At 69.4% G+C, this 115,343-nt stretch carries 98 protein-coding genes and 3 tRNA genes; 53 read left to right on the top strand and 48 right to left on the bottom strand.

Annotated features, from left to right (window positions below):
- Positions 1–173: 173 nt before the first annotated feature.
- The 9 genes from CAP_RS11190 to CAP_RS11150 form a co-directional block, all read right to left on the bottom strand.
- Positions 174–1,436, bottom strand: coding sequence for a hypothetical protein (locus CAP_RS11190; protein WP_044239615.1), 1,263 nt, complete (start codon positions 1,434–1,436; stop codon positions 174–176).
- A 17-nt stretch (positions 1,437–1,453) separates the two neighbouring features.
- Positions 1,454–3,205: an OmpA family protein gene (locus CAP_RS11185; protein ID WP_231511319.1), complete on the bottom strand. Its 1,752-nt coding sequence runs from the start codon at positions 3,203–3,205 to the stop codon at positions 1,454–1,456.
- 195 nt (positions 3,206–3,400) lie between these two features.
- Positions 3,401–7,180, bottom strand: coding sequence for a serine/threonine-protein kinase (locus CAP_RS11180; RefSeq protein ID WP_197041126.1), 3,780 nt, complete (start codon positions 7,178–7,180; stop codon positions 3,401–3,403).
- Between the two features lie 85 nt (positions 7,181–7,265).
- On the bottom strand, positions 7,266–8,987 hold the full coding sequence (locus CAP_RS11175) for a serine/threonine-protein kinase (protein WP_044239611.1): 1,722 nt from the start codon (positions 8,985–8,987) through the stop codon (positions 7,266–7,268).
- A gap of 222 nt (positions 8,988–9,209) precedes the next feature.
- Positions 9,210–10,262 (bottom strand): asparaginase, encoded by a 1,053-nt coding sequence (locus tag CAP_RS11170; protein WP_052374795.1) that lies wholly within the window; start codon positions 10,260–10,262, stop codon positions 9,210–9,212.
- Positions 10,263–10,289: 27 nt separating this feature from the next.
- On the bottom strand, positions 10,290–11,450 hold the full coding sequence (locus CAP_RS11165) for a hypothetical protein (protein WP_044239608.1): 1,161 nt from the start codon (positions 11,448–11,450) through the stop codon (positions 10,290–10,292).
- A 133-nt stretch (positions 11,451–11,583) separates the two neighbouring features.
- The gene (locus CAP_RS54930; protein ID WP_156040687.1) at positions 11,584–12,660 is read right to left on the bottom strand and encodes a hypothetical protein; all 1,077 of its coding nucleotides are present in this window, start codon (positions 12,658–12,660) and stop codon (positions 11,584–11,586) included.
- An 87-nt stretch (positions 12,661–12,747) separates the two neighbouring features.
- Entirely contained in the window at positions 12,748–13,080 is a 333-nt protein-coding gene (locus CAP_RS11155) for a DUF2325 domain-containing protein (RefSeq protein ID WP_044239603.1), read from the bottom strand.
- A gap of 194 nt (positions 13,081–13,274) precedes the next feature.
- Positions 13,275–13,889 (bottom strand): helix-turn-helix domain-containing protein, encoded by a 615-nt coding sequence (locus CAP_RS11150; RefSeq protein ID WP_044239825.1) that lies wholly within the window; start codon positions 13,887–13,889, stop codon positions 13,275–13,277.
- 213 nt (positions 13,890–14,102) lie between these two features.
- Here CAP_RS11150 and CAP_RS11145 point away from each other — a divergent pair, with 213 nt between their 5' ends.
- The gene (locus CAP_RS11145; RefSeq protein ID WP_044239600.1) at positions 14,103–15,641 is read left to right on the top strand and encodes an acyl-CoA synthetase; all 1,539 of its coding nucleotides are present in this window, start codon (positions 14,103–14,105) and stop codon (positions 15,639–15,641) included.
- Here the strand turns inward: CAP_RS11145 and CAP_RS50215 are convergent.
- The 3 genes from CAP_RS50215 to CAP_RS11135 all read right to left on the bottom strand — a co-directional run bounded on the left by CAP_RS50215 (position 15,616) and on the right by CAP_RS11135 (position 19,209).
- Positions 15,616–16,338, bottom strand: a complete 723-nt coding sequence (locus CAP_RS50215) for a TolB-like translocation protein (protein ID WP_197041125.1) — start codon at positions 16,336–16,338, stop codon at positions 15,616–15,618. The genes CAP_RS11145 and CAP_RS50215 overlap by 26 nt on opposite strands.
- A 344-nt stretch (positions 16,339–16,682) precedes the next feature.
- Positions 16,683–17,771 (bottom strand): hypothetical protein, encoded by a 1,089-nt coding sequence (locus tag CAP_RS11140; RefSeq protein WP_044239598.1) that lies wholly within the window; start codon positions 17,769–17,771, stop codon positions 16,683–16,685.
- A 67-nt stretch (positions 17,772–17,838) separates the two neighbouring features.
- Positions 17,839–19,209 (bottom strand): serine/threonine protein kinase, encoded by a 1,371-nt coding sequence (locus CAP_RS11135; RefSeq protein ID WP_052374790.1) that lies wholly within the window; start codon positions 19,207–19,209, stop codon positions 17,839–17,841.
- A gap of 199 nt (positions 19,210–19,408) precedes the next feature.
- Here CAP_RS11135 and CAP_RS47850 point away from each other — a divergent pair, with 199 nt between their 5' ends.
- A complete protein-coding gene (locus tag CAP_RS47850) occupies positions 19,409–19,705 on the top strand; it encodes a hypothetical protein (protein WP_156040685.1) in 297 nt (98 codons plus the stop codon).
- Positions 19,702–20,820, top strand: a complete 1,119-nt coding sequence (locus CAP_RS47845) for a collagen-like triple helix repeat-containing protein (RefSeq protein WP_081864766.1) — start codon at positions 19,702–19,704, stop codon at positions 20,818–20,820. The genes CAP_RS47850 and CAP_RS47845 overlap by 4 nt, the downstream gene beginning before the upstream one ends.
- Before the next feature lie 24 nt (positions 20,821–20,844).
- On the opposite strand, the gene CAP_RS44260 is transcribed toward CAP_RS47845, so the two are convergent.
- On the bottom strand, positions 20,845–21,543 hold the full coding sequence (locus tag CAP_RS44260) for a hypothetical protein (protein ID WP_052374788.1): 699 nt from the start codon (positions 21,541–21,543) through the stop codon (positions 20,845–20,847).
- Between the two features lie 153 nt (positions 21,544–21,696).
- Here CAP_RS44260 and CAP_RS11120 point away from each other — a divergent pair, with 153 nt between their 5' ends.
- Positions 21,697–22,185 (top strand): metallophosphoesterase family protein, encoded by a 489-nt coding sequence (locus CAP_RS11120; RefSeq protein WP_044239590.1) that lies wholly within the window; start codon positions 21,697–21,699, stop codon positions 22,183–22,185.
- A 200-nt stretch (positions 22,186–22,385) separates the two neighbouring features.
- Here CAP_RS11120 and CAP_RS11115 read toward each other — a convergent pair.
- Both CAP_RS11115 and CAP_RS11110 read right to left on the bottom strand, forming a co-directional pair.
- A tRNA-Lys gene (locus CAP_RS11115) sits at positions 22,386–22,461 on the bottom strand.
- A 65-nt stretch (positions 22,462–22,526) separates the two neighbouring features.
- Positions 22,527–22,600 (bottom strand) — tRNA-Arg (locus CAP_RS11110).
- Between the two features lie 97 nt (positions 22,601–22,697).
- Here CAP_RS11110 and CAP_RS44255 point away from each other — a divergent pair.
- Together CAP_RS44255 and CAP_RS11100 are read left to right on the top strand one after the other, a co-directional pair.
- Positions 22,698–23,306, top strand: a complete 609-nt coding sequence (locus CAP_RS44255) for a hypothetical protein (RefSeq protein WP_156040684.1) — start codon at positions 22,698–22,700, stop codon at positions 23,304–23,306.
- A gap of 127 nt (positions 23,307–23,433) precedes the next feature.
- Complete coding sequence (locus CAP_RS11100; protein WP_052374782.1) at positions 23,434–24,426, top strand: penicillin-insensitive murein endopeptidase; 993 nt, start codon at positions 23,434–23,436, stop codon at positions 24,424–24,426.
- 13 nt (positions 24,427–24,439) lie between these two features.
- On the opposite strand, the gene CAP_RS11095 is transcribed toward CAP_RS11100, so the two are convergent.
- From CAP_RS11095 to CAP_RS11085, 3 genes are all read right to left on the bottom strand, one after another.
- A complete protein-coding gene (locus CAP_RS11095; RefSeq protein WP_044239588.1) occupies positions 24,440–24,886 on the bottom strand; it encodes a hypothetical protein in 447 nt (148 codons plus the stop codon).
- 97 nt (positions 24,887–24,983) lie between these two features.
- Positions 24,984–25,766: an exodeoxyribonuclease III gene (locus CAP_RS11090; protein WP_044239585.1), complete on the bottom strand. Its 783-nt coding sequence runs from the start codon at positions 25,764–25,766 to the stop codon at positions 24,984–24,986.
- Between the two features lie 69 nt (positions 25,767–25,835).
- Positions 25,836–26,714 (bottom strand): alpha/beta fold hydrolase, encoded by an 879-nt coding sequence (locus tag CAP_RS11085; RefSeq protein WP_044239582.1) that lies wholly within the window; start codon positions 26,712–26,714, stop codon positions 25,836–25,838.
- 46 nt (positions 26,715–26,760) lie between these two features.
- Here CAP_RS11085 and CAP_RS11080 point away from each other — a divergent pair, with 46 nt between their 5' ends.
- A complete protein-coding gene (locus CAP_RS11080) occupies positions 26,761–27,294 on the top strand; it encodes a pentapeptide repeat-containing protein (protein ID WP_052374779.1) in 534 nt (177 codons plus the stop codon).
- A gap of 219 nt (positions 27,295–27,513) precedes the next feature.
- Here CAP_RS11080 and CAP_RS11075 read toward each other — a convergent pair whose 3' ends face one another.
- Entirely contained in the window at positions 27,514–28,176 is a 663-nt protein-coding gene (locus tag CAP_RS11075) for a response regulator (RefSeq protein WP_231511309.1), read from the bottom strand.
- 490 nt (positions 28,177–28,666) lie between these two features.
- Between CAP_RS11075 and CAP_RS52170 the strand changes: the two genes are divergently transcribed.
- The gene (locus CAP_RS52170) at positions 28,667–29,062 is read left to right on the top strand and encodes a response regulator (RefSeq protein WP_052374776.1); all 396 of its coding nucleotides are present in this window, start codon (positions 28,667–28,669) and stop codon (positions 29,060–29,062) included.
- 173 nt (positions 29,063–29,235) lie between these two features.
- A complete protein-coding gene (locus tag CAP_RS47835) occupies positions 29,236–32,340 on the top strand; it encodes an AAA family ATPase (protein ID WP_081864764.1) in 3,105 nt (1,034 codons plus the stop codon).
- A gap of 550 nt (positions 32,341–32,890) precedes the next feature.
- Here CAP_RS47835 and CAP_RS11060 read toward each other — a convergent pair.
- Positions 32,891–33,754 carry a hypothetical protein gene (locus tag CAP_RS11060; RefSeq protein WP_044239579.1) on the bottom strand — a complete coding sequence of 288 codons (864 nt, stop codon included), beginning with the start codon at positions 33,752–33,754 and terminating at the stop codon, positions 32,891–32,893.
- 195 nt (positions 33,755–33,949) lie between these two features.
- On the opposite strand from CAP_RS11060, the gene CAP_RS44250 reads away from it, so the two are divergent.
- From CAP_RS44250 to CAP_RS10965, 19 genes are all read left to right on the top strand, one after another.
- Positions 33,950–35,011 (top strand): hypothetical protein, encoded by a 1,062-nt coding sequence (locus tag CAP_RS44250; RefSeq protein ID WP_197041124.1) that lies wholly within the window; start codon positions 33,950–33,952, stop codon positions 35,009–35,011.
- 7 nt (positions 35,012–35,018) lie between these two features.
- The gene (locus CAP_RS11050) at positions 35,019–35,684 is read left to right on the top strand and encodes a hypothetical protein (RefSeq protein WP_044239576.1); all 666 of its coding nucleotides are present in this window, start codon (positions 35,019–35,021) and stop codon (positions 35,682–35,684) included.
- A 284-nt stretch (positions 35,685–35,968) separates the two neighbouring features.
- Positions 35,969–36,163 (top strand): hypothetical protein, encoded by a 195-nt coding sequence (locus CAP_RS11045; RefSeq protein ID WP_044239574.1) that lies wholly within the window; start codon positions 35,969–35,971, stop codon positions 36,161–36,163.
- Positions 36,164–36,259: 96 nt separating this feature from the next.
- On the top strand, positions 36,260–36,454 hold the full coding sequence (locus CAP_RS11040; protein WP_044239571.1) for a Flp family type IVb pilin: 195 nt from the start codon (positions 36,260–36,262) through the stop codon (positions 36,452–36,454).
- 296 nt (positions 36,455–36,750) lie between these two features.
- Positions 36,751–37,311, top strand: coding sequence for a prepilin peptidase (locus CAP_RS11035; protein ID WP_044239568.1), 561 nt, complete (start codon positions 36,751–36,753; stop codon positions 37,309–37,311).
- Complete coding sequence (locus CAP_RS11030) at positions 37,311–37,898, top strand: TadE/TadG family type IV pilus assembly protein (protein WP_044239565.1); 588 nt, start codon at positions 37,311–37,313, stop codon at positions 37,896–37,898. Before CAP_RS11035 ends, CAP_RS11030 begins: the two co-directional genes overlap by 1 nt.
- Positions 37,899–37,916: 18 nt before the next feature.
- Positions 37,917–39,500 (top strand): TadE/TadG family type IV pilus assembly protein, encoded by a 1,584-nt coding sequence (locus CAP_RS11025; RefSeq protein WP_044239563.1) that lies wholly within the window; start codon positions 37,917–37,919, stop codon positions 39,498–39,500.
- A 14-nt stretch (positions 39,501–39,514) separates the two neighbouring features.
- Positions 39,515–40,066, top strand: a complete 552-nt coding sequence (locus CAP_RS11020) for a TadE/TadG family type IV pilus assembly protein (protein ID WP_197041123.1) — start codon at positions 39,515–39,517, stop codon at positions 40,064–40,066.
- Positions 40,063–40,986: a hypothetical protein gene (locus CAP_RS11015; protein WP_044239555.1), complete on the top strand. Its 924-nt coding sequence runs from the start codon at positions 40,063–40,065 to the stop codon at positions 40,984–40,986. The genes CAP_RS11020 and CAP_RS11015 overlap by 4 nt, the downstream gene beginning before the upstream one ends.
- A gap of 310 nt (positions 40,987–41,296) precedes the next feature.
- Entirely contained in the window at positions 41,297–42,094 is a 798-nt protein-coding gene (cpaB, locus tag CAP_RS11010; RefSeq protein ID WP_044239552.1) for a Flp pilus assembly protein CpaB, read from the top strand.
- Positions 42,095–42,096: 2 nt separating this feature from the next.
- Positions 42,097–43,491: a type II and III secretion system protein family protein gene (locus tag CAP_RS11005; RefSeq protein WP_044239549.1), complete on the top strand. Its 1,395-nt coding sequence runs from the start codon at positions 42,097–42,099 to the stop codon at positions 43,489–43,491.
- 6 nt (positions 43,492–43,497) lie between these two features.
- Positions 43,498–45,864: a TadA family conjugal transfer-associated ATPase gene (locus CAP_RS44245; protein ID WP_052374771.1), complete on the top strand. Its 2,367-nt coding sequence runs from the start codon at positions 43,498–43,500 to the stop codon at positions 45,862–45,864.
- Positions 45,865–45,886: 22 nt separating this feature from the next.
- Entirely contained in the window at positions 45,887–46,762 is an 876-nt protein-coding gene (locus CAP_RS10995; RefSeq protein WP_044239547.1) for a type II secretion system F family protein, read from the top strand.
- Positions 46,759–47,661, top strand: a complete 903-nt coding sequence (locus CAP_RS10990) for a type II secretion system F family protein (RefSeq protein WP_044239546.1) — start codon at positions 46,759–46,761, stop codon at positions 47,659–47,661. Before CAP_RS10995 ends, CAP_RS10990 begins: the two co-directional genes overlap by 4 nt.
- A 13-nt stretch (positions 47,662–47,674) precedes the next feature.
- Complete coding sequence (locus CAP_RS10985) at positions 47,675–48,580, top strand: FHA domain-containing protein (RefSeq protein WP_156040683.1); 906 nt, start codon at positions 47,675–47,677, stop codon at positions 48,578–48,580.
- A 14-nt stretch (positions 48,581–48,594) separates the two neighbouring features.
- Complete coding sequence (locus tag CAP_RS10980) at positions 48,595–49,725, top strand: TadA family conjugal transfer-associated ATPase (RefSeq protein WP_052374768.1); 1,131 nt, start codon at positions 48,595–48,597, stop codon at positions 49,723–49,725.
- A gap of 101 nt (positions 49,726–49,826) precedes the next feature.
- Complete coding sequence (locus CAP_RS10975; protein WP_052374766.1) at positions 49,827–51,536, top strand: serine/threonine-protein kinase; 1,710 nt, start codon at positions 49,827–49,829, stop codon at positions 51,534–51,536.
- Entirely contained in the window at positions 51,533–52,381 is an 849-nt protein-coding gene (locus CAP_RS10970) for a tetratricopeptide repeat protein (protein ID WP_156040682.1), read from the top strand. Before CAP_RS10975 ends, CAP_RS10970 begins: the two co-directional genes overlap by 4 nt.
- Before the next feature lie 126 nt (positions 52,382–52,507).
- The gene (locus CAP_RS10965; RefSeq protein WP_197041122.1) at positions 52,508–54,037 is read left to right on the top strand and encodes an FHA domain-containing protein; all 1,530 of its coding nucleotides are present in this window, start codon (positions 52,508–52,510) and stop codon (positions 54,035–54,037) included.
- Between the two features lie 34 nt (positions 54,038–54,071).
- On the opposite strand, the gene CAP_RS10960 is transcribed toward CAP_RS10965, so the two are convergent.
- The 5 genes from CAP_RS10960 to CAP_RS50205 form a co-directional block, all read right to left on the bottom strand.
- Positions 54,072–54,854, bottom strand: a complete 783-nt coding sequence (locus CAP_RS10960) for a hypothetical protein (RefSeq protein WP_156040681.1) — start codon at positions 54,852–54,854, stop codon at positions 54,072–54,074.
- 54 nt (positions 54,855–54,908) lie between these two features.
- Positions 54,909–55,433, bottom strand: a complete 525-nt coding sequence (locus CAP_RS10955; protein WP_044239534.1) for a M17 family peptidase N-terminal domain-containing protein — start codon at positions 55,431–55,433, stop codon at positions 54,909–54,911.
- A 6-nt stretch (positions 55,434–55,439) separates the two neighbouring features.
- Positions 55,440–57,077: a thiamine pyrophosphate-binding protein gene (locus tag CAP_RS10950; RefSeq protein WP_044239531.1), complete on the bottom strand. Its 1,638-nt coding sequence runs from the start codon at positions 57,075–57,077 to the stop codon at positions 55,440–55,442.
- Positions 57,078–57,100: 23 nt separating this feature from the next.
- On the bottom strand, positions 57,101–58,519 hold the full coding sequence (locus CAP_RS10945; RefSeq protein ID WP_197041121.1) for an MATE family efflux transporter: 1,419 nt from the start codon (positions 58,517–58,519) through the stop codon (positions 57,101–57,103).
- A 105-nt stretch (positions 58,520–58,624) separates the two neighbouring features.
- Positions 58,625–60,115 (bottom strand): hypothetical protein, encoded by a 1,491-nt coding sequence (locus CAP_RS50205; protein WP_156040680.1) that lies wholly within the window; start codon positions 60,113–60,115, stop codon positions 58,625–58,627.
- 332 nt (positions 60,116–60,447) lie between these two features.
- Here CAP_RS50205 and CAP_RS10930 point away from each other — a divergent pair, with 332 nt between their 5' ends.
- From CAP_RS10930 to CAP_RS10885, 10 genes are all read left to right on the top strand, one after another.
- Positions 60,448–61,542, top strand: a complete 1,095-nt coding sequence (locus CAP_RS10930; RefSeq protein WP_231511308.1) for a pyridoxal phosphate-dependent aminotransferase — start codon at positions 60,448–60,450, stop codon at positions 61,540–61,542.
- Positions 61,543–62,174: 632 nt separating this feature from the next.
- Positions 62,175–62,537, top strand: coding sequence for a hypothetical protein (locus CAP_RS47830; protein ID WP_231511340.1), 363 nt, complete (start codon positions 62,175–62,177; stop codon positions 62,535–62,537).
- Between the two features lie 380 nt (positions 62,538–62,917).
- A complete protein-coding gene (locus CAP_RS10920) occupies positions 62,918–64,147 on the top strand; it encodes a Glu/Leu/Phe/Val family dehydrogenase (protein WP_044239514.1) in 1,230 nt (409 codons plus the stop codon).
- A 171-nt stretch (positions 64,148–64,318) separates the two neighbouring features.
- On the top strand, positions 64,319–65,107 hold the full coding sequence (locus CAP_RS10915) for a crotonase/enoyl-CoA hydratase family protein (protein WP_044239511.1): 789 nt from the start codon (positions 64,319–64,321) through the stop codon (positions 65,105–65,107).
- A gap of 57 nt (positions 65,108–65,164) precedes the next feature.
- Positions 65,165–65,869 carry a hypothetical protein gene (locus CAP_RS10910; protein WP_197041119.1) on the top strand — a complete coding sequence of 235 codons (705 nt, stop codon included), beginning with the start codon at positions 65,165–65,167 and terminating at the stop codon, positions 65,867–65,869.
- Between the two features lie 67 nt (positions 65,870–65,936).
- Positions 65,937–66,635 (top strand): HAD family hydrolase, encoded by a 699-nt coding sequence (locus CAP_RS10905; protein ID WP_231511306.1) that lies wholly within the window; start codon positions 65,937–65,939, stop codon positions 66,633–66,635.
- A gap of 19 nt (positions 66,636–66,654) precedes the next feature.
- A complete protein-coding gene (gene larAH / locus CAP_RS10900) occupies positions 66,655–68,271 on the top strand; it encodes an NPN-dependent hydroxyacid isomerase, LarAH14/15/16 family (RefSeq protein ID WP_044239506.1) in 1,617 nt (538 codons plus the stop codon).
- A gap of 15 nt (positions 68,272–68,286) precedes the next feature.
- Positions 68,287–69,531, top strand: a complete 1,245-nt coding sequence (locus CAP_RS10895) for an aKG-HExxH-type peptide beta-hydroxylase (RefSeq protein ID WP_044239505.1) — start codon at positions 68,287–68,289, stop codon at positions 69,529–69,531.
- Positions 69,532–69,696: 165 nt separating this feature from the next.
- Positions 69,697–73,335: a M36 family metallopeptidase gene (locus CAP_RS10890; RefSeq protein WP_052374764.1), complete on the top strand. Its 3,639-nt coding sequence runs from the start codon at positions 69,697–69,699 to the stop codon at positions 73,333–73,335.
- A gap of 7 nt (positions 73,336–73,342) precedes the next feature.
- Positions 73,343–74,224, top strand: a complete 882-nt coding sequence (locus CAP_RS10885) for a 5'-3' exonuclease (protein WP_044239503.1) — start codon at positions 73,343–73,345, stop codon at positions 74,222–74,224.
- A gap of 97 nt (positions 74,225–74,321) precedes the next feature.
- Here the strand turns inward: CAP_RS10885 and purB are convergent, their stop codons facing one another.
- Complete coding sequence (gene purB, locus CAP_RS10880) at positions 74,322–75,620, bottom strand: adenylosuccinate lyase (RefSeq protein ID WP_044239501.1); 1,299 nt, start codon at positions 75,618–75,620, stop codon at positions 74,322–74,324.
- A 136-nt stretch (positions 75,621–75,756) separates the two neighbouring features.
- On the opposite strand from purB, the gene CAP_RS10875 reads away from it, so the two are divergent.
- On the top strand, positions 75,757–76,359 hold the full coding sequence (locus tag CAP_RS10875) for a universal stress protein (protein ID WP_081864761.1): 603 nt from the start codon (positions 75,757–75,759) through the stop codon (positions 76,357–76,359).
- On the opposite strand, the gene ggt is transcribed toward CAP_RS10875, so the two are convergent.
- The 4 genes from ggt to CAP_RS10855 form a co-directional block, all read right to left on the bottom strand.
- A complete protein-coding gene (gene ggt, locus CAP_RS10870; protein ID WP_231511305.1) occupies positions 76,338–77,921 on the bottom strand; it encodes a gamma-glutamyltransferase in 1,584 nt (527 codons plus the stop codon). The genes CAP_RS10875 and ggt overlap by 22 nt on opposite strands.
- 391 nt (positions 77,922–78,312) lie before the next feature.
- The gene (locus tag CAP_RS10865) at positions 78,313–79,161 is read right to left on the bottom strand and encodes a hypothetical protein (protein ID WP_044239499.1); all 849 of its coding nucleotides are present in this window, start codon (positions 79,159–79,161) and stop codon (positions 78,313–78,315) included.
- 199 nt (positions 79,162–79,360) lie between these two features.
- Positions 79,361–80,422 (bottom strand): sialidase family protein, encoded by a 1,062-nt coding sequence (locus CAP_RS10860; RefSeq protein ID WP_044239497.1) that lies wholly within the window; start codon positions 80,420–80,422, stop codon positions 79,361–79,363.
- A gap of 44 nt (positions 80,423–80,466) precedes the next feature.
- A complete protein-coding gene (locus tag CAP_RS10855) occupies positions 80,467–81,522 on the bottom strand; it encodes a hypothetical protein (protein WP_044239494.1) in 1,056 nt (351 codons plus the stop codon).
- Positions 81,523–81,722: 200 nt separating this feature from the next.
- On the opposite strand from CAP_RS10855, the gene CAP_RS10850 reads away from it, so the two are divergent.
- Both CAP_RS10850 and CAP_RS47825 read left to right on the top strand, forming a co-directional pair.
- Positions 81,723–81,968, top strand: a complete 246-nt coding sequence (locus CAP_RS10850) for a hypothetical protein (RefSeq protein WP_044239492.1) — start codon at positions 81,723–81,725, stop codon at positions 81,966–81,968.
- A gap of 35 nt (positions 81,969–82,003) precedes the next feature.
- Positions 82,004–83,551, top strand: coding sequence for a serine/threonine-protein kinase (locus tag CAP_RS47825; protein ID WP_231511303.1), 1,548 nt, complete (start codon positions 82,004–82,006; stop codon positions 83,549–83,551).
- A gap of 49 nt (positions 83,552–83,600) precedes the next feature.
- Here the strand turns inward: CAP_RS47825 and CAP_RS10840 are convergent, their stop codons facing one another.
- On the bottom strand, positions 83,601–84,902 hold the full coding sequence (locus CAP_RS10840; RefSeq protein WP_044239490.1) for a citrate synthase: 1,302 nt from the start codon (positions 84,900–84,902) through the stop codon (positions 83,601–83,603).
- Positions 84,903–85,010: 108 nt separating this feature from the next.
- On the bottom strand, positions 85,011–85,340 hold the full coding sequence (locus CAP_RS53515) for a hypothetical protein (RefSeq protein WP_231511302.1): 330 nt from the start codon (positions 85,338–85,340) through the stop codon (positions 85,011–85,013).
- A gap of 102 nt (positions 85,341–85,442) precedes the next feature.
- Here CAP_RS53515 and CAP_RS53510 point away from each other — a divergent pair, with 102 nt between their 5' ends.
- Positions 85,443–85,691: a hypothetical protein gene (locus tag CAP_RS53510; RefSeq protein ID WP_231511301.1), complete on the top strand. Its 249-nt coding sequence runs from the start codon at positions 85,443–85,445 to the stop codon at positions 85,689–85,691.
- A gap of 352 nt (positions 85,692–86,043) precedes the next feature.
- Here CAP_RS53510 and CAP_RS10830 read toward each other — a convergent pair whose 3' ends face one another.
- Positions 86,044–86,379, bottom strand: a complete 336-nt coding sequence (locus tag CAP_RS10830) for an HU family DNA-binding protein (RefSeq protein ID WP_044239486.1) — start codon at positions 86,377–86,379, stop codon at positions 86,044–86,046.
- A 306-nt stretch (positions 86,380–86,685) separates the two neighbouring features.
- On the opposite strand from CAP_RS10830, the gene CAP_RS10825 reads away from it, so the two are divergent.
- Positions 86,686–87,690 (top strand): PEGA domain-containing protein, encoded by a 1,005-nt coding sequence (locus CAP_RS10825; protein ID WP_197041118.1) that lies wholly within the window; start codon positions 86,686–86,688, stop codon positions 87,688–87,690.
- Between the two features lie 136 nt (positions 87,691–87,826).
- Here CAP_RS10825 and CAP_RS10820 read toward each other — a convergent pair whose 3' ends face one another.
- The 5 genes from CAP_RS10820 to CAP_RS10800 all read right to left on the bottom strand — a co-directional run bounded on the left by CAP_RS10820 (position 87,827) and on the right by CAP_RS10800 (position 92,559).
- Entirely contained in the window at positions 87,827–88,783 is a 957-nt protein-coding gene (locus CAP_RS10820) for an NAD(+)/NADH kinase (protein WP_044239483.1), read from the bottom strand.
- Complete coding sequence (locus CAP_RS10815) at positions 88,780–89,445, bottom strand: NUDIX hydrolase (protein ID WP_044239481.1); 666 nt, start codon at positions 89,443–89,445, stop codon at positions 88,780–88,782. The genes CAP_RS10820 and CAP_RS10815 overlap by 4 nt, the downstream gene beginning before the upstream one ends.
- A 68-nt stretch (positions 89,446–89,513) precedes the next feature.
- Positions 89,514–90,644, bottom strand: a complete 1,131-nt coding sequence (locus tag CAP_RS10810; protein WP_044239480.1) for a UTP--glucose-1-phosphate uridylyltransferase — start codon at positions 90,642–90,644, stop codon at positions 89,514–89,516.
- A gap of 117 nt (positions 90,645–90,761) precedes the next feature.
- Entirely contained in the window at positions 90,762–91,481 is a 720-nt protein-coding gene (locus tag CAP_RS10805; protein WP_044239479.1) for a CPBP family glutamic-type intramembrane protease, read from the bottom strand.
- Position 91,482: 1 nt separating this feature from the next.
- Positions 91,483–92,559, bottom strand: coding sequence for a decaprenyl-phosphate phosphoribosyltransferase (locus CAP_RS10800; RefSeq protein WP_231511299.1), 1,077 nt, complete (start codon positions 92,557–92,559; stop codon positions 91,483–91,485).
- Between the two features lie 304 nt (positions 92,560–92,863).
- On the opposite strand from CAP_RS10800, the gene CAP_RS10795 reads away from it, so the two are divergent.
- Genes CAP_RS10795 through CAP_RS10785 form a run of 3 tightly spaced genes read left to right on the top strand, consistent with a single transcriptional unit; the run spans position 92,864 to position 97,286 of the window.
- The gene (locus tag CAP_RS10795; RefSeq protein ID WP_044239475.1) at positions 92,864–93,829 is read left to right on the top strand and encodes an AAA family ATPase; all 966 of its coding nucleotides are present in this window, start codon (positions 92,864–92,866) and stop codon (positions 93,827–93,829) included.
- An 11-nt stretch (positions 93,830–93,840) separates the two neighbouring features.
- Positions 93,841–95,121, top strand: a complete 1,281-nt coding sequence (locus CAP_RS10790) for a DUF58 domain-containing protein (RefSeq protein WP_081864758.1) — start codon at positions 93,841–93,843, stop codon at positions 95,119–95,121.
- Entirely contained in the window at positions 95,118–97,286 is a 2,169-nt protein-coding gene (locus CAP_RS10785; protein WP_044239473.1) for a transglutaminase TgpA family protein, read from the top strand. Before CAP_RS10790 ends, CAP_RS10785 begins: the two co-directional genes overlap by 4 nt.
- A 6-nt stretch (positions 97,287–97,292) precedes the next feature.
- On the opposite strand, the gene CAP_RS10780 is transcribed toward CAP_RS10785, so the two are convergent.
- Entirely contained in the window at positions 97,293–99,230 is a 1,938-nt protein-coding gene (locus CAP_RS10780; protein WP_231511346.1) for a hypothetical protein, read from the bottom strand.
- 225 nt (positions 99,231–99,455) lie between these two features.
- Here CAP_RS10780 and aspS point away from each other — a divergent pair, with 225 nt between their 5' ends.
- The 3 genes from aspS to CAP_RS10765 all read left to right on the top strand — a co-directional run bounded on the left by aspS (position 99,456) and on the right by CAP_RS10765 (position 103,315).
- Positions 99,456–101,384, top strand: coding sequence for an aspartate--tRNA ligase (gene aspS / locus CAP_RS10775; RefSeq protein WP_044239470.1), 1,929 nt, complete (start codon positions 99,456–99,458; stop codon positions 101,382–101,384).
- A gap of 4 nt (positions 101,385–101,388) precedes the next feature.
- Entirely contained in the window at positions 101,389–101,814 is a 426-nt protein-coding gene (locus tag CAP_RS10770) for a hypothetical protein (protein WP_044239467.1), read from the top strand.
- Positions 101,815–101,932: 118 nt separating this feature from the next.
- Positions 101,933–103,315 carry a DUF4388 domain-containing protein gene (locus CAP_RS10765; protein WP_044239465.1) on the top strand — a complete coding sequence of 461 codons (1,383 nt, stop codon included), beginning with the start codon at positions 101,933–101,935 and terminating at the stop codon, positions 103,313–103,315.
- Positions 103,316–103,679: 364 nt separating this feature from the next.
- Here the strand turns inward: CAP_RS10765 and CAP_RS10760 are convergent.
- From CAP_RS10760 to exaC, 3 genes are all read right to left on the bottom strand, one after another.
- Positions 103,680–103,766: transfer RNA gene (locus tag CAP_RS10760), tRNA-Ser, on the bottom strand.
- A 171-nt stretch (positions 103,767–103,937) separates the two neighbouring features.
- A complete protein-coding gene (locus CAP_RS10755) occupies positions 103,938–104,324 on the bottom strand; it encodes a DUF779 domain-containing protein (protein ID WP_044239775.1) in 387 nt (128 codons plus the stop codon).
- A gap of 14 nt (positions 104,325–104,338) precedes the next feature.
- Positions 104,339–105,859 carry an acetaldehyde dehydrogenase ExaC gene (gene exaC / locus CAP_RS10750; protein WP_044239463.1) on the bottom strand — a complete coding sequence of 507 codons (1,521 nt, stop codon included), beginning with the start codon at positions 105,857–105,859 and terminating at the stop codon, positions 104,339–104,341.
- 181 nt (positions 105,860–106,040) lie between these two features.
- On the opposite strand from exaC, the gene CAP_RS10745 reads away from it, so the two are divergent.
- The 4 genes from CAP_RS10745 (at position 106,041) to CAP_RS10730 (ending at position 109,112) form a co-directional block, all read left to right on the top strand.
- Positions 106,041–106,685 carry a histidine phosphatase family protein gene (locus CAP_RS10745; protein WP_044239460.1) on the top strand — a complete coding sequence of 215 codons (645 nt, stop codon included), beginning with the start codon at positions 106,041–106,043 and terminating at the stop codon, positions 106,683–106,685.
- 185 nt (positions 106,686–106,870) lie between these two features.
- On the top strand, positions 106,871–107,077 hold the full coding sequence (locus CAP_RS10740; RefSeq protein WP_044239458.1) for a hypothetical protein: 207 nt from the start codon (positions 106,871–106,873) through the stop codon (positions 107,075–107,077).
- Positions 107,078–107,134: 57 nt separating this feature from the next.
- Positions 107,135–107,464, top strand: a complete 330-nt coding sequence (locus CAP_RS10735; protein WP_052374759.1) for a GlsB/YeaQ/YmgE family stress response membrane protein — start codon at positions 107,135–107,137, stop codon at positions 107,462–107,464.
- 364 nt (positions 107,465–107,828) lie between these two features.
- Positions 107,829–109,112, top strand: a complete 1,284-nt coding sequence (locus CAP_RS10730; protein WP_156040679.1) for a hypothetical protein — start codon at positions 107,829–107,831, stop codon at positions 109,110–109,112.
- A gap of 224 nt (positions 109,113–109,336) precedes the next feature.
- Here CAP_RS10730 and CAP_RS10725 read toward each other — a convergent pair whose 3' ends face one another.
- From CAP_RS10725 to CAP_RS10700, 6 genes are all read right to left on the bottom strand, one after another.
- A complete protein-coding gene (locus CAP_RS10725; RefSeq protein WP_044239453.1) occupies positions 109,337–110,575 on the bottom strand; it encodes an NAD(P)/FAD-dependent oxidoreductase in 1,239 nt (412 codons plus the stop codon).
- The gene (locus CAP_RS10720) at positions 110,572–112,389 is read right to left on the bottom strand and encodes an AMP-binding protein (protein WP_156040703.1); all 1,818 of its coding nucleotides are present in this window, start codon (positions 112,387–112,389) and stop codon (positions 110,572–110,574) included. The genes CAP_RS10725 and CAP_RS10720 overlap by 4 nt, the downstream gene beginning before the upstream one ends.
- A 104-nt stretch (positions 112,390–112,493) precedes the next feature.
- On the bottom strand, positions 112,494–112,745 hold the full coding sequence (locus CAP_RS10715; RefSeq protein WP_044239450.1) for an acyl carrier protein: 252 nt from the start codon (positions 112,743–112,745) through the stop codon (positions 112,494–112,496).
- Entirely contained in the window at positions 112,738–113,331 is a 594-nt protein-coding gene (locus CAP_RS10710) for an isoprenylcysteine carboxyl methyltransferase family protein (protein ID WP_044239769.1), read from the bottom strand. Before CAP_RS10710 ends, CAP_RS10715 begins: the two co-directional genes overlap by 8 nt.
- The gene (locus CAP_RS10705) at positions 113,328–114,446 is read right to left on the bottom strand and encodes a type III polyketide synthase (protein ID WP_044239449.1); all 1,119 of its coding nucleotides are present in this window, start codon (positions 114,444–114,446) and stop codon (positions 113,328–113,330) included. The genes CAP_RS10710 and CAP_RS10705 overlap by 4 nt, the downstream gene beginning before the upstream one ends.
- A gap of 198 nt (positions 114,447–114,644) precedes the next feature.
- Positions 114,645–115,031, bottom strand: a complete 387-nt coding sequence (locus CAP_RS10700; RefSeq protein ID WP_197041117.1) for a hypothetical protein — start codon at positions 115,029–115,031, stop codon at positions 114,645–114,647.
- Between the last annotated feature and the right edge of the window lie 312 nt (positions 115,032–115,343).

Genomic DNA, 115,343 nt, shown 5'->3' with positions numbered 1-115,343 from the left:
GCGCCCTGCATCGCTGCTGCGCGTCCAGGAAGGCTCAGCCCGGGATCGTCATGGGTCCCGAGGAGCCGACCTGCGATGAGGGATGCGCAGCAGCGCCGCGCGTCGGGTGTTGAGGCAGAGATGGCCAGGGTGTCGGTACGTCGATCGGCGACGCCCCGGCGGGTGTAAATCGGTTAGCGACGGCGGCCTGTGCGACGCAGCGTGGTCAGGCCTGCGAGCGCGATACCGGCAAGCCATCCACCCCACCCGCGACCCGTGCCAGGGGAGGTCGCGCATGGGCCGAACATCCCGCTGCCGGAGAAGTAACCACCAGGCCCGGGGGCGATGGAGGTCACGAGGCCGCCGATGAAATAGAGCTCGGCATCGCCGTCGATCTCGTCGGCAGTCGCGAGCACACGGATGGCCGTGTCGCCCGACCTGACTTTCGAGGAGATGTCGATTACGTCGAGATCCATGCCAGGCATGCTCTGGGGTCCGCCAGAGAGCTGGGGCAGATCGCCTTCAACGGAGACCGGCTCACCAAGCCAGCTACGGGTACCGTTGAAGAAGTTGTCGGAGGGGCTCAGCGCGTCACCGAGCGCCTCACGCGGGTCGGGGGACGCGCTGGCGGGGTTTACGTACAGCCTGTCGCCGCCGATGTTGTCGTCCCCTTCGTACCCCACGATGCCCAGCTTGGCTTCGAGGCCTCCCTCGGGGGTCGTCAGGCCTTCCAGCGAGAGGGTCTGGTTGTGGGTGCGCGAGACGCGCTCGAGCCCGTCGAAGACGGCCAGGTTGCGGCGCGGCATGCTGGGCCTTTCGTAGAGCACCACCATCCACCAGCCCGCGAAGGTGCGGGTGTCGTCGAGATCGCGGATGTCGAGGATGTCGACGCCTCCGACCCGGTAAGCGCCGGCGCCGTGTTCCTTGACGAGGGCCGTGACATCCGCGACCGACTGGTACACGTGCGCCTCGTCGGGTTTGCCGAGGTTGATCGTGACCTCCCAGCTATCGAGAGCCGTCAGCTCCTCGTGGAAGCCACCCTCTCGATCGAGCGTGGCGGTCGTGTCGGCGCCCGTCCGGATCTGCGCTCCCCAGTAGAGGAGTGCGTGGGTGACGGACGCACCGTCGGGCAACGCGAGCATCGCCGAGGTGCGCGCCTGATCGCTCGTGATCTCCCAGCTCGCCTCGGCGAGGCCGGGCTCGGGGGAGTCAGCACGCCAGAGGGCATCCGGCGCCGAGTCGAGCAGCGCGTCACCGTTGGTGCCGCAGGAACCCACCGTTCCCATGAGGGGACTCGGTACGCTCTTCCGGCAGTCCTGGCCGAAGGTGTTCCCGATCAAGGCGAAGTCGCCCTCCTGATCGGCAATCACCCGCAGGCCCGGCGCCGCGTTAGCGACGCCCGTCGTGGAGCAGAGCCAGCCGATAGCCAGCATCCCAGAAAGCACGAAGCGATTCATCTCGACCCCTCCTCGACCTACGGTTGATTTTGTGGTTTCCTCGTGGTCGTCTGGACGATCTTGAACTGTACACGCCGATTCTTTTGCCTACCTTCGTCCGTCTCGTTGTTGTCGAGCGGTACGTCTCTCCCGTAGCCCTTTGCAGATAGCCGATCCGGATCGACGCCCCGCGTGATGAGGGCTTGTCGCACCGCCTCGGCCCGGCGCTGAGAGAGCGACCTATTGTATGCCTTCGTGCCGCTCTCGTCCGTATGTCCCTGCACCTCGACGTGCAGAATTTCCGGGTGGTCCTTGAGCGCCTGGGTGATCTCGTCGAGGATCTCATCGCTGATCGGCTTGATCCTTGCACTGTCGAAATCGAACTGGATCTGCTGCAGGAGCCGCACTTCCTGGTCGGTCACGCGCAGCGTCTTGGGGCACCCGTATTCATCGAGCTTCTCGCTCGGATAGCCCTTTTCATTCGGGCACATATCGACGGCGTCGGGGATCCCGTCCTGGTCCTTGTCGTCCTTGGGGCACCCGTTGTGTCGCGGGTTCGCGTCCGGTGGGCCTGGGATTTTCGGGCAGGCGTCCTTGCTGTCCGGGATGCCGTCGCCATCCTGGTCGCTGGGGCAACCGTTCTTCGCGGCTTCGGCGCTCTGCACCCCGGGCACCTCGGGGCAGGCATCCTGCGCATCCGCGATGCCGTCGCCATCCTGGTCGCTGGGGCAGCCATTCTTTGCCACCTCGGCGCTCTGCACCCCGGGCAGGTCGGGGCAGGCATCCTGGGCGTCGCCGATGCCGTCGCGGTCACGGTCCTTCACCGCTGGACAGCCGTTCTTCGCCGCCTCATCGCTCTGCACACCCGGGAGATCGGGGCATGCGTCGCGCTCGTCGGAGACGCCATCGCCATCGCCGTCGCGCGGGCGCCGCTGCTCCGAGGTCCAGGCGACCATCCCCACGCCGCGGAAGTCGGGCGTCCCCGCGGCGCCGGTGAGACCTGGTCCGAGACCGATGCCAGCCTCGATGTCCGGCAGGATGCGGTAACGCGCGTCGAGGAGCAGCTCGCTGTTGAACGTCGTCGCGTCGGGCTGGGTCAGACCCAGGGCCATGTGCAGCTCGGGTCCGACCTGGAGCTTGCCTTCTGCGAGGAGGAAGCCGACGCCCCCGCCCCACTGCAGGGTGGTCCCCTGTTCGCCACCTGGCACGGTGCGGGTGGGTCTGAACTGGGGGCTCGCCGCGAGAGACCACACCAGTGCGTCGATGCGACCGCCGACGATCAGCTGAGGAGCAGCGCGGATCGTGCCGTCGCTCAGGTAGGCGTCCCGCGAGCCGGTCGGCAACCAGATGGCCCCGCCGACCGCGATCTGGAAGGGATCGTGGTACTGGCCGAGCAGCGACACGCGCGCGCCGAGCCGCAGATCGCCGAGCGCACCTCCGCTCGGCGACGCGACACCCACGCCGCCAGCCGCGGGATCATCACCCGACTGGAGCACGGCGATGGGCACGTCGACGTCGACGGTGACGCGGCGCCAGAGCGCGAGCGCCGCGCCGACATGAAGCACGAGCTGGTCACCGACCACGGCACCTACCACCTCGTCGTCGGTCTCACGCCGAAGGACGAGGGGGTTGTGGGCGTAGTCCGCCAGGACCATCACGTGAGGCGTCAACTCTCCCGCCGTGTAGGGGGAGGGGACGCCGAACATCCGGTCACCCGCAGGTGCCGGTTCGAAGCGGCTGAGTGCCCAGCCCTGGCCCGCATCTTGTGCGAGCGCCGTCGGGCTGGCCACGAGGGCCGCAAGGAGGATTGAACGTGCACACCAGGAACGAGTTGTTCCCTGCTTACGCGGGAAGATCATCGCACCTGTCAAGCTACCCGGGCCCAGGTTCCGCCGTGAAGGGGGATGCGACCGTCGGGTGAACAATTTCGATGTGCAGCGGTGCGTTCAGGGAAGCACGCGTGCAGGGGACGCGCTGGTGTCCATCTACGGCTCGTCGGAGAGGCTGTCGCGTGACGGCTCCCCTCTCCCTGTCCACGCGCTGGCGAGGCTCAGAGTGTGCGCATGTTCGGGGACGCGGTCCAGGAACGCATGGCGCAAGGAGCGATCGGTGATCCGCGCAGCGCGTGCGAGCAGGCGTGTGCGCGCCACGTCGATCTCCTCGCTGGCGCGCGCGCCCACCCCGGCTGCGTGGAGCGTCTGCGCGTAAACGAGCCGGATCAGCGCCTCCCCTCCGGTAACGCGACCCAGGTCCTGGAGCACGCGCATCGCCTCTGCAGCGGCGGTGAGCGCTTCGCCGGCCCTGCCCTGGCGGTGCAAGGCGCAGGATAGAGCGCTCTGCGCGTGCGCGTAGAGCGGTAGCATCGCGCCAGCGCTGCCGACCGCTGCGCGCGCGGCGAGCTCGCCTTCCGTCAGGGCGCCGGCCGCCGTGAGGATCAGCGCGAGGTGAAGCTGCGCGCGGGACTGGAGTTGCCGGTCGCTCTGCGAGAGCGCCTCGCTCGCCGCAAGCCGTACCTCCACCAGCGCGGCATCGGCGTTGCCGAGGCCAGCGAGTGCTGCGCCCAGATGGAGCCGTGCGTGTGCACGGACGGATCTCAAGCGGAGGTGTTCCGCGGTGCTCAGCGCGCTCCGCAAAGCGCGCTCGGCTTCCTCGTGCGCCCCGAACTGCGTCCACACGGCGCCGAGCTTCACCCTCTCGTCGCATGCACCACGCGCGTCGCCCGAGCGTTCGAGGCAGGTGATGGCATGCTCGGTCCAGCGCAGGTGGGCCGAGGGGTCGTCGCTGGCGAGTGCCCAGACGGCGCGCGCCTGGTGGATGCGCGCGACGACGGCGGGGTCACGGGGTGCCTGCTGGGCCTCGGCGCGGTCGAGGCGGGCGAGCAAGGCGCCCGCGGTGTGGAGGTGACCAGCATGAACGAGCTGCGCAGACAGAAGACTGAAGGCGATGGCCTGCGCGCCGAAGGGATCCGCTCCTCCGGGCGCGAGGAACACTTCGGAGAGCGCCAGGAGCCGCTTCACGGCGCCCACCTTTCCGCTCGCCGTGGCCAGCTCACCTGCGGCGACACACCAGAGGGCGCTCCCGCGCGGCAGAGCGTCCATGGCTCCCGCGCTCCGCTGCGCCGCTTCCACGAAGTCTCCCAGCCACCCGAGTGCCTCGGCCTGGAGGAGCATCAACGCGCCGCGCACCTGCCCTTCGGCGCCACAGCGGACGGCGCTCTCCGCGTGCTGGATGGCCGCTGCAAAGTCGTTGGACGTGAGGGCCCGTTCGGCTGCGTTGCGGTACCATACCGTCGCCTGCTGGGGCACTTGCCCGTGGTCGAAGTGCTCGGCGAGGACGCGTGGATCTTCCTCCCCTGCTTCCTCCAGCCACTCCCCGGCAAGGCGATGTCCGAGGCAGCGATCTTCGTCGGTGAGGGTGGCATACACGGCAGCGCGGAGGAGAGGATTCCGGAAGGTGTAAGCGCTGTGCTCCGGGAAGGCACTCTCGACGCAGGAGGAGAGGATCTCCACGCTGGTCAGGTGCTGGAGCTGCTCTTCGACAGGGCTGGCTTCGCAACCACGCGCCCCACCCAGGTGGATCGGTTCGGGCCGTTGCAAGCCACAGATGCCGAGCAGCGCAGCGACACCGTCCTCCCAGAAGCGCTCGCCGAAGACGCTCGCCGCGCGCAGGACCCGCCGCGCCTCCGCGTCGACGGCGTCCAGTTGCAGTTCGACCATGGCGAGCACGGCATCGGGCAGCGACGTGCTCCGACCCGATGCCACGGCGCGGATGAACTCCTCCAGGTAAAAAGGATTCCCCGCGGCCTGGGTGACGCTCTCTCCCACGATCGCCTCGGGCACCGCGTCACCCAGCACCTGGCGCGCGAGGCGTTCACTCGCCCGCCGCGGGAGATCGCTGAGGCGCATGACGTGCAGGTCGCGGTCGGCCCAGAGACGCGGGAAGATCTCACGCACTTCGGGTCGCCCGAGAGCCAGGACGAAGAACGGCCTGTCGTGGAGGTGGCGCAGCACAGCGTCGATGCTGCTCACGGTGGGGGCATCGCACCACTGGAGGTCGTCGAGGACCAGCAGGACCGGGCGCACGGCACACGCGGACCGCAGGTAGCCCTCGAAGACGCTCTGGACCTGCTCTCCAGCATCGGCAGTCCCGGGCTGCAAAGTCTGGATCCCGACGCGGGCGTGGAGAGGGAGCGCAGAGGCGAGGACCTCGCAGGGTGCGCCTGCCCCCGCCGGATCGCCTGAGGTCATGAGCACCTCGATCGCAGCGCCCCGACGTGCGAGCTCTCGCACGAGTTCGGCATACAGCCGCGATTTACCGATCCCCGCAGGGCCGAGGACGAGCGCCGCTCGCGCCATGGGCTCCGAAGCGCACTCTTCGAAGAGCCCGAGCAGTCTATCGATCTCCCGTTCACGTCCGACGCATCGGACATCGCGCCCGAGGAGCGCACGCGCAGGGCGAGGTGTTTCCAGCTCTTCGCGGAGGACGGGCCCAGAAGGACTCCCGGTGACTTCGAAGCGGTGATCGAGGAGCCCTGCGAGACGTTCATCGAGGTGGACCTGGACGTCCATCTCACCCGGGGTCACCGGAGAAGGTGCCCTGGACCGCGCCAGTGAGGAAGGGTGCAACGCCTCGGAGAGAAGCTGCCTCGCACGCGTGACCAGGGCGCTTCCTTCCAGCCGTTCACCGGGGATGGCACGCCCCAGCGTCAGAGCCACCGGGCGTTCCGGAAAGCACCTCTTCAGTGCGAGCGCGCAACGTGCAGCCAGCACGTTGTGGTTCACGCGCCCTCCCCGTCCCACGAGCGTGGCCACCAGCGAGCCGTCGCTCAGCGCCTGCACCTCGGCCCCGAGGGATGTGGCGATCTTCACAGCCTCTGCCTCGCTCGCGTCGGGGGTCTGGCCGGAGCGCTCGTACACGCTGGCCTCACCCACGAGGACAGCGCAGGTCAGGCGCTTCTCGGATATCGAAAGGGCACTGGAGGCGAGCACCTCTGGGACGGGCTTGCGGATCGGTTCTGCGCGGAGCGCTGCGATGGCCAGCGCCACGGCGGCACCGTTCTCGGGACGATCCCGCCGGTCCTTGGAGAGCATGCGGGCGATCAAAGCGTCGAGTTCGGGGGTCACCTCGGGGTCGATCGCGCGCACGCGCGGGACTTCTTCGATGAGCAGCTTGGCGAGGACCGCCATGAGGGTCGAGGCGAAGAAGGGAGGTCTGCCCGTCAGGCATTCGTACATCACCGCGCCGAGGGCGTAGACGTCGGCCCGCGCGTCGACGTCACCTTCGCCGCGCGCCTGCTCGGGCGCCATGTAGGCGGGGGTGCCGAGGAGCGTGCCCGTGCGCGTTGCCGAGGCCGATACGCCGAGACGGACCATGCCGAAGTCGAGCACTTTGACCCGCTCCGGCGCCCCTCCCACGAGGAACAGGTTTGCCGGTTTGACGTCGCGGTGAATCAGGCCCGCGGCATGTGCAGCGCCGAGGGCCCGGGCGACGTGCTCGGCGAGCCCGAGGGTGTCGCCCACGCCGAGTGGGCCGCGCTCGAGCCGCGCATCCAGGTCGAACCCGTCGAGCCACTCCATCACGAGGTAGGCGCTGCCTGCCTCGGTGAGGCCATGCGCGACATAGCGCACCACGGAGGGATGCTGCAGGTGGGCAAGGGCGCGCACTTCGCGGTGGAACCGTGCAGCCACCTGCGTGGACGGGTGCGCCACCTTGATGGCCACGAGGTCCCCCGTCGCGCGGTCGCGTGCACGGTAGAGAGCGCCCATGGCACCGGACCTCGCCAAGCGCTCGACCACGAAGCGCCCGGCGATGACGTCCTCCGGTCCCATCACCACAGGTCGCGGTCCGGGTTCAGAAGCCGGGTGTCGAGAAGGGCGGCGCGCTCGAGGGTGTGGCAGTGGCGCGCGACGTGGTGGTCGATGTCGCGGAGGGCACCGGCTTCGGCTTGGGCGCGGGCGTACTCTCCGTCGAGGTCGACGTCGCGGAGGGCGACGCGCCTCCCTGAGGGACGGGAGAAGGAGCAGATGTGGTGGTCGACTTGGACGACGGCGACGTGGTGCTGAGCGCAGCCGGCTTCGGCGCCGGGTTCGGCTGGGCCGCCGCAACAGTGGCAGCGGGTGCCTGGGTCGGCGCCGCTTCTGCGGTGGCCGTGGCGGCTCCGGAGGGCGCATCCAGATCGATGTCCTGCGCGTTGGCGCCCTGTGCAGGAGCGGCCGCAGCAGAGGGCGAGGGCGCTGAAGGAGGCACGGGTGCGGCGGCAATCTCGGGAGAAGGCGCAGGAGTGACCGAGGGCAGGTCCTCGGCTCTTGGTTCCATGAACCCTTTCAGCTTTCCCTGCATCACGGTGAAGGCGAGCCCTGCACCGCCGGCCAGGGCGACCAGCACCAGCGCCAGCGTGGCCACGAGGGGGACGCCCTTGCGCTTCGGTTGCACCGACGCAGCCACGGCTCCGGTCAGGCTTCCACGGCTCGGCGGGTGGGTCGACCGCATGGCCATGGCCTCTCCCGGAATGAGCGACGGAGACGACGCGCGCCCCGGTCCCGAAGGAGGTGGCGGCGTGGGCATCGCCATGCCTGGAGACGACAGCCGCGGTCGGGTCACGCTCGGGCTGGAGGTCGTGTCCGCAAAGGCCTGGATGGAGCTCTTCACGTCATGCGTGGTCGCCTCGAGGTCCATGTCGCCCGGGGGCGCCGCAGCGCCAACGCGAGAGATGTCCCGCAACGCCAGCAGGTCTGCGAGGAAGCGATCGGCGCTGTCGTAGCGCTCCTTCGGCTTGCGCTTGAGCGCCTTGCCCACCACCTCCTCGAGGCCCTTGGCGACCTGATCACCGCGTCCTGTCTGGAGCGGCGTAGGATCCTTGGTGAGCTTGGTCTTCGCGAGCTCGACGTCGTACAGATCGCCGAAGACGTGGTGACCCGCCAGCGCGCGGAACAGCAGCGCGCCCACCGCGTAGAGATCGCTCGCAGGCGTCACGTCGCGTGAGTTCAGGATCTGCTCCGGCGCCATGTACTCGATGGTCCCCACGGCCATGTCGGCGCGGGTGATGCCGGTCATCTCCTCGTCCTCGGAGCTGCCCTTCACGATGCGGCTCACCCCGAAGTCGACGATGACCGCGCGCGGGCTGCCGTCGTAGCGCCGCTGAATGATGATGTTGCCTGGCTTGAGGTCGCGGTGAATGACCTTGGCCTGGTGAAGATCACGCAGGGCCGTCACGATGTCGACGCCGAGCTCCAGCGCCTCGTCGACGGTGAGCGTCTTCTGCTGGAGGATCTTCGAGAGGGGCTCGCCCTCGATGTACTCCATCACCAGCACGAGGCCGACCGCGTCGTCCGCGACGAAGTCCACGACGCGCGCGACGTGATCGCTGCGAATGCGCCCGAGGAAGTAGGCTTCGCGGCGGAACCGCGCGACGACCTCGTGGTTCACCGCAGCCGCCGGCAGCAGCGTCTTCAGAGCCACCCGGGTGCCGACGGACATGTGCTCGCCGGACCAGACCTCGCCCATGCCGCCAGCACCGACGCGGTTCTCGATACGGTAGCGCCCGGCGATGACCGTGCCTGGGGTGAGCTCCATGGTCGCGCATGATACAGGAGCCAACCCGGTGACCGAACTCCATCGGTGGGTCCCGACGAAACGAGAGGCGCCACCCGCTGAGCGGATGTGCGGGGCTCGACGAGCCCGCTGATGTTGACCCCGCTCCGTTCACAGGCTGGTGGGCAGATTACAGCCCTGTCCGCCTTCGAGGCCTGATCCCCCAGAGGAATGTGCCTCCAGGTCCGGCGGACCATCTGGCGGTCAGGGGTCGCTCATCTCCCCTGCCCAGGCACAGGCGAACGCCTCGCGCGCCGCACGCACCGCCTCCCCGCGCCCTGCGCGACCCAGCGTGATCATCAGCTTGGTGAGCGCGGCCTCTGCCGTCATGTCGCCAGCCCCGATGGCGCCCCCCCGGGCGGCTGCCGCTCCTCCTGCGTACCGACCGAGGTCCACCGAGCCTCGCGGAGACTGGCTCACGATGACCACGGGAACATCGCTCGCGCGCGCTGCTTCGAGGACCGGGAGGAGCGAGTTCTCCTGGATGGGCAGGTTGCCCGTACCGAACGCCTCCACCACGAGCCCTTTGACGCCGGTCCCCAGAGCGCCAAGGACGAGCCCAGGATCGAGCCCTGGGAAAGTGCGGAACGCCATCACCCGCGGCTCTATCCGATCGTCGAATGGCTGTGGCGGTCGCGGAGGCAGGGTGTGGGGGGCGAGGTTCACCCCCACCCCGAGCTCCGCGAGCGGCGCACAGCAGGGCGATCCGAACGCGCTCATCCCCCACGCATCGAGCTTGGTGGCGCGGCACCCCCGCAGGAGCTTCGACCCGAAGGCGATCCCCACTTCGGGAATGTTCGAGGTCGCCAGCAGGCAAGCATCGACCAGGTTCGTGCGCGCATCCGTACGCACATCGGTCAGGGGTCGCTGAGAGCCCGTGAGCACCACCGGCCGGTTCAGCCCCGGAAGCAAGAAGGAGAGGGCACTCGCGGTGTACGCCATCGTGTCGGTCCCATGCACGATGACCACGCCATCGTAGACAGGCAGCCCCTCGTGCACGGCGCGGCCGATCTCGACCCAGTGCCGTGGCTGCATGTCGGCGGAGTCCAGGTTGAACAGAATCCGTGCCTCGATCTCAGCGATCTTGCGGAGGACCGGCAGCTCCGCGAGCAGGTCCTGGGTGTACACGTCAGGCTCCAGCGGCCTCACCTCGGGCAGCGCGGAAGCCGGCTCCGCGAGAGATGCGTGCGACGGAGGAGAGCCGGAGCTGCCACGCATCATGAGCGTGCCGCCGGTGTGCAGGAGAAGCAGCCTCACGGACGGAACATAGTACGCCTGCGGCGCCTACGGGTGAGTCTGCTCCACGCTGCCCGTCACAGGCCGGCTGCGCACCACCCTGGGCGGCCCTCCGGACGACGGATCGACGCGAGAGATGGTGAGCCCCCGCCCTCCTTCCGCACTGCTGCGCGCATCGAGGAGACCCCTGGCAAATCCCTCCACCGTCATCTTCCGGGACGACGCGCCTTGCGAGGCGCTCATCCACACCGCATGGGCAACCGTCGCGCATGACGCACCCGCAGCAGGATCGCACGCGAGCACCACGCAGCCCGTCCCCAGCTTGAGACACACGCGATGCAACGCGTCATCCCTCACCACGTCTCCACTGGGAAGTCGTAGTCGGAGGGCATGGCCTTGCGTCGCCACGACCTCTGCATACGCGAGGATTCCGATCGGAGCGTGCTTCGCTCGCTCGGTCAGCCTCCCGAGCAGGTCTGCGAGGCTGAGAGCGGAGCCTGTCGGCAGCGCGAGCCGCGCGAGCTGACTCGATTCCCCTGCCGACAGCGCGCGTCCGAAGACGCGCTGGAGCGCTGCGGGTGTGGTCGGCAGGACAGGCACGAGCACAGGACTGTCGGCAGGCCATGCACGCGAGAGCCCTCCCACCTCGCCTCTGACGGCCACGGGCCTCGCGACCGCCACGGGCCTCGCGCCCGCCTGGTCTTCCTCCTCCCCGTCGCTCTCATCGGGCCCGGGTCCCAGCACCTGGAAGCTCACATCGACGCCATTTTGCACGAACTCACCCAGGACATCATCTTCATGGGAAGCTGCCGACACGGGCTCACGCGCCAGCCGCGCACCACCCGCTTCGCTCTCCGCCGCCCCGATGCCGCGCGGAACACCACCCGGCGACCTCTCACCGAGGACCCCTGACCGGCCTGCACCGATCCATCCATCCTCCGTGGCCGCAGCGCCACGTCCCGCTCCACGCAGCGCGTCGTCAGCGAACCCCGGAGCGCCACGTCCCGCTCCACGCAGCACGTCGTCGCCGAGCCCCGAGAGGCCATGACCGGCTCCCCGCGCCACATCATCTGCGACGGAAGCGCCACCGAGCGCAGCTCCCCTGGCGCCGATACGCGCACAGTCATCAGCGCCATGCGCCAGCGCCATGCCGAGGCCGGCGAGCGCCGTCGCAAAGATCCCGCCCTTCTTGCCGCTGCTCTCGCTCATTGGCCCCTCACCTCGTTCCGAAGCGCCCCACCGGAAGCACGAGGCTACACGTGAAGCTCGGCTGCCGGGATCGTTCCCTTCCGGAGCGCATCCGCGACGACGAACCTCATGGCATGCCGCCGGAAGCGCCCCGTCAGGGTCCGCAGGGATCGTCCACGGCCACTGGCGGTGCGATCGATCCGAGTTTCACCGGCGCCATCGTGAACCCCAGCCCCACCGAGATCGCATCACAGACCTCATCCGGGTCCTGCACCCCCGTCGCAAGAAGGTCCGCCGTCTCGCGGAGCTGCTGCAGGAACGTCGCCACCGCGGCCTCGTCGCACAGGGCGCCGTCGATGCCGCCGAGAAACCGACGGAACGCCTCCTCCATCTCCTCCAGAAGGAGCATCCCCCCGAGCCGCCCGTTCACTGCACCATCCCGGGTCGGCGTCAGCTCGAAGAGCAGGCGTACCTGACGCAGCGGAAGCACCAGCGGATGTCCTCCGAGCATCAAGCGCAGCGTCAGCGGCCCCTGAGCCACGGCGCCTCCTGACCACTCCTGGTTGACGACGAGACTCTGCGGATAGGAGATCGTGGGCAACTCGAGCGCGCCGGGCGTCTGCAACGACACCGGGTCCACCGGCCAGCAATCTCCGCCCTGAAACAGGGGCGCCGCAGGGGTCTGCGCGCCCGTGTAGACCCTCGCCGGGATCATGTTCTGGGTGGGCGCATTCCCGAGGCCCTCCAGGTAGACCACCAGCGTCGATCCTCCTTCCAGGATCGCCTCGTTCACATCGGCCGACGCATCTTCGACGACGGTGCTCAGAAGCGGGAGGACGTTCCTCCCGAAGGAGTTGTCGATCCCGTTGTCCCCATCATCGTGGACCTCGGCACTCGCCGCGCCCCCTTGAGGCTGACAGGCGTTCTGTGAAGGTCCTGTCCCGACGAGACCATCGAGGTTGAACCCGAACTGACGCCACGCCTCCGGCGTCTCGTCGCCGAGAGAGAGGGTGTTGGCCGCCAGTACCAACCCGCTCGTCGGCGCTCCCGTGCAGGTGAGCGACCCTCCACTGCCCGAGTTCCCGCCTCCCTGCGTGCCGCTCGACGCCCCTGCAGCCCCACCTTGCCCCGCGGAGGTGCTACCGCCCTCGCCTCCCCCGCACCCCAGAGCGACCAGCAAGGCGAGGAGGGAAGTCGTCCCGAGGGGCCAGACCAGAACCGACGTGCGCAAGCAGCCTCCGGCGAGCAAAGAGCCCGGCAGCGCCCGGGCGAATCCCCCGAGCATATCCACCTGGGCCCCTGCCCGACCAGCAGGACCTCAGCTCGCCAGTGCCGCCGCGAGATCCCGCTGCCCACGCGCGGCGAGCGCATCGAGCAGGTTCTGGAACTGCGCGGCCCCGCAGCGACGGACGATCAGCGCCGCCCGACCCAACCGCTGACAGATGCGCCTCGCGAGCTGCACGCCGCCGTGACTGTTCACGTCGGTCAGCACGATGACCAGATCCGCGCGTTCCACCATCGAGCGGAGCTCATCGGCCCCACGCCCCTTGGTATCGCCCTTGTGAAAATCCAAACGATGTCCGGCCTGCGCCGCCATCCGCTTGAGCTGCGCTTCGTTGCGGTCGAGTCCACCGATCCAAGCGATTCGCATACTCCCTCACCTTCCAGCCGAGAAACCGGCCAGAGACCTCGATCCGAGGTGTCACAGCAGATCTAATATCCACTATAACGGATGGGCGCAAGCCGCTCCCGTCGAAATGTCGGACAACCGTCCACGATAACGGACCCTCGCCTCCTTCCACGCCACCCCCCTGGGAGGGTCGAAGGCCTGGATTGCCGCTGAGATCAGCTCCGCGGCGGCGCGTACGTCATCACCAGGTACATCACCGCCTCTCCAGCACCAGCGTTCCGGTAGCTGTGCGGTACATCGGCCTCGAAGAGGATGGCATCGCCCGGATCGAGCCGCTGCCGCTCCGACCCCACGCTGATCTCCACCGACCCCTCGTGAACCACCAGGTTCTCCGTGGTGCCGGGAGCATGCGCGTCCGCGCGCTCGATCGCCTCGGGCGCGAGGCGCAGCTCGTAGAACTCCACATTGCGGGGTCGGTCTCTCGGAAAGAGCGCGCGCGACGAGAACCCGCCATCGTGCGACCGCAGCACCCGCCCCCGCGATGCTGGCAGCACGAGCGTCCCTGGCGCGACCGCCTCGCTGATCAACCCCGAGAAGGGCACCCCCAGCGCCAGCGAAATCTTCCACAGCACGTTGATGGTCGGCGTGCTCTGCCCCAGCTCGATCTGTCCGAGCATCGCCCGGCTCACCCCCGAAGCCCGCGACAGCCGCTCCAGCGACAGCCCCCGCTCTTGCCGGAATCGCCTCAGGTTCGTGGCCACGGTGGGCGTGAGATCCAGCCCAGGCTCACTCGGAAGCGCCGCCTCGGGCGGCAGGGACACCTCCTCCATCGTCACCTTCCCGGCAGGACCCTTCGCAGCTCCCTGGGTCGTGGCTGCGGCGGTCGACGACCCAACGCCGCTCTTTCGGTCCTTGTCCTTCGCCATCCCCTCCGGAATCCGTCTTGGCGGATGCCATGTCAAGCCTGCAGCACCCCCCAGCCGCTCATCTCGCTCCCTGAAGCCCTTGTCCTCCAAGGAATCGTAAGCCCGTATCCTTCGCCCATGCTGTTCGGAGACTGGCTCGGCCGCCGCGCCCAGCTCTCGCCAGGGCGCCTGGCGCTCATCGACACCCTCCGTGGTGAGACCGCGATCACCTACCGCGACTGGAACCTCCAGACGAACCGCACCGCCCACCTCCTCCAGCGCGAGGGCATCCGCCGCGGCGATCGCGTCGCCGTGCTCGCCAAGAACTGCGTCGAGCAACTCGACCTCTGGTTCGCCTGCGGCAAGCTCGGCGCCATCCTCCAGCCCCTCAACTGGCGCCTCACCCCCCACGAGCTCGCATCTCTCCTCGGCCGCTCGCGTCCAGCCCTCCTCGTCTACGGCCCCGACTTCCTCAGCACCCTCGATGCCCTGCGCGACCGCCCCGAGACCGCCTCCATCCGCCGCTGGCTCCCTCTCTCCGAAGCCCACCGCGCCACCCCCGCCGACCTCCCCTTCGCGGCGCGTGACACCTGCCCCGACCACGCCCTCTCCCCCGTGGACCTCGGCCCCGACGACCCCTGGGTCCTCTGCACCACCGGCGGCTCCACCGGCCTCCCCAAGGCCGCCGTGCTCACCCACGGCAACATCACCTGGAACGCCATCAACACCACCGCGAGCTGGAGCCTCACCCCCGACGACCTCGCCATCCTCAACGCTCCGCTCTTCCACACCGGCGGTCTCAACGTCTTCACCGCCCCCCTCGTGCATATCGGCGGCGCTTCCATCGTCTGCCGCGAGTTCAACGCCGACCAGGTCTACGACCTCATCGAGCAGCACCCCGTCTCGCTGTTCTTCGGCGTGCCCACCATGTTCCTCGCTCTCGCGGAGCATGCACGCTGGTCCACCGCGCACCTCGATCGGCTCAAGCTGGTCATCAGCGGGGGTGCGCCCTGTCCGCTTCCTCTGTTCGAGCGGTTCTGGCAGTGCGGTATTGCGTCGTTCAAGACCGGGTATGGGCTGACCGAGGCGGGGCCAAACACCTTCTGGCTACCCGACGAGGAGGTGCAGAAGAAGCCAGGCGCGGTTGGCTATCCGCTGATGCACGTCGACATCCGGATCGCTGGCGCTGACGGACGGGAGTGTGGTGCAGGCGAGGTGGGGGAGTTGCTGGTGCGCGGACCGCACGTCTGCGCGGGGTACTGGGAGGACGCGGAGGCGACCGCGGGAGCGATCCGGGAGGGATGGCTGCATACGGGGGACCTGGCGGAGCGCGACGCGGAGGGGTGCGTGCGGATCGTGGGGCGCGCCAAGGAGGTGATCATCTCCGGAGGAGAGAACATCTACCCCGCGGAGGTGGAGAACGTGCTGGCGACGCACCCGAAGGTGGTCGAGGTGGCGCTGATTGGGGTGCCGGATGAGCGCTGGGGGGAGGTGGGACGCGCAGTGGTGGTGGCGCGGGGCGAGCTGGACGTGGAGGAGTTGCTGGCTTTCGCGCGGGAGCGGCTGGCGAAGTACAAGGTGCCGCGGTCGGTGGTGCTAGTGGAGGCTCTACCGAGGACGAGCGCGGGGAAGGTTGACAAGCGCGGGCTCGTCACTCGCAGCCACAGTCTGCTTTAACGCGCATGATCTCCCCACCGCCCTGCCTGTTATTGGTCCAGTAAACCCAGCCGGAACTCACAGCGATCGAAGACGGGGTTTGCTGGCCTCTGGCTATCGTGAGTCGGCCTGTTCCAGCGACATTCATGCGGTGGATCTCGTTAGCTTCCGCCCAGAATACGCGGCTGCTGTCAATTGCGATCGCCGCAAGTCCTGTCGTTGTGCTGATAGACAATGGGCTCCCATGACATTTTACATTCCCGTCTGTTGTGTCGATCCAGCAAATGTCATTGCCATCAACAGCGATCCTTGAGGGAGTCGTGCCTGTAGTAGGGTAAACCGTAGTCGGCATGCCACCAGCAAGAGGATAGAGCCGTACTTCATTATCAACGGCCAGATAAACACCATTACTTCTGACCACTACATCACGCAAACTATTACCCTCCGTGAAGAAGTCTTCAATGACTATCTCCTCGAAGGGCGTCTCATTCAGTAGCAGTCTGGAGAACCGCCTATTCGCGGCGTCGATCCAGTAAAGGTTTTGCGTGTCGCTAGCAATCCGAGTCGCATCGCAGCCAGGAGGCGCCAAGAGCGCCTCCATGGCGTTGCCGTCATTATTGGACCGCCTCAACGCCGTGGTCGTGCCAACCTTGCTTGTTCCGCACACTCTGTCGTCACACTGTACTATCTGAACAAGATTAGGCTCCCCTTCGATCATGGGTTCTGGCGAGGCGCTGCCGAGTTGCAGGCGCCGCACGCCACGAGCAGCACCCTCGCCAGCTATCCAGTATGCATTCACTCCATCGAGAATGAGGCTTTCCGGAGCTGTCTGTCCTTCAGCGACGGGCTCAGGCTCACACGGCACGGCGCAGCCTGCTCCTGCACCACCGCCACCGTGTGCTCCAGAGCCACCCGTGCCACCGCCGCTGCTGGTGCTCCCAGACCCACCAGCACCCGCCCCGTGTTCCCCCTTCTTCGTCCCCTCAAGGTCGAGAATGTACGTGCACCCTGCGGCAGTGAAAAACGCCAACAGAACGGAAAGTCCAACTCTTGCCGCTCGCATCACCAGACTCCTTGAACCCCGAAAACAACCTTCTCTGGTGCCGCTTCGAGTACGCCCGGACTGATCCTCATGCTTTGTCGCGGACGGCTCTTCGATGCCGATTCACTCGGAGCAGCGTCTCCGGAGGAGTCCGTGAGAAACAGGAAGGTTGCTACCCCGAGGCTCGCGACACCGACCCCGAAGCCTACCGTGCTGATCCAGCCGAAAGTCTTCGCCTGCGTCAGATCTGAGCTGTAAGTGCCAACGCACCTGTCCTCGGCGAACTTGCAGCCGTTCCCCTCATCGTAGCCATCCTCAAGCGCCGTCTTTTTGGCCATGGTGAGGCCACCCATGATCCCGCCGGCGGCCAGTCCAGCCACGCCAACACCGCCCAGAATGAAGCTTGCGATGCGCCGACCGCTTCCATCTGTACCGGGAGAGACAGGCCCGGCATTCCCGGGACCTGTTCCTGGGCCCCCAGCCGCTCCTGCAGGACCACCTTCGGGGCCCACGACCCTCGGATCGGGCGGCGCGACCTCGAGAACCAGCGTGACCTTCTTGCCACGCTCGATCGAGATGGTCTTCGTCGTGACTTTCCCCCTGGGAGCCCGCGTCTCGATGGAGTGTTCACCTGGATCTACAGGAAGGGCGACGCCTAGCGTAGGCGCCGCCATGATGACGCCGTTGCGCTTCACCACCGTCCCCGCGGGCGCCCCCGGAGGGAGATTCAGCGTGAGCTCCGGCACCTGTGGGGAGAGCTCATTCTTCTGCTTCTCCGCCACCTTCTCCCGTTCCTGCTGCTTGAGACGCTGGCCAGCAGGCATGGATGCGACCTGGTTGATATAGTTGCTGTAATGGGCAACTGCGGTTGCGATGCGACCCCACTTCGCCTCGCATTCTGCCAGGGTGAACAGCGTCCCTATGCGAGGATCGAGCCGATAGCTCTCACGCAGTGCCGGACAGCCTTTTTCGTAGAGGCCGGCCTCCATGTGCTCGAGCCCCTCCGTGAAGAGCGCCTTCGCGGCAGCGACATCCTCAGCCGCGGCCGAGGATGCAATCGACAGCACCCCGACGACACACGCTGCAGCCAGAAAACGAGAAGCCACCATGAGTAGACGCAGGCTACCGCCCCTGCGCCTCGCTGGAAACCACCAAGCTCGGTCCCGGCAGGTCCGTTCAGTCTTGACCGTAGAGCGAGGAACCGGACGGCTTGCTGGTCGCTGAGGGGTTCGACGGCACCGCGGTCTGAACCGGCCGTGGTCCCACCTTCGATCCCTTGATCTTGGCGCTGGCCGACGACGACGGGTCCGGGGCATCCAGGTCGATCGTATCCCCGGTGGCCTCTGGCTCTGCGGACGCGCTGGGTGCTGGCACCGCCGCACTGGCAGGTAGCTCTGGCGGCACCCTGAGCGTCTCTGCGGGCTCGGTAGCAGCGCCCTGACCTGCCTGATCCGGCGGCGATGCTGGCAGCGGCCCCCTCGAGGTCAGGGTGTAGCCGATTGCTCCCAGGATCCCGAGGAGTCCGAGCGACAGGGTGACCACGGCGATCTTGGGCCCTCGGCGCGGGCTGAACGGAGCATCGAGCACCGCCGCGGAATTTGTGAGCGCTGGCGGAGGCTGGCTCGGCAACACCGCAACGGCAACGGCTCCCATACCGAGCGCCGGCACCCCACACACGTGCGCGAGCGCCAGCGTGGCCGCCGTTGCCTTGGGGAATCGCTCTGCAGGGTTTGGCGAGCACGTCTTCGTGAACCACGCATCGAACCCCGCAGGCAGCGCGACACCAAGGCGCTGCGCGCGCACACTCGCCGCTTCCTTCGGTCCCATCACGGCGATGTTCACGAAGGCAAACATGTTCGAGTCCCTGCGCAGTTCAGGGGCCCAGTACGGCTCACCCGTGAGGAAGGTGAACGCCATCATTCCCAGCGCGTATGTGTCCGATGCTGGCCCGATCCGCGCCTCACCCATGAACTGCTCAGGTGACATGTAGAACGGGGTTCCCAGGTTGCGGGTCATCGCTGCCTGCGCCGCACCGTCGGCGACCACCTTCGCCACGCCGAAGTCGAGCACCTTGATCCGCGGAGAACCGTCATCCCGCTGCGTCAAGAAGAGGTTCGCTGGCTTGAGATCCCGGTGCACGATCCCGGCGTGGTGCGTGCGATCCAGGGCAAGCGCGGTCTGATGGAGGTACGTCACGGTCTCTGCCGGCGTGAACCGCCGGGAGCGCGCGAGCCGCTGGCCGAGTTCCTCCCCGCGCAGGAGTTCCATGACGAGGAACGGCAGCCCTGTCCGCTCATCCACGCCCGCGTCGAAGACATCGACGATGAACTCGCTCTCGATCTGCGCCGCAACCCGAGTCTCGAGCTTGAACCGCTCCCGCAGCTCGGCGCTCTGCACGATGTGGTGCAGCATCGCCTTGATTGCGCAACGCCGCCCGGTCTCGAGGTGCGTCGCCTCGTACACCGCACCCATCGCGCCCGAGGCGATGCACCGGACGATCTGGTAGCGTCCGGCGAAGACAGTTCCATCGGCAAGGGCGAACGACATCAGCGGCTCCGGCCGGGAGCATACCCCAAAATCCGTCCTGCCAAGGTCGCGGAGCTGCTTTCAGGCCTGCCATGAGTCACCCATCACGCGCACCCCGACGAGAAGCGCACCAGCACGGCCGGTGCACGACAGTTTCAGGTTGAGGCGCCCCCGAGCGCTCTGTAGCCTGAAGGCTCACTTGTTGACTTTGGAGGGTGCCTTGAGCCAGCGGCTGCGACGTGCTGCACGCGCCTTCGCGTTCCTCGCCACGGGGGGATGCATCGGCTGGATGGGGTGCAGCGGCGATACCACCTCGAAGAGCAGCACCAGGGCCGAGCCTCCCCAGAGCTTCGGCCCTCCGGGGACCGACGTGGTCTCTGCGGGTGGTGTCGCCACCAGCACAAGTTACCGCCTGGTCTTCACGGTCGGTCAGTCGACCCAGAACCAGGACCGGATGTCATCCACCAGCTTCCGCCTGCATGGCGGGGTGATCGGAGCGAACGAGGGACGGCAATGAGAAGAGCAAACCTGCCTCGTGTTGCAGCACTGGTGCTGATGGGAAGTGCCCTGGCTGTCGCCTGGGTCGCGTCTGCCGCACCTCGGGTGCCGAATGCCATCGGCCATCAAGGCCGGCTGTACAACGCGGAGGGCAACCCGATCGGCGCTGAGAAGCCCGAGACGTTGCCCATGACGTTCGAACTCTTCAGGCTGCCGGAAAAGCCGACGGACGTTCCTGGCGCAGAGGAGCAACCCGTCTGGTCCGAGAAGCAGTCGGTGATCTTTGACGATGGCCATTACGCGGTAGCCCTGGGCTCCGGGGCTGACTCCCATTTCCCCGACGAGCTATTCCGCGACAGCGCAGAAACTGGTCTTTATCTACAGATCACGATTGGAGACGAGGTGCTCTCGCCAAGAGCGAAGCTCAACAGCGTCCCTTACGCGCTCGTCTGCAATGATGTGAGGGGTGACATCAACCCGACGACAGTGACCGTCGGCGGCACCCCGGTCATCAATCAGAATGGTGAATGGATAGGCAGCAAGGCTGGGCTGCAAGGAGACCCAGGCCCACCTGGACCCCCTGGCGAATTGGGTCCCGCTGGCCCCCAGGGTGCTTCGGGATCTCCAGGCGCTCAGGGGGCGCAGGGCCCACGAGGTGAGACGGGCCCGCAAGGCGCAACCGGATCACCAGGGGCTACCGGTCCACGAGGCCCCTCAGGGATCGTAGGATCTGAGACTATCCTCGGGGCAGGAGCCAACCCGTCCACGGCGCTTGCGTTCCTCACCAATACAGTCCCTGTTTCAATAACGAACAGCAATCAGGAGATCATCGCCTTTGCGAGCAAAGCTTTCGGCAGTTTTGCTTCAGGAGGCGGCACTGGTCTGATCCTGAGCATCTGCTACCAACCGAATGGAGGACAGATCACGACCGCTCCTCAAAGTACTATCGGTGGAATTCGTGTAGCGAGTGGGACGAAATCTGTGCAAGCGCTGAATGTGAAGATTTCAGGCTTGTCGGTCGGAGATTATGTCATCGGACTGTGTGGGTATGCCACGAGTTCAGCCGCCGCAACATCCTGGAATGATAACGGTGCAGGAATGACCACTGCGATGGTCGTCCTACCGGGCCCGTGAACTCTTCATACGCTGAGCTGCGCATCAAGCCCTGCCACTTCCCTCCTTCCAGTACGCCCCCTCCGCCGCAATGCGGAGCATGATCTCCCGCAGGGTCACCCCCTTCCCCCGCCACCACTCGAACGCCCGCAGCCCGCGCAGCCTCAGTGCCGTGGCCAGCTCCGGGAAGTCCCCTCCCCTTCCTCCCGCCTCTGCTTCTTCCACCCCCACCTCAATCTCCTCCAGCTCCCCCACGTCCTCCACCGGCAGCCCGGCCTCATCTCCCTGTGGCGCGCGCCCCACCACCTCTCCGTCCAGCCACCGGTCGAGCCCCTCGATCCCCTCCTCCTTCTTCATCTCCTCCTCGGCGAACCACCGGTTCACCACCCGCACCCGCGCGAGCCTCGCCCGCCCCACCAGGATGGGCCCGAAGAAGCGCGCTGCCGCGATGGCGCGCTCCAGCGACCGCACCTCCAGCATCATCACGCCGTCCTCCGGGAACCGCATCGTCCCCAGCACCACCGGCTGCACCTCGACGGGCAGGTCTCCAACGCGCTTCGACAGGGGCACCGCTGCCGCCTCGTCGGCGTAGACCCACACCCACGCCTCGCGCTTCCGCACCTCGCGCATGCACCGGAGCTGCGCCAGCACCTGCACCACCCAGGGACGGCTCTCGATGACGAAGAACATCCGCACCGGCTGGTAAGGCTCACCGGTTGCCGTCGTGATCAGAACACGGCCCATGCAGCACCGCGGGTGCACGGTGAAGCCCAGCGCACCACCGCGTAGTGACGCGCAGCCTAGCACGCCCTCCTTAACCGGCCTCGCACCGGCCTCGCACCGGCCCCGCGCCCACGCCTGCTGGCTCTTCACCACCAGCCGCGCCACCTTCCTCGGGTGGCTCGTCCCCGCACCCGTGAGCATCTCCTCGGCGTCATCTCCGACACCCACGGACTCGTGCGCCCTCAGGCGCTCACCGCGCTCGCGGGCGTGGAGCGCATCCTCCATGCGGGTGACATCGGCTCACCCGACGTCCTCGACGCCCTCCGCGCCGTGGCACCCGTCGTGGCCGTGCGCGGCAACAACGACCGCGGCGCGTGGGCCGAGCGGCTCCCCGACACCGAGCACCTCGCCCTCGGCGGCGCGCGCATCCACCTGCTCCACGACCTGAACCAGCTCGCGTGCGACCCCGTCGCGGAGCGCTTCACGGTGGTCATCGCCGGACACACGCACCGCCCGCGCATCGACGATCGTGACGGCGTCCTCTTCTTCAACCCGGGCAGTGCGGGACCGCGGCGCTTCAAGCTCCCGCTCACCGTCGGGCGTTTGCGGGTGATGGCTGGCCGAGTGCACGCGGAGATCGTTCAGCTCGAACAGGACGGCTGAAGCGCTGACCGTCGAAGCTGCTGCGCGTCCCGGTCCCGGTCTCGCGCCCGCCCCGCCCCGCGCCCATCTCCGCCCCGCCCTGCCCCGCCTACCCGCGCGCCCCAGAACGCCGAAAGCCCGACGAACCTGAGGTTGCCGGGCTTCCTGCCTTCACATCGGCCCCACCGCCATCGCTGGCGGCTGGGTGCGTCGATCAATGCTGGTGGGTCATGAAGGACTCGAACCTTCAGCCAATGGATTAAGAGTCCACTGCTCTACCAATTGAGCTAATGACCCAGCTTTGTTGTCAAAGGAAGCTACCGGAGACCTGGCTGGTATTGCATCGCACTCGTCGGATCCGGCACGCCCGGCCTGATTCGAACAGGCGACTTTCGGATTCGAAGTCCGACGCTCTATCCAGCTGAGCTACGGGCGCTCCTGCCGGTCCCCCAGGGGAACTGGCGGGACGCTTCTACCTGCCTGCACCCGACCTGTCAAGACGACCTGCTCGCAATTGGGGTATGCTCCCGCGCATGTCCGTCACCGCCAGCACAGCCACCGCCGGTTCCACCTCCCTCCGACAGCTCCTGGCCGACCGGGCATCCGCCGCCGAGATCACCCGCACCCTCGACGCCCTCTCGCCCGAGGAGCGTGTCGAGGCTGCCCTCGCCGTCACGGGCAAGTGGGTGGGCCGCCTCTACGAGGCCATGGAGGGCTCGCCGCTCAGCTCCCTCGACGAACTCGCGCCGCCTGCCGAGACGGGCGTCATCATCTACGAGGGCCGCAACTCGCTCCCCCTCTTCTCCCGCTTCCAGAAGCGCTTCACCCGCATGGGCAGCAGCATCGTCGGCTACAACCACCAGACCATGTCCTTCGTCACCGGACCTGGGTACTTCGTGGTCAAGCCGCCGAGCGGCACGGCACCCGCGCCCGAGGAGCTCTACTTCGACTACACCGAGCCTCCCCCGGGCGAGCCTGCCGGGTGGCCCGCCTACAAACCGAACACGGCCGGCTTCTCGCGCGCCGTCTATGCCGACATGAAGGACTACATGCGCCGCGTCGCGCGCGGCGTCATCGTGGGCAAGGCCTACAAGAAGGGCATCGATCAAGGCGCCTACTTCTCACTGAGCCGCGCCGTCTGACGACTCGCTGGGCGGGGTGACCCTGGTCGCCGATGCCTGCGGCCTCACGACTGCCTTCGCACCATCGCTCGCGCCCACAGACACGCCTCGTCCTTCACCGCCAGCCCCGAGCCGCGCCCCTGGATCGATGCACCGCTCTCCTCACACGCCTCCGTCTCGCCTCCTCCTTCGCGTCCTCTTCCCGCTCACGCTGAGCGCCCTCCTCGGCATCCCGGCGCCCTCGCACGCCGCTCCTGAAAAGACCGCCAGCGCGAAGACCTCCAGCGCGAAGACCTCGAACACGAAGACTGCCAGCGCGAAGACCTCCAGCGCGAAGACCTCGAACACGAAGACTGCCAGCGCGAAGAGCGCCAAGGCTTCTGGCGCGAAGGTCGCGGACGCGAAGGCGGCGAGCGCCAGAGCGGCGGGCGCCAGGACTGCCGACACGAAGCTCAAGGGCTGCTTCTCTCTCGGCGCGCCCAACCGCGGCACCCTCTCTGGTGGCACCCGGCTTCGCTCCACCCGGCATCTCGAGGTCAGACCTGGCGCCCGCGCCTGGGGCGTTCCCCAGCTCGTGCATGCCCTCCAGCGCGCTGCCACGCAGGTCAACAAGAAGCACGGCCGCTCCGTCCTCCTCGTCGGCGACCTCTCCAGCCAGGGGGGTGGCGAGCTCGATGGCCACCGCTCCCACCAGACGGGCCGCGACGCCGACATCGGCTTCTACGGCATGAACTCCAAGGGCAAGCCCGTCCAGCTCAAGCGCTTCGTCGCCTTCGACAGCGCCGGCGCGGCGCGGGGCACCCCGAGCTGGGTGCGCTTCGACGACGCGCGCAACTGGACCCTCGTCGCTTCCCTCCTCGAAGACCGCAGCGCCAGCGTCCGCTACCTCATCGTCTCCTCGGCCCTCCGCGCGCGCCTCCTCGCCTACGCGGCCCGCAAGAAGGTCCCGCAGGACCTCCTCGATCGCGCCGCTGCGGCCATGATCAGCCCGCGGGACGGCTCCCACGACAACCATTTTCATCTTCGCATCGCCTGTCCGGAGGCGATGCGCGGCGCGTGCACCGAGGAGTCTTTCCAGCGCAGCAGCCCCAGGGGCGATGGCGCCGCGCCTGCCGCCGCTCCCGCCGACATCTACGAGTGACGCCGCCCTCGGGTCAGGGTTCGAGCCGCAGGGACGCCGCGGCTGCGTCGCGCGCCGACTGCTCCGCCTCGCGGTCCTCCCACGCGCACACGTAGCTCGCGCACACCAGAAGCTCCCCGTCGGACACGAACCACACCACCACCAGCTCGTCGCCTACCCGGAACGACGCCGACGCCATCGCGCCCTGCGGGTGCGGACCCGAGCTCACGGCCAGCGGAGACGCGATCCCCCGCCGCGCGCCCCAGTCGCGCGCCACCGCTTCCAGCGCCTCGGGCTCTCCCGGCGGCACATCGTCGGCTGGCAGGAGCGGCACCATCACCGAGAACGTCCCCGCCCCGTCCTCGGCCCCGAAGGTCACTGGAGGCAGCTCCGCCGTGTCGGCGAACGTCGCGTCCTCCAGCACCTCGCCCCAGCCGGGTGGCAGCACGACCGTGAAGCCCTCATAGGCGACTCTTCCCATCCCGCACTCCTCGCCGCTCCTCGCTGCTCCTCGCCGCGCCTCGCCGCGCCTCGCCGCGCCTCGCCGCTCCTCCCGCCTCTCCTCTGCGCTTCCCCGCTCAGGGCCTCGGCCCCAGCGCCACCACCACGGGCGCGTGGTCCGAAGGCCGGTCCAGCTCCCGCGGGCGCGTATCGATCGACACCTCTGTGCAGCGCGCCACGAGCGATTGCGAGAGCAGCGCCAGATCGATGCGCAGCCCCTGGTTCTTGCGGTACGCCCCCATCCGGTAGTCCCACCAGCTGAACTGCTTCTGCTCCGGGTGCTTCTCCCGGAATGCATCCACGAGGCCCCAGTCCATGAGCCGCTTGAGCGCCGCGCGCTCGTCCGGGTGGAACAGCACCTTGCCCTCCCAGCGCTTCGGATCGTGCACGTCGATCGGCTCGGGGGCCACGTTGAAGTCCCCGCAGATCAGCACGTCCTCCGTGGGCTTCTGGTGCGCTGCCACCTCCTGCCGCAGCCGGTCCAGCCACTCCAGCTTGTAGGCGAAGGCGGGCAGACCCACCGCTTGCCCGTTGGGCACGTACACGTTGATGATCCGCACCCCCTCCACCGTCGCCGCGATCATCCGCCGCTGCGCGTCGGCCACGTCGGTGTCGAAGTTGCGCTTCACGTCCTCGATGGCCAGACCGAAGCGCGCCAGGATCGCTACCCCGTTGTACGTCTTCTGCCCGAAGACTGCCGACCGGTAGCCGGCCTCGGACAGCGCCTCTTCAGGGTACTGCGCGTCCTCGCACTTGATCTCCTGCAGGCAGACCACATCGGGCGTCGCCCGGGCCAGCCAGCCCGTGAGCTGTTCGAGCCGCGTCCGCACCGAGTTCACGTTCCAGGTCGCGATGCGCATGGTCCCGAGCCGATACCCGACCCGCCCCCCGGTGACCAGCGGGAGCGTGGGGGCCGACAGGCCCCTGCCTCAAAGAACCTCGGTCACGGCGGAGAGGAGGCCTTCGGGGTCGTCCACGTGCACCCAGTGGCCGGCTTCGGGCAGCACCCGCACGCTCACCCGCGGGGAGGTCGCCGCCAGCGCCACGAGCCGCGCGCGCGTGTCTTCCGGCACCGACGTCGACTTGCCCCCGAGCACCACCCGCACTTCCTCCGCGCCGCGCGGATCTTCCAGCGCGTCCCACTGATCTTGCGCGAAGTAGTCCTCCAGCAGCGCCTCGATTGCGCCGAGGTCCAGCCGCAGCCGCAGCCCATCGTCTCCCCGGCGCACGTTCATCGCCAGCCAGTCGGCGACGGCGCGGCTCAGCCCCCGACCCCGCACCTGCTCCAGGAACGCCTCCCGCGACGCGAACGGCTGCGGCAGGCCCTTCAGCACCTCCAGCACCTCCCGCGAACTCGGATCGCGCCGCTCACCGAAGCGTGCTCCGGGGTCCGAATCGAGCACGAAGGCCCTGGCCACGGGCCCTCCCGGCTCCTCGCCGCGCGCGCGCCGACCCAGGTATGCGAGTGCCACCTTCCCCCCGAACGAGTGCCCCATCACCCCGTGCACCCCGTGGCCCAGCGCAGCGGCGACACCACCCAGATCGGCGGCGGCTGCCTCCACCGTGTGCGGCGGCGCCAGGTCCTGCGACAACCCGTGGGCGCGCAGATCCACCAGGACCAGACCCCACCCTGGCCGCGCGTCCACCACCCGCCGCGCGAACGTACGCCAGTTCGGCCCCGAGCCCAGGATCCCGTGCAGAACGAGCATCCACCGCTCCGGCGTCGCCCCGGCGGCGGTGACGACCGCGTGGTGGAGCACCGGCGAGGACTCGGATGACGGGGACGACGTGGACTTCGTGGTCGACATGAAACCTCCCGGGCGGCCCGCTGTGGCGGGGTAGTAGCATGGCCCCATGGCGAAGAAGCACGACGATCGGCCGAAGGCAGACAAGGGCAAGTCCGAGCGCTTCGTGGACGCGAAGCTCACGGCTGCCGAGTTCGAGGATGTCGACCTCGAACGGGCCCGCTTCCACGACGTCACCCTCGCGGACGCCACCTTCGACGACGTTGGACTCGAACGCGCGCGCCTCCACAATGTCGGCTTCGCCGCCGCCCACCTCGACGACGTCACCTTCGCGGGGGCCACCCTCAAGAACGCGAGCTTCGCCGGCGCCACCCTCGACGACGCCAGCTTCGCCAAGGCCACGCTCCATAACGTCGACCTCGCCCACGCCACCCTCGATGACGTCAGCCTCGCCGGCGCCACCGTCAAGAATGCCGACGCCTCGGGCAGCCGCTGGTCCGACGTGAACCTCCGCGATGCTCAGCTCGAAGACGCGGACCTCCGCGGCCTTCGCATCTCCGGCTGCAAGCTCGAAGGCCTCACCATCGACGGCGTCCGCATCGACGAGCTGCTCCAGGCCGCGAAGGCCAGGCAACCCGGCTGACGGCCTCCGGGCTTCACCGGACGCGTGTCATCGATCCCTCGGCGCGGCGCTCTGCGAACGCTCAACGCGCGTCACCGATCCCTCGGCGCGGCGCTCTGCGGTGGCAACGGGGGTAGCGACCAACGGGAGCGTAGGGGCCGACAGGCCCCTGTTCCAGGGTACGCAGTACCGGGAGTGCAGGGGCTGACAGGCCCTGTTCCAGGGTACGCAGTACCAGTACTAAGCTTCGATGAGGCCGGTGCGGACGGCGATGCGGGTCAGCTCGACGGCGCTCTTGCAGCCGAGCTTCGCGTAGATGCGGACGCGGTGCGTCTCGACCGTCTTCGGGCTGATGGTCAGCCGCGCGGCGGTCTCGCGGGTGGACACGCCGGCGGCGAGGAGGCGCAGCACCTGACGCTCGCGGGGAGTCAGTGCGTCGAGGCCGCCGGTGCCTTCGCTGGCTGGCTTGCGCATGGCGCGCACCACGGCGCCGGCGATGCGGGGGGACAGGGGTGCGCCGCCCGTGGCGATGCGCCGGATGCCTTCGATCACCTCTTCGAGCTTCGACGTCTTCACGAGGTAACCCTGCGCGCCTGCGCGCAGCGCCTCGGCCACCCGGAACTCGTCGTCGTAGCCGCTCAGCACGAGGAGCTTCGCTTGCGGGAGCTGCGCGCGGAGGGCGCCGAGCAGCTCGATGCCGTCCCGATCGGGGATGTTCAGGTCCACGAGCACCACGTCCGGGCGGCACTGCGCCGTCTCTCTCAGCGCGTCGGCGGCGGTACCGGATTGACCAACCACGGACATGTCGGGCTCGTCTGCGAGCGCTCGGGCGAAACCCTCACGAACGACAGGGTGATCGTCGATGAGGTAGACGTTGATCTTACTCGTGGAGGTGTCCGGCATAGATACCAAGGAGGAGGGCGGAAAAGCCTTCCGGCCACAATTCGATACCCGGACAGCGGTCAAGTCAAGCGACTGCGGCCATCGCGGGAGAGACCCTACAGGGGTATCAGGCCGGCGGGGACCCGCAAGAGAAACCTGCGCGCCCGTGGAGTGCCATCTTCTTACAAGGTTTCCTCGCTCTCTGGACAGCCTCTGGACGGCGGGCATGAAGGACAACGGCGGGGCGCTCCGTGCAATGCGCGCCGGACATCCGGGGCAGCAACTTCAATGGCAGCCAGGATGCAGGCGCCGGTCACGCCCGGTCACGTCCGGTCACGCGCGGTCACGTCCGGTCACGTCCGGTCACATGCAGCGGCCGGGGATCGGGTGTCCTGACGACCAGCGGCTGGACGGCCAAGACCGCGTGAAGAGGCATGCACGCCGGGGATGGCCGCCGGGCGGGACGACGTGCCCACGTGCACGGCTCGGCAGTTCCTGTACCCTGCGGACAGTGACGGACGAACTGGCCACCCCGCTCGAAGCCGGCCCCTTGGTGTACGTCATCGACGACGACATCGCGGTCGTGGACTCGCTCGTGGACGTGCTCACCTTCGAGGGCTTCACCATCGAGGCCTTCACGGATCCCCTGGAAGCACTCGCCCGCATGCGCAGCGGAGCGCGCCCGTCCGTGCTGCTACTCGACATGGTCATGCCGGAGATGAACGGCAGCGAGGTCCTCGACGCCCTGGAGGCGACGGGCCTCAGCGTCCCCGTCGTGCTCCTCTCCGGGGTGCGCGAACCCGGTGACGCAGCCGCACGCGCGGCTGCCGTCCTCCCCAAGCCTTGCAACCTCGACGACCTGCTTGCCACGCTCCAGCGTGTGCTCGGCGACAGCCCCGTGCCTTGAAGAGCTGACTGCGGTCCTCGCCGATCCTCGCCGATCCTCAGCGTTTCTCGCCCGTCCCCCGCGCGGTGTCGCGCCCCATCCCCCGGCCTCGCCGTCGACCGACCCGCCCCTCGATTCACCACCCTGCTCCGGGGCTGCGCGTTCGACGTGGAAGGCGCTATGGTGCCCTCCCTATGTCCGCCCGCGAGCTGCTTGCCAGCGAGTGCCGCAAGATCCTGGACCCTGACGCGTTCGAGTTCACCACCACCCAGGACGTCACCCCTTTGCCCGCGGGGATGCCCTCGCAGGAGCGCGCCCTCACCGCGCTCGCCTTCGGGCTCGACATCCGCCAGCCGCGCTTCCACGTCGTCGTCGTCGGCGCGCCCGGCACGGGCCGCACCTTCTGCGCGCGCGACGTCGCCAGGCGCATCGCCCTCTCGCGCCCCACGCCCGACGACCTCCTGCTCCTGCCGAACCCCCACCGCCCGAGCGAGCCCACGGTCCTCTCGCTCCCCCCTGGCGAGGGGCGCCCGTTCGTCGAGGCCATGGAGGAGCTGCACGCGAAGCTCGTCGACGCCCTGCGCGGCGCGACCGAGGGCGAGCGCTTCAAGCAGGCGCGCGCCAAGATCCAGCGCCGGGTACGCGCCGAGGAGCGCAAGCTCGAGGAGCAGCTCAAGGTCTCGGCCCGCGCCCTCGGCTTCGACCTCGTGCGCACCGGCGACGAGGTGCAGCTCTCGCCGCTCGAAGGCGAGGCCGAGCACCCCAAGCAGCGCGCCGCCACGAACCTCGACACCGCGGTCTCCACCAACCTGAACGCCGTCCTCTCTGCGAACCTCGACGCGCCTGGGACGCCCACCTCGCCCACCTCGCCCACCTCGCCCACCTCGCCCGCCGCGCCCGCCACGCCCGCCACAGCCGGTGCGCCCACGACACCTGGTGCGCCCGCCACGCCCGGTGCTCCCGGTGCTCCCGGTGCTCCCGGTGCGCTTGCCGCGCCCACCGCGCCCGCCGTGTCCAGCGCCCACACCTCCGGTGCCCACGCCCCCGGCACTCCGGCCATGCCTGCCGAGATCTCCGCGGGACCGCGTCACGCCGACAGTGCCAGCGACGACGATGACGACGACGACGACGATGACGATGACGATGACGATGACGACGACGTCAGCGACGCTGCCGACGTCGACAACGCTGCCGACGCTGGCGCCCCCCGGGCAGCACATGCCCTCGCCGACCTTGCGCCCGCCGTCCCCGCGTATCCGCCCGGCGAATCCCCGCCCTCGTCGGACCTCTACGACCCGGAGGCCGCGGTCCCCACCGACCGGCTCCCTCTCGACCGGCTCCCCGCCGCTGCACTCGCTGCCCATGCCGAGCACGCCGCGCGCCAGGATCACGCGGTCTCCGCCGCGCCTGCCGACCCGACTGCGCACGCCGCGCTCCAGGGCCACCCCTCGCTCACCGAGCCTGCGTCGCACTCCGACCGCCTCCTCATCGACACCTTCACGAGCGACGACGCCGCCGCCGTGCTCCGCAGCGACGAGGCCGCCGTCGAGCCGCTCCACGAGGTCGCCGTCCTCGTCGAGGACTTCGAGGCGCGCCTCGCCTCGGTGCAGGACGAGGCCGAGATCGAGCTGCGCACGGTGATCAAGCAGCTCATCGTCGAGGGCGTGAAGGGCTGCTTCCAGCCGGTGCGCGCGCGCTTCCAGGGCCGCGCCGACATCGCCGCCTTCCTCGGCGACGTGGAGACCGTGGTCTCGAAGGAGCTACGCCTCCTCGTCGAGGAGAGCAGGAATGACGAGGCGGCCACCCTCGCCCGCGGCATCGTGGTGCCGACCCAGCTCACCGAGCACAAGCCGGGCAGCGGCGCGCCCGTCATCGAGGTCCCCTACCCCACCCTCACCGCGCTCTTCGGCCGCACCCACGTACCCCCCGACGAGGGCTTCCCGCCGGAGCCTGGCTTCGCCGTCGCCGGCGCGCTCCACCAGGCGAATGGCGGCTTCTTGCTCCTGCCGGCGGGGGCGCTTCTCAAGAACGAGGCGCTCTACGAGCAGCTCAAGGCCTGCCTGCTCGCCGGCAAGTTCATCGTGCCGGAGCACAACCCGTCTTACTTCCGCGGCACCGCCGAGGAGCTGCTCCTCCCCCAGATCCCGCTCGATCTCAAGGTGGTGCTGGTGACGAGCCCCATGCTCTACCACGAGCTGCACGAGGTCGACCCCGAGTTCTCCCAGCTCTTCAAGGTGGAGGCGCGCTTCGAGTCGACGCTCCCCATCGAGCAGGCCGTGCAGACCTACCCCTCGTTCCTCGCCGGCATCGCCCGCGACAAGGGCCTGCCTCCCCTCACCGCCGACGCCGTGGCCGCGCTGCTCTTCCACGCCGGCAGGCTCGCCGAGAGCCAGACCCGGGTGAGCGCGCAGATCGGACTCATCGCCGAGGTGGCGCTGGAGGCCGCCCACCGCGCGCAGCAGCGGCAGCTCGGGGTCATTGACGGGGCGATGGTGCAGGAGGCGCTCGACGCGGCGCTGCGCCGCGGCGGCCACTTCCGCGACCAGATGCACAAGCTCCTCGCCGACGGGACGATCCGCATCGACACCACGGGGACGCGCGTGGGCCAGGTGAACGCGATCTCCGTGCTCTCCGACGGCCCCCAGAGCTTCGGGCGCCCCTGCCGGGTGACCGCGGTGGTGTACCCGGGCAACGAGGGCCCGGTGAACATCGCCCGCGAGGTGGAGATGAGCGGCCCGATCCACAGCAAGGGCGTGCTGGTGCTGACGGGCTTCCTGGCGCTGCGCTTCGCCCACCGGCGGCCGCTGTCGTTCGGCGCGTCGCTGGTCTTCGAGCAGACCTACGAGCCGATCGAAGGTGACAGCGCCTCCCTCGCCGAGCTGTTCGCGCTCCTCTCCGCGCTCTCGGGCATCCCCATCCGGCAGGACCTCGCCGTGACCGGGAGCATCGATCAGCAGGGGATCATCCAGCCCGTGGGCGGCATCAACGACAAGGTGGAGGCCTTCTTCGATCTGTGCGCTGCCAAGGGCTTGACCGGCACCCAGGGCGCGCTGATCCCGAAGACCAACCGCGACGCAGTGATGCTGCGGCAAGACGTGGTGGCCGCCATCGAGGCCGGCAAGTTCCACCTGTACGAGGTGACGACCGTGGAAGACGGCGTGGCCCTGATCACCGGCACCCCTGCCGGCGAGCATGGCTCCGAGGGCACCTACGCCGAAGGCACCGTGTTCCACGCCATCGACAAGCGCCTCGACCAGTTCCACCAGGCCATCCGCGCCTTCCGGCACGGCGCCGTGTAGTGCCAGGGCCGCCAGCACCTGCGCGGCATGCGAGCGCCACGCGAACACCCCCGAGGGGGGTCGGTGCCGGGGTCGAACCTCGCCCAAGGCACCCCCGAGGGGGGTCGGCGCCGGGGTCGAACCTCGTTCAACCACCCCCGAGGGCGGCCACCACCAGGGTCGAACCCCGACCAGGGCACCCCCGCGGGGGGTCGGTGCCGGGGTCGAACCTCGTTCAACCACCCCTGAAGAGGGTCGGTGCCGAGGTCGAACCCCGAAGAGGCACCCCTCGGGAGGGGTCGGCGCGTGGTTCAGGTCGCGTTGGTGGGGGGTTGGGGAGGTCGGTGGGGGGTCGAACCCCGACGAAGCACCCCTCGGGGGGGTCCGCGCCGGGGTCGAGCCTCGTTGACGAGACCCCGCGGGGGGGGGCGGGGTCGAGGTCGAACCCCGGCTGGTCCCCCTTGCAGGGGTGGTGGGGGCGGGGTCGAACCTCGTGAAGAGACCCCTCGGGGAGGTCGCCGGGAGGTGGAACCTCGATCGGCGCCCCGAGGGGCGGAGGGCCTCCGCGGGCTCAGCGAGGCGTGGGCGCGGGCGTGGACGTGGACGTGACGTTGTCGTCATCGTCCCGGACCAGGCTCTCGACGGGGCCTGAGGGGGGCGCGTCGGGATCGACGTCGCCTGTCGCGGGGTCGACGTCCTCGACGCGGCGGCGCGCGCGCAGGTAGAGGCGGATGGCCTCATTCTGCTGGAAAATCGGGCCGAGCAGGTCGGTGCGCGCGTCGAGGTCGGTGCCGCTCGCCCTCGGGTAGAGGCCGAGGATCATCGCCACGACCTCCAGCATCAGCTCCTGGCCACGGGCGCGGGCGCTCCTCACGTCGCCGAAGGTCGTGGTGCTCTTCGGGGCCTCCAGCGCGGCGCGGTAGTCGACGGCGAGCTGGGTGAGGCGCGCCGCCTGGCGTTCCAGGTGGAGGACGGTGACGAGCGGCTGGAGGTCGCCCTGGAGGCGCCCCACGATACGGTCGACGGCGGCGAGCTCGTCGACGTACGGGAGCGAGGTGATCGCGGCGACGCCCGCCGGGAAGATCTCACGCATGAAGGTGCCGACCCGCTCGACGATGCCGTCGCCGGAGACCGCCGTGTCGGCCTGCGCCTGGGCGACGTTGCGCAAGGCGGTGAGGGTGCGGTCGACGAGGCTGTCGATCTCCTGCACCAGGACCTCTCCAGGGAGGTGGATGGGCTTGCCGGTCTTGCCCGACCAGCGCGCGTCGAGCTGGCGGGTCTGGTGGTCGTGCTCGAGACAGAGCTCGATGTGGGCTTCGAGCGGGGGGAGGTTCCGCTGGTGGGCGCGGGCGAGCACCTGCTGCATCGCGAAGAGACGCCTGCCCGTCGAGAACTGGTAGAGGTTTAAAAGGCTGCCGAGAGACATGTCGATCATACTGGCTCCTTGCCGCGTGAGGGTCGTGCGGTCCCGGATGGGAACGCGGGGTCATGGTCCGCGGAACCCGGCCGGCTGGGAAGTGGAAAAATCGAGCACCACGGGCGCCACGTCGCGCCGCATGGACGCCATGTCACGCGGGGACGCCATGTCGCGCGGGGACGCCATGTCGCGCGGGAAGGAGGCGTGGCGGTGGTGAGGCAGCGTCCCACCCTGGTGTCGGTGCTCCTCGCCGTTGGCGGGGCCTCGGCGCTGCTCCTCCTGGAGGAGCGGCTCCCGCCCGCGGGTCTCGCGCCAGCGCTGCTCGGAGGAGCGCTGGTGCTGGTGACCATGCTGTCGCTCCTGCGCGAGCTGCGGCGGCGTGACCGCCTGGCCATCGCGGGCGGCGCCGCAGTGCTGGGCTTCTTCGCGGGCGTGTCGGCGGGAGCCGGGGCGCATCCGTGGGCGCTCGGGTACGGGGGCGCGTGGCTGCCGACGATCCTGCTGTTCGTGGGGGGCGTGGGGCGGGAGCGGCTGGCCTTCGAGCTGGAACGGCTGGAGACAGCGTGCGACGTCCCGGCGAAGCGCGCGGGGGCGCTCGCGCGCGCGCAGCAGATCCGCGCGGAGACAGGCCTGAGGGCGCGGGCGCTGGATCCCGAGGGCACGGGAGCGCCCGAGCACGCGGGGGATCCGCGGGCCGTGCACGCTTACGCGGCGCAGGTGGTGGGGTACGCGCTCTCGCTGGAGGGGCGGTTCGCGGAGGCCGCGGCGTCGCTCGGGGAGGTGCCGGCGCGCTGGATGCCGGGGCCGATGCGGGTGCTGATGCGGTGCAACCTGTCGTTCTGGCGGCTGTGCGCGGGCGACGTGACGGGCGCGCAGGAGGCGCTCGACGGCCTCGGCGAGAGCGACGCCCCCGAGGCTGCGCGCCCTGCGCTTCGGGCGGCGCGCGCGGCGGTGCTGGTGCGATCGGGTGAACCGGCAGCGGCGCTCGACATCGTGGGGAAGGTGGACGGGGAGCGGGGGGAGCCGGGGTGGGTGCGGCAGCGCTACCGCGTGACGCGGGCGCACGCGCTCGCGGCGCTGGGCGACGAGGAGGGGGCGCGGGCAGCGCTCGGGCAGGTCGCCGACGAGGGAGACGCAGGCCGGGAGGAGCTGCGGCGGTGGGTGCCGGCCGGGGGACCCGCGGCAGGGATGATCGCGGAGATGGCGGGGCGAGAGAACGCCGCGGCACGGGGCGCCGGGAGAACCGGTGCGGGCGAGGGCGAGGGCGAGGTATAGTGAGGGCATGCTCCGCTTGATGATGGTCGCGCTCGCGCTGGGACCTCTCGGGTGCAAGGCGCTGGAGCCACCCCCGCCGCCGCCCCAGGTGATCGCGGTGCGGGTGGAGAGCGATCCGGGCCGGCCGCTGGCAGGTGTCGACCTCCTCTACAACGGGCAGAAGGTCGCGCAGACCGACACCAGCGGCGTCGGCAAGCTGCGGCTCGGGGGGCGCGATGGAGAGCTGTTCGACATCAAGGTGGTGTGCCCGCAGGGCTACGCCTCGCCCGAGCGGCCCGTGCAGGTGATGCTGCGGCGCCTCGCCGACTCGTCGAAGAACCCGGAGTACTCGGCGTCGTGCCCTCCGAGCACGCGCAGCGTGGTGGTCGCGGTGCGGGCCGACGGCGCGCCGAACCTGCCGGTGACGTACCTGGGCCGCGAGGTGGCGCGCACCGACGAGAGCGGCGCGGCGCACGTGCTGCTCAAGCTGCAGCCTGGTGAGCAGTTCGATCTGACGCTCGACACGCGCGACAAGGGGGGCGACCTGCGGCCGCAGAACCCGGCGCAGAGCTTCACCGTGGGCCAGCGCGACGACGTGTTCACGTTCGACCAGAAGTTCGAGCGCGTCGCGGCGGTGACGCAGCCTCGCTACCGCGGCCCGGCGCGGCCCGCGGGCCCCACACGTATTCCCTGAGGCGCACGCGCACTCCCGCGGGCCGAGGCGCGACGCATGAGGGGCGACGCGCGACGCGCGACGCATGGTGCATGACGCGCCATGACCGGCCGGGGTTGTGGGTGGGGCAAGCAGCGCGGCAGGTTGGACCGTGGAAGAGATAAAAATCCGCGGCTGACGACGCGCTGTGCTGCGCTGTGCCACCCAGGTTGATCTTTGCGATCCCTGGCCGCTGTTTTTGCGGACGGGTCTCCGTACACGTTGCGGCAGCATCGCACGGGGGCGTACCCTGGCTCGCAGGTACGATGATCGCTCCCACGAAGAAGGCCAATGTGGCGCCGAGCCGGGACCTGCGCAGAGATACGCGCGGGGCCGTCTCCACCGAGTACCTGGTCCTCGTCGGGACCGTCGGGATCGGGATGGCTGTCGCGCTGGCCGCGCTGGGCCCCGGGCTGGTCAGAAACTATGAGCAGACCCGGAGCATGGTCGCGGCCCCGTGACCAGTCGTGACGAGTAGTGAGGAGAGCGCGCTCGCGCGCATGGTGATGAAAAGGGGCGCCACAGCCGCCCTCCCTGGCAGATCGAGGAGATTGATCATGGACAAGATGACGCTGGTGAACCGGAACTTCCTCAAGGACACCCGTGGCGCGAACCTCGTCGAGTACATCGTCCTCGTCGGCGTGGTCGCCCTCATCGCGCTCGCCGGCTACAAGTTCTTCGGCACCAAGGTGACCGACAAGATCAACGAGCAGGCCAACTCGGTGAGCAACATCAACGGCGAAGGCAAGTAACCACGCGGCGTGATGCGGCGGCAGGGCGAGGTGTCGGCGCGGTGACGCGGCGACACGGCGCCCCGGTGACACCGAGCCTCCGCGTCCCGCGTTTGCCTGCGTCGCCCGCGTCGCGCGGGGCTGGTCGGGAGGCGCAGGTCTCTCGTCTCCAAGCCAGCCCACCCGCGCAGCGCGGCGTAATCGTGCCGGCTGGTCTGCGAGGCCAGCGCTCGATGATCGGGCTGGCCCACGAGGCCGGCCCGCATTCGCTTTGATGGTCCGGAGGGTGACGCGCGCAGGCGAGGGGTTGCGTAAGGATGCTCGGGCAGCACCACTTCCTGGCGTCCGCGATCGTGGTGACGGCGATCGCCGCCTTCCATGACTGGCGCACGGGGGAGATCCCGAACTGGGTGACCCTCGGGCCGCTCTGCGTCGCGCCGCTCGCGCATTTCGGCGCACGCGTGCTCGGGGGCGGCTCGTTCCAGGCGGGCGCCGAGGCGCTCGGCGCGTCGATCCTCGGCGCGATCGTCTGCGCCATGGTGCCCATCCTGCTCTACCGGATGAGCGACGGGCGCGCCTTCGGCGGCGGTGACGTGAAGCTGCTCGCCGCGGTGGGGGCCATCATGCGGCCCATGGTGGGGATCGAGGCGGAGTACTACGCGATCTTCGCCGGGCTGCTGATCGGGCTCGGGAAGCTCGCCTACGAGGGCAAGCTGATGCGCACGCTGAAGAACACGGTGGCGCTCGCGGTGAACCCGATCCTGCCCCGCCACCTTCGCCGGGAGGTGTCTCCCGAGATGATGACCATGACGCGCTTCGGTCCGGCAATCTTCCTCGGGACGTGCTGCGCCGCGCTCACCAACTGGAGGGACTCCTGATGGCTCGTTCGCTCCGCGCGCTCCCAGAGCGCCTGGTCTCCACCGCCGCGAAGACACGCCCTTCGCGCGCTCCGCACGCCGGCGACGCCATGCCCGAGGGCGACGGTCGAGACGGCGCGCCGTCGCTCCTCAAGGACAAGCGAGGCGCGGTGTACGTCGAGTTCCTCGGGGTGTTCTTCCCGTTGTTCACGATGTTCCTCGCGCTCGTGCAGTTCGCGTTCGTGCAGACGGCGAGCATCCTCGTGCGGCACGCCGCGCTGCGGGCCGCGCGCACGGCGTCGGTGATCCTGCACGACAACCCCGCCTTCTACGGCGGCGCGACGCAGGGGAACGTCACGCCGCAGAAGCAGCAGATGGCCGCGGATTTCGCCAAGATCCCGCTGAAGACGCTGGGCAACGCGGAGGCGGCGACCGTCACCTTCGACAAGCCGAACTACGGGCGCAACGACCTGATCAAGGCCACCGTCCGCTACCCCTACGGCTGCAACGTGCCCGTCGGCAAGCTGGCGGCGTGCGGCGCCGACGGCGAGCGGCTCATCGAGGCCGAGGCCTCGATGCCCAACCAGGGTGCAGATTTCATTTACTGAGCACGAGGACGCCGCGCCATGACCCAGAACCCGAAGCCTGCCTGCGCGCACCGCTCTCTCTCGGATCTCCATCACGATCGCCGCGGCGCGGTGATCGTGATGGCGCTGTTCATGTCGATCTTCCTGGTGGGGTGCCTCTGGTACCTCATCGGCATCGGCGACGCGGCCGTCTACAGGGCGCGGGTCGACGCGGGCGCGGACGCCGTGGCCTACACGGCGGCGGTGTTCCACGCGCGCGGCATGAACATGATCGCGATGCTGAACCTGATCATCGCCGCCTCGGTGGCGTTGATCGTGGTCGCGAAGACGCTGAACTACATCATCGGCATCGTCTATTACGCGGCGAGCTGGATGTGCACCTCGACGGCGCCCGAGCTGCCGCCCGGGACCTGCGACGTCGCCAAGGACGCGGGGGACCGCTACCACCGCCTCGTGCAGATCCTGGAGAAGCTCGAGGGCGAAGAGGGCGACAAGCTCCTCGCCAGCCTGAGCAAGGCGCAGCGCGAGATTGCGGAGCTCACGCCGTGGGTCGCGTCGACGGAGAGCACCGCGGTGGCCACGGGCTACAAGCCGATGACCAGCGGCCTCGCGGTGAGCCCCTCGATGATGCCGACCATGCCGCGGCTCGGGCTGCCGGTGATGGACGAGCCGTACCCCACGACGTGCTCGCGCGGCGGGGTCATCGGGCCGGAGATGGTCAAGCAGCTCATCCCGGTGGCATACCAGCCGATCCTCGAAGAGGCCGGGCAGAACGTCGACGCGATCATCGCCAGCTTCCCGACCGAGTACTGCGGCGACACGCACTACACCGGCGAGAGCATGCAGCTCTTCAACGAGAAGGACATCTGCGACGACCGCCAGAAGAAGGCCGATGAGCAGAAGAAGAACCAGAACGGCGGCGGCAACAACGGCGGCGGCAACGAGTTCGACCGCGACAAGTGCGTCGAGGAAGAGGGCCTGACCGAGGAGGAGAAGAAGAAGAAGAAGGACGAGAAGGACATCAAGGACGTCAAGCCTGAAGAGACCATGGACAAGGACCCGGAGCCGGAGCTGAAGAGCGCCAAGCAGATGATCCCGCAGGCGGTGAACGGCGCCGACTACTTCCAAGTCTACTCGATGGTCCAGGCCGACACGGCGATGCTCCACAAGACGGACAAGGGCGTGCTCATCGCCGCCGGGAGCCGGCAGGAGACGCTGGAGGCCGCGGAGTTCGAGGGGTGGGGCTACTCGCAGGCCGAGTTCTATTACGACCAGTCGGATGACGGCATGGGCAAGGACCGCTGCTGGGCCCAGGGCAGCGCCGGGAGCGGGTGCAACCTGACCTGGGACACGTACAAGGACAACGTGCTCTGGAACCTGCGCTGGCGCGCGCGGCTCCGGCTGGTCCGCATGCCGGCGCCCGGCGAGAACGGTCAGAACGTCGACGTCGACGTGCTCGGCGCGAACTTCCCCTCGTCGAACGGTGCCTCCGTGGAGAGCAGCGACTACGTGCCCTCGGAGACGCTCGAGAACTTCCAGGACCCGATCTCCAACGGCATCTTCGAGAAGGTGGTGCGCTGGAAGAAGCGGGTCATCGACATGGACTTCGACAAGGACGACTGAGTGGAGGACGCCCCATGAAGACCCGGGTCGAAACGTCGAGAGAGACAGGCGTGAGCGCGAGGAGAACGATCGCGTCACCTGCGGTGCGCACGGCGCGTGCGACGCGTGCGACACGCAGGGGAAGTCAGCGCGGCGCGGCGATGGTCGAGGCGCTGGTCGCCATCCCGTTCTTCATCCTGATGTTCATCTGCATGGTGTTCATCGGAGATCTGTACCGGAGCAAGCTCCAGACCCACCGCAGCTCGCTGGAGCTCGCGTGGGCCGACTCGCTCGCAGGCTGCGACACGACGACGCGCGGTCCGATGCCGGTGAGCGCGAACATCGATCTCAAGGACGCGGCGGGAGCGCCAGGCGCGGCGCTCTGCGAGGACGGGTTCGGGATCCTCACCGAGACGGTGCAGGGCGGGGTGAACCGGCCTTCGCCGCTGCCCTCGGGGATTACGCAGACCACGACCACGACCACCCTGATCTGCAACGAGAAGCCGGAGACCGGTGACTTCGACGGCGCCGCAGACTTTCTCTGGAACCTTTACGCTCCCCCGGAGCTGAAGACGGTGTCCCCATGAACCGACATGCCAGCACGCCGCGCCGCGAGCCGCGGGTAAAGAAGCTCGTCCGCCTCGGCGCCTACTGCGCCTTCGTCACCGCCCTCGCGGGGGGCCTCGCGCTGCGCTCGGCCTACGGGAGCGCGAAGTCGTCGGCGCTGGAGATCGGATCGGAGCTCGGGCGGCTCGGAGCGGTGGGGAGCGAGTCGCCGATCCTGATGAACGGCCAGCCGATCTACGTGTCGAGCACCGTGCAGCCGGTGGACTACGAGGACGTCCTCGATCGGGTGGAGGCGCGCTGCGAGCAGGAGCCGATGGCCCTCGTCGACGCGCTTCCCGGGCTGCCCGACAAGGTGCGCGAGGAGCTGCGGGCGCGGCAGCAAGACCGCGCCGCGGCCGGCGTGGTGCGGCACGACAACGGCGGCAAGGGGATGGTGGCCTGCTTCATGCGGCCCGAGGGCTCGACGACCATGGGGTCGCGGGTGGAGGCGCTGAATGCGTTCGTGGACACGGGGGACCTGAGCAAGCTCGGGAGCCTGCGCTACGTGTTCGCGGAGCGCACGGAGAACGGGAGCACGCACGTGGTCACGGCGTGGACCGACGGACCCTTCAACCTGTACAGCCTGGTGCCAAGCGGGGGAGACACGCCCGGCAGCGATCTCCCAGGCGTGCCGCGGCCGCTGCGCTCCGTGAGGCTGCTCACGGCGAGCGTGGAGGGCGTGCCGTACAGCGTGCGCATCTACGACTCGGAGGCGCCCGTGGAGGCCATCGTCGCGCAATACGACACGGACCTCACCGCGCGGGGCTGGGAGCTGAAGGCCGGCAAGCTGAAGACGGGTGAGCGGGTGTACGGGCGCGGAGGTGCGCACGTCTACGTGCTTCCCCGGGAAGACAAGGGCCGGACGCTGGTGTCGCTGATCCAGATGCCCGGGGCCGAGTAGCCAGCACACAGAGGCAGCCCTCGGGCTTCGGGCGCACAGGCTTCGGGCGCACGGGCTTCGAGCGCACAGGCTTCGAGCGCACGGGCTTCAAGCGCACGGGCTTCAAGCGCACGGGCTACCGGCGTGCGGGCTTCCGGCGCGCGGGGGACATGCGGTTGACGCGCGGTCGATGCGCAGCGCGTTGCGGCGCGACCATCGTCGCGAACCGTGGGCCCAACGGACGCGCGGCGCTTCTCGGGCCTCTTGGCGCCTCGTGCAGAGTGTCCGGGGCGTGCTTTTTTCGGGCGGAATCAGGTACGCTCCGGCCCCGATGAACCGACGCGCACTTCTCATCGCGCTGATCGTCGCCGCCATGGGCGCGCTGATCCTCGCCGCGTATCTGCACCGATTCGAACTCGAGGCACGCGGCGGTGAGTCGATCCAGCTCCTCACTGCGCTCAAGCCGATCGGGGCCGGCGCGCTGATCACCGACGACATGCTGGCGACGCGCGCCGTACCGCGCGCGTACGTGGAGGACCGGGCGATCCTCGCGAAGGACCGCGAGAAGATCGTGGGGCTGCGCATGGGGCAGACGGTGCAGGCGCAGCAGACGCTGATGTGGACCGACCTCGCGATCGCCATGGAGGAGCGGCGGAACCTGAGCTCCCTCGTGCAGCCCGGGATGCGCGCGGTGACGGTGAGCGCGAGCAGCCGCGCCGACAAGAGCTACGCGCTCATTCAGCCCGGAGACCGCATCGACGTGGTGGTGACGGTGCCGTCGGGGGTGAGCAAGGACCAGACGTCGTCGGTCGTGCTCCTGCAGAACGTGCTGGTCCTCGCGGTGGGGACCGACACCACCATCGATCAGTCGGAGCGGGCCAGCAACAAGGACAAGAGCGAGCTGCTCCTCAGCCTGAGCCTGACGGTGCAGGAGGCGCAGCTCCTCTCGCTCGCGACCGAGAAGGGCAAGCTGAGCGTGGCGCTCCGCAACCCGGACGACGTGCGGGTGACCGAGGGCATCTCCGACATGAGCTCGACCGCGCTCGCCGACGTGCAGGCGCGCGGTCAGGCGCAGAACGTGCGCAAGACCGGGCCGGTGGGGCCGGTGAAGATCGAGGCAGAGAAGTGATCATGAACGCGCAAAGGCTGCCGGGAGTGGGGTTCGGTCGAAGCAGGGCGACGCTGACGCTCGGCAGGTGGGCCGGGGTGGTGCTCGCGGGGGTGGTGGGGTTCGCGTCGGTGCCGGCGCTCGCGCAGCGCGCGGCGGCGGGGCAAGCGCGCCCGGGGGAGCCGAAGACGGACGAGAAGAGCCTGAGCCTCGGGGTCGGCGAGAGCAAGACGCTGCCGGCCACCGACATCAAGCAGTACTCGGAGGGGGCCGCCGGCATCGCGGAGATCAAGACCACCCCCGACGGCAAGAAGTTCATCATCTCCGGTCAGAAGGCGGGCACGACGTCGCTCCTGCTGATCAAAAATGACGGGACCCAGGTCAACTGGACGATCCGGGTTTACTCGCAGGCGCCGAACGAGGTGGAGAGCGAGCTCGAGCAGCTCCTCCAAGGGTACACGGGCATCCGGGTGCGCCGCATCGGCACGCGCCTGTTCATCGAAGGCGGGGTGCAGAACCAGCCCGACATGGACCGCATCAAGCAGATCGCGGAGCTGTACCCGGGTCAGGTGGAGTCGCTGGTGACGGTGGGGACCGGGGCGGTCGACCGGAACCTCAACATCCGGATCGACTTCTTCTTCGTGCAGTACAACCAGAACTCGTCTTACGGGGTGGGCCTCGACTGGCCGGGGCGGTTCGGCGGCGAGGCGACCATCTCGACGGAGCTCGGCTTCGACTTCATCACCCGGCAGCCGACGGCGATCGCCACCGTGGCGAACCACCCGCTGCCGGCCCTCGACTTCGCGGCGAGCCGGGGTTGGGCGAAGGTCCTCAAGCAGTCGGCGGTGATCACCACGAACGGCAACGAGGCGACCTTCGAGAGCGGCGGCGAGGTGAACGTCGAGATCGCGACCGGGCTCGCGGTGAACATCCAGCAGATCCGCTACGGGACCAACGTGACGGTGCAGCCGCGCTACGACCCGCGCTCGGGCAAGATCGAGGTGAAGCTCCAGGCGGAGGTGTCGGACCTCACGCCGTCGGCGGGGTCGACCCTGCCAGGCAGGAACACCTCGAAGCTGTCGACCCTCGTGTTCCTGAAGATCGGCGAGTCGCTGATCCTCTCGGGGATCCGGACGCGGGGGCAGCGGCACCAGATCAACGGCATGCCCTACCTGAGCCGGATCCCGGTGCTCGGGGTGCTCTTCGGGTCGCACTCGGACAGCGAGGAGGAGATCGAGGGATCGCTGTTCATCATCCCGAGCGTGGTCGAGTCGGTGCCCAAGGCGTCGTACGACATGGTGAAGGCGGCGATGGACCAGTACGAGGACTACTCGGGGGACATCGAGACGGTGAACTCGTTCTCGAAGGCGCCGCCGGCGTACGGCGGGCCCGGCCCGGAAGCGCCGGCGAAGAAGTAACGCTCGATGGACGTCGAGCTCTACATCGAGAACGAGGACGGCGGGCAGCGCAGCGAGCGGGTCGCGGTGAGCGGTCCTCTCGCCATCGGGCGCCACTCCCAGTGCACCGTCTACCTCGACGGGGACCGGGTCTCGCGCGTGCACGCCGTGATCGAGCTGCGCGAGGGTGGGTTCTACCTGGAGGACCGGTCGAGCAACGGGACCATCGTGGGAGACCGCCTGGTGCGCAAGGAGGCGGTCGAGGCGCCCTACTGGACGCCGGTGGTCATCGGGGCGCACACGCTCTTCTTCCGGCCCGCGTCGTCGACCGGCGCCCCCGAGCCCTCGGCGGGCGCCCCCGCGCCGCTGCCGATGCCGCGCCCACCGCCGATGCCGGGGCACCTGCTGGAGACGAGCACCCAGAACCCGACCATGGCGGCCGCCTTCGGGCAGCGCCACGAGGTGGAGGACCCGACCGCTGCCGATCCGGGGCACATGGATCTCGGCGACAGCGGGGCGCCGCCGCGGGCACCGCAGCGGCCGTCGACGGCGCTGAGGCCACCGCCGCCGCAAGCACCGCCGCCACAAGGGCGCGTTCACGAGGCAGGGGTCGTGAAGCCAAGCGCGCCGCCGATGGTGCCGGCGGAGCGGGTGATCCTCGGCGCCGGGCTGGGTCCGCCACCAGAGCCGCCGCCGCCGGCGCCGCCGATGTTCTCGGCCCTGGGGCCGCCGCCAGCGATGCCGCCGTCGGGCATGCCGCCGCAAGGCATGCCACCACCGGGCATGCCGCAGCCTTCGCCCTCGGGGATGGGGATGCACCCCCATGCGCCGCCGCCGATGCCGTCGGGGATGGGGATGCACCCCCACGCGCCGCCGCCCGCGCCGCCGTCCAGCATGGGGATGTCGACGCAGGTGCCCCCGGCGCCGCCGTCGAACATGGGGCCTCCGATGCCGCCGCCCACGATGCAGGGCCCGCCGGCGAACATGAGCCTGCCGCTGCAGACCATGCAGGGGCACGCGCCGCTCGGTGCAGCGCACGGGCCAGCGCCGGGTGGACCTCCGCATGGGTCGCCGCACGGGTCGCCGCAGGGGGACGGCGCTGCGGCGCCCACCGGCGCGCGCCCCATGGACGAGTACGCGGCGCTGCGGCGGGAGATCCACGCGAAGCTGCTCGAGAACCTGGACCTCGCCAAGCTCGACGCGGCCAAGCTCGACGATCCCTCGATGCGGCCGCGCGTGCTCGTGGCCCTGCGGCGCATCATCGGCCAGATGGCGACGCGCCTCGACCCATCCGCCGACCGCGACGCGCTGGTGGGAGAACTCGCCGACGAGGCGCTCGGCCTCGGGCCGCTGGAGCGGTTCCTCTCCGACCCGACGGTGAGCGAGATCATGGTCGTCGACCCGCAGACGATCTACGTCGAGCAGGGCGGCAAGATCGTCCTGACGGGGATGCGGTTCACCGACGACGAGCGGGTGCGGGCGGTCATCGAGCGGATCGTGACGCCCCTCGGGCGGCGCATCGACGAGTCGTCGCCGCTCGTCGACGCGCGGCTCAAGGACGGCTCGCGCGTGAACGCGGTGATCAAGCCGCTCGCGCTGCGCGGCTCGTGCATCACCATCCGGCGGTTCTCGAAGGTGCCGCTCACGATGGACAAGCTCGTGGGCTTCGGGGCGCTCACCCAGCGCATGGCGCGGTTCCTGGAGCGCAGCGTCTCCGTCAAGAAGAACATCATCATCTCCGGGGGCACGGGGAGCGGGAAGACGACGCTGCTCAACGTGCTGTCGAGCGCGATCCCCACGGACGAGCGGATCGTGACCATCGAGGACGCGGCGGAGCTGCAGCTCGGGCAGCCGCACGTGGTGGGGATGGAGTCGCGCCCGGCCAACATGGAAGGGCGCGGTGAGTACACCATCCGCGATCTGGTGAGGAACGCGCTGCGCATGCGGCCCGACCGGATCGTGGTCGGCGAGTGCCGCGGCGGCGAGGCGCTCGACATGCTGCAGGCGATGAACACGGGCCACGACGGGTCGCTGACCACGACCCACTCGAACTCACCGCCGGAGGCGGTGGCGCGCATCGAGACCCTGGCGCTGATGGGCGGCCTCGACCTGCCCTCGCGGGCGATCCGCGAGCAGATCGCCGCGAGCATCCACGTCGTGGTGCAGCAGACGCGCTTCTCCGACGGGAGCCGCAAGGTCTCCGACATCTCGGAGGTGTCGGGGATAGAGGACGACGGGACCATCGGGATCCGGCCGATCTTCCAGTTCGTGCGCACCGGGACGGGGCCCGGAGGCAAGGTGCTCGGGGAGCACCGGGCGACGGGTTACCTGCCCTCCTACCTCGAAGACTTCATCGTCGCCGGCCTGGTGAGGCCGGGTGAGCCGTACCTGTGAGGGTCGTGCGCGGAGAGAGGTGATGGACACACTGATCCAGCAAGTCGTCTCGCACCAGGCGTTCAAGTGGGTGGGCGTCGGGCTGGTCTTCCTCGGCCTGCTCATCCTGCTGCACGCGCTGGTGAGCGACGCGGACGGGATGCCGCGTCGGATGTGGAAGCGCTACGTGATCTACCTGGAGCGCAAGATGAAGGTCCTCTTCATCTTCACGCCCGGGGACCGGATCGCGGCGGGGCAAGGCATCGGCATCTTCGTCTCGGTGGTGCTGGCGATCCTGGTGGACCTGCCGCTCTGGTGGCTGCCGGTCGCGGTGGCCGTCGTGCCGCCGCTCTACATCGAGTACCTGCGCCGCCAGCGGGTGAGCGAGATCGAGAAGCAGCTCGATGGCTTCATCCTGGCCATCGCCAACGCGCTCAAGGCGACGCCGAGCATCGGCGACGCCTTCATCTCGGTGCAGCAGCTCATCCGGCCGCCGCTGCAGCAGGAGGTGGAGCTCGCGGTGAAGGAGATGCGCGTGGGCAGCACGCTGGATCAGGCGCTGATGCTGATGGCGAGCCGCATCGGGAGCAGGCCCGTGGACTCGGCCATCTCGGCGCTGCTCATCGGCAGGCAGGTGGGCGGTAACCTCCCCAAGATCCTCGACGGGACGGCGGCCGCGCTCCGGGAGATGTCGCGCCTCGAAGCGGTGGTGCGCACCAAGACCGCGGAAGGCAAGGCGCAGCTCGCGCTCCTCGCGGTGTTCCCGGGGGTGCTGGTGCTCGTCTTCGACACCGTGAAGCAGGACTACTTCGCGCCGCTCACCCGATCCATCGGAGGCTACATGGTCATCGCCGTGGCCTTCATCTGCTGGATCTGCTCCCTCGTGGTGGCCCGCAAGATCGTGAACGTCGACGTATGATGCTGAACTACCTCGTCTTCCGATACCTGTTCCTCGTGTGCGTCGCGGTCGCGCTCGGGCTCGCGGTGTACACGGTGGCGAGCGCGCCGACGCGGGTCGCGTCACGGCTGGGCATGCGCGGCCTGAAGCGGCGCTGGGCCATCGAGGCGAACGCGGGGTGGGCGTCGCTCGAACCGGTGGTGCGCTGGCTCGGGGTCCGGGTGAGCGGCATGGTGGGTGACACGACCCGGGCGCGCGTCGACGCGATGATCGCGCTGGCGGGCGACTACCTCGGCCTCACGCCCGACGAGTTCTTCTCGCTCAGCCTGCTGAGTAGCGTGCTCGGTGGGGTGTTCGGCGCGGTCGTGGCCGTGCTCATCGACGGCAGCATCGGCGCCTTCGCGCTGCTCGGCCTGATGTTCGGGGCCATGCTGCCGTACTTCCAGACCTCGGGGGAGTCGACGCGGCGGCTGCGGCTCATCAACGAGGGGCTGCCGTACGTGATCGATCTGATGGCGCTCGCGATGAGCGCCGGGCTCGATTTCCCCGGGGCGATCCGGCAGGTCGTCGAGAAGTCGTCGAACCCCGACGATCCACTGCTCGTCGAGTTCAAGCGCATCCTGCAGGAGATGCAGCTCGGCCGGACCCGGAAGCAGGTGCTCAGCGACTTCTGCTCCCGCGCGCCCACCGGCCCGGTGACGGAGTTCGTCTCGGCGCTGATCCAGGCCGAGGAGCGCGGCAACCCGGTCGCCGACGTGCTGCAGATCCAGGCGGGGGTCTCGCGGCTCAGGCGCTCGGTGCGGGCCGAGGAGGCCGCGGCGAAGGCGGCGGTGAAGATGATCGGCCCGCTGTTCCTCCTCTTCGCCTGTATCATGATGCTCGTCATGGGTCCGATGGTGCTGACCCTCATGGAGCAGTGAGCGGAGTGTCACCATGACGCAGCAGACACAGCAAACACAGACACTCACGGGTTTGAGCTTCCGGGTGCAGCTCCCGGAGGGCGGGCCGCAGCAACTCCTCGTGGACTCGGACCGGGTCCTCATCGGCAGCGGCGCGCACTGCGAGATCAGGCTCCCGGGCGACACGGCCGCAAGCGAACACGTGCTCATCACCTTCCTCGGCGGCAACGCGTACGCGCAGGCGCGCTCGCTCCAGCCGCCGCCGCTCCTCAACGGGGCGCCGTTCACCGAGGCGCCCCTCCAGCAGAACGCCCTACTCCAGATCGGGCGCAGCGAGATCACGGTCTCCATCGTGGAGATCGCCGACCAGGTGGGGGTCACGAAGAAGCAGAGCGAGCCGATCAGCCCGTTCACCTACGTGCTCGCCATCCTCCTCATCCCTCTCGCGCTCTTCGTGCTGCTCGACGACCCCAAGGACGACGTGCTCGACGCGCGGCCGGACAAGACGCCCGCGCTCTGGGACGAGGCGAGCGCGGTCTGCCCGCAAAGCGCCAAGGATCAGGCGCTCGGGATGGCGCAGAACCGGCGCCTCACCGCCCAGGGCAAGCGGGAGCGGAGCCCCTTCGACGTGCGCGATGGCGTGGGGGCGGTGCCGCTCTTCCAGCAAGCCGCGGCCTGCTACCGCGCGGCGGGTGAAGGCGCCGCTGCCGCGGAGATGCAGGGGGCCGCCGACAAGCTGAGCAAGCAGCTCCAGGAGGACTACCGCGCCCACCAGATGCGCCTCGTCCACTCCCTCGACGTGAAGGACCTGCGCACGGCGCAGCGGGAAGTGAAGGTGCTGCTCGCGATGCTGCAGGGCAAGAACGACCCCTACGTGGTCTGGCTGTCGAACATGGACCGCCGGCTCAAGCTGAGACTCAGCGGCACCCAGAAGGGCTAGCGAGGGCGCACCGCATGATCCCGCGCGAGGTCTTCGAAGAGACACTCCTCCACTTCTTCGCCCCGATCCGGCCGTTTCTGGAGGACCCGACGGTCAGCGACATCATGATCAACGGCCCCTCGCAGATCTACGTGGAGCGCCGGGGTCTGCTCTACCTGACCGAGGCCAGGTTCGCGAGTCAGGAGGCGCTGATGGCGGCGCTCCGAAACGCCGCGCAGTTCGTGGGGAAGCACATCGACGAGCAGCACCCCATCCTGGAGGGGCGCTTGCCCGACGGCTCCCGTATCGAGGCGGTGTTGCCCCCGGCGGCGCCCGACGGTCCCTCCGTCTCGATCCGCCGGTTCTCGAAGGAGACGCTGACGGTCGAGAAGCTCGTGCAGTTCGACGCGATGACCCCCGAGGCGGCGCTGACCTTGCGGGCGCTGGTCGCGAGCAAGCAGAACCTGGTGGTCGCCGGCGGCACGGGCAGCGGCAAGACCAGCATGCTGAACGCGCTCTCCTCGTTCGTGCCGGAGGGAGAGCGGGTGGTGGTCATCGAGGACTCGCGCGAGCTGAGCCTCCAGCGCACCCACGTGGTGCAGCTCGAAGCCCGGCCGCCGGACCCGAAGGGGCGGGGCGCGGTGTCGATCCGTGACCTGTTCAAGGCGACCCTGCGTCTCCGGCCAGACCGCATCGTGGTAGGCGAGATCCGCAGCGGTGAGGCGCTCGATCTGATCCAGGCGATGACCAGCGGCCACGGCGGATGCTTGACCACCGTCCACGCCACGTACCCGCGCGACACGCTGACGCGCCTGGAGACCATGGCGATGATGAGCGACGTCGACATGCCGCTCGTCGCCCTGCGGCTCCAGCTCGCCTCGGGGGTGAACATCCTCGCGCAGGTCTCGCGCCTCCAGGACGGCAGCCGCAAGGTCACCCACATCACGGAGGTGCTGGGCTTCGATCTCAACAGCTCGTCCTACGTGACCCAGGACATCTTCGTGCGCACCTACCAGGGCATCGGCGCGCGCGGCGAGGTGCTGAGCCAGCTCGTCCCGACCGGGATCCTGCCCCGGTGCCTCCCGCAGATCCAGGCGCACGGCGTCGACCTTCCACCGGCGGTGTACAAAGCCGCCGAGCAGCGCGACGCGCATGCGCATGGTTGAGGGCCAAAGGACACCCGCCCGGGCAGGCGTGAGGCGCCACGGTCTGCCCCAAGGTGGGCCGGTTGTCGCCTCGCGGCGCTCTCGGTAGACTGGGCGACCCGATGGCCGCAGCGCAGCAGAACCCCGACGAGCCCGTGGAGGTCGCAGGCCTCCCGCGCGCCGGCGAGGTCATCGCCGGCAAGTACCAAGTCGAGAAGATCATCGGCGCCGGCGGCATGGGGGTCGTGGTCATCGCGCGTCACCTGCTGCTGAACCAGCCGGTGGCGGTGAAGTTCCTGCACCCGAACGCCGCCGTGCGCAGCGACCCGGTGCAGCGCTTCCTGCGCGAGGCGCGCGCTGCTGCGGCGCTCCGCAGCGAGCACGTCGCGCGCGTGCTCGACGTGGGGGCACTCCCCTCGGGCGACCCTTACATGGTGATGGAGTACCTGGACGGCTCGCCGCTGTCGCGGGTGATCCGGACCCGTGCTCCGCTGCCCCTCGACGAGGCCATCGACCTGATGCTGCAGGCCTGCGACGCCATCGGCGAGGCCCACGGGCGGGGCATCATCCACCGCGACCTGAAGCCGGGGAACATGTTCGTCGTCAGGCGCCCGAACGGCACGCCGCTGCTCAAGGTGCTCGACTTCGGCATCTCCAAGGTCGCGACGGGCGAAGGCGACGATCTCGAGCAATCGCTGACGGCGACGAACATGGTGATGGGGTCGCCGCAGTACGCGTCGCCGGAGCAGCTCCGCAGCTCGAAGAACGTCGACCCGCGCACCGACATCTGGTCGCTCGGCGTGGTGCTCTACTACATGCTCACCGGCAAGCGCCCCTTCGAGGGGGAGTCGATGACCGAGCTGTGCATGGCCATCGCCATGCACACGCCGACCCCGATCACCACCCTGAGGCCCGGCATCCCCTTCGCCGTGCAAGACGTGGTGGCGCGGTGCCTGGAGAAAGATCGCGAGCGGCGCATGCCCGACGTGGGCACCCTGATCGCGGCGCTGCGTCCCTTCGCGGGCGGGAGCAGCGCCGGGCTCACCACCGCTTCGGGGCTGATGGGGACACCGGGGCTGATGGGGACACCGGGGCTGACGGGGACACCAGGGCTCACGAGGACACCGGGGCTGACGGGGACACCGGGGCTGATGCTGGCGCCCGCGTCCATGGCCCCTCTCTCCGGCATGGGTGACGCGTTCAGCGCGCCCCCTTCGATGATGTCGCAAGCCACCACCGATCCTCGGGGCGCGACGCTGATGACCCGGAGCGCGTGGACGGCGCCGGCCCCCCCGCGTCGACCGCAGGTGATCGCGCTGCAGGCCGTGGGCGCCGCAGCGGTGGCCGGGCTCCTCGCCTGGGGCATCTACCAGGTGAAGCAGGACAAGAAGGCGGCCTCCTCGGACACGGGCAGCGCCGTGGAAGCCGTGGTCCAGGTGCAGCCCCCGGCCGCGACGGGAGCACCCAGCGCAGGGGCCGTGACCCCGGCCAGCGCCGAGCCGATCATCGACCACGATTTCGCGCCGCCGCCCCAGTCCGTGGCACTGGCCAAGCCTCCCGAGCACCCAGCCGTGGTGGAAGACACTCCGGCCTCGACGGGTCAGCCTCAGGTGGTGATCCGGCAGGGCTGGGGAGCCGCCAGGGTCCCGCTCACGTTGAAGGATCGCAACGGCTTTACCGTTGGCAAGGTGGCCAAGGGGAGCGTGGTGCGGGTGCTGGAAGAGAAGAACGGATGGTCGCTGGTCATGCACGCGAGCAACGGCGGCATGCTGACGGGATGGGCGCCGACGGCGGCCGTTGGGCCGACCTCGACCAACGCCGTCAAGCCATGACGCGCGCGCTCGCGCTGGTCTGCGTGGTGCTCGCCGCGGCGACGTCCTCCGTCGGCTGTGGCAGCACCTCCGGGCAGGGAGACCAGGTCCCGGAGTCCGTGCAGAAGGCCAGGGCGGCGCGGCAGCCGGAGCGGCTGCTGGAGCAGGGTCTCGCGTTCGCGCGCGCCCAGGACTACACGCGCGCCGAGCAGTACCTGTCGGCAGCGCTGGCAGCCGGCGCTCCTGCGGAGAAGGCGCTGCCCCCGCTCATCCGGGCGTGCGTCGCCGAGAACCGCTTCCGGGCAGCGCTCACCCACGCGGAGCCGCAGCTCAGGAAGTCCCCCCAGGATCACCGGTTGCGCTTCGTCGTGGCCTCGCTGCACGCGAGCGTCGGCGACACCGTGGCGGCGCTCGAGCACCTGGAGCAAGTGGCGCAGCTCCGACCGGACTACGCGGAAGTGCACTACGCCATGGCGGTGCTGTACCGCGACGAGCTCCAGGACCTGGGGCGCGCAGATGAACTGTTCCGGAAGTACCTGGAGCTCGAACCTCGGGGCGAACATGCCGACGAAGCACGCGGGTCGCTGCTGAAGCTGGTGAGGCCGGTGTCCGACAGGTCCCCTGGGCAAGGTAGGGGCGCAGACGAGGAGGTCGAGAGCCCCGCGGCGACGGAGGACGGGGGTGCCATGCCAGGGCGCGGAGGACGCACCCGCGAGGAGGCTGGGGCGGCTCCGGCAGCCACCTCGCCACCGACGGGTGGAGGGGCCACCGCGCCGTCGGGCCGACCTGTGCGCGTGGACCCGCCGTCACCGAATCCGGTGCAAGTGCAGGGTACGCGCGATACACTCGCCACCCCGCCGCGTTGATCGGGTATTACCAGGCCAGCGGCTAGATCGCGCCCCTTTATGGCGGAGTTGTCCCGGGAACATATGATCGAGATCCGCATCGGCTCTGGTGAGCCGCAGTGCAGGCGGATCAAGCCCGGTGAGCCCATGGGCCCGCTCACAGTCGGGAGCGGTGGGGCGTGGGTCGTGAAAGGCCCCGGCATCGCTCCGGAGCATGCCGAGCTCTACTTCGATGGAGCCGAGCTCTTCGTGCGCAGCGTGAACATGGCCGTGCCGGCCGTGGTGGGTGGGCAGCCGGTGCTCGCGGCGTGGATGCCCCTCGCAGTGCCCAGCGAGATCATGCTCGGTGGCGTGCGGCTGTGGTTCGGTCCCGACCCGGCAGCGCAGAACTACGCGCCGATGAACTCCGTGCAGCTCCTGGAAGACGACGACAACGTGGCCACGAGGGTCGCAGACCAGGCAAAGGAGAACGCCTGGGGAGACGTCGGCGACATGGTGCGGCGCGGCATGGAGATGTCGCGCGCGCAGGCGGAGAGCGTGAAGGCACCACCGCCCGTTCCTCCTCCGCCCGAGGTGCCGTCCTTCTGGCCGGCGGCGGCGGCATCGGCAGCAGCGCCTGTGGCCGAGGAGGTCTCTGGTCCCTCGATGACCAAGCGGACCGACGACTCGGGGATGACGAAGATCGAGCCGATGGAGAACATCGAGCGCCGTCGCGAAGTCTCCATGGCCGGTCGACGCTACGGCGGCGACGCCTCGATGTCGGGCACCCACCACCCGAGCGCCGCGCACCTCTCCGCGGGTGCCCCGCTGTCCATGTCAGGCAGCAACTACCCGCAGGCCACGGCCGGTGGGCTGGGGCGAACCGAGGTGCTGTCCGGCTCGCAGATGCCGCCGATGTCGTCGGTGCCGGGCAGCGGAGTTCCTTCGTTCGGGGCCCCTCCGCCCGTGCCGTCCTTTGGAGCACCCCCTAGCGCGGCGCCCCCACCCCTCGACGGCAACTTCGCTCGGCTCACGGGCACGCACCAGCAGGTCCTGCCCTCGCCGCTGACGACGCAGAACGCGCGGCTGGAGCAAGGCATCAGCGTCGAGGGAGTCTCGCGCGCAGCGCAGGGCGGCAGGAAGTCGGCGTGGCAGGAGCTGTCGGGGCCGAAGAAGATGATGGTCTTCCTGTCCCCGCTGCTCCTCGCCGCGGTGGTGGTGCTGTTCCTCGGCGAGGAACTCGGGCTGACGCCGAAGGCGCCAGGGCCTGCTGCGACCACCCAGGCCCAGGCGCCCGAGAAGCCCGCCCCCACTGCCGTACCCGCAGCGCCGACAGAGGCGCCGGGAGAGCCAACCCCGGCGCCTTCCGCGGGAGGGCCTCCATCCGCAGCACCGACCGCGGGTGAGCCGAACACGCCTCCCCCGCTCCCTCCCGAGCCTGCGCAGGATAGCCCTCCACCTCAGGCGACGGCCTCCATCGCCGCGCCAACCCCCCCGCCACTGCCTGCATCCCAGGGTGCGCAGCCCGCCAAGAGCGATGGCACCAAATCGCTGCAGCGGCTCGCAGCAGACGCGGTCGCCGCCGGCTCCTACGCGCGCGCGGCGGAGCTGTACCAGCAACTCGCCCGGGCCAACCCGAACCGCCCCGCCTATGCCGAGGCGGCGGAGATCATGCGGGCGAAGGCCGGCCTGAAGTAGCGCGGTTCCTGCCGGAGCAGCCGCTCACGCCGACTTACCCCTGAGAGCGCGCGCGGATGGCCTCGATGGCCTGCGACAGCTCCGGGTCCTTCGCGTGGGGGCAGCAGTTGTTGCGGCGGCTGCAAGGGTTCTTGAGCAGCTCGAGCTGCTGGAGGCTGCGCGTGTCCCCCTCCTCGGCGGCGCGCTTGAAGAGCTGGTTCTTGTGCACGCACGGCGCCATGCGCAGCTCATAGGCGACGCGCAGCGCGGGCGTGCCGCGGGCCCGGACCGCAGGATCGACGAGCAGTGCCGACGCACGCGCCGAGGCGCGGGAGCCACCGTGCGCGATCACGAGCTGGTACAGCAGATCGATCCCGTGGGTCCCCATGCGGTTCTCGATGAGATCGAAGAGCTTGTCGGCGTGCTCGCCGCGTCCGGCCGTGATGACCATCAGCACATCGATGATGGAGCTGCGCAGCTTGCGGTCCGCCGCCGCCTCGGGATCGAGGCGGAGCAGCTCCTCGACCCCGGTGATGAACGCGGGAAACTTCCCGGTCTCGAGGTCGCGCTGCATCTTCGCGCGCAGGTCACGCGCCGTGGCGCGGTCCGAAGGCGAGGCCGGGGACACCGTGATCGTGGCGGTCGGGACGCTGGAAGCGATGGTCGTCGCCACCATCGCAGAAGCGGACTCGTCCTCGACATCGACGTTGATCCCGACGAGGGACCGCACCCCGATCGCTCCCAGGACCAGCACGCTGGCGACGGCCAACCCTGCCCACCCGAGCGCGATCGACGCCGGCAGGGCACTGGAGAGTGAGCCAGAGGAGGAGCGTTGCATGACGTGCGTTGCCAGAAGTAACAGACTGGCACTCCCTTCCCCAAGCTCGTCCCGTCAGAGCGCCCTCCGGACCCGTCGGCGCTGCTCGATCATGTGCTGGGTGATCTGCTGCTTCCCTTCCGCGCGCTCGACGAGCATCCACAGATCTTCACCCTCGCTGTCCCGGTCGGCACAGTCGAGCAGCGCGTCCGCGGCAGCCTCAGCCCGGATGAGGTTGTCGTGACGCCCGGGCAGCTCGACGACAGCGACCCGAGCGCCGAGTGACCGCAGGGTGACGAGCATCCGGTTCACGACCTCGACGAAGACGTCTTCGTCGAACGCGCCGCGCATGCCAGCGCCGAACAGGATCAGCTTGTCGAGGCTCATCCTCGGCTTGCCCGGGAGCATCACCACCTCACCGAGCTCGCCGGTCACCAGGTCGCGCCGCTGCAGCTCGGAGATCCTGCCGCCCAGGCGCCAGTCACAGAGCCCCGCCACGCCGTGCGCCGGCCGCGCGTCGCCCCAGATGGGGCACGCCAGCACCTCGGCGTCGAGGACGTCGAGGCTCGCCAGATCCGGGGCGACGAACCGCAGCTCCACGCCGCCTCAGACGCTGATCGCGCCCTTGCGGAAGTCGCTGCGCGCGATCTTGACGTTCACGCAGGCAGGTCGGCCGCAACTGAACGCCTCGTCGAGCGCAGGACCGAGATCCTCCACCCGCTCCACCCAGGCGCCGAACCCCCCGACCGCCTCGACCACCTTCTCGTAGCGGGTGTAGGCCAGGGTCGTCGCTGGCGCGCGCGCCTCTCCGTAGAGGTCGACCTGACCCCGCCGGATCTGCATCCACGCCGCGTCGTTCCCGATGATCGCCACGACGGGGATGTCCTGCCGCACCATCGCCTCGAACTCGAGCGCGTGTAGCCCGAATGACCCGTCGCCGTACATGATCACCACCCTGGATCCGGGGCGAGCGAGCTTCGCCGCCATGGCGTAGCCGGGACCGACCCCGAGGGTGCCGAGCGGCCCCGGATCCATCCAGATCTGCGGCCACTCCATCTTCAGCACGTAGGCCGCCGTCGCCACGAAATCGCCCCCGTCGCCGATGACGATGTCCTCTCGCCCCAGCCGCTTGCCCACCTCCGCGCAGACCCGGAGCGGGTTCGGCGGGCTGTCGTTGCTGTCGATCTCCGCGAGCATCTTCGCCCGCGACTTGTCCTCCGCGGCCCGCACCGAAGCCAGCCACGCCTCGGCGCGCTTCTCTGGCACCTCGGCGAGGAGCTGCTCGAGCACCACCCCGCTGTCGCCGTGAATGGCCACGTCCACGCGCCGGTTCCTGCCCACCTCGCTGCCGTCGAGGTCCACCTGCACCACCTTGGCGCCCGGGTTGATGGCGCGGCCGTACTCCAGGCGGAAGTCGAAGGGCGTCCCAAGCACCACGCAGAGGTCGGCCTGACCGAGCGCGAAGCGGCGCGAACGCGACATCAGCCGTGGGTGGGCGTGGGGGAGCGCCCCACGCGCCATGCCGTTCACGTAGTACGGAGCCTCGATGGCCTCCGCGAAGGGCGTGAGGATGTCCCGCTGCGGCGACCAGCGGAGTTGCGTGCCGACGATGAACATCGGCCGCTCCGCCTCCTGCAGCAGCGCCGCCGCGCGCTTGATCGCTGCCGGATCTCCTCCCGGACGGGACGGCACGATGCCCCCCTCGCCCGTCGGCGCCGTCGCCGTGGGCGCGTCGTCGGCGTAGCTCATCAAGAGGTCGAGCGGCATCTCCAGGAACACCGGCCCCGGCACGTTCGACTGAGCGATGCGGAAGGCCGAGTCGATGTACTCCTGGATGCGCTCGGTGGAGGGCACCGAGACGCTCCATTTGGTGATCGGGCGCATCAGCTCCACGTGGTTCATGTCCTGGAGCGACCCCATGTCGGCGAGCAACCGCGGTCCAGCGCCGCCGATGACCAGCATGGGGATCCCCGCGCGCTGCGCGTTGGCCATGGCGGTCACCACGTCCGTCACCCCGGGCCCCGCCGTCACCGCGCAGACCCCCGGACGCCCGGTGACGCGCGCATATCCATCGGCAGCGTGGCCGGCAGTCTGCTCGTGTCGGACATCCACCACCCGGATGCCGTCGTCGAGACACCCGTCATAGATGGCCTGGATGTGACCACCACACAGGGTGAAGAGGTGCGTCACCCCGTGCCGCGCCAGAGCCTTGGAGACCAGCCTTCCGCCGTGAACCTGCGCCATGGCCCCCTATACCACGGGCCGCCTTACACCGAGACCTCTCGCCACCGCCCGCGGGCCCATATCACCGCGAGGAGCGCGGTCCGGATCACCCAGTCCGCGGTGCTCCCCATCCAGACCCCCACGAGCCCGAGATCCAGCTCGATCGCGAACACCCAGGTCGCAGCGAGCCGCACCGCGAACGACGACAGCAGCGTCACCACCAGCACCTGCCGCGTCGCGCCCGCGCCACGGAGCGCCATGCTGGTCACCATGGCGAACGCCATGAAGGGCTGCGCCAGCGCCGCCACGTAGAGAGAACGCGCCCCGAGGGCCACGATCTCCGGCTCCGACGAGAACGCGACCATCAGGAGCCGCGGCACCAGCGCGAAGACCACCCCGAAGGCGCTGAGCAGGCAGACCGCCATCCACGCCGCCGTACGCCCCGTGCGCGCAGCCTCCGAGAGCTGACCTGCGCCGAGCTTCTGCGCCACGAGCGCCGCCGCCGCCACCCCGAAGCCGTCGGCGGAGAAGAAGCAGATCCCCTCGATGCTCACGAGCGCCTGGTTCGCCGCCATGGCGGCTGCGCCGAGGAGCCCGATCATCGCCACGAACCCCACGTAGCCAGCCTGGTACGTGAGGCGCTCGGCGAACGCAGGCAGCGCCACGCGCAGCACCCGCCCGAGCGCGGGCCGGAACCCTTCCCCGAGCGCGTCCCCGCCACGGGTGAGCAGCGGGAGGGGGCTCGAACGCGCCATGAGCGCTGCGGTGAGCAACAGCCCCTCGATGGCCATGGTGGCCGCAGCGCCCACGGCCGCACCGCGCAACCCGAGCGCTGGCACCCCGAGCCCTCCGAAGATGAGCCACGCGCTCAGCGCCACGTTCACCAGGTTCCCGAGCACTGCTGCCAGGAGCGGCGTCCGCGTGTCCCCGGCTCCCTGCAGCGCCGCCGCAGCCACGGCTTCCATGAATGCCAGCGGCAGCACCGGCAGCACGATGCGCAGGTACCCATCCGCCTGCGCGAGCACCTCCGCACCGGCCCGCGGGAACAGGAGCCGCAGGAGCGCTCCCTCCGCAGAGAGCATCACCACCGCGACGACCACCCCGAGCCCTGCCGCGAAGACCAGCGACGCGCGCGCCGCCGCCGCAGCGAGCGCGCGATCACCGGCGCCCACGGCGCGGGCGACGACCGCGAGCGTCCCCGAGGAAGACGCCCCGAAGACCGAGATGATGGACCAGGCGATCGACGTGCAGATCTGGGTCGCCGCGAGCGCGGTCACCGCGTAGCGGCCCACCATGGCGCGGTTCACCAGGAACACCAGCGTGAGCAGCAGCATGTGGGTCATCGCCGGCCAGGCCAGGACCCACACCTGCCGCACCACGTCCCCCGTCGGGATGACCGCCTGCGGCCCGTCCCTCCTCGTCGTCAGCAGAGACGGCTTCCGCTTTCCGCCGTCATCGGCCACGGACCCCATGTCTGCTGTCGCTCCCGTTGCGCTCATGCCTTGGACAACGCCGCGCCCATCTCGCGCGTTCCATGCCGGGCATCTCGCCGGAGAACCGGCGCCGCTTCAGCGCGCGACCGAAGGAATCGGGTCCAGTACCTCGATCGACTCGCCCACGGCGATCTCACCCTTCTTCACCAGCGTCACCCGCAGCCCGAGCGCACGGTCGGCCGCACCGTCCCCGTTCCCGTCGAGCCAGGCGATCGCCATGCCGTCGGTGCCCCCCTTGAAGACCTGCCACTGCACCTGGAAGGCCTGGGGCTCGCTCTGCCGGAAGCTCGTGCAGCTATACACGGGAGACCGGTAGTCCCCCGGTCCACTCTGGTAAGGGCTCGACTTCAACTGCGAGAAGCTCGGCGGAATCGCGGGCGCCGTCCCCGGCAGCTCACCGATCACCGTACGCGCGCAGCCCCGGACCCCTTCGGCGAACTGCCACAGCGCCGCCCGCGCCGCCGCCTCCGTGGACGCCGCCGACGAGACGTCCCCCGTCTCCTCCTGACCTCGCGAAGGCACCGGCTCGGCGGGCGCCGTCGGCGCAGGCGCGCTTCCCGGCGTGGGTGTCCCTGACCCTCGCGTCAGCAGAAACGCCGTGATCGCCACGACGGTGATCACACTCACCACGATGGCCAGGATCAGCCCGAACCGAGAGCCACGGCTCATGGGCGTGAGCCCAGCCGACGGCTCGTCCACGATGACTGGCGCAACGGGCACGTTCGAGATGGCTATCGGCCGGGGGCCCGACTGCGGTTGCTCCGAGGACGCGGGCGGCCGAGAGACCGGCGCGCTGGGTGGCGGAGCCGAGGCGATCCCCGGAGCCCTCCCAGCGCTCGGTCCCCCCGAAGCGCTCGGTCCTCCCAAGGCGCTCGGTCCCCCGCTGGCCACCGCCCCCAGGGGAGCTGGCGGCGGCGGCCCCGAAACGGACACGCTGTCCTCGAAGACCTCCTCGGGCGCGAGGGTCTGCACGCGCTGCGGCGGAGGCGCGCTCGGCAGCGGCATCACCGCCGTCGGCAGAGAGTCCCGATCCCTCGCCGCACTCTGCGGAGACGGATGAATCGGCGTCGGCGCGAAGTCGGGGTCGAGCAAATCCCCCGAGGAACCGGGGCGCGGGAGCACGCCACCCGACGGCTCTGCGGCTGCTGCGGCAGGGAAAGGCTCAGGCGCCGGCGGCGTCGACCCACCTCCCACCGACGATGGCGGTGGCGGCTTCGTCGGCATGCTCCCCACCGACGACGGCGGCCCTGGCGGCGGCGGCTTCGTCGGCACGCTCCCCGCCGACGACGGCGGCCCTGACGGCGGCCCTGACGTCGGCCCTGGCGGCGGCGGCTTCGTCGGCACGCTCCCCGCCGACGACGGCGGCCCTGGCGGCGGCGGCTTCGTCGGCGCGCCTTCCGGGGTCGACGCAGGGTTGCTTGCCGAACCTGGCTCCTTGGCCTTCTTCGCGCCTCCCAGGCGGGCCGCCAGAAGCCGGCTGATGTCCTTCGCGGACATCGCACCCGCCGCTCCGGCGACGCCTGGGCCCACGGTCTCGAGGAGCGCATCCAGCTCATCGGACGCCATGGCGCGCGTCGGCTCATCGTCAGCCTGTGGCGGTGGCGGCCGAAGCGGTGTTGGCCTGCTTGCCTCGGGAGCTGGCTGCTCTCCTGCCACGTTTGCCGAGCTCGGGTCTTGTTGCGATCCGGTCCCCACGTCCGGAGGTTACTACGCCTTCCGGACCGGACGCACAATTGCGGTAACCTCTCGCCGCACCGGGCCAGCCTGCACCCACCCGACAGAGGTGCGGCGGCTCACGTGACCTCGGACCGGGCTCCGTCTTCGGACATCCAGCCCCTGGAGCGCGCATGCGACTTGGAAAGCGTCTCGCCTCGCTCGTGATCTCGGACATTCGCGCGATGAGCCGAGCCTGCGAGGCCGTCTCCGGCATCAACCTCGGACAGGGCATCTGCGATCTGCCCACCCCTCCCCCGGTGGCCCAGGCGGCATGCGACGCCATCCGGGACAACAAGGTCGTTTACACCGCGCCCGAGGGCATCGCGCCCCTCCGCACTGCCATCGCTGCAAAGATCCGCCGCTGGTACGGACTCGAGTACGACCCTGCTGGCGAGATCGTGGTCACCTCCGGGGCCACCGGCGCCTTCGCCGCCACCTGCCTCGCCCTCTTCGACCCGGGCGACGAGATCCTCCTCTTCGAGCCCTACTACGGCTACCACCTCAACACGGTCCTCTCGCTCGGATTGACCCCCGTCCTGATCCCCACGCGCCCGCCCACATGGGCCTTCAACCCTGCCGCCATCGAGCGCGCCATCACCCCCCGCACCCGAGCCATCGTGGTGTGCACGCCTTCGAACCCGAGCGGCAAGGTGTGGACCGAGGCCGAGCTGGACACCCTGGCGGCCATTTGCGCAAAACACGATCTCATTGCCATCACCGACGAGATCTACGAGCACATCGTCTTCGACAATCACCAGCACGTCCCCCTCGCCAGCCGCGGCGACGCACGGACACGCACGGTGACCATCTCGGGCTTCTCCAAGACCTTCGCCATCACCGGCTGGCGCCTCGGCTACCTCAGCGCACCACGCGAGCTTGCCCAGCGCATCACGATTATCCACGACCTACTGTACGTCTGCGCCCCGACGCCTCTTCAGTATGCCCTGGTGGCGGGAATGGCCATGCAGGGCGACTATTACACCGAGCTTGCTGCATCGTACGCCCGAAAACGGTCCATCCTGTGCGACGCCTTGCACGACGCCGGGCTCACCCCCTACGTCCCCCAGGGCGCCTATTACGTGCTGGCAGACGTCCGCCGACTGGGAGCCGCGAACGCGAAAGCGGCTGCCATGCTGCTCCTGGAACGTACCGGCGTGGCCTCCGTTCCAGGCACCTCCTTTTATGCGGATCCCGTCGGCGACACGCTGGTCAGGTTCTGCTTCGCCAAAGAAGAAGACGTGCTGCAGGAGGCCGCACGAAGACTCCGAGCCTTCTAGGTACTGCGCAGTACTGCGTAGTACTGCGTAGTACTGCGTACCCTGGTTCAGGGACCTTCGGTCCCTGCGCTCCCGATGGTCGCTCCCCCGTTTCTTTGCTCGAACGCTGAGCCGAGGGCCAGGGAAGAACCTGGGAAACGGCGTACTGGACCGGCATTCTGCCCTGGTCTCCTGCTCCTCGACTCTTTGCGCAGGGCGATGCGCGGAAACCGCGAGGCGAATGCGGGGCGAGCGCGTCCTGTGGTCCTGACAGGACATTCCGAAGGACCTTTCTCACGTCCACGCGCGCCACGCGCGCCCAGCGAGAGACCATGGGGGGAAGCCGTAAGGCACGCCTGCGGGTGTTTCTCGCCTTCCCTCCAGAGCCGGATTGCACACCACAGAAACAGTCTCCGCAGTGTTGACCACATCATGGCGATACGCCCGACATGACGGCATGGTTCGCCCCCTATGCCACGGCGTCGAACTGGATATGGTGTGCTCACGCAATCCACAACGGGGCTCGGCGTTCGCATCACGGCTTACAACGTCAACAAGGCCAGGTTTTCCCTTTCACGGCAGCACTTCATCGGTTATCCCCTACCGTCACAACAAGTAGCGCGTAGACGCGCGGACGGGAGTGGACCGTGGCCATGTCGGAGAGGGTGGAGGGCGGCAGGGTTATCCATGTTCCAATCGTGATGGCGCTGGATTGCTCGGCGGTATTACTGAGCCGTTGTCGCAAAGCAGCCACGGGCAGACGCCTCCTGGTGCGGGCCTGCGAATCGGCATTCGCCTGGAAGACTGCCGTCACCCTGCGGCCCAGCATCATCGTGCTGCCGAGCCACCTCCACGAACGCGAACCGGAGCGCTTCAGCATGCTGGCGCGAGAAGCCGGTTCCCGCCTCGTCGTCCTGGAATCCGAGCAGCTCCCGCTGGACCAGCTGGCGCGCATGTTCTCCTCGGCCCTGTACACCCCGGCCCCGGTCCGCGCCCACGCTTCCTCGACCGACTGATTGAAGCCCCGAACCTTCCTGCATTCACAGAACGAACGCATCTCCTTCCCTCGGACGCCGCACACCGACGCGCCGAGGGATTGAGTCCCGCTGCGCACAGGCCCCGCCCGCGCACCGCATTGGTGCGCTCGCAGCCATGGCCTTGCCGGGAAGCGTCATGCATGCGCGGCACGTCCCAGGTACGGCCTCCCCCCGGAGATCGGTAGGGCAGAGCCGCGCCCCTCCCAGTCCAGCGTGGTGACCCCGAGAAGACCTCGTCCAGACCTCCCGGCAGGCTTTCGTCCCGAAGCCGTGCGTGCGACCCTCGCCGGGCCCTGCTTCCAGAGGGCACCGTGGGGTGACTGGCCCGCCCGGGTTCTCCAGGCGGGTACGGAGGGAAGATGTCGAATTCATTCGCTGACGTGAACCGCTACTTCGAACGCGCCGCCTCGCTCCTGGGGCTCTCTGCCCCCCTGAAAAAGCAGCTCGAGACCCCCCACCGTGAAGTGCGGGTGGAATGCAACATCCGCATGGACGACGGCACGGTCGGCACGTTCACCGGGTTCCGCGTTCAGCACGACAATGCGCGTGGCCCCTTCAAGGGAGGCCTCCGCTTCCACCAGGAAGTCGAGATCGATGAAGTGAGGGCGCTCGCCTCCCTCATGACCTGGAAAACGGCCGTCGTCGGCATCCCCTATGGTGGCGCCAAGGGCGGCATCACCGTCGACCCCACGACCCTCTCCAAGGGCGAGCTCGAGCGGCTCACCCGCAAATTCACGGCAGGCATCCACGAATTCATCGGCGATACCGTCGACATCCCTGCGCCGGACGTGAACACCAATGCGCAAGTGATGGCGTGGATCATGGATGAATACGCCAAGTTCCACGGCTTCCGGCCCGGCGTGGTGACCGGCAAGCCCGTGGAGCTCTTCGGCTCCCTCGGGCGCGAGGAAGCCACGGGCCGCGGGGTGATGATCTCCATCGAGGAGCACCTCAAGACGCTCGGCAAGACGCTCGCCGACGTCACCTACGTCATCCAGGGCTTCGGCAACGTGGGAAACAACGCCGCGCGCCTGCTCACCGAGGCCGGCGGCAAGGTGCTCGGCATCGGCGACCACACGGGATCGTTCTACGACCCCGCGGGCATCGACATCCCCGCGGCGCTCGCATGGCAGAAGGCAAACCGCTCTCTCGCCGGCTTCCAGGCTCCCAAGGTGGAGCGCGACGCGCTGCTCGTGCAACGCTGCGACGTGCTGATCCCGGCCGCACTCGGAGGCGTGATCACCCCCTCCGTCGCCCGGGAAGTGAACTGTTCCCTGATCTCCGAGGGCGCCAATGGCCCCACCACTCCGGACGCCGACGAGGTCCTCCACCAGCGAGGCATCACCGTGCTCCCCGACATCTACGCGAACGCCGGCGGCGTGACGGTCAGCTATTTCGAGTGGGTCCAGAACATCCAGCAATTCGCATGGGATGAGCAGCGTGTTCGCCGCGAGCTCGAAGTCATCATGCGCCCTGCCTACGCGAAGATCGCGGAGGTCGCGCGAGCCCGCTCCGTGGACATGCGCACCGCAGCCTTCATGGTGGCCATCGACCGCGTCGCACGCGCCACCGAGTTGCGCGGCGCCTGACCCCGTCGAGCCACGTCACGCCGCTGCACGCCCCCTCCACGGCGCTGCACGTCTCCCTCACGACGCTGCACATCCCCCACCCGACGCTGCACATCCCCCACCCGACGCTGCACATCCCCCGCGTTCTCCCATAGCCTCGACAGGCATGCTGCAGGCAAGGAGCACCCCCTGATGACCGTGCGCTACGAGACCAGCGACCACATTGCTACAATCACCATAGACCGCCCCGAAGTCCGCAATGCCGTCGACGGCCCCACCGCACGCGCACTTGCCGACGCATTCCGCCACTTCGAGGCAGACCCGGAAGCCCGCGTCGCCGTGCTCACGGGCGCAGGAGATCACTTCTGCGCAGGTGCCGATCTCAAAGCGTTCGCAGAAGGTCGCGGCAACCGCCTCTCGCCCGACGGAGACGGCCCCATGGGCCCGACACGGATGCTCCTGTCCAAACCCGCCATTGCAGCGATCGAGGGCTACGCCGTCGCCGGTGGGCTGGAGCTCGCGCTCTGGTGCGACCTGCGCGTCGCCGCCGAGGACGCCGTGCTCGGCGTGTTCTGCCGGAGATTCGGCGTCCCCCTCATCGACGGCGGCACCATCCGCTTGCCCCGCCTCATCGGACTGAGCCACGCCCTCGATCTGATCCTCACAGGCAGGGCCGTCGACGCGAAGGAAGCGGCGAGCATGGGCCTCGTGAACCGCGTCGCCCCCCGCGGGGAAGCTGCTCACGCGGCCAGAGAGCTGGCGCTCCAGCTCGCAGCGCTGCCCCAGCGCTGCCTGCGCGAGGACAGGCTCAGCGCCTACGAACAGAGCGTGATGTCCCTCGAAGCCGCCCTGAGCAACGAGATGCGCCACGGCATGGAAAGCCTCTCCGACGAGGGCTTCCGCGACGGACTGCGGGCGTTCAACGCGGGAGAAGGCCGACACGGCCAGCGCCGAGGACCGGGCACGGACCTGCAGGAGTAGCCGCCCTCCCCTCACCCGGAGCGTGCGCGGAGGTCCTGCGCGCGATAGCATCCTCGCGTGCGCGCCCCCCTGATCGCCCTGGCCATGCTGCTCGGCCCCGGGATCTCCTGGGTCAGCCCAGCGCATGCCCAGACGCCTGCCGCCTCCTCCCCGAGCGCTCCCCTGATGGTCGACCGGGTGGTGGTGCGCTGGTACGCGCCGGAAACGGGTGGCGGCGACCGACCGCAGTTCATCTTCACCCGCGAGCTTGCCTTCCAGGCCCGACTGGAAGCGCTTGCCGATCCAGAGCAGGAGGCTGCGTCTTTCCTCGACCGGCACGTGCGCGCCGCGATGGATCGGCACATCGCCGAGACGATGCTGGCCAGCATGCCCGTCGAGCCAGCGCCGAAGCCGGAGGAGATCGGAGCCCGCGCCGAGGCCGCGCGCGAGGCTCTTGAGCAACGCGTGCGCGGGAAGGAGCGCTTGCTCGCCGCCATGAAGGCGGAGGGAATCGCTTCCGACGAGCTCGACGCGATGCTTCGTCGCCAGGCGCGCGCGAGCTTGTACCTCGACCGGATGGTCGCGCCCATGCTCGAACCGAGCGAGTACGAACTCCGGGCAGCGCTCCGCACCGGGACCACCCCCTTCAAGGAACAGCGGTTCAACGACGTCGCGCCTGCCCTGAGGCGCTGGTACGTCAGCCAGCGCCTCGCACAGGCCCTGGACACCTACTTTCAGAACGCACGTTCCAGGGTGGTGGTGAGCCTGCTCCGAGCGAAGTGAACCGGCCGGATCGTCGCCTGATCTGGTGATGCTGGGCCCGCGTAGGTCGGTTCGCGCTGCCTCGCTCTTGACTCGACTGGCTTCCAGGGAGATCTCCCTCGCCATGCCGGCAAGCTACTTCGATGTGGACGGCACGCTGATCACGACGAACCTCGTGCATCCCACGCTGTTCTACATGCTCAACCAGCCGACGCCGCTGCACAGCGTCGCCAAGCTGGGGCGTGCCCTCGTCAAGGCCCCCTGGATGGTGCTGGCCGAGACGCGCGATCGGCGGCTCTTCAACGAGATGCTGTTCACCTCCTTCGAGGGCGTCTCGGAGGACAGGCTCGTGTGCCTCGCCGAGGAGACCTTCGACAAGGTGATGAAGCCCGCGATCCTCCCGAAGGCGCGCGATCTGGTGCAGTGCAGCCTCGATAAGGGCCACGACGTGGTGCTCATCTCGGGGGCGCTCGACTTCCTCGCCAACCGCCTGCGCGACCACCTGGGAGCCACGGACGTCATCGCTAACCGCCTGGAAATCAAAGACTTCTTCGCGACCGGCAAGCTCCTCCGCCCGGTCGTGGCCGGGCCCGAGAAAGCCCGCCTCGTCCGTGAGCACGCACGCGCCAAGGGCCACAACCTGGACGAGTGCTTCGGGTACTCGGACAGCTACTCCGACGTCCCCATGCTGTCGGTCGTCGGTTACCCGGCTGCGGTCAACCCGGACCGTCGCTTGAAGCTCCTCGCCCAAGCCTATCACTGGCCGATCCTCGATCTCGCTGCCTGATCCGGAGCCCATCAACCCCATGAGCCATCCTTGTGTCGTCACTCTCGACAGCCGCAGCGCGCCGCGCACGCTCTTCTCGGGCGATCAGCTCGTCGAGGTAGACCTGCCTACGGGCACCCGCGTCATCTACCCGAAGCCGCCCCTCGAGGCGCTCAAGAACGTGGACGCGGCCATCCGCTACGCGATCAACCACCCCTACAATTCGGAGCCCCTCTACGCCAAGCTCCGGCCCGGGATGAAGGTCACCATCGCGGTGGACGACATTTCCCTGCCGCTGCCGCCCATGCGGCGCCCCGACATCCGCGAGCGCGTGCTCACGATCGTGCTCGACCTGCTCAACGACTACGGCGTCGACGACGTGGAGATCATCATCGCCACGAGCGTGCACCGGCGCATGAAGGACTGGGAGATCCGCCACGTGGTGGGCGACAAGATCTTCAACGCCTTCTGGCCGAAGAAGCTCTACAACCACGACGCCGAGAACCTCGCCAACATGAAGTTCATCGGCACCACCGACGAGGGCGAGGAGGTGGAGATCAACCGGCGCGCCGCCGAGAGCGATCTCATCATCTACGTGAACCTGAACCTCGTCCCCATGGACGGTGGCCACAAGTCGGTCGCCGTGGGCCTGTGCGGCTACCGGAGCCTGCGCGCGCACCACAACCCGCGCATCATGCGCGACTGCCACTCCTACATGGATCCCAAGAGCTCGGCGCTCAACACCAGCGTGGTGAGGATGGGCCGCCTGCTCAACAAGAAGGTGAACGTCTTCACCATCGAGACGACGATCAACAACCGCATGTTCGATCGTCCCCTCGAGTTCCTCGCGAAGAACGAGGACGACCTCACCGCGAACGAGCGGAGCGCCCTCCGCGCCTTGCGGTTCACCCTCTCCAAGGTCCCCCAGCCTGCCAGGCAAGCCATCTTCCAGCGGGTCCCCTCCCCCTACGGCGTCACGGGCGTGTTCGCCGGCGAGACGGAGGCCACTCACGAGAACACCCTCCGCCGCAGCTTCGACCAGTACATGGTCCCCGTCGTCGGCCAGGCCGACATCCTGGTCACGGGCATCCCTTACATCAGCCCGTACAACGTCAACTCGTTCCTGAACCCGCTGCTCGTGCAGGTGATGGCAAGCGGCTACCTCTTCAACCTCTACCGCGGCGTGCCCATGGTGAAGAAGGGCGGGACGATGATCATCCTGCACCCTTGCACGGACCTCTTCGACAACGAGCACCACGCGCCCTACATCGAGTTCGTCCACCGCCTGCTCCCGGAGACGCGCGACGCCATGGAGCTGCACAAGCGCTACGAGAAGAAGTTCTCGCAGAACCCCGCGTACATCGAGATGTACCGCTTCGGGAACGCCTACCACCCGACGCACCCCTTCTTCATGTGGTACTGGGGCGAAGCGGGCCGGCAGCACCTCGGTCGCACCATCGTGGTGGGCGCCGACAACGAGTACATCCCCCAGCTCCTCGGCTGGGAGACCGCGCGCACCATGGACGAGGCGCTGCGCATGGCGAAGCAGACCGCCCCCGCCGAGCCGAGCATCATGTGCCTGCACGCCCCGCCCATCCTGATGGCGGACATGTCCGTCGGGCGACAGCCTGCGGCGCTCGAGGCGAGCCGGACCTAGCGCACCCATCCCCCTGTGCTCGCGCCCCTCGCGCCCCCGAGAGACCTGACCATCCCCACGCCGGGGTCGGGAACGGGGCGCGAGATCCTGTCCCGCGCCATCCGGCGGCTGCTCTCGGAACTCCCCCACGTGGGCCGAGGGCTGCCCCTGTCACCGGGCATCCGCGAGGACCTCTCCGCGTTCCAGCGATGGCTGAAACTGGTCTTCGCCTCGCATCCAGGCGCGCTCGCAAGCTCGGTGCGCAGACCGACCGTGGGCGCGCTCATCCGCTGTCTACGCGCGGGAAGACTCCCGCCCACGCATGCGGAGCCTGTGCTCGCCGAGCTGATGGGTACGCTGTATCTCGAGCTCGCCATCCACCGCGCCATCCCGGAGCGGGCGCGCCTCCGTCACCCTCCCCCCCGCATCACCTCCCTGCTCGCCCGCGCCACCGTGACGCTACCGCCCGACGTGGCGGAGGTGACCTTCGAGAACGGCAGGATGATGGTCACCAGCGCCGCGCACGGGCAGGTGACTGTCGCGCTCGATGGCTGGGAAGCGGGAGAGGCCGGGGTCGTCGCCGAAGGCGTCCAGGTGACCCAGCACTACCACCCCATCGACGCGACCATGATGCTGGCGCTCACGGACAACAATCCGGTGTCCATGGAGGAAGCGCACCCTGACAAGCAGGGCAATGCGATCGCGCTTGGTGGACGCCCCATCACGGAATGGCTCGACGCCTTGCGGGCCGCACTCGCGCCCATCGAACGATACCTGCCGGATCTGCGGGGAGAGATGGCACTCTTCCTCCACCAGATCGTCCCCGTGGGCCACGACGAAGAGCGACACCTGTCCGCCTCGTACCAGGAAGCCATCGGCACCATCTACCTGTCGCTGCATCCTGCCCAGATGACGCTGACAGAAGCGCTGATTCACGAATTCTCTCACAACAAGCTCAATGCGCTCTTCGAGCTGGACGACGTGCTCGAGAATGCGTTCTCGCCGCTCTACACCTCGCCTGTGCGCCCCGACCCGCGCCCCCTGCACGGCGTGCTCCTCGCCGTGCACGCCTTCCTGCCAGTCGCACGCCTTTACGAGCGCATGCTCGCCGAGGGAGACCCGCTGGCGCAGCACCCCTCGTTCGCAGCGCGCTTCGCGCAGATCCGGGCCATCAACCGCGAGGGTGCCGAGGTGCTGCTCGCGCACGCAAAGCCGACGCCGGTTGGTCGCGGTCTGATCGACGAAATTCGTCAGTGGCATGACCACTTCAGCCGCGTGTGATGCTCGCGCGTGACGCGCCGCGCGAGGGAAGGTGACCTTCCCTCGGTTCACGGCAGCGACTACCCTGGGGGCGCTCCGGTGTGACCGTCACGTCACCACCAGTAGCGACGCCCTGCATCCTGCAGCGTTGCTCGCTGACCGCCGTCCTCCGTTCGGGAACCTGCGATGAAAAGATCTCTCCGCTACTCCGCGCTCACGGCCGCGCTCCTGTCAGTCTCGGCGGCTCACGCAGTCGACCGGCCCAACTACGACGCCTACGCGCACCAGCCTGCAGCCGCGACAGCGGGCACGCCCTCTCGGAGCACGCCGACGCCAGGGGCCGTCGTGACCTCGATGGACGACCGGCGAGGGGTCCCCACCTTCCTATGGGCGACCGCGAACGCGAAGGCGTCACCGCGCGTGGTGGGCGCGACCCCGGAGCGCGCCGCGCGCACGTACCTGGAGCAGCATGCGATGCGCTACAGGCTCTCCCCCGCGGCGCTCGCCACGGTAGAGGTGGCCGAGGTCCACGACACGGGCACCGGCGGGATCATCGTCACCTTCCGGCAACGGGTGGGCGGCATCGAGGTGCACCGCAACGCCCTCAAGGTGCTGATGAAGCGTGACCTCTCCCTGGTCGCCATCTCGGGAAACCTGCACGCCTCGGCCACGGAGGGAGCGCGCGGCAGTGGCAAGGTGGTCCTGTCCGGAGCGAGCGCGATCGCAGCCGCCCTCCACGACCTGTACGGCGCCAGCGTCGCAGCTCAGGACCTCGACGAGACGAAGAAGCCCGGCACGGGTTACCGCTACTTCCAGATGAAGGAGAGCGCCGTCGCGGCCTCGGGCCTCCGGCTGTCGCGTCCAGCGCGCGTGAAGCGGGTGCTCTACCCGCTCCCTGACCGGCTCGTGAACGCCTACTTCCTGGAGGTCATGCCGAGCAACGGCGGAGCGGCCTCTGACGCCTACGCCTATGTGATCGCAGCAGACGACGGCCGTGTCTTCTACCGCGAGAACCTGACGCTCAACGCCTTCAACTACCGCGTCTGGGCGGAGCCGGACGGCGACCATGTCCCCCTCGCCGGCCCCCACGCGGACTTCCTCCCCCACCCGACCGGCAGCCCTGATGGATCGTCGCCGGCCTTCATCGCCCCCGTCATGGTCGACATCAACGGGTTCAACACGAACCCACAAGGGACCTTCGATCCCTGGCTGGCGCTCAGCGCCACGACGACCTCGGGCAACAACGTCGACGCCTACGCAGACCTGAACAACCCGGACGGGTACAGCTCCGGCGACCTCCGGGCTACGACCACGTCCACGCAGACCTTCGACCGTGTGTACGACGTCACCACCTCGGCCAACGCCAGCCAGAACCAGATCATGGCGTCCGTGGCGCAGCTCTTCTACGTCAACAACTGGCTCCACGACTGGTACTACGACTCCGGATTCGACGAGGCCGGGGGCAACGCGCAGGCCGACAACATGGGCCGCGGTGGCGTGGACGGCGACGTGCTCCTCGCAGAGGCGCAGGACTACAGCGGCACCGACAACGCCAACATGCAGACGCTGGGCGACGGTGAATCGCCCATCATGCAGATGTACGTCTGGAGCTCGGGCGATGGGTCGACCTCTCTCTCGGTCCAGCCCCTGAACACCACCATGGAGACGGACTACGCCTCCTTCGGTCCTTCGAGTTTCAACCTCACGAACCAGCTCGCGCTGGTGAACGACGGCGCAAACACGGTGACCGACGCCTGCAGCCCGCTGACCAACGCCGGTCAGATCTCGGGCCGCATCGCCCTCATCGATCGCGGCAACTGCGACTACACGGACAAGGTGCTGGCGGCGCAGAGCGCCGGGGCGGTGGGCGTGCTCATCGCCAACAGCCAGGCCGGCGCCGGCGCCATGGGCATGGGCGGCAACGCGGCCGTGAACATCCCCGTGCTGAGCGTCTCGCAGGAGAACGGCGCGGTCCTGAAGACGGCGCTGCAGGCAGGTCAGGTGACCGTGACCATGACGCGCGAGGGAGCATCGACCCGCGACGGCACCATCGACAACAGCATCGTCGCCCACGAATGGGGACACTACCTGCACCACCGCCTGGTGGCCTGCGGAGGGCCGCAGTGCGCGGGCCAGAGCGAGGGCTGGGGTGACTTCGTTGCACTCCACATGCTCCTCGAACAAGGAGACGATCTCACGGGCGCATTCCCGCTGGCGGTGTACGCGACCGCGGCCCTGGGAGACCCCTACTTCGGCATCCGCCGGGTCCCGTACTCGACGAGCACCGACATCGATGGCTTCAGCTTCCGGCACATCGCGGATGGCGAACCGCTGCCCGACAACCATCCCCTGGTCGACCTCGGGAGCAATGCGGAGAGCCACAACGCCGGCGAAGTCTGGACCACGATGCTGTTCGACGCCTACGCCGGGCTGATCCAGTCGCACCCGTTCCCCGAAGCGCGACGCCTGATGAGCGACTACATCGTCGGCGGTATGAAGATGGCTCCGGTCGAGCCGACCTTCACCGAGCAGCGCGACGCCATCCTCGCCGCGGCGGCGGCGCACGATCCGAACGACTTCATCGCGCTGGCCCAGGGCTTCGCGCGTCGCGGCGCCGGGACCTGCGCCGTGTCTCCGGACCGCAATTCGCAGGACATGCAGGGTGTCGTGGAGGACTTCGAGCTGCGACCGAACTTCGTGTTCAGCGCGGTGACCGTGGACGACTCCGTGACCTCCTGCGACGACGACGGGATCCTCGACCGCGAGGAGACGGGCCTGGTGACCATCGAGATCACCAACAGCGGCGTCGCGGCGCTGACGGATGCACGCGCCACCGTGTCCACAACGAGCCCCGGCGTGTCTTTCCCTGCCGGCGCGCTCGTCGAGTTCGGCTCTGTCGCGCCCTTCTCCACGGGCATGGCCACGGTCCAGGTCGCCCTCGACAGCTCCTTCTCGACGGCGCAGCCGGTGGTCCTCGATGTGTCGCTCACCAGCGCCCAGACCTGCACCCCTCAGCTCGCGCGAGCCGAACTCCGACGGGTGCACTACGACGCCGAGCCCGCCACCAGCACCGTGGACTCGGTCGAGAGCGAGGACGAAGCGTGGGCGGCCGAAGGCTCGGTGGACGGCGTCTGGAGCCGCACCGTGCAGGCTGGTGCCATGAACCACCACTGGAGCGGCATCGACTTCCCCTCGGTCTCCGACACCAGCCTGGTATCGCCCCCGCTCGAGGTGAGCGCGGATCAACCGCTCGTGCTCTCCTTCAAGCACGCGCACAAGTTCGAGTACAGCCAGGACACGGCCTGGGACGGCGCCGTGATCGAGATCAGCTCCGATGGCGGTGCCACCTGGAACGACCTCGCTGACTTCGCCGATCCTGGATACCTGGGGACGATCACCGACCTCTCCGGCAACCCGCTCTCCGACCGCCAGGGCTTCACGGGCGAGAACGCGGAGTGGCCGGGCTACACCGCAGCGAGCATCGATCTCGGGACGGCCTTCGCCGGAGAGACGGTGCAGGTCCGCTTCCGCATTGGCACGGATGAAGCGGCGGGCGACGAGGGGTGGTTCATCGACGACATCGCCTTCTCCGGCATCACCAACGCGCCCTTCACGAACCTCGCGGAAAACGCGGCCGGCTGCGACGAGACCGGCGCGGGCGGCGCGGGCGGCGCGGGTGGCGGCCCCGAAGGACCCGTCGTCTCCGACCCTGACGGCTGTGGCTGCGGCGTGGTCGGCGATGACACCAGCAGCACGACGGGGGCCTCGCTGCTCTCGCTCTTCGCCGCGCTGGGGCTGGTGCTCCGCGGGCGGCGGCGCCGCTAGAGGCCGCATGCGGCTGCACCTCATCGACGGCACCTACGAGCTGTTCCGCGCGCACTACTCCAAGCGCCCGGGGTTCAAAGGTCCAGATGGCCAGGATCTGAAGGCCACCGTCGGCGTCGCCTCCTCGTTGCTCGCGCTGCTGCACGAGGAGGCCGAGGCGGTCACGCACATCGCGGTGGCCTTCGACAACCCCATCCGTTCCTTCCGCAACGATCTCTTCGCCGGCTACAAGACCGAGGAAGGCGTGGACCCTGCGCTCCTCGCCCAGTTCGATGCCGTCGAGGAGGCGACCCGTGCGCTCGGCGTGACCGTCTGGTCGATGGACCGGTTCGAGGCAGACGACGCCCTCGCCACAGGCGCCGCACGCTTTCGCCAGGACGTGGCGCAGGTCCGCATCATGACGCCCGACAAGGACCTGGGGCAGTGCCTCGACGGCGATCGGGTCGTGCAGGTGGATCGTGCGCAGGGTCGGGTGATCGACGCGGCGACGCTGCGCACGGTGCGGGGGGTAGCGCCGGCGCAGATCCCGGACTTGCTGGCGCTGATCGGAGACGATGCCGATGGAATCCCCGGGATCCCGGGGATCGGCGCGAAGACGGCCGCCGCGCTGCTCGATGCGTTCGGTCGACTCGAGCAGATCCCGGACGATCCTCGGAGCTGGCCGTCAGCGATCCGAGGGGCGGAGCGGCTCGCGCGCGTGCTGGCCGAGCAGCGCGACAACGCGCTGCTGTACAGAAAGCTCGCCACCCTGGTGAGCGATGTCCCGTTGCCCGAACAGCTCGCCGACCTGCGCTTCCAGGGCGTGCCGCGTCAGCAGTTCGAGGCGTGGTGCGATGCGCTGGGCGTGCGTACCCTCAAGGCGCGACCTGCGCGCTGGGCCGAGACGTAGCGCAGGGGGGACCTCGGTCAGGGCGAGGGCCTGCGAGGACCCGCGAGAAAGCACGAGGACCGCGGGCGCGGCGAGCACACGGTCGCTCTGCGCCAGGTCAATCGCGCAGAGCGCGATCGACGATGGCATCCGCATGGGCGAGCGCGCGCTCCAGGTCGAAGCAGTGCGCCAGCGCATCCGGCGTGAGATGCCTGGTCACCTCGGGGTCAGCGGCGAGCAGCTCCTTGAAGCCTCCGTCCCCCTGCAAGGCACGCATCGCGGCACGCTGAACCAGCTCATAAGCGCGCTGACGAGGCAACCCCGCACCGACCAGCGCAAGCATCACCCCCTCGCTGAAGTACAGCTCCCCCACGTCGTCCAGGTTGCGCCGCATCGCTTCTGGATAGACGACGAGCCCGTCGACGATGCTCGTGGCGCGCTCCAGCATGAAGCCCAGCGTCGCGGTCGCGTCGGGCGCGATGGCGCGCTCCACGGAGGAATGAGAGATGTCGCGCTCGTGCCACAGCACCACGTTCTCGAGCGCGGGGACCACCGCTGCGCGCACGAGGCGCGCGAGCCCGCACAGGTTCTCGCTGAGGATCGGGTTGCGCTTGTGCGGCATCGCGCTCGATCCCTTCTGCCCCGTGGTGAAGCGCTCCTCGGCCTCCCCGACCTCGGTGCGCTGCCAGTGACGAACGTTGGTCGCCAGTCTCTCCACGCCTGCCGCGATCACGGCCAGCGTGGAGAAGAAGACCGCGTGACGATCGCGTGGAACGATCTGCGTGGCCACCGTCTCCGGGCGCAGACCCAGGGCGGCGAGCGCAGCTTCCTCGATGCTCGGATCGAGGTGCGCGTAGGTCCCCACGGCGCCTGCGATCTTTCCGACCGCGATCTCCTCCCGAGCCGCGCGGAGGCGCCCCTTGCACCGCTTCATCTCCGCCAGGTGCCCAGCCAGGACGACGCCAAAGGTCACCGGTTCCGCGGCGATGCCGTGGCTGCGGCCGATCATCGGCGTGTGCCGGTGCTCCCCGGCCCGGCGCGCCAGCGCCGTGCACAGCGCCTCGAGGCGGTGCTCCAGCAGATCCGCGGCTTTCACCAGCAGCAGCGCGAAGCTCGTATCGAGCACATCACTCGAGGTCATCCCCCGGTGGAGCCATCGCGCCGGCGGACCGGCGAGATCCTCGACGTGGGTCAGGAAAGCGATGACATCATGCTTCACGGTGCGCTCGATCTCCTCGATGCGCACCGGATCCAGGCTCAGCTCCTTCTCCCGGAGTGACCTGGCTGTACCTGCTGGAACGAGCTGGGCGCTCTCCATGGCCTCGCAGGCGGCGAGCTCTACCTTGAGCCAGGTTTCATAACGGGCGGAACTCGACCAGAGAGCCCCGAATTCCGGCGACGTGTAGCGGGAGATCATCGGCCCTCCGACGCTGCTGGGACGCTGGAGATGCGTCAAGAAGGGATCGGGAGGGGGAGGTGGGCGCGATCTTCGAAGCCGACCTTGGGGTGGGGGACTTGCGAGTCGCACTTCGCTTGAGAAAATAGTCAGGAGGATGCGGGACGAAGCCAGTTCGACGGTGGCGACTTCCAGGCCGGCCACGGACACCGGGTCGACCCCGAGCGGGCGGCGCCTTCGTTGCGTCAAACCCTACATCGTGGTCGTCGCGATGGACCTCTCGGAGCCAGGAGGCAGGGCATGGCGCTTCGCATTCGATCTCGCCGACATGCGCGGCGAGACGGAGATTCACGCGGTCGTCGTGGGTCCCAAGAAGGCTACACAAGCCTGGCGTGACGCGACCACACCGCAGGTGGCGCCTCCCGCCCCCTCGTCGTCTGCCCCCCCTTCATTGAGAGTCCTCCAGCACCAGTCCGCCAGCGGGCAGGCCAGGCTCATGGCCATGCATTTTCGGGTCGGACGACCTGACCGCGCGATCGTCGGTCTGGCCGAGGAACTCGGGGCGGATCTGGTGGTAATCGGGATGCACCCGACGAGCCTGCTGCAGCGGTTGCTGGGGGGTTGCACTGCCGAGCGGATCGCGCGCAATGCCCCGTGTCCAGTCGTCGTCGTTAGACAGAAGCGCAACGACACCGAGGAGGAGCCAGCCCCAGCATGGATGCCTGCTCCTCCTTCGCACTACCGTCTGGGCGCTGCCTGATCCCGCCGCAGTCCCTCGGAGACTCCCCCCTCGCGGCTGTCGGCGTGGCCCCAGGCCATCCCCGCTGCATCCACGAGGATGCTGTTGGCATGCCCGATCGGCGTGGCCTCGATCTCCAGCAGGTGCCCGCGGCGCCGCAGATCTTCCAGCGCCTTCCGCGCGGGCTGATGCTGCTGCTCGACCCGGATGCGATCCGGAAGCCACTGATGGTGTAGCCGTGGCGCTTCCACCGCCTCGTCGATGGTCATCCGGTAATCCACGAGGTTCCGGAACACCTGAGCGAGCGTGTTGGGGATGGTGTCGCCGCCTGGGGATCCGAGCACCAGCGCTAGCCGACCATTCTGCGAGACGATGGCGGGTGTCATCGAGCTCTGCATGCGCTTGCCAGGAGCCACCATGTTGGGCCCCGAGGGCGTGAACCCGGCGAGCGCATTGCTCAGCACCACCCCTGTCCCGGGAACCACCACCTTCGCCCCGAATCCCGCCGAGAGAGTCACGGTGCACGCCACCGCATTGCCTGCGGCATCCACGACCGAGAAGTGGGTCGTTTGCTGAGATTCCACGGGGTCTGGCTCGGGCGCTGCGACGATGTCCGGGGAGGCCGTCGCCCGATCACGATCGATGGGAGGCTTGCGTGAGTCGAGGTAAGCGCCGCTGAGGAGCCTGGCGATGTGAGCCGAGGACTCGGGCATGAAGTCGGGATCCGCGCTGGCCCGGCGGCGGTCTGCGTACGCTCTCCTGGCGGCCTCGACGAAGAGGTGAAGCGAGAAACCCGAGCCCTCTGGCGCCTCGTACGCCTTCACGCGCTCCATCGTGAGCATGATCTGCGCGAATGCCACGCCGCCCATGGACGGCGGCCCCATCGTGTCCACGTCGAAGCCACGGTACGAGAAGCGGAGCGGGATGCGCATCTTCGCCTGGTAGGCGTTCAGGTCGGCCTCCGTGACCAGGCCTCCGCGAGCCACCATCGCGGTGGTGATCTTCCTGGCGATCGACCCCTCGTAAAACGCGCGGCTCCCCTCTCTGGCGATCGTCTCCAGCGTGCTGGCCAGGTCAGGCTGCCTGAGGATGCCTCCCTGTGGCAGCGGCTTGCCTTTGCGTCCAAAGATCGCGCGCGCTGCAGGATCTTGCTGGAGACGCGACCAGGCCCATCCCAGCACCAGCGCCTGGCGCGGCCCGAGTCGATGACCCTTGCGGGCCAGCTCGATGGCAGGCGCGACGAGCTCCGACCAGGGGCGAGATCCGAAGCGCTCGTGCGCCATCCCGAGCCCTGCCACCGTCCCGGGGACCGCGGTGGCGGCATAGCCGTACGCCCCGCGCTTGACCATGTTCAGAATGCCCTCGGTCGTGGCCGAGGAAGGCGCCGTCTCCCGAAAATCGAGGGTGTGCGACTGCCCGCTGGCAAGGCGCACAACCATGAACCCACCCCCACCCAGATTCCCAGCGCTGGGGTGCGTGACCGAGAGGGCGAAAGCGACGGCCACGGCCGCGTCCACGGCGTTGCCTCCGCGCTGAAGCACCTCCACCCCTGCGCGCGTGGCGTTCGGCTCCACGGACGTCACCAGTCCCGCATCGCCGCGCACGGCGCGTCGCCCGCCCGGGCTCAGGACGAGGGGGGGGTTCGGAGGTAGAGGAGCCGAAGCCTCATCGCCTGCGGGGATACCCTCCGTCTGGGCAGGGGTCGGGGTTGCCGAGGACGCTGCAGGCGCAGCGGCGGCGATCGAGGTGGATGCAGATGGCGGAGGTGGCGCCCCTGCCGGCGGAGGAACAGGAGACCCTGCCTCGCAGGCGACCAGGGTCGCCACCGAGAGACGCAGAAGCGTGCGTCGGATCCGGAAGAACGGCATGCGCCGGCGGCACTCTACACGACGTCGCAGCCCCCCGTGGAGGAGGGCCTGCAGCCCCCGCGGGAGCCTGCGCGTTTGCCGGCCCCCGCGAGGCTCAAGGACGGGCTCAGGCGCGACGGCGGCGGCGCGCTGCCACGGCGAGACCCAGCGCAGCAGCCAGTCCGACGAGGGCCTTCTCATCCATCTTGCTGCCGATGACGGGCACGGCGCACGCGCTCACGCTCACGCCAGCCTCTGCCTGGCACGAGTTGCCCGTGCACGAAGCGTCCGAGTAGCCCTGGACCTTGATGTTCAGGATCGCATCCAGCGCGGCGATGCACTCCTCCAGGTTGTTCCCCGCATCCACGAACTGCCCGTCGCAGAACAGAGCCCCCTTCGGCGTCTCGCACTGCACCTCGCAACCACCCTTCAGCTCCGCGGTGCAGCCGCCCTGGCAGTCGACCTGACACTCGAAGTTCGCCTCGGCCGTACACTCACCCGAGCAGCACGCGCCGCACTGCGCGTTGCAATCGGCCTGGGGGGGGGTCGCCTCGCACTGCACATCGCACTCACCACCGCAGTTCGCCTTGCACGCAGCCTCGCAGTTCGCCGAATCGCCGCCCGCCGCGCAGTTCGCGCTGCAATCAGCCTGGCAGTTCGCCCGGCAGGTGCCCGTACAGTCGAAGCGCCCCGGATCGGCCGTGCACTCTGCCTGACACGAGGCACTGCAATCCGCGGTGCACGATGCGCTGATCGTCCCGTTGCAGCCGCCTTCACAGCGCCCGTAGCAGGCTGCCTCGAAGCTGATCGGCGTACAGCGGGCCTTGCACCCTCCTTCAATCTCGACTGTGCACTGTGCCTCGGCAGAGACGTTGATGTCCCCACAGGCACCGATTCCTGCAGAAGCGCTCGACGAGGCGAACAGCGAGCCCACGAGCGTGAGCGAACCTACGAGAAGCTGAGCAATGCGTCGCATGGTGTTCCAGGTCTCCTGATGAGGGCCAAGTGGCGAGTGAGTGGTGGATCTTGCAAGCGCGCGGCCACCGCCACGCTTCCTGTGATTCCGGGCCGGCCCTCCCCGTTGTTCCCGGCACGGGCCGAATGAAACCTTAGCCTGCCCCCCAGGTTCACGTCGCTGAAGACCCGCACGCCATACTGCACGCCTGACCAGATTGTCAGGGGTTGACCTCTCCCGCCACCTCTCCCGAGCCGTACCTGCCGACCACCCCCCGGCGCCGCGTCCCCTGGCTGGGCTTGGTGAGAAAGTCACCGCCCACAGTCCACAGGGCCCCGTCCGGTCCAGGCCACACCGCGTGCAGGTCGGACAGCGGATCCTCCGCTTGCTCGTTGATCCACGCCCCCTCCACCAGACGCAATTTGAGTCCGCCGAACCCTACCAGCGCGACCTCTCCAGGCGCGCTGCAGGCAACGCCATTGACGGTGTTCGGAAGCGCCACCTCGACCTTCGTCCACTGCTCACCATCCGAACGGAGCACGTCTTGGCCCCCGACCGCGTAGACCTCCGTCGGCCCGCAGCCGTGGACCGTGAACAGCGTCCCGCTCGCGAGCGTCGAGTTCGACTGCAGCACCCAGCCCGCGGCGCCCCGGTGCCAGATGGTTCCCCCTTCTCCGACCACGTAGAGGTCCTCCGAGCTGGTTCCCCACACCTTGTAGAGTGCCTGGCCGAGCGGCTCTCCTGGCAGAGGCTCTGCGCTCCACGTGTCCCCGTCCCAGCGCAACACGATGTCGTTCGGCGCATCCAGCCCTTTGCCAGGCGTGCCCCCCACTGCCCACGCCTCGGTCGCCGAGAAGGCGTAGACCCCCCACAGCGTGGCGCTCGTCCCCGACTCGTGTTCGGTGAATGCCGCCCCATCCCAGTGCAGGAGGCGGCCCTGCTCTCCGACCATCCACACATCGTCGCGACCTGCACCGGACACCCACCACAGGGTCTCCTCCCCGCCCGGCGCGAGGTCTTGCCAGCGCTCACCATCGAAACGGAGTGCCTGCGTCTCGAAGCCGCCATTGCCGAGCGGGCCACCGACCGCGAAGACCTCGCCCGACCCCGCTGCCCACACCGACAGCAAGACCCCCTGCAGATCCTCCTCATCCAGCACCGCCCGCCACGCCGCCGCTTCCTCGGCAGGCGGCATCGGCTCGTCAGGGCAGCCCGGGATGAACGACACGAGCGCGAGCGCGAACACCGCGCGAAGCGCACCACACAGCGTCGGTGTCGGCATGGGCAGCTCGAGGATGCAGAGGAAACGAGCGCGGACGCAGGCTCTCAGAAGCAGTTCACGTCGTCCTGCTTCGGGTAGTAGTAGATGAACGCGTTGCAGTGCTCGTTCTTCTCGACGATGGGCCCGAAGGTGTAACAGCAGTCCAGGTTCTCCTCGGGCGTGCTGTACTTCTCGGCGTCGAACTGGTCGAGCCCGCTGCAGCCCACGGAGGGCTCCGGCTGATCCCACTGGTAGGTGCACGAGTACCAGATCCCACCCATCGAGGGGATGCTCAGATCGAGATCCGGGGAGGTCAGCATCGGCGGATCGTCCCAGCTCGTCGAGCTGTAGAACTTCGACGCCGCAGACGGCTCGGAGATCGACACGCCATCCCACGAGAAGATGTCGAACTGGGTACCGCGGCTGTGGAAGTGCCCGTTGGCGCCGATGACCTTCACCGGGTCCGGGCTGTTGAGCTGACAGGTCCCGTGGAAGATGGGCGTGGGGTTGCTCTGGCAAACCCGGATGGATTGCTTCGTCGCAAACACGGTCCCCATCTCGTGGACGACCTTGTCGGCGGGCAGGTGCCAGAAGTTGACCCGCACCTTCCCGAAGCCCTCGGGTGTGCTCTGCGAGGTCGCGTTGACGTAGTGCGTCTGCACCATGAGCCACTCATCGGGCTGCAAGACGTTCGCGACGCCCTCGGGGAAGGTCCAGTCGAGCTGCCCATCCTGCTGTGAATTGGCGATGAGCGGCCAGTCCGCCCAGTTCGGGCTCTTGAAGCACTCACCGGCGCCGTTCTTGCCCCTCACCACGGGCCCGTTGTCGGGATCGAGCCCGTGCCGGGTCCTCACCCGGTAGACGTTCATGTGATGCGACCCCTCGCGCTGCGCGATCTGCACCCGGTTCAGGTTCAGCGGCGCATCCGCGGGCATGCTGGCTCGCTCCAGCAGCTCGCTCACCCGGAAAAAGTAGCAGTCCTGCACCTCGTCACCGGGCGCCACCTCCGTCTCATCGGTTTCGAGCTGGAAGCCCGATCCACCGGGCGGCGGCTCAAGGTGCGCCGGATCGGCCGGCGGCTCCGGCGGGGGTGTGACACCGTCGTCACCGTCACACCCCACAGCACAACCCAGAACCACTGCCAGACACACCGAAAAGCCAGCTCGCCACATACGGATTCCCTCCGGACCCAAGGAATGATGCTATCCGGTTGCAAGTAGCTGGCCAACTGGGCACCTGACGACCCCGCCCCCACCGCGAGTTATCCTGTTCGACCCACCGGCCAGCCGGATGTCCACACCGCGCGACAGATGCTGCTAGGATGCCCCGCGAGGTGGACATGGCGTCTCCTGGCTCATGCGGCCCGCACACCGAGCTGCTCTCGAACGAAACCCTGCGCGTCACCCGTTGCCCCTGCGGCACGATGCACGTGACCCTGCTGCGCTCCGGGGTGACCGTGCGGCTCTCCTCCGAGGCCTTTCGCAACGTCGCCTCCGGCCTGAAGTTCGCCGCCGACCGCCTCGACGAGGGTGACGCCCCCCGGCTCGGGCTGACCAGCATCAACTAGAACCCGGCAGAAACGGGACGCGGAGCGGCTTTCGCGTGAGCTACGACGACGACGCGGAGAGCTGGGTAGGCCAAACATTCGCTGGTAAGTGGCGGATCGAGCGCGTGCTCGGCATCGGCGGCATGGGCGCCGTGCTGCTCGGCCGTGGCGCTGACGGGAGCGCAGTCGCCCTCAAGGTGCTGCACCCCGACCTCAATGCCCACCCCGAGGTGAGAAAGCGGTTCCTGCTCGAGGGGCACATCGGCAACACCCTCGGCGGGTCGGATCCCCTCCCCGGCGTCGTGCGGACCCTCGGCTCCGGAACCACCGACGATGGCACGGCCTACCTCGCCATGGAGGTCCTCAACGGAGAGAGTCTCTTCGACCGGATGGTCCGGCTCACGACCATGCCCCCAGCAGAGGTCCTGAGCATGGCCGAGCAGGTGCTGGACACCCTGAGCGTCGCGCACGCCCGCGGCGTGGTGCATCGTGACCTCAAGCCCGAGAACATCCATATCGGCGCCGACGGACAGACACGGCTCCTCGACTTCGGCATCGCCCGCGTGCTCGATGGCCTCCAAGGCATGCCGGAGAAGACTGCCACCAAGACAGGGATGATCCTCGGCACTGCGACCTACATGGCGCCGGAGCAGGCCACGGGATTGATCAACGAGATCGATGGCCGCACGGACCTCTTCGGCCTCGGTGCCACCATGTTCCGTCTCCTGTCCGGGCGCCCCGTTCACGGCGACCTGAGCGACACGATGGAGATCATCGCCGCCGCCACGGAAGCACCTGCTCCGCTCGCCACCGTTGCGCCCAACCTCCCCCCCGATGTGGCGGCCATTGTCGATCGCGCCCTCGCGTTCGTGAAACACCACCGCTACCCCGACGCCGACACCATGCGGGCCGACGTGCACGCCGTCCGGGCAGGCCAGCCCGCCCCCTATGCGCGCGCCGTGCTGGAAGGCAGGCTCCATCCCGGCCAGCGCATGGTCCTCGCCGGCCCCACGCCAGCCTCTCGCGTCGCCCCCACGTACCCTGAGTCCGCTGCCGTCATGCCTGCAGCCGGACCTCCCGCCGCGGCCTCGGAGCCCGGCCCCCGCCGTCGCCCCGCACCGGCTGCCACGGTGCTCGGCCTCGGCCCCGCAGCCGGAGCTCCACCAGCAGCAGTGTCCCTCCCCGCCACCGCACCCCCGGTGATGGCGTCGGCAGCCGTGTCTGCCGTGGAGCCCTTGCCAGCCCCGAGCGCCTTTGCAGCGGCCTCGCCGCCCGCACAGGCTCCCCTGCACATCGCAACCTCGGCACCTGCTCCGGCACCGGTTGCGCCCACAGCCCCACCAGGGGCCGTACCGAAGGCACATCCCAGCGTGGCAGGCCCCGCCCCGGCAGGCGCGATTCCTTCAGCTCCCCGACCAGCCGCCACGTGGATCGAGCCGAGGGTCGAACCGAACCTCGGTGGTGTCAGCGCACCGGCCCCGAGAAGAACGGCCCAGGCGCGACGCGGCTTCTCGGGCGGACAGCTCGCGCTCCTCGTCGGCGGCGCTTCCCTCGCACTCGGGATCCTGGTCGGAGTTCTGCTGATGATTCTGAGGGCTGGCTGAGCAGGCGGGGGTGGGCCTGGTCGCCCACCCTCACGGCTGCATCACTGGCTCACGCGCGCTCATCGAGCGGCACGTAGTCGCGCGCGGTCTCACCGGTGTAGATCTGCCGCGGCCGACCGATCTTCGTGCCGGGGTCCTCCATCATCTCCTTCCAGTGAGCGATCCAGCCCGGGAGACGGCCGAGGGCGAAGAGCACGGTGAACATGTTCTTCGGGAAGCCGATCGCCCGGTAGATGATGCCGCTGTAGAAGTCGACGTTCGGGTACAGCCGGCGGTCGACGAAGTACGGATCCTTCAGCGCCGCCTCTTCGAGCCGCTTGGCAATCTCGAGGAGCGGATCGTTGATCCCGAGCTTGGTCAGGATCTTGTCGGCCGCCGAGGAGATCAGCCGCGCCCGCGGATCGTAGTTCTTGTAGACCCGGTGGCCGAAGCCCATCAGCCGGAAGTTCGAGGTCTTGTCCTTGGCGAGCTTGACGAACTTCTGCACATCCCCGCCGTCGGCGTGGATGGCCTCGAGCATCTCCACCACTTCCTGGTTGGCGCCGCCGTGGAGCGGGCCCCACAGCGCACAGATGCCTGCAGCGATCGACGCGAACAGGTTGGTCCGCGCGCTGCCCACGAGCCGGACCGTCGAGGTGGAACAGTTCTGCTCGTGATCCGCGTGCAGGATGAGCAGCAGGTTCAGCACCTTCACGATGTCCTCGTCGATCTCGTACGGCTCCGCCGGCACCGAGAACATCATGTTGAGGAAGTTCGCACAGTACGACAGCGAGTTCTGCGGGTAGGCGAACGGCTGTCCGATCGACTTCTTGTACGAGAAGGCCGCGATGGTGCGCACCTTCGACAGCAGCCGCGCGATGGTGATGTCGATCTGCTCCCTGTTGTCCACGTCGATCGCCTCCGGATAGAAGCTCGACAGGGACAGCACCATCGCCGACAGGATCGCCATGGGGTGCGCCGTCGACGGGTAACCGTCGAAGAAGCGCTTCATGTCCTCGTGGATCAGCGAGTGGCGGGTGAGCAGCGTGGAGAAACGGGACAGCTCTGACCGGTTCGGGAGCTTGCCGTAGATGAGGAGGTACGAGGTCTCCACGAACGTGGACTTCTCGCCCAGCACCTCGATCGGAATGCCCCGATACCGAAGAATGCCCTGCTCTCCGTCGAGAAACGTGATGGCACTCTTCGTCGACGCCGTATTGACGAAGGCGGGATCGAGACAGACGTACCCGGTCTGCGTCCGGAGCGAGCCAATGTCGATCGACTTCTCGTTCTCGGTCCCAGTGATGACGGGCAGCTCGATGGTCTTCTCTGCACCACCATCGTTCAGCGTTAGCTTCGCACTCTGTTGCACGCTCACTCCTTTCGCCGCAGCGCGGCGTACGCTATCACGAAGCACTAGGACGGCCGAGCAAGGATTCTTGGTGCGCCGAGGGAATTAATGGGACGGGTCCAATCGGTGCTACGGGGGGAGTTCGCCAGCCACCCACAGGCGGCGCAGTTCGCGGAGGAAGTGGCTCGCGTCCACACGCGGTACGCAGACGAGGTGGTGGCGCGCTTTCAGCTCTGCCCCTTCCTGCGTGATACCGCGAGCGGATTCGGCCGTTTCTGCGTACTGCTCGACAGGGAGCCGCACCTGGACACGGCGCTCCTCGCTGCGCGTCAGGCCGACAGCGCGGTGGTGCACCTCGTTTTCCCCTGCGTCCAGACCCCACCAGCCGTGTTCGAGCGCTTCGCCGCCCGCTTCGGAGATGCACTTCGCCGCGGCACGGCAGAGCCGCCAGCGGTTCAAGGGCCTGCCTTCGTCTCCTCGGCGAGCAACGACGCACCCGTCCTGGCTTCCTTCCACCCGCGGATGGCTGGAGATGGGTCGAATTCACACCGACTGGTGGGCTTGCTGCGTCGAGCCCCCGACCCCTTCATTCAGCTCATCCCTGCTGGTCTCAGCGTGGGAGGCACCGTGCTCGCAGGCGCGGGCATCGATCCCAAGGAAGACCGTTCAGAGCTGCTCTACGCCCGTCTGCGCGGCGCTGGTGTGGAGCAGATCGAGACGGTCATCCGCGCCATCCAGGCAGATCGAGAGGCTTCCTATCAGCGCTTCCTGGAGGCTTTCGGCCTCGCCCAGACAGCGCCCCCCGTCTAGTACTGCGTACCCTGGTGCAGGGACCTTCGGTCCCTACGCTCCCGATGGTCGCTACCCCGTTACTTCGCTCGAAGGCCGAGCCAAGAATCCGGGACGAACTTGGGGAACGGAGTACTAGCCCCTCGCAGCCCCTGCGCTCGGGCCGCAGTGCTCGGAACCGCCCCGCGGCCGCACGGCAGGGGGGCTCTCAACCCCCACCGCCTCACCGCTCAGGACGCGTTCCAGCCGCGTTCAGGCTCCGTTCAAGGCCCATCAGGGCCCCACCCCCCGCGCGCCACCGGAGCTTTCCGAAACGTGCTGCCGCTCCAGCCCGTCACCGTCTGGAGGCAGGAGACCTCTCCTGCCTCCTGGTTCAGGCCACGGAGTCCTTGATCGCCTTGATGGGCCGTGCGCGCACCGACTTGCTCGCGGGCTTCGCCGGGAACGTCATGGGCTGCTTGGTGAAAGGGTTCACGCCCTCACGCGCCTTGGTCGCCGGCTTCTTCACCACGCGGAACTTGGCGAACCCCGGCATCGTGAACACGCCAGTCTTCTTCAGCTCCTTGTAGGCGATGTCCGTCAGGGACTCGAGGATCGCCTTGACCTGCTTTCGGCTCAGCTCGCCCTCGGTCGACTCGACCACGGCGTTGATCAGCGCGCTCTTGCTGAGAGCCGTCACCTTCTTCCCATCGGTCTTCTTGCCAGCCATGTTCGTCTTTCCTCCGGAGGATTTGCCCTCTCGCGCGTCAAACACAATCACAACGCACGTCTCAGATCCAGAGCGTAGTCGTCGATCAGCGCACGAAACAGGCTGGTTTTCGGCCGCCATCGCCCCGATGGAGCGAAAGGCTGGATCGAACGAGAGGAGGTCGGACGCCCTGACCGGGGCCGAAATCCCACGGGAAAGTGGCCTCATTCTTGCCGTGAGACCTCGCCTCGATCCGGATCGCGCGCCTCTCGGCCACCCTCCACAGCTACCTCCTGCCCGACCGAGATCCCGGATACGATGAAGGAGATGCGACTGCTTCGTGCCCTCCTTCTCTCGGCCGCCTGCGCCGCGCTCGTCTCCATCTCTCCACGGCCTGCAGGTGCCCAGGTGAACTCCCAGCGGCGCGCCGAGGCACAGAAGGTCGCGGCCCCCGGGCAGGTCGCTCTCCAGCAGAAGCGTTTTGCGGAGGCGATCGAGCCGCTGCAGCGTGCCGTGGCCATCGACCCCGGCCCCCTCCTCAGGCTGGACCTCGCCCGCGCATTCACCGGGGCCAAGCGGTTCGTCGAAGCGAACGCCATCCTTCAGGAGATCGCCAACGGCCCTGCCGAGACCCCCCTCGCCAAGGGTACCCAGACCACGGCGCGCAAGCTGCTCGCCGACCTGGGCCCTCGCATTCCAGGGATCCAGGTGCTGGTGAGCGGCCCGGCTCCGAGCGCCGCCCGGATCCTCATCGACGGGAAAGAGACAGACGCTCGCTCCGAGGTGCCCCTCGATCCCGGGGAGCACACCGTCCGGGTCGAGGCGGAGGGGTTCACTTCCGCAGAGCGCCGGCCAACCCTCGCCGAGGGCGAGCACCTCCGCGTCGAACTCACCCTGGAGCCCGACGCGGCCGTCATGAAGAAGAAGGAGGAGGCGGCGAAAGCCGCCAGAGCACTCCAGCCCCTCCCCTCGTCCTCCAGCAAGCCCCCCCTACCTGCCCTCATTGCCCTCGGCGCAGGCGCTGCTGGCGTGGCAGTGGGTTCCGTGTTCGGAATCCTCGCCTTCACGGGGACCGCTTCCACGAAGGACCACTGCGCTGGCAATATCTGCCCCAACGAGCGCGACGTCGTGGATTCCCGGGACGCTGCCCTCCGCAACGGGACCATCTCCACCGTGGGTTTCGTGGTGGGCGGGGTCGGCATCGCCACCGGCCTGGTGCTGCTCGTCACCAGCACCTCCTCGTCCAGACCCACCACGAGCCCAGCCCGCGACGCGGCGACGCTTCGACCCTGGATCGGCGCGGGCCAAGCCGGCGTGGTCGGCACCTTCTAGTACTGCGTACCCTGGATCAGGGACCATCGGTCCCTACGCTCCCGATGGTCGCTACCCCTGTGACTTCGCTCGAACGCCGAGCCGAGGACCCGGGACGAACTTGGGAAACGCCCGCTGCCGTTTCCCCGGCGAAGCATCAAGGCTCGCGAAACAGCGCCGGAGAGCCGGAGCCCCACTTCCGCTTCGTGGAAATCCCGAGCACCGTCAGCGGTTGAGGTGCGTGGGTCACTTCGAGGATGTCACCGAAGCCCACGTCCACGGAGTTCACCGCCCCGTCGAAGAACAGCTTTGCCTCGTGCATCTTGCTGCGCACGACGAGCTTGGTTCCGGGCGAAAGCAGAGCGTTCCGGAGCCGGTACGCCTCTCCATGAGGCGTGTAGGGCTCGCGCACCACGAGCTGCAGTTTGTTCGAGGTGAGAGGAAGAACGCGCCCCCCCGCCGAGCGCTGCGCCGCCGTCGACCCTGCAGCGGGGCCGATCCAGAATCCGCTCGACTTCTGCTCCTCATCCACCTTCCCGAGCTGCAACAGGTAACGCGACGTCGCCGCGGGTGAGGCATGACAGAACAGCGCCTCGTTGAGCACCCGTGACGTCACCACCCGCCCGTTCACCGTCACCTGCATGCGCGTGAGCACCGCGCGGCGCAGCGCCCCCTTCAGCGCCTTCTCGATCGCCGACGCCACCTCGCCGCTCCGCGCGCCGCAGAAGAACCCCACCGAGTGGTTCGGCGCGCTGTTGATGCCGAGGATGGGCACCTTCTCCACGCTGTGCGAGGCGCTCAACAGCGTCCCGTCCCCCCCGACCGTGACCACCAGGTCCAGCCCCTCTGCATCGAACGGCTGCGAGGACCCGCGCACCTGCAGCACCTCGGCGCCGATACGGTCGAGCGCCGCCCTCACCTCACGCACCGTCTGCTCGTGCGCGTCGTGGGACGCGCGCAGCCGCGCCACCGTGGGATCCCCTGCCTCCACCAGCCGACTGAGACGCGGATCCTGCTGCTCCTCCAGGTAGATCCGCCACGCCGAGCGCTTGACGACGAGCGCGATCCGCGACTTTGGCCGCAGGAGCAGCGGCATGCCCACCGGGTCGCTCATCCGATCTCCGCGAGCCGCCGCAGCGCGAGCTCCGTCTTCGCGTCCTCGATCTCCCCGCGGCGCACGAGCTCCAGCGCCTCCACGAGCGGCACCGCCACCACCTTGGCCCCACGCTCAAGCGGGGATCCATCCTCGGGGGGCTCGATCTGCCGCGCCGGGTCGACCTCGACATGGAAGAAGAAGTGCCGCTCCCCCATCACGCCAGGTGCCGGGAATGACGACGGCCCCAGCTCACCCACTGCCTGTGGATCCACCGCGAACCCTGCCTCCTCGTGAAGCTCGCGTGCCGCGCAGCGCCGCAACCCTTCCGGGCTCCGCTCGTCCACCTCCACGAGCCCCGCAGGCACCTCCCACATCGCGCCGAGCGTCTCCCGCTCGGGCACCGGCCACACGGCCCTGGGCCGCGCCTCCACGGGAGGCCGCAGCGCAGAGCGCAGGTACACGTGCACCTGACCCGCGGCGTCCCGGAAGTGGGGCACGATCACCACCGCATCCAGCCGCTCCCGCCCCACCGCGTCGTAGACGAAGGGCTCGCTCAGGGAGCCGTCCTCCATCTCCACCCGCAGCACGCGGCGTTGCAGGGAGAGAAACCCCGGCTCGTCGCGCGAGGCAACCGCCTCGACGAGCCGGAGCGCGAGCCGCGGAAGAGGAGGCAGGGGCATCGGCGAGCACCGAGCATAGCGCCAAACGAGGGGGAATACCCCGGTCAGGGCACTCCCTCCCCGCGCCTCTACGCGAGCATCCCGCGTGCCCGCGCGATGACCTCGAGCTCCGGCCGCCGCCGCTCGAGCTCCGCCACGTCCTTGACCGGCAGAAAACGCGAGGCCGCGCCCTCACGAGGGACCCGGAGCACGCGCGTCGGCAGCGCCACGGTCAGCTCGTTCAGGATGCGCTCGAACTGCACCGCCCGGCGATCACCCACCTGCTTGTCCACCTCGATGTAGGTCCACGCGAGCGAAAGCCCCTCCAGCGCCGCTGCGTCCACGAGGAAGGTGTTCGTGCTGAACACGGGGACCGAGCGCCCATCGAACCCGACCGGCAGCCGGAACTCCTCGACGACCACCGGCCGCCCATTCCAGCGCACCGGTCCCCCACCCTTGTCGGATCCGACCTTGTCCACCACCTCCACGCTGAGCGCCCCGCCATGCCCGAGGTGCCACCCCAGGATGACCGGATCCACGGAGGCCCCGAGGTTGTCCAGGTTGGCGATCCACACCGTGCGCCCGCCGCGCGCGAGGAACCGCTGGAGCAGCCCGCTCTTCCGCAGCGCGTCCGGCAGATCCCCGTGACCTGTCGCGTACACGCTCGGCTCTCCCTGATCGTCAAGGAACAGCGCCCCCTCGGGTGTCAGGCGCAGCGCCACGTGCTGCTCGAAGGTCGCGACCCGCTCCTCGGCACGCAGGCGCTCCCCCAGCGCTTCACGGATCGGCCCCTCCGTCGCCTCGCTGGTCATCAGCCACAGCGGCACGGGTGCGCCCGCCATCTGCGCCAGGTGCTCGTGCTCCCCGAGCCGCAGATCGAGGAAGGTCTGGCCGGGGAGCGCCTCCACCAGCGCCTTGACCACCCCGCCCATCCGGGTCGCCATCCCTCCCGCCAGGACGCACAGCGCCACCTCGCCCCGTCGCAACGCGGCGAGCCCCGCCTCCCTGCAGCGCGCGTGCTCCGGCGTCCCCTCCGCAGGCAGGTCCGCGATGTCGCTGGCCGCCGGGGGCTCCACGGTGCCTGACAGGCGGTTGCGCGCGTCGCGGTCCTTGCCCACCATGGCCGCCCACTGCGCCAGACGCTCCGGGTCGAAGCCCCGGGATCGCAGGCGTTGGAGCAGCGGATCGGGGAGAGCAGCGAGCTGGGCTTCGAGGGTCACCCCTCCGAAAAAGCACGGGGCAACCCGGGCGGCAACGCCTCTCCACCGGCTTGCGGCGTCGATGCGGCGTCGATGCGGCGTCGATGCGGCGTCGATGCGGCGTCGATGCGGCGTCGATCAGTGCAGGACCATCACCCACACATCGTAGAGGGCGTGCGTCCAGACTGCCGGCGCGAAGCCGCGGAACACGTAGATGGCGGTGAGGACCAGCCCGCACACCATCCGGAAGACGAACGAGCGCAGATCCCAGGGGTCTCCGAGGGGACCCACGTAGTGCCACCCCGCGAAGACAGCGGCGGCGAGGACCGCCCACCCCATCATGAAGAAGATGCCCTGCAGCCCCTTGCCGAAGACGACCTTGATCGCCAGCGCCCCCAGCCCGAAGAGGCCGACCCGGAACACGACTTCCTCGTAGAAGCCGGCCCCCATGGACATCACCACCCCCGTGAACACGCCGGTGCCCCCCGGTGGCCCGAGGCGCAGCGATCCGACCGCGTAGGCGCCGACGAAGCGCATCAGCACCGCATAGAGGGCGCCCTCGAACGCCACCAGCGCGAACCGCCGCGTCTCCAGCGCGTGACCGCGGCCCAGGATCCCGAGGACCACCACGAACGCCGCCCCGATCGACAGCGTGAGCCCTGCATAGAGCAGCAGGCTGTGGCTCGCCAGCGCCCGCAGCTCCGCCGTCACCGGGTCCGCCGCGTTGCGCACCGGGAGCAGCACGACCCCGAGGTGGTACAGCACGAAGATCGGCAGCGTCAGCGCCAGATCCGTGAGTGGGTCGCTCTTCGGAGGCGGTCGTGGCGCGTCTGCAGGGCGTGGCTCGGGTGTGGACATCTCAGGAAGGCCTCAGCCGGTACACGATGAAGATGACCTCTGCGACGTACATGACCAGGTTCAATACGAAGGGCACGTCGCGAAGCATCTCCTGCGTCGGGCTCTCTGCTTTGGGGCGACCCGCCACGAGCTGAAGGAACCGGAACACCCCGAAGAGCGGGTGAATGGTGGTCATCCACAGGTACTCGCTCTGGAAGAAGCTCCGGGTCGTGGGATCCAGCGTGTACGCAAGGTAGGTGCCGACCGTGGCCACACCGGTGAGGGCGAGCGCCACCGTCAGGGCCTGCGGGGAGTAGGCTTCCAGCGCAGAGCGCTGCTTGGCGGCGTTCACCCCCGCAAGCTCGTGGCGCCGCTTGCCGAACCCGAGGAACAGGGCGAGCAGCGCCGTGCACGCCACCATGAAGCCCGAGATGGGCGTCTTCGTCGCGAAGCCCCCCGCGAGCACCCGCAGCACGAAGCCGAGCGCGATGCACCCCACGTCGAGGTACGCGACCTTCTTCAAGCGGAGCGAGTACGCCAGGTTGAGGATGAAGTAGGCGAGGGCCGTGAGGAAGAACTCGAAGGGCCCGATCAAGGCCCCCCCGAGCGCCACGAGCACCAGGGCGACGGCCATCCCCTTCGCCAGCGGGAGAGGGACCCGGCCCGACGCGATCGGTCTGTAACGCTTGACCGGGTGCACCCTGTCGGCCTTCACGTCGACCAGGTCGTTCAGCGTGTACACCGCCCCGGCGAGCAGACAGAAGATCGCGAACGCCCCGAGGGCGCTCTTGATGATCGACGGATGGGTCAGGTGCTTCGCGAACACCACGGGCGCGAGCACGAAGAGGTTCTTCACCCACTGGTGAGGCCGGACCGACCGGATCATCCCCCGCACCCGCCAGAGCAGGCTCCCCTTCGGGGACTCGGGCAGGATCGGGGGTTCGGCGATGGGGTTCACGTAGGGCGGGTCGCTCTCGGGGACCCGCCCGGGGGGCGGAACGGCCTCGCTGCTGGGAGGAGGTGGAGTGGACGCGGCAGCGCCCGAGGCAGGTTGTTCGGCGACGTGGTGGGGGCGCCTCAAGGATCCCGAAGCAGTCACGGCGGCGAGCATACATGCCGGATCGCGGCCAGGCCATCCAGCGACAGGCAGCTCTCTTCCAGGCCTCGACCAGGGTCCATGCCCCGCAGCTCACCTCTGCGGGCCCTGCGGCAGCTTGCCCCATGTCCCCTCCACCTCGGCCTCCGGCACCCGTTTTCAGGGCGGATCACGGGCCTCGGGGGCGCGCGAACCCTCCTTCGCAGACCTCTGGCGCGCCGTGACCCTCCCCCCTCCTGCCCACTTCGCGCCGTGCCCCTTTGCATCGGGGCGGGCGCACCGCGGCCTCGTGCTACCATCCCCCCCGATGACATCGGCGCTTCCGGTCGCACGTGAAGCTTCACCGCTCCTGATGAAGCTCCGGGCTGCCGTGGAGCACGCCCTCGAAGGCAAACCTGAGGCGGTCGAACTCGCCCTCATCGCGATGCTCGCCCGGGGACACGTCCTCATCGAGGACGTTCCCGGCGTCGGCAAGACCACGCTCGCGCGGGCGCTCGCGAAGGCCGTGGGAGGAGAGCTCCGCCGGGTGCAGTTCACGAGCGACCTCCTGCCGAGCGACGTGCTCGGCGTGAGCGTGTTCGACCAGCGGAACGGGCATTTCTCCTTCAAGCCGGGCCCGATCTTCGCGAACGTCCTGCTCGCCGACGAGATCAACCGGGCGAGCCCGCGCACCCAGTCGGCGCTCCTCGAAGCGATGAACGAGGGTCAGGTCTCCGTCGACGGGACCACCACGTTCTTGCCCGAACCGTTCTTCGTGCTCGCCACCCAGAACCCCCAGGACTTCGCCGGCACGTTCCCCCTCCCCGAGTCGCAGCTCGACCGGTTCATGGTGCGGATCCGCATCGGCTACCCCCCGCCGCAGGTGGAGATGCGCCTCCTCCTCCAGGGCGGCGACACCGACCGGGCGCGCGGCGTCCCTCAAGTCCTGGACCCGGCGCAGCTCGTGGCCATGCAGCGCGAGGTCGACCGCATCGACCTCGACCCGTCCCTCGCGACATACCTGCACGCGGTGCTGATGGCGACCCGCACGAGCCCCACCCTCTCGCTCGGCGCCTCCCCGCGCGCCGGCATGAACCTGGCCCGAGCCGCCCGCGGCCGCGCCGTGCTCCAGGGGCGCAGCTACTGCATCGCCGACGACATCCACGACCTGGCAGTGCCGGTGCTGGCTCACCGCGTGCGCCTCTCGGCACACGCCGAGGGATACATGCCGAGCCGCGACGAGTGCGAGGCGGCCGTGCGCGATCTCGTCGCGCGGGTGCCGGTCCCGCTCTGAGGAACTCGTCGATGGATGTAGAAGGGGGCGCTCAGGAAGGCGGCACGGGGAAGGCGCTCACGGCGACCTCGGCCCGCGGAGGACGTCAGGAGCCCCTCACCCGCACGCGCCCGGCCGAGGCGCGACGCCCACCCCCCGCTCCGCCGCGACACAGCCTCCCTGCCCGCCCCCCGCGCCCCCTCTGGGAGCGCTTCCTCCGCGCCCTTCGCCCCCCGCGCAAGCTGAAGTTCACCCGCGAGGGCAAGTACTACCTCGGCATCACGCTCGGCGTCGGGTTCGCCGCGATCAACACCGGCAACAACCTGCTCTACCTGCTCCTCGGCATGCTCCTGTCGCTCATCGTGGTCTCGGGCGTGATGAGCGATCTCTCCCTGCGGCACCTCACCGTGACGCGCCGCCTCCCCGCCCGCGCGCAGGTCGGGCGTCCGCACCTCGTCGAGATCGAGGTCTACAACCACAAGGGGCGCATCCCCTCCTACGCCATCGAGGTCGAAGACCTGCGCGCCGGACAGCCCGCCGACAAGCGCTGCTTCTTCCTCAAGATCAGCCCGGCCAGCGCCCAGGTCGCCGCGTACCGGCGCACCCCAGGCCGGCGCGGACGTGACCGCCACACCGGCTTCCGCATCGCCACCCGCTTCCCCTTCGGGCTGTTCGAGAAGTCGCGCGAGGTCGAGGCCGAGGGCGACCTCATCATCTATCCGGCCGTCGACACCGTCAGGCTCCCCACCGAGGACATGGGCCGCCGCGAGGGCGGCTCCAGCCTGAGCGGCCGCGGCGGCGGCGACGAGACGTACGGCCTCCGGCCCATGCGGGACGGCGACGATCCGCGCGACATCTACTGGAAGAAGAGCACCGTGAGCGACCAGCTCGTGCTCCGCGAGCGGGCGCGTGAGACGCGGCCCGACGTCCAGATCGTCATCGACAACGTGCGCCCCAAGGACGCCGGAGACTCTTTCGCGCCAGGCTTCGAGAAGCGCATCCGCGAGGTCGCCTCGCGCGCGGTCGCGCACATCAAGCGCGGCGACGGGGTGATGCTCGCCACCACGGGCGGTGAACGGGCGCGCGGCGACAAGTCGATCGGCTCCGACCCCATCCTCCGCTTCCTCGCCCTCCTCGAGCCTCTCGACGAGGGTCTCGCGCCCGACGCCCGTGGGATGCACGCCGCGCGTGTCTCGCACGCCGCGCACGCCGCGCACGCCGCGCACGCCGCGCACGCCAGCACCACACGCGCCCCCGCCGCATCCTCCGAGCACGCGAACGAGCCTCCTCGGACCACCCGGGGTGCCTCGTGAGGTTCGGCATCGTCCACCGGATCATGACCGACGCCCTCGCGGCGCTCGGGGTCATCGCGCTGGTGATGAGCGGCTCCTTCAACCGCTTCGTGAGCTGGGCCATCCTCATCGGCCTGGCCCTCGCGCTCATGGTCCGCGAGTCGTGGCAGCGGCACCCTGCCCTCCGCCACCTGGACACCGGCGCCCTGCTCTTCGTGGTCGCCGCGCAGATCGTCCGGGTGATCTTCACCGACGCCAGCGTGCTCGACGTCCTCGTCGAGTTCGCCGCCGCGCTCCAGGTCATCCGCCTCGCCACCCGCAAGGGCGCCGCCCACGACCAGCAGGTGATCGTGCTGGCGCTGCTCCACCTCATCGCCGGCACCGTGCTCGGCGGCGGCCTCGGTTACGGCCTCTGCTTCCTCGGCGTGCTCATCGTCGCGCCGGGCGCGCTGGTCCTGAGCCACCTCCGCCGCGAGGTCGAGGGCAACTACCGCCAGGGCGCGCGCGACCGCACCGGCCTGCCCGTCGACGTCCCGCGCATCCTGCGCTCACGCCGCGTGGTCGGCCGCTCCTTCATCGCGGTCACCTGCCTCCTCTCGATCCCCATCTTCGCCTTCACGGCCGTCCTCTTCGCGATCTTCCCCCGCGTCGGCCTGTCCCTGCTCCTGCTCAACCGCGGCAACACCCCGCGGATGATCGGCTTCTCCGGCAAGGTCGATCTCGGCGTGGTCGGCGTGCTCCGCAGTGACCCCAAGCTCGCCATGCGGGTCGAGGTCCCCGGCCTCCCCGAACCGCCCCCGCCCCGCGTCACCCTCCACCTCCGCGGCACCGCGCTCGACGCGTACGACGGCAGGAGCTGGTCCCAGAGCGAGGTCTTCAGGCGCCCCGCCGAGATCGACGCCGGCCTCGTCCCGCTGGAGCGCTACCCGGATCCCGCCACCGAGGCCTCCCTGCGCATCGATCTCGAACCCATCGATCCGCCGGTCATCTTCCTGCCGCCTCACGCGACGGGGCTGCGCATCAAGCCGCGCGCGCAGCCCGGCATGGAACCGGGGACCACCGCATTCCGCGGGCCCGAGGGGGAGTTCCGCTACCAGCCCATCGACGATCGCGGCCTCGTCTACGAGGTCTTCCTCTCGCGCCGCAAGACGGCCACCTTCCAGCGGCTCCCCTCCTCCGAGCGCCGACGCTACCTGCAGCTCCCGAAGGACATCCCCCCGCGCATCGCGGACCTGGCCCGGGACTGGGCCGGCTCGGCCGAGCAGCCCGCCGAGAAGGCGCGCGCCATCGAGGCCCGCCTCCGCTCGGACTACCGCTACGACCTCGCCTCTCCTTCGGGCAAGGACCCGCAACCCCTCGACCACTTCCTCTTCGAGTCGAAGCGCGGTCACTGCGAGTTCTACTCCACGGCGATGGCGGTCATGCTCCGCACGCTCGACGTCCCCACCCGCAACGTGACCGGCTTCGTCGGCGGCACCTGGAACCGCTTCGGCCGCTTCTACGCGGTCCGACAGGGCGACGCCCACTCCTGGGTGGAGGTCTTCCTCGACGGCGAGGGCTGGGTCACCTTCGACCCCACCCCGCCCGCCGACGCCGCCCCGAAGAGCGAAGTGCAAGGCGCGTGGGCCTACCTCCGGGACCTCATCGAGGCCACCAGCCAGCGCTGGGACCGTCACATCGTCGGCTACGATCGCACCCAGCAAGTGAGCCTGTTCCAGGCGCTCACCTCCCGTTACCGCCGCGGTGGAGGTGGCGCGACAGCGGGCTGGTCGCGCTCACCCGTGCTCCTCGTCGCTGGCGTCGCCTTCGCGGTGGCCGGAGCCGTGCTCTACTGGCGCTGGCGCAAGGGCCGCGGTGGACGGGGCTCCGAGGGGCCCTCCGATCAGCGCTCCCCGAGCGCCATCCTCGCGACCTCGCTCTACGAGTCCCTCGACGCCGCGATGAACGTCCAGGGGATCCCCCGGGCGCCGGGCATTCCCCCGCTCAGGCACGCGGAGCTGCTCCAGGCCCTGGATCATCCGCTCGCCGACGAGGTCGCCTCCCTCACCGCGATCTACCTCCGCGCCCGCTTCGGCGGCCAGCAGATCACCGAGCCTGAAGCCCGCATCTACGAGCAACGCGTGAAGGCCATCCGGGTCGCCGAGCTGAAGGATCCCCACGCCGCCGATCCCATCGCGGCGACCTGAAGCGCTTCAGCGGCGCCGGGCAGCCCCACGCCCGAGCACGGGTTTCCGGGCCACGCTCGCCTGCCGCACCCCGGTCAGGGCCAGCCGGATCGGCCCTCCGACCACGAACGGGTCCTGCGCCGTGAGCTGCCGCGTCGTGTCCAGGAACGTCTGCGCCACCAGCCGCTCGCCCAGCATGCCGATGACGCTCGAGTGGCCGCGCAGCGTCTCGGCGAGCACCGCCGATGTCGACGCATCGGGCATGGTCGCCTCGCTCAGCGCGGCCAGCGTCCGCCGCAGCGGCACCACGGACTCCGCGGCCGCCAGCTTCCGATCCGAGGGCCCCAGCGGCTCCGGCGCGAACTCCAGCCACAGCCCGTCGACCGACAGGTGGCTCAGGAGTCGCCGCGACCAGCGCCGATCGAGCTCCACGTGGAGCGGCCGCACATCGGCGAGCGTCGACAACCCGAGTTCACTCGGCTCCCCCGAGAGCGCAAAATCCCGCAGGAGCGGCTCCAGCGCGGGCTCTTGCAGGAGCAGGTTCAGCGCCACCCGCCCCCGGTTCAGGAGCGGCACCGGGATCACCACCACGTCCGGGCGCTCCCCCCGCGTCAGCCGCGCCGCCCACAGGCGCCACGCCACCGCGGGCGAGCGCACCAGGATCGCGGCGCGCGGCTCCAGGCTGCCGAGCGCCTCGTCGGCCCACACCTCCGCGGAGGTCTGCTCGCTCCGGTCCGCCGCGAACCCTGCCTCCTCGCTGGTCAGCGCCACGAGCGTCACGTGGAACATCACCACCAGCACCGCCGCGCTCTTCGCCAGCGGCACCCGCGCATGGAGCAGCGCCCGCGCCGCCTCCTGCACCCCCACCGCCGACCCTGCCGCGATCCCGGCCACCGCCAGCGAGCGCACCGCCGTGAGCGGGTCGGCCGAGAGCACCCCCGCCGCCCGCGCGGGCAGCAGCGAATCGAGCACGAGGAGCGCCAGGAACGGCGCGACCAGGTGCCGCGCCGGCGCCCGCGCCACCGCCAGCAGCGCACCCCCGACCGCGATCAGGAGCGACACCACGCCCACCTCGCGCACCCATGCCGAGAGCGCCCCCGTGTGCGCACTCGCCACGTCGAGCGCCGCCATCCGCTCCGTCGACAGCGCCCTGCCCAGATCGGCCCAGGCCCTCGGCGCCAGCGGCCGCAAGGCCAGCGGCGCCAGGAGCAGCACCGCGACCCCGATCGCCGCGAGCACCGCGCCCCTCAGGACCTTCGCCGAGGGCCACACTCCCTGCCGCCCTTCTCCCTGCCGCCCCGCCTTCTGCGGTCCGCCCCACAGCACCCCGGGCACCGCCGCGGACATCGCCAGCGCCGCGCCCAGCGCCGCGAGCCCTGCCATCGGGCTCTCCGCCACCGTCGCCCCGAGCAGCGCCCCCAGCGCGATCCACCACCGCGCGCGCTGTACGTCGGCGCGCCCCCGCCCCCGCGCGTCCATGGGCTCACGGGCGAGGCACCGCTGCGCGATCCGCACGACGCCGAGCGCCCCCGCCGTCGCGAGCATCGCGCCCCCGCCCACCGTGCCTTCGCGCTGCCACGTCGGCGACAGCGCAGCGGTCAGGGTGGCGATGGCCGCCAGCAACGACGAGAGGCGCGGGCTCGGCAAGGCCCCACCCGCGAGCCCCAGCCGCGACAGCCAGGACCCCGCGGGCGCCCGGTGTGCCGCCGCGAGCAGCAGGTCACGCACCATGCCGTAGAGCAGCCGCGCCGACACCCCCAGCGCCAGCGCCGATCCGAGGGCCGCGCGGAACGTCCGCGGGCCGAGCGGGACCAGCGCCAGCGCCTGGGTCACCGCGGTCGACAGCCCACCGCCCACGCCCACGGCGACGAGACCCAGGTCCCGCACCGCGGGCAGGTCGTCGCGCCACTGACCGGCCGACGCGGCGCGCACGAGCGCCAGCGCGAAGGGCAGGACCGTGGCCACACCGCACAGCGTCCGATCGACCCAGCACCGCCTCGACTCCAGATGCACCCTGCCGGGCATGCCAGACCCTGCCCCCCCCGGCCAACTTTGCGGCGTACGTGCGCGGCGTACGACGGAGGGCCGCAGGTCCGCTCGACCGGCGCCCAGCGGCGCAGGTAAAGATCCCAGCCTGCGGCGCTTGAGCTACATTCGGCGCCCCTTTCAACTCACCTTTCGAGGTCACCCGTGTCCCGTTTCATCGACGAGCTCAAGAGGACGCACCGCTGCGGCGAGCTGCGCGCCTCGGACGAAGGCAAGGAGGTCATCCTCTTCGGCTGGGTCGCCAGCCGGCGCGATCATGGCGGCTGCGTCTTCATCGACATCCGCGATCGCGAGGGCATCGCCCAGCTCGTGTTCGACCCTGAGTACGCCAAGGCCGACGTCTGGGCCTCGCGCAAGGGCGCCACCGTGCAGAGCGGAGATCTCAGCCACGTCCTCGACGCCCACCACCTCGCCGAACAGGTGCGCGGCGAATGGGTGATCGGCATCCGCGGCGTCGTCGTCTCCCGCGGCCAGAACAAGAACCCCAAGATCCCGACCGGCGACGTGGAGATCATCGTCACCGAGGCCGCCGTCTTCAACCGCGCCGAGACCCCTCCCTTCGAGATCACCGACGAGATCGACACCCGCGAGGAGATCCGCCTCGCCTACCGCTACCTCGATCTCCGGCGCATCCCCCTGCAGCGCACCCTGCGGATGCGCCACGACATCAACCGCGTCACCCGGAACTACCTCTCCGATCAGGGGTGCCTCGAGCTCGAGACGCCCTTCCTCGTCAAGTACACCCCTGGCGGCGCCCGCAACTTCCTCGTCCCGGCCCGCCTCTCGCCGGGGAAGTTTTACGCCCTCGCGGAGAGCCCCCAGCTCTACAAGCAGCTCTTCATGGTCGCGGGCTTCGACCGCTACTTCCAGATCGTCAAATGCTTCCGCGACGAGGACCTGCGCCTCGACCGCCAGCCCGAGTTCACCCAGATCGACGTGGAGCTGTCGTTCGTGAACCAGGACGACGTCTTCTCGCTCATCGAGGGCCTCGTCTTCTCCATCTTCAAGGACGTCCTCAAGAAGGATCTCCGCGCGCTGTACCCCGAGGGCCGCTTCCCGCGTCTCCCCTTCAACGAGTCCATGGCCCGCTACGGCAACGACAAGCCCGACCTCCGCTTCGGCCTTGAGCACACCGACCTCACCGAGCTGGTCATCGAGCAAGCCGGCGGCGGGGTCTCCTTCTGGGCCGAGATCGCCGAGAAGTTCCGCTCGGGCCAGTACCGCCGCGAGGTCCCCGCCGAGATCGTCAAGGCCCTGGTCATCCCGGCAAGCGCCAACCTCTCGCGCCCCCAGCTTGAAGAGCTGGAGCGCGGCCTCAAGGAGATCAAGGGCTTCAAGGGCCTCGCCCGCGCCAAGGTCGCCGAGGACGGCACCTGGACCCAGTCCCCGCTCGCGAAGTCGATCACGCCCGAGGCGCGGCAGAAGATCAACGAGACCGTCGGCGCCAAGGCCGGCGACGTGATCTGCTTCCAGTTCGGCAAGACCGCCGTCGTGCACACGGTCATGGCCAAGCTCCGCGTCGACATCGCCAAGAGGACCGGCCTCATCCCCGAGTACGGCCACGGCGATCAGTGGCGCTTTCTCTGGGTCACGAACCCCCCCCTCTTCGAGTACGACGAGGACACCGGCCGCTGGGCCGCCGCGCACCACGCCTTCACCCGCCCCGTCGACGAGCACATCCCGCTGCTTGAGAGCGACCCCGCCCGCGTCGAGTGCTACCGCTACGACCTCGTGCTGAACGGCTTCGAGATCGGCGGCGGCTCCATCCGCCTCCACGACCCCGAGGTGCAGGCCCGCGTCTTCAAGACCCTGGGCATCGACGACAAGGACGCGCGCGAGAAGTTCGGCTTCCTCCTCGACGCCCTGAAGAGCGGCGCCCCGCCCCACGGCGGCATCGCCCTCGGCATGGACCGGACCGCCATGCTCCTCACCGGCGCCCCTACCCTGCGCGACGTGATCCCCTTCCCCAAGACCAACCAGGGGACGGATCAGCTCACCGGCGCCCCCGTGGTGGTCGACGCCTCGCAGCTCGCCGAGCTGCAGGTGAAGAGCACCTTCCAGCCCCCCGGCTGAGTCCATGCGGACCGCAGCACTCCCGCACCTCGCGCCCCGCGCGACGCGCAAGTCCCTTGCGTCCCTTGCGTCCCTTGCGTCCCTTGCGTCCCTCGCGTCGCTCCTGAAGGCCGCCGCGCTCTCCGTGAGCGCGGCCCTGGGCCTTCTCGCGTGCGACGAGCCCCTGCAACCCTACGCCTTCTACGCCCAGCGCTACGACCGCCTGGGGGACTGTCTGGGCCCCTCGGAGGTGGTCGACGTGCTCAACGGCCCCGAGCCCGAGCCCTGTGACACCCCGCGCTGCTGGCGCTCGGCCCTCGACGAGATCTTCGTCACCACCACCGCCTGCGTGGCCCCCCCCGACTTCGTGGACGAGACCGACGATCCCGCCAGCTCGGTCTGCGTGAGCGCCCTCCAGGCCCTGGACGACGGGGTGAGCTGCGACGGCTGAGGGCCGCTCCCGGCGACTTCCGGCGGTTTACGCGGCTTTACCCGGGTTTCCTCGGGTCTTTCACGGGGCTTTCTGGTTCCAGCCCGAGCACTTCTGGTAGGGTAGCTCCGTTTTTGGCATGGAGACCCAGGCGCGCGTCCTCGTTGTCGACGACAGCCCGACGATCCTGAAGGTCGTCAGCGCGATCCTCTCCCGCCACGGCTACGAGCCGTTCGTGGCGCGCGACGGGCTCGCCGGCATCGAGCAGATCAAGAAGGGTCCCAAGTTCGACCTCGTCCTGCTCGACTTCGTGATGCCCCGCATGAACGGCTACGCCTTCTGCCGGGAGCTGCGCTCGAACCCCGCCCACCGGAACCTGCCCGTGGTGCTGATGAGCGCCAAGGGCGACAAGATCCGCGGCCAGTTCGTGCAGCAGACCGGCGCGGTCGACGCCATCACCAAGCCCTTCGACGCCCGGGCCCTCGTGGCCGTCGTGGAAGGCGCCCTGAGCAAGACCGCCGAGGGCCGCGCGCGCCCCGTCCCCGAGGGCCAGGCGATGCCCGACGAGGACAGCATCGCCGAGAGCATCCGCCCGAGCATGATGCCCCGGCACATCAAGCAGCGCGCCGGCATCGAACTCGCCCAGCACCTGGCCACCGTCCTCGCGCCCGCGATCGTCGCCCTGCCGCCCGAGTCCCGCGACAACGAGGCCTCCCTCATGCAAGCCATCGCCGCCGCGATGACCCCCGGCGTCGTCGCGCAGCTCTCCGCGGCCATGCGCGACGTCGACCCCGGTCAGGACCTGAAAGAGGTGATGAGCGGCGACATGTCGGCCGTCCCGCTCGCCGAGGTGCTCCAGCTCCTGCAGCTCCAGCGGCAGAGCGGCGTGCTGCGGGTCTTCAACAGCAAGATGACGGTGACGATCTACGTGCGGCAGGGCCAGGTGGACTACGTGGCCTCCCGCGGGACGGCCGACGAGTTCAGGCTGGGCCGGTACTTCGTGGAGCGCGGGCTGGTGACGCGCGAGCAGCTCGACAGGGTGCTGCGGGAGCGTCCCCACGGCGCGCCCGTCGGTCAGGCGATCGTGGACGCGGGGCTCGCGAAGAAGGAAGACCTGACCGAGGCGCTGACGCGCCAGAGCAGTGAGCTCGTGTACGAGATGCTGCGGTGGCCCTACGGGCGCTTCACGTTCACGCGCGAGGACTTCAAGCCGGAAGCGGAGGCGGCGCGGCTCGGGCTCGGGATCTCGGCGCTCTTGCTGGAAGGGTTCAGGCGGGTCGACGAGTGGCGCCTGATGGAGGGGACGATCCTCTGGGACTCGGTGGTGATGATCGACCAGGTGGCCATGGAGAACCTCAAGTCCGAGAAGCTGACGCGCACCGAGGAGCTGGTGCTGGCGGCGGTGACTGGGTCGCGGACGGTGAGTGAGGTGATCAAGGAGAGCTCGGCGGCGTCGTTCGATGCCGTGAAGGTCATCTACCAGTTCCTGCAGGGTCGGGTGCTGCGGACGCGCATGGCTTGAGGGGCCCTCGGAGAGGGTGATGCGGAGCGAGGGGGGCATGGGGCCCCTCCGAACTCGCTGATGCTCTTCGCCCTCTGGGCGAAGAGCATCGCTCAGACAGCGGTATCCCCATGCCCCCCTCGCTCCGCATCACCCTCTCCGAGGGCCTGGCAAGGGCGGTTGAGGCGGTTGTCGTGGGGAAGGTGAGGGTTTCGTGCGGGCAGGGGGGCGGAGACGCGGGGGGCGTTGATCCTGCGGCGGGGCACGTCGGGGGGGGCGCGGCGGCAGCGTTCGCTGGAGCAGGATGAGCGGCGCGGGCAGGGGCTCGCGCGGTTGGGAGATGCTCGGGGGGGGCGCGGCAGGGGCTCGCGCGGTTGAATCTCGGCGGAGAGGGCGGGATTCGAACCCGCGGATCAGTTTCCCGATCGCACGCTTAGCAAGCGTGTGCCTTCAGCCACTCGGCCACCTCTCCAAGGTGCCCCGCAAGGGGAGCGGGAACATACATCAGGGGGTGGGGCGGTGCGCAAAAAGAAAATGCGATTCCAGCGGAGTTGAGAGGGAGGGCACGGCTTGCGGGGAAAGATGGGGCGGGCAGGGCGCGGAGGGCGAAACCTGCCCGGTTCAGGGGGCGAGAGAGGGCGGGTCAGGAGGTGCCGCGGGGAGGAGGGCCTTCGCGGTCCAGCGCTGCGATCTCGTCGTCGCTGAAGATGCGGGAGCGGGTCAGGAACCGCACGCCGCGAGGGGCTTCGACGGAGAAGCCGCTGCCACGGCCAGGGACCACGTCGATCTCGAGCTGGGTGTGCTTCCAGTAATCGAACTGGGCGGCGCCCATGTAAAAAGGGCAGCCCTCGATCTGGCCGAGGAGGACGTCCTGACCGCCCACGCGGAACTCCTTGAGCGGGTAGCACATCGGGGCGCTACCGTCGCAGCAGCCGCCGGACTGGTGAAACAGGAGGTCTCCGTGCTCGCCGCGCAGCTCCTCGATGAGCTTCGCGGCGGCCGGGGACACGAGAACGCGCGGGATGGGCATCGCGAGCACGCCTCTCAGAAGAAGCCCATCGGGTTCTGGTCGTAGCTGACCAGGAGGTTCTTGGTCTGCTGGTAGTGGCGCAGCATCATCGCGTGGTTCTCGCGGCCGATGCCGGACTGCTTGTAGCCGCCGAAGGCCGCGTGCGCGGGGTAGTGGTGGTAGCAGTTGGTCCACACCCGACCGGCCTGGATGGCGCGGCCGGCCCGGAATGCCTGCGTCCCGTCGCGGGTCCACACGCCGGCGCCGAGGCCGTAGAGCGTGTCGTTGGCGATGGAGATGGCGTCGTCGAAGTCCTTGAAGCTCGTCACGCTCACCACCGGGCCGAAGATCTCCTCCTGGAAGATGCGCATCTTGTTGTGGCCCTGGAAGACGGTGGGCTTGACGTAGAACCCGCCCGCGAGGTCGCCGGACATCTCCGCGCGCTCGCCACCCATCAACACCTTCGCGCCCTCCTGCCGGCCGATGGACAGGTAGCTCAGGATCTTCTCGAGCTGGTCCTGCGAGGCCTGCGCGCCCACGGTCGTGGCCGGGTCGAGGGGGTTGCCGTTCACGTGCTTCTTCGCGCGGTCCACGGCGCGCTCCACGAACTGACCGAAGATCTTCTCGGCGACCAGCGCGCGGGACGGGCAGGTGCAGACCTCGCCCTGGTTCAGCGCGAACATCCCGAAGCCCTCCAGCGCCTTCTGCAGGTAGGCGTCGTCCTTGTCGAGCACGTCCTCGAAGAAGATGTTCGGCGACTTGCCGCCGAGCTCCAGCGTCACCGGGATCAGGTTCTCGCTCGCATACTGCATGATCAGGCGACCCGTCGTGGTCTCGCCCGTGAACGCCACCTTCTGGATGCGCGGGTTCGACGCGAGCGGCTTGCCCGCCTCGACCCCGAAGCCGTTCACCACGTTGACGACGCCGGCGGGCAGGAGATCGCCGATGATCTCCATGAGCATCAGGATCGAGGCCGGGGTCTGCTCCGCGGGCTTGATCACCACCGCGTTCCCCGCCGCGAGCGCCGGGGCGAGCTTCCACGCCGCCATGAGGATCGGGAAGTTCCAGGGGATGATCTGGCCCACGACGCCGAGCGGCTCGTGGAAGTGGTAGGCGTAGGTGTTGGCGTCGATCTCGGAGACCGATCCCTCCTGCGCGCGGATGACGCCCGCGAAGTACCGGAAGTGATCCACCGTGAGCGGCAGGTCCGCCGCGAGCGTCTCGCGCACGGGCTTGCCGTTGTCCCAGGTCTCGGCGATCGCGAGCGTTTCGAGGTTCTGCTCGATGCGGTCGGCAATCTTGTTGAGGATGTTGGAGCGCTCGGTCGGCGACGTCTTGCCCCACGACCCCTTCGCCGCGTGCGCTGCGTCGAGCGCCTTCTCGATGTCCTCCGCGGTCGACCGCGGGATCTCACAGAAGGGCTTGCCGGTGACGGGGGTGATGTCCTCGAAGTACTGCCCCTTGGCCGGCTCCTTCCACTCCCCTCCGATGAAGTTGCCGTAGCGCGACTTGAACGAGACCTTGGCTCCAGAGCTATTCGGCGGGCTGTACACCATGTGTCGATCCTCCTCGATGCGCGATTGGGGCCCTAGCATCGCCGAACTCGCCGCAGGATCCACCGCTCGTTGGTGGAGACCATCCACATGACGCGGCCTGACGCGGCCTGACGCGACGCGACGTGAGCAGTTCCGTCACGAGGACCAGACAGGTACGCGCGCGTGCTAGCTAGACGACGCGATGGCCCCCACCAAGCTCCTCCTCATCCGCCACGGTCAAACCGACGACAACTGGCGCCGGGTCTATCAAGGCCATGCTGGACGCGGCCTCGACGCGCGAGGCCGCGAGCAGGCCTCCCTCCTCGCGGCGCGTCTCGCCCGCTCCTCCGTCCACCTCGACGCGCTCTACTGCTCCGACCTCGAACGCGCGCAGGAGACGGCCGCGATCCTCGGCGCCGCGCTCTCGCTCACGCCCGTGCCCGATCCCGAGCTGCGCGAGGTCCACCTCGGCGCCTGGCAGGGCCTCTCGTTCGCGGAGGTCGAGGCCCGCTTCCCCGAGGAGCACGCCGCCTGGCGCCGCGGCGAAGACATCCGCCGCGGTGGCGGCGAGACCTACGCCGAGCTTGGCGTGCGCCTCACCCGCGCCCTCACCCGCATCGCCGCGCGCCACGACGGCGGCACTGTGGCCATCGTCTCTCACGGCGCTGCCATCAAGACCTTCACGGCCCTCGCCCTCGGCATCGCCGTCGCGCAGACACGCGCCTTCCAGGTGCCGACCAACACCGGCGTGTGCCTCTTCGAGCGCACCGATCGCGACGCCTTCCGGCTGCTCGTGTGGAACGACGCCGCGCACCTCGGCGACCCGATCGCCCAGGCGCTCGCGTGAACAGCAGCATCTCGGCGTTCGAGCGAGGTCACGGGGGTAGCGACCATCGGGAGCGTGGGGAGCACATCAGCCTCGTCCTTGCGCCCGGGACGCGAGGCCGGAGGTAACGTCCCCACCTGCGGAGGGAGCCTGTACACCCTCTGCTCACCCCACGCTGGCATGCGGCTTGTACAGCAAGCGCCTCCATGAAGCTGATTGCGTGCATCGCGCTCATGGCCCCTCTCGCTCTGATCACCGGCTGCCACTCGCAGGAGAAGGCAAAGACGCCCGACGCTGTCGAGAGCGACCTGGAGAAGGCCGGCGACAAGGTCGAAGAAGGCGTGGAGAAAGCCGGCGAGAAGATCGAAGAGGCTGGCGACAAGGTCGAGGAAGGCACAAAGAACGAGGAGTAACCGCGCCGGGCGGACCTCTGCAGCGCCACGCCCGGCCCATCACGAAAGGAGCGAACCATGCATGCTCTCGTCGTGGGCGCAGCCCTCCTGGCCATCGCCGCCGTGGGACTGTGGCTGACCTTCGGCCTCCTCGGCCTCCTCGTCACGCTGGCCGTGGCGGGTGCCGTGGGCTGGCTGGCCGACCGCCTCGTGCCCGGCGAGCTTCCCTACGGCTGGCTCGGCGCCATCGGCGCTGGCCTGCTCGGGAGCTGGCTGGGCAGCACGCTGATGGGCCGCATCGGACCGAACATCGCCGGCATCCCGCTGGTCTCGGCCCTGATCGGCGCCGTCATCCTGGCCTTCGGCATCGAGCTGTTCCAGAAGCGCCGGTCGCGCCAGGAGGGCTGAGGGCTGAGGGCTGAGGGCTGAGGGCTGAGGGCTGAGCCATCCGGACGATGCCCGCTCGTGCGCAGGCTGTCGAAGACGTCTTGAGTGGCTGTAGCTTGGTTACCGGCGCCACCACCGCCTGTGCCTTGACTGTCCTGTAGAGGTTGTTTGCGTACTCCACAGGACGCGCCTCGTGGCGGTCCGAAAACTCGCAAGGCCGGCCTGTGGGTCGCTTCGGCTTCCCGCTCGTGCGGCCTTTATTCTTTACAGCCGACGGGTGTGCATGGGGGCTGAGCGGGTGACCTCCGAAAGAGCAGCCAGACTGTTCTTCGCTCGGTGGCTGGAGGCCCTCACCACGACCTATCCCGCACATCGTGCCAGGACCGTGAGCGTCGGTGTTGCGCTTGATGAAGTGCTGGCGCTCGCTGACAGCTTCGTCCGCTCAGGAGGCGTGACGAGAGCAACCGCCGACCCCACGGAGAGCGGCCACGGGGTGGCGATGCTCCCCGATGTGGCGAGCGAGGCAGTCACCGTCCTGCGGGACGATCCACTCCTCAAGAGACCTTTCGGAGTTCGCACCAGGGTCCTCACAGAGCTGGTCGAGCGGCTCAAAGCCAAAGACAACGTCACCGCGGTGCTCGTTGAGCAGCTCCGCGCGATCGTGGCGTCACTGCGGGATCGCTATCTGGAAGAGGGCTTCGCGGAGGCCGAACGACTCATCAACGACGAGCCGAAGCGGCAAGGAGACATCGAGAAGCTCGCAGGCGCGCTTGTCTCCGAGCTTCGATACCAGGGGTGGAGCGACGAGGGATTGCGCGATGTCGCCCGAGAGGTTTGTCCGCAGGCGGCAAGCAGAGCGGACGCCCTCCAGCGCCTGAGGCTTCGCGTCCTCGTGAAGCCTCGTGAGTTCACGTGCTTTGTCTCCGTGGAGCTGCAGGGGCAGCGGCTGCCTTTCCCCGAGGAACAGGGGCTCTCGCTCGTCGATGCGTTGCCCCAGGGGAAACGGGAGGGTCGCCCAATGAAGGACGGCACCTACCTGAAGGTGAACATTCACGCTGTGGATCCAGCCGCAGCGGCAGCGCTCGCGCACAGGCGCGTGCTGTCAACGCTCGGCGCAGCGACGATCTTTTTGCCGGGTACCGGGATCCAGGTCGCGAGCGAACTCGTCGCCGTCCATACCGATCCAGGAGTACTTCACACGTTCGAGGTGCAGGAGCGCCTCCCTGAAGAGAAGCGGCGTGCATCTTCCGAACAGATCTCGAAGATCCTCTCTGCTTCATGGCGGGCGAGCGCTGCTCCATCGGCCGACCCCCTGCACGACGCGATCAGGCTGCGTCACCGAGCCATGATGGCTGTAGACCCTGAGAGTCGCCTCCTGCTGCTCTGGACCGGCCTCGAACGGCTCACCGCAGGAACTCGGGGCTATGGTGTTGCGCTATCCGCCGCGCGTGAGCTCACATCGTGTGGCGGTGCCATGGCCTCTGGAAGGATCTCGGAGAGGGAGATGGGTCGAAGCGCGGCGCTGCTTTGGCCGAGTACTACGAACGATCTCAGGAGCGCGTTTCCTGGCAGATCGCCCGAATCTACCGCGCCAGAAACCGCATCGCCCACATCGGCGTCGGGCCCGAGCGCATGCGTGACCTGGCCTGGCATGCGCATTTCTACCTGACCCAGGTCGTCGCAATCTGCGTCCACTACAGCGACGCGGTGACACGCGCGCACACGACGTTCTGCTCCGTCGGGCAGGGCAATACGATGTGCTCCTCAAGCTTCTCAAGGAAGGTGTTCCTGTCGCCCTCGCCCCCGAGACGCTTTTGCAGCCCTCACGTCTCTTCCGGGAGTGACAGAAGCGACGTCCTTTGTTCTTTATGAACCACCAATGACGCGATGCCGTCAGGACACCGTGTGCTTGAGGACGAGGTCGAAGGCGCGGGGGTTCCTGCCGAGCCAGCGCACCACCGGGCGCCGGAGCCAGGGGCGCGCGGCGAGCTGCAGGAGCCCGTGCGTCACCAGCGCGTACTTGCGGAAGATGCGCTGGAAGGCCTCTTCGTAGGGCCACAGGGACGCGCGCGTCGCGCCGCGGGCCAGTGCGTCGGGCAGGACCTCGCCGAGCGCCTCGGCGGAGCGCAGCGCGAGGGAGAGCCCCTCGCCCGTCACGGCATCGACGTAGCCTGCCGCGTCACCCACCAGCACCAGCCTGTCGGCGACGCGCGCGCGCGCCACCCGCGCGAACGGCCCCGCCCCGCGTTGACGGGACACGGGCATCGCTCCCGCGAGCCGCTCCACGAGCTGCGGAAACCGCGCGAGCTGACCCTCGAACGCCGTCCCTCCCTCGACCTCGCCTCCGGCGCCGCTTCCCGGTTTCTGGACCTCCGCGCCACCCGCGCCACCCGCACCTCGCGCCTCACCCGCGCCACCCGCACCTCGCGCCTCACCCGCGCCACCCGCACCTCGCGCCTCACCCGCACCACCCGCGCCGCGCGCACCACGCCAGAGCACCGCCACCCCCACCTGCTCCGTACCCACCGGCGTCACGTAGGCCTCGGCCCCGTCGGTGAGGTGCACCTCCACGAACGACGACCAGGGCGCGAGCGCGTAGTGCCGCCGGATCCCGAAGCGCGGCGCGCCCGACGCCTCGCCTTCTAGCCCCTCCAGCCGGCGCAACCGCGAGGCGAGTCCGTCGGCGGCCACGAGGAGCCGCGCCTCCACCGGACCTCCCTTCGTGTCCAGCTCCACCCCCTGCGACGTCCGCCGGTGGGTCAGCAAGGCGCACTCCTCGCGCAGCTCGGCGCCGAGATCTCGGGCCCGCTGGGCAAGCGCCTCCGCCAGCGCGGTGCGGCGAATGCCGAGCCCCCCGGGCGCTGGCAGCTTCCCCTCCGCGCGCGACCCATCCTCCTGCACGTAGCGGATCCCCTCGATCGGCGTGCACGCTCGGCGATCGAGGAGCGGGAGCACCCCGGCGCGCTCCAGCGCCCCGAGGCCCGGCGGGAGCACGCCCTCTCCGCACGCCTTGTCGACCGGCAGCGTCCCTCGCTCCAGCACCACGGCGCGCAGACCCCGCGAGGCTGCCGCGATCGCCACCGCGAGCCCCGCCGGCCCCCCGCCGACGATGGCCACGTCGCAGCGGCTCACGGCCTCCGTCCCGCGCGTGCCAGCGCGAATGCCCCGCGCGCGGCGGCGAGCGCGAGCCGCAAGGGACCCGTGGGCGCGGGCGCGCCCAGCTCCCCGGCGACGTAACGGCGCAGCGCCTCACCCCGCCGCAACTTCCCGCTGCTCGTCCGCGGCAGCGCGCCTGGCGGCAGGAGCGCCACCGTGTGGGGACGCACCCCCGTCACCTCTGCCACGGCAGCGCGCACCCGCGCCTCCAGCGCCGCGTCCTCGTCGACATCCCCCCGCACATCCCCCCGCACATCCCCCCGAGCATCCCCCCGCACATCCCCCCGCGCATCCCCTCGCGCATCCCCCCGCGCGCCTGCTGGAGACTGCGCCCGGGCGCGCTCCACGAGGAGCAAGAGCACCTCCTCTCCGCCTCCGGGCGGCGTGAAGCCGGCCGCCACGGCGCAGCCTGCGCGCACCCCTTCCACCTCGACGAGGCACTCCTCGAACTCCTGGGGCGCATGGTTCGCCCCGCGGATGATCACCACGTCCTTCGCGCGGCCGGTGACGTGCAGCGCCCCGCCAGCGAGGAAGCCCAGGTCCCCGGTGTCGAGCCAGCCCTCGGCGTCGAGCGCCCGCGCGGTCGCCTCGGGCGCGCGGTAGTACCCCGTCATCACCGACGGACCACGCGCGTGCACCCGCCCCACCTGGTACTCGTCGAGCAGGCGCCCCTCCTCGTCGCGCACCTCCACTTCGAGCCCCGGGACGGGCCCACCGAGCGAGGCGATCTCGTGCCCGCCAGGCACCACCCTCCCCTCGGCTGCGAGCACCTGCGCGTCCACCGCGGTGCTCCGCACGCCCCCGCCCGCGGGCGAGAAGGTGACCGCCAGCGACGCCTCGGCGAGCCCGTACACCGGCCTCAGGGCCTCTTTCCGGAACCCCCACCGCGCGAACCGCTCGGCGAACCCCCGCAGCGCGGCGAGCGACACCGGCTCGGCGCCGCACAGCGCGTGCTCCCAGAACGACAGGTCCACGCCAGCGAGGTCCTCGTCGCGCACCCGCTTCAGGCACAGGCTGTACGCGAAGCTCGGCGCGGGAGAGATCACCCCGCGGTGCCGTGACAGCGCGCGCAGCCAGAGCACAGGGCGGGCGAGGAAGACCTCGGGCGGGATCAGCACCAGCGAGCCCGGGTAGTAGAGCGCCGAGAGCAAACAGCCGATGAGCCCCATGTCGTGGTAGAGCGGCAGCCACGAGACGCCGACCCGCCCCTCGCCCGGAGGCAGCGGCATCTCCCCGAGCAAGGCCGTGAGCTGAGCGGCGATCTGCCGGTGCCGCAGCGCGACCGGCTTGGGGTCGACCGTGGACCCGGAGGAGAACTGGATGAGCGCCAGCGCCTCCGGGTCGTGCGGCACCTCGGCCTCCTCGGTCACCCGCGTCAGGTCGTCCACCGCGACGCAGCCGAGCGGCGGCCGGGCCTCGGCGATCGCGGGGCCGAGGAGCAGCCGCAAGCGCCCCTCCGAGATCACCACCGACGCCTCCGCCGCCGCGAGCATGCGCGCCGTCGCGCGGAGGTGCTCGTCGAGGCGCCCGAGCCGCACCGGCGGGTAGAGCGGCACCGGCGTCGCGCCCGCGAGCAGGGCCCCGAAGAAGGCATCCATGAAGCCGATGCCGGTGGGCAGCACGATGGCCACCCGGTCCCCCGCCGCAACGCCGAGGCGCCCGAGCGCCGCAGCCGCCCGCCGAGCGCGGTGCCTCACCTCCGAGAAGGGGTACACCTGCTCCCGCTCCGAGGCGTCCACGAAGACGAGGCGCTCGGTCGAGCACGCCGCCGCCGCGAGCGCGTCGCCCACAGTGCGGAACGGCACCTCCGCGAGCTTCGCCCCCGCAAGCGACGCAGGCCGCGCGGCGTCGCCTGGACCCGTGCGGTGCGCCTCCCCTCCCCCGCTGGGCGGCGTCACGGCGCCGCCTGTGCCCGCGCCGCCACGAGGCGGGCGAGATCCGCGACGGTGGCCACCTCGATGGCGTCCGCCGCATCGAGGCGCACGCGGAAGTGGTTCTCCAGCTCCACCATGAGGACCGTGACCTCCATGCTGTCGAGGGCGAGGTCGCGCAGGTGCTGCCCTGCCTCGACCGGCGCCTCCCGCTCCAGCTCCCCCGCGAACACCTTGCGGATGACCTCGAAGGCCTCCGTCTCCCGCTCATCCACGGCGCACCTCCGGAACGAACCTCGGCCGCTCCGCGAACGCGTCGGCCCACCCCTGCCCGAGCGCTGCCTCCTCGGCGCGGATGCGCACGAGCAAGAGCAGCGCGTTGCCCAGCGAGAACACGAGGGCCGTCACCCAGGCGCCATGCACCAGCGGCACCACGGCCATCTCCGAGATCACCGCCACGTAGTTCGGGTGGCGCAGCACGCGGTACGGCCCCCCGGTCACCGGCGGCAAGCCCGGCACCACGATGACCCGGGTGTTCCAGCGCGGCCCGAGCGTGGCGATCGCCCAGTAGCGCAGCCCCTGCGCGGCCAGCGCGAGCCCGAGCGCGGCCCAGCCGAGCGCCCCCGGGAACGCCCTGTCGAGGAGCAGCACCTCGGCCACGCACGCGCCGAGGAAGAGGGTGTGCAGCGCGGCCATGGTCGGGTAGTGCCCCCGCCCCACCTCCACGCCCCCGCGCGCGAACGCCCAGGCGGCGTTGCGGCGCGAGAGGGCCAGCTCCGCCAGCCGCTCGACGCCGAGCAGGCCGATGAAGCCCGCGTAGAGCGCCTGCGAGAGCGCCTGCGAGAGCGCCTGCGACGTCACCACTGGAGCAGCACCATCTCCGAGCAGAAGCCGGGCCCCATGGCCATCATGAACCCGTGGTCTCCGGGCTTCGCCTCGTCCGCGTCGAGGGTGTCTCCGAGGACGAAGAGCACCGACGCCGAGGACAGGTTGCCGTGCTCCCTGAGCGAGTTCCACGAGCGCCGGAGCGCGTCCGGCCCGAGCTCCAGCGACTCCTCCATGGCGGTGAGCACCTTGGGCCCGCCGGTGTGCGCGACCCACCAGCGCACGTCGTCGCGGCGGAGGTCGTGGCTCGCGAGAAAAGCATCCACGTCCCCGCGCGCGCGGGACTTCACCAGGTCCGGCACCTTGGCGGAAAGCACCACCTTGAAGCCCGAGTCCATCACGTCCCAGCCCATGATGCGCTCGGTGTCCGGGTAGAAGACCGAACGCGTGTCGAGCACCCGGGGCCCCCGCCGCGCAGCGACGCCGTCCCGCGCCACCGCCCGCGCCGCCCGCCGACTGCCTTCCATCACCAGCGCCGCGGCGCCGTCACCAAAGAGCGCAGAGGCGATGATGTTGGGGACCGAGAGGTCCTCGCGCTGCAGTGTCAGCGAGCAAAGCTCGACCGAGACGAGCACCGCCACGTGGTCCGGGTACCCCCGCAGGTAATCGGCCGCGCGCGCCGTGCCTGCCGCGCCCGCCACGCAGCCGAGCCCGAAGATGGGCGTACGCCGCACATCCGGGCGCAAGCCCAGGCGGTTGACGAGGCGGGCGTCGATGCTCGGCGTGGCAATGCCGGTGACGGTGACGAAGAAGATGTGATCGACGTCGCGCGGCTCAAGCCCCGCCCGCGCCAGCGCGCCCCGCACGGCTTCCTCGGCGAGGTCGACCGCGACGCGGATCCAGGCGTCGTTCCGCTGCTGGAACCGTTCGAGCGCGGGGTAGTCCGCGAGGGGCAGTGCGAGGTTCCGCCCCGACACCAGCACCGCGCGGTGCAGATCGTCGAGCCGCTCCAGGTTGAAGTGGCGCGTCGCCCACAGGTCGCGCAGCGCGCCCAGGATCTCTTCCTGCGAGGCGTAGTGGGCGGGGAGCCGCCGCTCGACGGCGCGAAGTATGGGAGCCGTATCCGTGTCGTCGCCGTCTCGAACGCGCATGCAGTTGGATGCCCTCCGTCCCCGTGCCTCTGGCGCACCATACAGCACGAGCCTCGCGCACTTTGTGAACTTCCGCGCCCGGAGGGGGCCTCCAGGGGAGCTCCCAGGTGCACAGTAAGGCACGCGCTGAAGCGCTGTAGAGGTGGCCCTGTAGGACTAAGGCATCACCGGGCACCGCTTCGCGACTCCCGCACGTGCTCAGTACGTGAGGCAGCCGCAACCGCAGTCGTCGAAGAAGGGCTCACTGCCCTCGGCGCACACGAAGAGCGCCGCCTGGCACTGCAGAGGATCGCGCAGGACGTAGGTCTTGCTCTCGTCGTCCTCGGCGCAGCTATCCTCGGTCAGGCTGTCCGTCGTGTCATCCGTGTCGCTCTCGGGCACGACGCAGATGCCGCCGCAGTCCGATCCAGTCCGCGGATCGCAGAGGTCGTTGGGATTATCCACACAGACCTGCCCCTCGGGACACTGGATGTTCCCGATGCCGCCGCAGGGCTGGCCCTCTTCAAGCGCGGCGCCAGGCTCGCCGAGTTCTTCCTCGCCCTCGGCAGCGCCTCCGCAAGCCGCCACCGACAAGGCAGCGCTCACAGCCATCACACTCCACAGACTCACTTGATTCCAGCGCATAACGTCCTCCCCTGGGCGCCACGAAAAAGGCTGCCCGTTCGTAATGACGTGCTGCCCTGGAGGAGCAGGAGTCGTGCCGGCGGAGAGGCGGCTCTTCATGCAAAATCTGCCAGGCGCTGGAGTTCTCCCTGCCGGGACGTCGTGCCTGGAAGCAGCGAGCATGCTGGGCCAACGCTGCGCACGCCGGCGCACGGATGAGTTCGCGGGTGAGCGCGCGGGGGCGCGGGGGCGCGGGGGCGCGGGGGCGCGGGGGCGCGGCTACGGGCGCGGCGA

Origin of the sequence: Chondromyces apiculatus DSM 436 (genome assembly GCF_000601485.1) — a bacterium.
GTDB classification, from domain to species: Bacteria; Myxococcota_A; Polyangia; order Polyangiales; family Polyangiaceae; genus Chondromyces; species Chondromyces apiculatus.
The sequence above is the reverse complement of the archived record's forward strand: the minus strand, read 5'-3'. Positions and strand labels throughout refer to the sequence as shown.

What these genes read in the sequence shown, in the direction of transcription:
- CAP_RS11190 (WP_044239615.1), bottom strand. Translation starts at nt 1,436, where the DNA reads ATGAATCGCTTCGTGCTTTCTGGGATGCTGGCTATCGGCTGGCTCTGC.
- CAP_RS10915 (WP_044239511.1), top strand. Translation starts at nt 64,319, where the DNA reads ATGACCGTGCGCTACGAGACCAGCGACCACATTGCTACAATCACCATA.
- CAP_RS10950 (WP_044239531.1), bottom strand. Translation starts at nt 57,077, where the DNA reads ATGGCGCAGGTTCACGGCGGAAGGCTGGTCTCCAAGGCTCTGGCGCGG.
- CAP_RS10825 (WP_197041118.1), top strand. Translation starts at nt 86,686, where the DNA reads ATGCGACTGCTTCGTGCCCTCCTTCTCTCGGCCGCCTGCGCCGCGCTC.
- CAP_RS11075 (WP_231511309.1), bottom strand. Translation starts at nt 28,176, where the DNA reads ATGCCGGACACCTCCACGAGTAAGATCAACGTCTACCTCATCGACGAT.
- CAP_RS10735 (WP_052374759.1), top strand. Translation starts at nt 107,135, where the DNA reads ATGCATGCTCTCGTCGTGGGCGCAGCCCTCCTGGCCATCGCCGCCGTG.
- CAP_RS10885 (WP_044239503.1), top strand. Translation starts at nt 73,343, where the DNA reads ATGCGGCTGCACCTCATCGACGGCACCTACGAGCTGTTCCGCGCGCAC.
- CAP_RS10755 (WP_044239775.1), bottom strand. Translation starts at nt 104,324, where the DNA reads ATGCCCATCCCGCGCGTTCTCGTGTCCCCGGCCGCCGCGAAGCTCATC.
- CAP_RS10865 (WP_044239499.1), bottom strand. Translation starts at nt 79,161, where the DNA reads ATGCGACGCATTGCTCAGCTTCTCGTAGGTTCGCTCACGCTCGTGGGC.
- CAP_RS11175 (WP_044239611.1), bottom strand. Translation starts at nt 8,987, where the DNA reads ATGGAGCTCACCCCAGGCACGGTCATCGCCGGGCGCTACCGTATCGAG.
- CAP_RS11005 (WP_044239549.1), top strand. Translation starts at nt 42,097, where the DNA reads ATGAACGCGCAAAGGCTGCCGGGAGTGGGGTTCGGTCGAAGCAGGGCG.
- CAP_RS44260 (WP_052374788.1), bottom strand. Translation starts at nt 21,543, where the DNA reads ATGGGCCGTGTTCTGATCACGACGGCAACCGGTGAGCCTTACCAGCCG.
- CAP_RS10965 (WP_197041122.1), top strand. Translation starts at nt 52,508, where the DNA reads ATGGGCCCGCTCACAGTCGGGAGCGGTGGGGCGTGGGTCGTGAAAGGC.
- CAP_RS10795 (WP_044239475.1), top strand. Translation starts at nt 92,864, where the DNA reads ATGACATCGGCGCTTCCGGTCGCACGTGAAGCTTCACCGCTCCTGATG.
- CAP_RS47835 (WP_081864764.1), top strand. Translation starts at nt 29,236, where the DNA reads ATGTCCGCCCGCGAGCTGCTTGCCAGCGAGTGCCGCAAGATCCTGGAC.
- CAP_RS11180 (WP_197041126.1), bottom strand. Translation starts at nt 7,180, where the DNA reads ATGGGCGCTCTCTACCGTGCACGCGACCGCGCGACGGGGGACCTCGTG.
- CAP_RS10890 (WP_052374764.1), top strand. Translation starts at nt 69,697, where the DNA reads ATGAAAAGATCTCTCCGCTACTCCGCGCTCACGGCCGCGCTCCTGTCA.
- CAP_RS47830 (WP_231511340.1), top strand. Translation starts at nt 62,175, where the DNA reads ATGTCGGAGAGGGTGGAGGGCGGCAGGGTTATCCATGTTCCAATCGTG.
- CAP_RS10970 (WP_156040682.1), top strand. Translation starts at nt 51,533, where the DNA reads ATGACGCGCGCGCTCGCGCTGGTCTGCGTGGTGCTCGCCGCGGCGACG.
- CAP_RS11040 (WP_044239571.1), top strand. Translation starts at nt 36,260, where the DNA reads ATGGACAAGATGACGCTGGTGAACCGGAACTTCCTCAAGGACACCCGT.
- CAP_RS10815 (WP_044239481.1), bottom strand. Translation starts at nt 89,445, where the DNA reads ATGCCCCTGCCTCCTCTTCCGCGGCTCGCGCTCCGGCTCGTCGAGGCG.
- CAP_RS10765 (WP_044239465.1), top strand. Translation starts at nt 101,933, where the DNA reads ATGGAGACCCAGGCGCGCGTCCTCGTTGTCGACGACAGCCCGACGATC.
- CAP_RS10875 (WP_081864761.1), top strand. Translation starts at nt 75,757, where the DNA reads ATGCGGGACGAAGCCAGTTCGACGGTGGCGACTTCCAGGCCGGCCACG.
- CAP_RS50205 (WP_156040680.1), bottom strand. Translation starts at nt 60,115, where the DNA reads ATGGCGTCCGATGAGCTGGATGCGCTCCTCGAGACCGTGGGCCCAGGC.
- CAP_RS11165 (WP_044239608.1), bottom strand. Translation starts at nt 11,450, where the DNA reads ATGAGCGAGAGCAGCGGCAAGAAGGGCGGGATCTTTGCGACGGCGCTC.
- exaC (WP_044239463.1), bottom strand. Translation starts at nt 105,859, where the DNA reads ATGGTGTACAGCCCGCCGAATAGCTCTGGAGCCAAGGTCTCGTTCAAG.
- CAP_RS10850 (WP_044239492.1), top strand. Translation starts at nt 81,723, where the DNA reads ATGCCCCGCGAGGTGGACATGGCGTCTCCTGGCTCATGCGGCCCGCAC.
- CAP_RS11155 (WP_044239603.1), bottom strand. Translation starts at nt 13,080, where the DNA reads ATGCGAATCGCTTGGATCGGTGGACTCGACCGCAACGAAGCGCAGCTC.
- larAH (WP_044239506.1), top strand. Translation starts at nt 66,655, where the DNA reads ATGAGCCATCCTTGTGTCGTCACTCTCGACAGCCGCAGCGCGCCGCGC.
- CAP_RS11085 (WP_044239582.1), bottom strand. Translation starts at nt 26,714, where the DNA reads ATGTCGACCACGAAGTCCACGTCGTCCCCGTCATCCGAGTCCTCGCCG.
- CAP_RS11140 (WP_044239598.1), bottom strand. Translation starts at nt 17,771, where the DNA reads ATGGTGGCTTCTCGTTTTCTGGCTGCAGCGTGTGTCGTCGGGGTGCTG.
- CAP_RS10745 (WP_044239460.1), top strand. Translation starts at nt 106,041, where the DNA reads ATGGCCCCCACCAAGCTCCTCCTCATCCGCCACGGTCAAACCGACGAC.
- CAP_RS10820 (WP_044239483.1), bottom strand. Translation starts at nt 88,783, where the DNA reads ATGAGCGACCCGGTGGGCATGCCGCTGCTCCTGCGGCCAAAGTCGCGG.
- CAP_RS10995 (WP_044239547.1), top strand. Translation starts at nt 45,887, where the DNA reads ATGGACACACTGATCCAGCAAGTCGTCTCGCACCAGGCGTTCAAGTGG.
- purB (WP_044239501.1), bottom strand. Translation starts at nt 75,620, where the DNA reads ATGATCTCCCGCTACACGTCGCCGGAATTCGGGGCTCTCTGGTCGAGT.
- CAP_RS10930 (WP_231511308.1), top strand. Translation starts at nt 60,448, where the DNA reads ATGAGCCGAGCCTGCGAGGCCGTCTCCGGCATCAACCTCGGACAGGGC.
- CAP_RS11030 (WP_044239565.1), top strand. Translation starts at nt 37,311, where the DNA reads ATGGCTCGTTCGCTCCGCGCGCTCCCAGAGCGCCTGGTCTCCACCGCC.
- CAP_RS50215 (WP_197041125.1), bottom strand. Translation starts at nt 16,338, where the DNA reads ATGATCGAAGGGGAGCCTAATCTTGTTCAGATAGTACAGTGTGACGAC.
- CAP_RS11025 (WP_044239563.1), top strand. Translation starts at nt 37,917, where the DNA reads ATGACCCAGAACCCGAAGCCTGCCTGCGCGCACCGCTCTCTCTCGGAT.
- CAP_RS10975 (WP_052374766.1), top strand. Translation starts at nt 49,827, where the DNA reads ATGGCCGCAGCGCAGCAGAACCCCGACGAGCCCGTGGAGGTCGCAGGC.
- CAP_RS11100 (WP_052374782.1), top strand. Translation starts at nt 23,434, where the DNA reads ATGCACCGCTCTCCTCACACGCCTCCGTCTCGCCTCCTCCTTCGCGTC.
- CAP_RS11045 (WP_044239574.1), top strand. Translation starts at nt 35,969, where the DNA reads ATGATCGCTCCCACGAAGAAGGCCAATGTGGCGCCGAGCCGGGACCTG.
- CAP_RS10830 (WP_044239486.1), bottom strand. Translation starts at nt 86,379, where the DNA reads ATGGCTGGCAAGAAGACCGATGGGAAGAAGGTGACGGCTCTCAGCAAG.
- CAP_RS11060 (WP_044239579.1), bottom strand. Translation starts at nt 33,754, where the DNA reads ATGATCGACATGTCTCTCGGCAGCCTTTTAAACCTCTACCAGTTCTCG.
- CAP_RS11135 (WP_052374790.1), bottom strand. Translation starts at nt 19,209, where the DNA reads ATGTCGTTCGCCCTTGCCGATGGAACTGTCTTCGCCGGACGCTACCAG.
- CAP_RS11145 (WP_044239600.1), top strand. Translation starts at nt 14,103, where the DNA reads ATGCTGTTCGGAGACTGGCTCGGCCGCCGCGCCCAGCTCTCGCCAGGG.
- CAP_RS10920 (WP_044239514.1), top strand. Translation starts at nt 62,918, where the DNA reads ATGTCGAATTCATTCGCTGACGTGAACCGCTACTTCGAACGCGCCGCC.
- cpaB (WP_044239552.1), top strand. Translation starts at nt 41,297, where the DNA reads ATGAACCGACGCGCACTTCTCATCGCGCTGATCGTCGCCGCCATGGGC.
- CAP_RS10770 (WP_044239467.1), top strand. Translation starts at nt 101,389, where the DNA reads ATGCGGACCGCAGCACTCCCGCACCTCGCGCCCCGCGCGACGCGCAAG.
- CAP_RS10860 (WP_044239497.1), bottom strand. Translation starts at nt 80,422, where the DNA reads ATGCCGACACCGACGCTGTGTGGTGCGCTTCGCGCGGTGTTCGCGCTC.
- CAP_RS11150 (WP_044239825.1), bottom strand. Translation starts at nt 13,889, where the DNA reads ATGGAGGAGGTGTCCCTGCCGCCCGAGGCGGCGCTTCCGAGTGAGCCT.
- CAP_RS44255 (WP_156040684.1), top strand. Translation starts at nt 22,698, where the DNA reads ATGTCCGTCACCGCCAGCACAGCCACCGCCGGTTCCACCTCCCTCCGA.
- CAP_RS44245 (WP_052374771.1), top strand. Translation starts at nt 43,498, where the DNA reads ATGGACGTCGAGCTCTACATCGAGAACGAGGACGGCGGGCAGCGCAGC.
- CAP_RS10790 (WP_081864758.1), top strand. Translation starts at nt 93,841, where the DNA reads ATGGATGTAGAAGGGGGCGCTCAGGAAGGCGGCACGGGGAAGGCGCTC.
- CAP_RS11095 (WP_044239588.1), bottom strand. Translation starts at nt 24,886, where the DNA reads ATGGGAAGAGTCGCCTATGAGGGCTTCACGGTCGTGCTGCCACCCGGC.
- CAP_RS10705 (WP_044239449.1), bottom strand. Translation starts at nt 114,446, where the DNA reads ATGCGCGTTCGAGACGGCGACGACACGGATACGGCTCCCATACTTCGC.
- CAP_RS10805 (WP_044239479.1), bottom strand. Translation starts at nt 91,481, where the DNA reads ATGTCCACACCCGAGCCACGCCCTGCAGACGCGCCACGACCGCCTCCG.
- CAP_RS11020 (WP_197041123.1), top strand. Translation starts at nt 39,515, where the DNA reads ATGAAGACCCGGGTCGAAACGTCGAGAGAGACAGGCGTGAGCGCGAGG.
- CAP_RS11015 (WP_044239555.1), top strand. Translation starts at nt 40,063, where the DNA reads ATGAACCGACATGCCAGCACGCCGCGCCGCGAGCCGCGGGTAAAGAAG.
- CAP_RS10740 (WP_044239458.1), top strand. Translation starts at nt 106,871, where the DNA reads ATGAAGCTGATTGCGTGCATCGCGCTCATGGCCCCTCTCGCTCTGATC.
- CAP_RS11090 (WP_044239585.1), bottom strand. Translation starts at nt 25,766, where the DNA reads ATGCGCATCGCGACCTGGAACGTGAACTCGGTGCGGACGCGGCTCGAA.
- CAP_RS11080 (WP_052374779.1), top strand. Translation starts at nt 26,761, where the DNA reads ATGGCGAAGAAGCACGACGATCGGCCGAAGGCAGACAAGGGCAAGTCC.
- CAP_RS10990 (WP_044239546.1), top strand. Translation starts at nt 46,759, where the DNA reads ATGATGCTGAACTACCTCGTCTTCCGATACCTGTTCCTCGTGTGCGTC.
- CAP_RS47845 (WP_081864766.1), top strand. Translation starts at nt 19,702, where the DNA reads ATGAGAAGAGCAAACCTGCCTCGTGTTGCAGCACTGGTGCTGATGGGA.
- CAP_RS10980 (WP_052374768.1), top strand. Translation starts at nt 48,595, where the DNA reads ATGATCCCGCGCGAGGTCTTCGAAGAGACACTCCTCCACTTCTTCGCC.
- CAP_RS10960 (WP_156040681.1), bottom strand. Translation starts at nt 54,854, where the DNA reads ATGCAACGCTCCTCCTCTGGCTCACTCTCCAGTGCCCTGCCGGCGTCG.
- CAP_RS11050 (WP_044239576.1), top strand. Translation starts at nt 35,019, where the DNA reads ATGCTCCGCTTGATGATGGTCGCGCTCGCGCTGGGACCTCTCGGGTGC.
- CAP_RS10985 (WP_156040683.1), top strand. Translation starts at nt 47,675, where the DNA reads ATGACGCAGCAGACACAGCAAACACAGACACTCACGGGTTTGAGCTTC.
- CAP_RS11035 (WP_044239568.1), top strand. Translation starts at nt 36,751, where the DNA reads ATGCTCGGGCAGCACCACTTCCTGGCGTCCGCGATCGTGGTGACGGCG.